The sequence below is a fragment of the Allobaculum sp. JKK-2023 genome (assembly GCF_034745455.1).
Lineage (GTDB): Bacteria > Bacillota_I > Bacilli_A > Erysipelotrichales > Erysipelotrichaceae > Allobaculum.
In genome coordinates, this window is record NZ_JAYERV010000003.1 from 461,373 (window position 1) to 576,715 (window position 115,343).

Below are 115,343 nucleotides of genomic sequence, written 5' to 3' on the forward strand. Positions count from 1 at the left end.
GCAAAGAAGCGAATGACAATGACCGCTGTGATGGCAAAAGCACATAAGTCAGCGGCAACAGCCGCATAGACAATACCATTGAGTCCGCCGATCTGCGCAAAGGCGATGGAAAAAAGAATCAGCAGGCCATCGCGAAGAATCGACAGAAAAGCCGCGGATCCAGCCTGGCCAACCGACTGCATGAAGATGGAGCAGACTTTCTGCAGGCAGGTCAATGTGATCAGGGACAGATAGATTCTGACCACCTGAATGGCAAAGCTCATATACAGGGCGTCCTGCGCACCAAAGATGCTGACCAGTTCGCGAGTAAATAAGAAGAAGCAGGCGGTTGCAGCCAGGCCAACGATGGTGGTGACAATCATCATCCGTTTAAAGAGGATGCGGATACGCTCTTGTTTTCCAGCCGCAAAATTAGTTCCCGCAATCGGCTGGCAGCCAGCTCCCATTCCAACAGCAATATTGACGACAACCTGGAAGAGTTTCATGAGCACAACGAAGGCTGCCAGAGGAATTTCCGAACCATATTGAGAAAGAGCTCCATAGTGAACAAGCAGCAGGTTGTTGACCACTGTGATGATGACAATGGAAAACTGTGAAAGAAAACTGGAGACGCCAAGGCGGATAATTTGCAGATCAATTCCCTGATGCATTTTAAAGCTCGAAGGATAAAGCATCATCTGTTTGGGACGCATGAAGTAGATCAACGATAAAACCAGAGACAGAACCTGTCCAAGAACAGTCGCCCAGGCTGCGCCCTGAATTCCAAACTTGAAAACAAAGACTGCAAGCCAGTCACCCATAATATTGAAGACAGCCCCATACACCATGCAAAACATCGCATATCCAGGTGCTCCATGGGCCCGGATGACTGGGCTTAATGCGTTTTGAAGCATCGCAAGCGGAAGAAACAGCACGATTATATTTCCATATTGTCTGGCCATGTCAGCTACGCCTTCGGAGGATCCAAGGATAGCCAGCACTTGCCTGGGAAAGAGGAAGTAGATCACGATGATGACCAGTCCAGTAAGGAAGGTCATCCAGATGGTCTGGCCGGTAAACAGACCAATCTGGGGGTTCTTGTCTGTTCCCTGCTTCAGGGAATAAGCAGCTGCAGCTCCATCTCCAAAAAGCAGAGCGAGACCTAGCCCTAAAACTGTAAGGGGGAAAATAATCCCGGTTGCCGCGTTTGCAACATAGCCAATCCCGTTGCCGACAAACATCTGATCTGCAATATTATACAGACAGGAGATCAGCAGTGAGGCGATACATGGAAGACTGAATTTCATCATCAGTTTTCCGACAGGTTGTTCGATCAGAAAGTCATTCATTGAAAGCAGCTCCTTTCGAACCAAAAAAAGAGCATGTCACGATCATCATTCAATCTGCAGCCAGACTTACGTGATGAACACAACATGCTCGAGGTTTTTCGGTTTTTATTTCTGTCTCTAGAAAATACCAGAATTTTTTGGGATTTTCAAAAGGATATCGGGCAAAATTTTGCTCTAAAGGCCATGCATAAAGCCGTTTTTTAAAGTTTCATTTTTATTTGAATGCGCTTTCTCATCCATCCATCCATCCATCCATCTATCTATCCATCTATCCATCAGTCAGCCCGACTGCATGGATTTTGAAGGGATGGCTTTCGATTCAATCTGACCTTTCAGGTGAAGATGAATCATTTTTGGCCTGGGATTTCATTCGCCTACCGCATAGGGGAGTCCCAATTCGAGCCGCTCACGGATTTCACTCAGCTTTGCGAGCATGTCACTGGTAAACGCAAATACTTCCAGTCCGATCGAGTCTGCGTTGTCCAGTTCAATCAATACCTGATCGGCTGCAACTTCATCGTCGGGTTTGACTTTGACTTTGGCTGCTAATGGCATCAGATTATTTTCAATCAGATACCCATTGCCTTCATCCATGAAGATCTCGATCTGGTTTGGACTGACATTTACTGTCTGAACAGTTCCAGGCTCAAGGGATTTGATGACGTTTTCACCGGTGCATTCCACACCGCGGATAAATCCTTCTTCCTGGATTTCCTTGAGGATCTCATTGGCTCTGGCTTTTTTTTCGAGATCTACGTTGAACTGATCAAGGAATTCACGAATCTGCTTCAGAAATGACATACTCTGACCTCCACTCTATGGGTGATGATGCTTTTATTTTTCGCTAAATCTGTCCTGGCTGCCCGTTTCCTTACCCTATTGAATTTCTGCGGCCTTTAATGGATATGGCGGATAAATCTGTTGATCTGTCTGGATGAACTCGTGATCGAATTTATCTGTATGGATCTGTTTGTCTGGGTTCTTCTGATGGATCCGTCAGATGAACCTTTCCCTATGAATCTTTCCTGACGGCCTGAATGGATTCAGAATCAGGTCTGGCTATTTGACCAGCTTAGCCATAGACGATTTATATCTTCTTTCTTTAAGAATAGCCGAACTTGGAGAGTTGCGAAAAGATGAAGATCAAAGAATTCAAAACTGGCAGACTGGTTCAGTTTTGAAAACGGGATTGGGGGTTTTGCTTTCCTGATTCTATTCCCTGAACGTTCTAAGATCTTCGATCGCCTGACTAGACAACCAAGTCAACTTTTTGCACGATGAGGTTTAAAGGAGGATTTTCTTTATGTTTTCTATGGATGCATTCAGACTGGACGGCAAAGTTGCTCTGGTTACCGGAGCATGCTATGGAATTGGATATGCGATCGCCAAAGCGTTAGCAAAAGCAGGAGCAACGATTGCATTCAATGCCCGCAATCCACAGGCGATTGAAAAGGCATTGGCTGAGTATAAAGCCAATGGAATCGAAGCCCATGGATATGTGTGATGTAACGGATGAAAAAGCTGTGGATGTTCTGGTCAAACAGATTGAAGAAGAGATTGGTACGATTGATATTCTGATCAACAATGCCGGAATTATTAAACGGATTCCAATGCTTGAGATGAGCGTCGAAGATTTTCGCAAAGTCGTGGACATTGATCTGACTGGACCATTTATTGTGGCCAAAGCTGTCTTGCCGGGCCTGATCAAGAAGGGGCATGGCAAGATTATTAACATCTGTTCGATGATGTCAAAACTGGGTCGTGAGACCGTATCGGCCTATGCGGCAGCAAAAGGCGGACTGAAGATGCTGACTAAAAACATCTGCAGCGAATATGGCGGCGCCAATATTCAGTGTAACGGTATTGGGCCAGGCTATATTGCGACACCTCAGACTGCCCCATTACGAGAAAGACTAGCAGATGGATCCAGACAGCCTTTTGATGAGTTCATCCTTTCCAAAACGCCGGCTGGCCGCTGGGGAACACCTGAAGATTTAATGGGGCCAGCCGTTTTTCTGGCCAGTGATGCCAGCAATTTTGTCAATGGCCATATTTTATATGTCGATGGCGGCATTCTGGCTTACATTGGCAAGCAGCCATCACAATCCAAAATGAAGTATCTGAAGGCCAAAAGAGCAGAAGAGCAGAATTTCTGCATTGGCTGAAAAAAATCGAAATCAAGCTTCAAAAGAGACTCATGAAAGATTGACGTTCGAAAACAGACCTTGCAAGATAAACACCTGACGAAGACAAAGATAAAAAGACAAGAAGTTGGGATCGGCTGTCACAATTCGATCCGACATGGAGATTTGAAACATGAAAATTGCTTTAATTAACGAAAACTCACAGGCATCCAAAAATGCCTTGATCTATTCCGTTCTCAAGGAAGAGGCCGAAAAAGCCGGTCATACCGTCATCAACTATGGCATGTATGGCGATGAGGATCCACATCGGCTGACATACGTGCAAAATGGTTTGTTGGCCTCCATCTTATTGACATCCAAAGCAGTGGACTTTGTCATCACTGGCTGCGGGACCGGTCAAGGGGCGATGATGGCCTGCAATGCCTTTCCCAATGTTCTTTGCGGCCGGGTTGCCAATCCATTGGATGCCTACCTGTTTGGACAGGTTAATGATGGCAACTGTGTGGCCATGCCATTTGCGCAGGACTTTGGCTGGGGTGCTGAAATCAATTTGCGCTATACATTTGAAAAACTGTTCTCACAGCCATTTGGCGGCGGCTATCCAAAAGAAAGAGCCGCAGCTGAGCAGGCCAACAAGAAAATCCTCGATGAAGTCAAAGCGATCACGAATCGTTCTTTGATCGAGATTCTGCATGATCTCGATCAGGACTTTCTGAAATCCACCATTGACTATCCGCAGTTTAAAGAGCAGTTCTTTTTGGCCTGCAAAGATCCAGAAATTGCCGACTATTTGAAATCTGTTCTTGCTTGATCAGAATGTCTGAATCCATTCCAGCATGCAACAAAGCCTGATGACAGCCAGAATCATTTTTTCTGGTTGTCATCAGGCTTTTTGTACAGGTGTATTTGATCTAATCGTCTGGCATGGATCTTGATTTCGTTCTACCCATAACTCTTGATTTCATTTGCTTTTGATCGAATCTGTCTGATTTGAATCCGCTTGTTTTTTTGAGCGTCTTCTATAAACGAAATTCTGTTTTCAAAAGAACAATACTGTTAAGATAATCTGCTTTATTCTTTTTTGAAACGACCTTGCAATTTTGGTTGGTTGTTTACCAAATCTCAATTCCGAATTCAAATCCTTAAGGGCATTTTAAGCCCATTCGTTATATACTTGTAGTCGGCTTATCGTACCACTTAAACATTAATATATTCATATTTGACTGTTTTAAAACTCACAATTTCTCTTCCGTATGGATCCATTATTTACATCTTTCTTCCTGATTTCTGGAACGATTGATTTAGAAAGGCGGTGATGGTTTGAATTCTCAGATTCCTTTAGATTCCCAATCCTCCCGATCACCAGTTGTTGCTGTTTACCTGACTTCAGATGCCGCGTGTAAAGAGGCAATCAGAGTGGCTGCCGAAACCGCCGAAGCCATGCAGGCCGAGCTTCTTGCTTTCTATATTGCCACGCCCGAAGCCAACATGATTCAAAAATCAGACCGGCGAAATGCGCTCAAGGCGGCTGCCACGTATGCGTCTTCTCTTGGAGCGCATCTGACGATTGTGAATGGATCTGATCCTGTTTATCTGGTTGGTGAGTTCTGCCGCAGCAACAATGTAACGATTCTGGTCCTCAATCGGCCTGCCTTGACGGGAATTCATCAGCTTTTTCCAACCTTTGCCCAGCGTGTTTCGGGTGTTTTAGCCGAAACCAGACTGTTGACTGTCCCTGGAGCCATGACTGTTCATACTTCACCAGTCCAGGCGGAAAAATCAGATATCAAAACCACTCTGACTTATCTGTTTATGACTGGAATCATCCTGCTTATAGCAACCATACTCTGTTCTGGTCTTTCACTGGCTGGTGTGAGTGATTTTGTTCTATGCGCCGTGTACGCGGTGGCGGGCGTGCTTTGCGCAGCAGTAACGGGCAGTTTTTTACTGTCGCTGCTTACCTCCGTTACAGGCACCATGTTGTTTCTTTCCCTGTTTGCCCAGATCGGTCCGGCTGATTCCTATACGCTCTGGGTGAATTTTATCGGAATCATTCTCATTTCGATGTTCGGGGCTGCCATCAGCATTCGCCTGAAACTGGAACTTCGTCAGACCAGGCGGAGCACCTGGAATTTAGAAATGCTTCTGGACAATATCCATAAACTCCAGCAGATTCAGAATCCGCAGGAAATCCTGTCACGAATCGGAAAGCGAATCTGTGATCTTTCTGATCGCGATGTTGTGTTCTATCCCTATACCAACGGTCTGTTCTTAGATCCGATCTTCTATGACGCCGACCCGGATGATCCAAAAGATCATGATCAGGCTCTTCTGGAACGGATGATTGCCCGCGAAGCCATGGTCCGTCATACCTATACCGGTTCACTCAGTGAGTATTATCCGGAAGCAGAATATCTCTATTTCCCATTGGAAACGTCCCAGACCTGCTATGGTGTCATTGGCATCCGGTATGATCAGGAAGCGCCGGATCCGTCTGAGCTGATGGTTTTAAAGGGAATCGTTGGGGAAAGCGTGCGGACCATCGAATCTTTGATTAAAGAAAATGAATTGCAGGAAGCAAAACGCCAGCAGGAGAATACGATTCTTCGCTCCAACCTGCTCAAAGCCATTGGCCATGATATCCGTACGCCCCTTACCTCGATCATGGGCAACATTGCCAACTACAAAATGACCCATACGGCCATGAGTCCCCAGGAAAAGGATGCGATGCTGACATCGATCCAGCAGGCAACGCTCAATCTGTATCACATGGTCGAAAACCTGCTGACGGCTGCCCGCATCGATTCAAGCGCGGCTTCCATCAAACTCCAGCCCGATCTGCTTGAAGATGTTGTCCGTTCTGGACTTGAATATCCAGACAAAATCAACCTGACCCATCCATTCACCTTTGATGCCTGTGAGGATCTGCTTCTGACGAATATGGATTCTTCCCTGATTTCGCAGGTTGTCTCCAACCTGGTCACCAATGCCATCCAGCATACGCCAGATGGCACGCCGATTACGGTTCGCCTGTTTGAAGAAAACGGTATGGGTGTCGTGGAAGTGATTGACGAAGGGCCGGGCATCAAAGATGAAGAGAAAGAACGAATCTTCGAGATGTTCTATACCACTGACTTGCCAGGCTTTGATTCAGATCATTATCTTGGTCTTGGCCTGTTCTTATGTAAAGCCATTCTGAATGCTCATCACGGCTCCATCGAAGTCAGCAACAACACCCCTCAGGGTTCGATCTTCTCTTTCCGGCTTCCTTTGCTTGAGATGTAATCTGTATAAACTGGTCTGCAGACTGTTTGTGCGGCGCAAGGAGTTGATCTGCAGGCCTTTGGTTTGCAGGCAGGCATTTTAGGCCAAGAATGCTGGTTGGCAGACTGTATGGTCTGTGTCTGTATATTGTCTGTTGGCAGCGATTTCCTGGTCTGTATATCGTCGGCAGCAATTCCCTGTCCTATCCTGTTCTATCATCGTTTTGTTTCGAATGCCTCGCCGCTGGGCGAGGCTTTTTTGCGCGCCAGGCAGGCCAATCACTCCCGAAACGAAAAAAAGCCCTGATCCAAAAGGATCAAGGCAATCTTTCGTTCAGGCAGATCAGGACTGATCAAAGAAGCGGCGCAGGACTTTGATGATCTCATCGAGATCAATTGGTTTGGCAATATGGGCGTTCATTCCCGAATCGAGAGAGCGCTGGATGTCTTCCGGGAAGGCGTCAGCACTCATGGCAACAATTGGAATGGACTTGGCTTTGGGATGGCTGCTGGCGCGGATGGCTTTGGCAGACTCATAGCCATTCATATTGGGCATGCGTAAATCCATCAGGATGGCATCATAGTAACCCGGTGCGGAGACAGTGAATTTTTCCAGGCAGATCTTTCCGTCTTCGGCCCATTCGACTTCAAAGCCTTCCTCGCCAAGCAGTTCACTGGCAACTTCCCAGTTCAGATCATTATCTTCCGCAAGCAGAATCCGGCGGCCCTGGAATGGTTTGACTTCTTCGACAACTTCTTCTTGCGGTTCGTCGCCGCCCATGTATTTTTGCAGGGTATGGAATAAAGTGGTCTTGAAAAGAGGTTTGCTGATGAAACCACTCACACCGGCCTCACGGGCTTCCTGTTCAAATTCACTCCAGTCATAGGCAGAGATCAACAGGATTGGGACTTCGTCGCCTAAATAGTGGCGCAGTTTACGAGCCACTTCAAGGCCATTCATCCCCGGCAGTTTCCAGTCGAGCAGAATGATCTGATAATCATCATGCTGCTTATGGCGCTGCAGGGCCATATTGATTCCCTGCTCACCACTCAATACCCACTCGGCATGAATGCCCATTTCTTTGAGGGTATCACTGGTCGATTTACATAAGAATTCGTCATCATCGACCACTAACATGTTCCAGGGTTTGAGAACCATGTTGTATTCCACTTCGGGAGCCACGATAAAGTCAAAGGTCAGGTCAAACTGGGTTCCCTTGTTGACTTCACTCTTCGCATCAATTGTTCCGCCCATCGCATCGACGATAAACTTGGTGATCGTCATGCCAAGGCCGGTGCCTTCAACTTTGCGGATGCGGTCGCTGTCGGCACGGGAGTAGGCATCGTAAATCTTGCTTAAGAATTCCGGCGTCATGCCAATGCCGTTATCCTTGACGGTAATCTTGATCCGAACGTAATCAGCGCCTTTTGGCGAGGGTTCTTCACGCACCAGCAGCTGGACTTCACCATATTCCGGTGTGTACTTGGTCGCATTCGACAGAAGATTTAACAGCACCTGATTGAGGCGCACCCCATCACACCAGACGTTTTCCGCATAGATATCACGGACATCAATATTGAAGTTCTGTTTCTTATTGGCCAGCTGGGGCTGCATGATGCTGACAATCCCCTCAATCAATTCTTTTAAGGACGTATCTTCCACCGCCAGCGACATCTTGCCGCTTTCAATGCGGGACATATCCAGAACATCATTGATCAGGCCGAGCAGCTGCTTACTGGACAGAGTAATTTTGCGCAGGCAGTTTTTCACCTGATCTTTGTTATCGATATGAGCGGTTGCAATCGCAGTCATGCCCACAATCGCATTCATTGGTGTGCGGATATCATGGCTCATATTGGCCAAAAATTCACTCTTGGCCCGATTGGCGGCCGCGGCAGCCTGACGGGATTTTTCGAGTTCTCGCATCTGTTCCTGGCTCAGGCGGTAGTAGCCAATATAAACAATGACCATGAAGGCCAGGACAACAGAACAGGAAATAACGGTGTAGGTCGTCCGCTCTTTATTCAAATCCTCCAGAATATCGTTGAGCTGGTTATAGGGCATCAGTGATACCAGATTCCATTCTGAATTGGATAAAGGGATGCTGTAGAGCTTCAGGTCGTTTCCGTCATAGGAAATGGTTGAAGAATAGGGCTGCTCACTGGCCAGGGCATCCTGAAATGCTTGCTGAGAATAGGGTGCTTCTTCTTCCCCGGCCGTTTCGATCAGCTGATCTGGAAAATTCTGACTGGGATCAACCAGGTCAATTTCCTTATTTTCGATGACTACACTTCCATCGTCCCGAATGATGGAGTAGTACATCATCTGGTCCGGCTCATTCAAAGATAAAAAGTCGGTAATATAGGACAGATCGACGGCGGCCACCAGGCCGGTACTCTCTTTTCCGTCTTCCATCGGATAATGGGCATCCACTCCAAACAGGACGAGTTCTTTGCCGGTCGAATCCTCTCCGACAGCTACTCGTTTCTCTCCCTGGATGAGTGCTTCCAAAAATGGACCTTTCCTCAGTGGATGGATTGAATTTCCCATCAGGGTCTGGAACTCCCCATCTTCAGAGCACAAAGCCAGGTAATTGAATCCCCTGACCTGGGTCCGATAGACAAGTTCATCATAAACATCATCAAGGTTGTCCGTCTGGGAAGACACGACAGAAGCCAGTCCCCCAACCTGGTCGAAGCGCAGGTTAATAACCGACTCAAAGTGTTTTGAAACCTGCTCGCTGGTCTGCGACATGAACAGGCTGCCGATCTGGTGAAAGGCCTGATGGCTGCGTGCGGTCATGTAAAATCCTAACCAGCTGAAGGACAGAATGCTGACGGCAACAATCCCGATAAAGCTTAAAATCAGGTAATGCTGGATCGAGTTTTTCAGATTTTGTTTCTTCTTCTTTGGCTTTCTTTTTTTCTTACTCATGCATATTCCTCTTCAATAGTTATTGGTTAGAAATGGATCTAGGGAACGTATCCACTGGCTGATTCTTCGTATCCGTTAACCACTTCTCAAATTTAAATCTTACATCGTGTTCTATAATTATATTTGTCTTACTTTTTTGCTTTCCAGCTGGTTGTGCTTGTTTTCTGCCTGTTTTTGATCCTATTTTCCATTTGCGGCTTTATACTCCAGGACCGCCTGAGTGGTCTGGTAATAGCAGTCTTCCAGTTCTCCACTCTTCTCTAAGGCAGCAGCTGGATCATCCGCTCTCAGGTCCGTCACAATGGCATCACTGATTTCATACAGCTGATTAAACGCCAGATTCGAGCAGACTCCTTTCAAAGAATGAATTGCTCTTAAGGCTTCCTCATACTCTTGTTCCTTCATTTTGTCCAGATAGGTCGCATAGCTTGGATCATCCAGAAACTTAAAACAGAATTTTTCGATCATCTTTTCGCGGCGAAATCGCTTCAGAATATTTTCGTAATCACCGCCAAGTCTTTGGTAGCATTCTTGTAAATCCATCCTGTTTTCGGCAGGGATACTTCCACTTTGTTCAGGTAAAGCGAAAAGAGGAACTGCCGATCGCTCCTTTCTTTTATGGTTTATCCTGTCTGCTTTGAAAGTTCAAAGATCTCTTCAAGATCCGTTGCAAATCCAGTATTTAGTAAAAGCAGACACTTCCCCATTTTTGACTTCTTCTTGATTTTTCTTTGGCTTTTTTTGATAAAAGGCATAAAAAATCCATTCGCTGCTCATCCAGAAACTAAATCAGGAACTTCTTTTCATTTTCCGGGCATAGGAATGGAATTATGTCATCTTTCAGTTTACCGCGTAACAACAAAGGATGGGGACAATTATTTGGGATAAAAGATTTTCTATGGAAATTCTCACCTGCTTTTGAGAAACGACAAAAAAAAACAGTCTGCAGGAAACTGAACTCAATCAGGATCCATTCAGACTGGTTTTTTAGGTGCAAATCCAGTTTTGGATGATCCTGGGATTTACACGATTGCGTGGTGACTGACGTTCTTCTCCTTTTCAACCCATCTTTATTAAAACTATGCTTCATTTTTGATTCATCTAGAATTTTTTTTGGCATTTGTTTCCAGTATTGTCCAGTTTTTGCATCTGCCATTCTTCGTGTTTCGAATCCTGCTCTCGTCATTTTTGGCTCTCATTGGGTCGATTTTTGTTTTTCATTCAGACAGCCGCAAGCTCGGTTGTCTTCAGGCCTGCTTGAGGGCACTGAGGGATCTGGTTGAGGTATACATCTTAGAAATGACATAAATACCAATGATCAGCTCTGTAATGGGCATCGCCAGCCAGATGGAATCTGGACCGGCAATGATCGGCAGGACGAGAATCAGTGCCCCACTGATCAGCATGCCGCGAAAGACTGAAACAATAAATGCTGTCTGTGGCTGCATGAGTGCCTGGAAGTAATAGGTCGAGAAAACGTTCAATGGCAGCAACAGGAACGACAAAGCATAAGTCCGGATAATAGCTGGCCCGATTTCAAGAATCTGTTCTGTTGGTTTCATGAAGACATAGAGATACAGATCCGGATCAATCAGGCTTAAGGCAGTCCAGAAAATCGCAAAGACTGCGGAAGTATAGAGCGCATATTTCAGGGTTTCGACAATTCGTTCTGGTTTGCCAGCACCATAATTCGTCGATAAAATCGGCTGTGCTGCCTGGCCCGTGGCATAAGCACAGCACTGAACCATCGTACTAATGTTGATAATCGGTCCATACACTGCAAGTGCATCGCTTCCCAGATACTTCATGATCTGCGTGTTGAATAACATCGTCAAAATGCCCATTGCTACATCGATAAAGAAGGTTGAAAAGCCAGTGACAGTAATTTTTCGCAGCATGGTCCAGAAGTGATAGACAGGAACCAGTCTGAGAGTATTGGTCTTTTTCACAAAATGGATAAGCATGACCCCAAAGGAAATCACGGCACCTATTGCAGTTGCAAGACCGGCCCCCACAATTCCCATGTTCAAGCCAAATACAAACCAGATATCACCAAACATATTGAATACGCCGCCACCGATAACAGCGGCCGTAGCCAGAGCAGGATCATTATCGTTTCTTAAAAAAGCGGCAAGCATCTGGTTAAGCAGAAATAATGGAAAGACGACTTTGATTGGAGCCAGATAGCATTTAGCCAGGGCAAGCAGCGTATCATCTGCCCCAAAAAGCTGTAATAAAGGCGTCTCCATTGTATAAATCATCACCCAGGCAACCGCAGCCAGAACCAGGGAGCCAATCACAGCGCTGGTAAAATAGGCATTTGCTGTTTTATCCCCTGCATTTTTCTTTCCTTTGGCCATACTGAGCAGGATTGACCCGCCAATGCCGGTCAATAACCCTAAAGAGTAGATGATATTCCAAAGCGGGGCGACAACCGCAAGAGCCGCGGTCCCATTGGGCCCAAGAGACTGACCGACTACAGCAGTATCCACCAGCCGCTACTAAATATCTACAACTATCTAATATTTCTGCTCGATAGTTACAGATATCTTCCCCCATCCAGCTTGAACCTGCTAAGGATCTGCATAAAAGTAACTCTCCCAATAAATCTAGCCTAAGTCAGATATATAGCGACTATATTCAAACCATAAAAATCAAACAACGATATAAATATAATTTGGTTATAGGTCAGCACGCTATTTCTGCAAAAACATAAAACAGGGATTTATGCAAATTCTTAAACAGGTCTGCTCTGGATGGATTCCTGCTTCTTCTCCTTTTGGAGTTTTTCCGCCCGCTGGCTTACACAGCGTTTGTATGGCAGTCCACAGGCATTCTCTTTCCCCCATAGCGAAGGGTACTTGCAGGATGTTCTTTTTGGTGAACCTTTATTCCTGCACCAGGTCATGCTGATTGATGTAGCAGTATGCCAGATTCATGCTGGCATTCAAGTCTCTGTCAATCACATGGCCGCAGACCGGACAGATATAAATCCGGTCCTTTAACTGAAGATCTTTCTTAACGTTTCCACAGTGCGAACAGGTTTTTGAGCTTGGAAAGAACGGATCGGCAAAGACAACTTCGATCCCTTTCATCTTCGCCTTATATTCAATCTGTCTTCGAAACTCTGACCACATCTGCTCACTGATTGCTTTGGCAAGCGTATGATTTTTCATCATATTCCGGACCTTCAAATCTTCCATCACAATTGCCTTAGGCAGAGTATTGACGATGTCCCTTGTTACCTGATGGACATAATTGGTTCTCAGGTCTTTGAGTTTCTTATGGACACCGGCCACCACTTTTCTCTGCTTCTGGTAGTTCCGGCATTCATGCAGCCCTCTTCTATAGACCGGTTTTCGATAAGTCTTTCCGTCTTTTCCAATAGCTTCCTCATAGTGGTCGATGTTGGCCCGTTCTTTTCTGGACAGGCGTCTTTGCTCTCTTAACAGTCTTCGCTCAAGCTTGCGCACTCGTCCGGTTTTGTTGATGTTTGGATACCAGGTTCCGTCTGAAAGATAAGCAAGCACTTTAATTCCCAGGTCAATGCCCAGGACTGTAGAAGTCAATTCTGCTTTTTCTTCGGGAACCTCGATGCCGACACTGATATACCAGTGTTTTCCATCATAGGAGACTCTTGGGTTGCTATAGTGAGCCTGTCCCTTTGGAAGGTCTGGAAGAGGTGAGGCTGTTCTGACAAAGCCGATCTTCTCACCGCGAAATCCGTTTTCTGTTTTAGTCAGGGACTCATAGTTGACATAAAATGACGGTTTTGTGCAGTTGCGGCTGTGAAACTTTGGAAGCCCGCCGGTACCTTCCAAAAAGCGGGTGAGTCCTTTTCCGGCATCTTTAACAGACTGCTTGACGACATTAGCCCCGACTTCCTTCAGCCATGAGTATTCCTTTGTCTTTTTGAGCTGCGTCAACTCCTTTCGGACATCTTCTTCCTTAATGGACCATAGGCCGGTCTCTTCGTGATGTTCCTTCATTCTTTGCACAAAGTAGTTGTGGGCAAAGCGGGCTGTTCCTGCCGATTTAAAGAACAGTTTTTCCTGCTCAGGTGTTGGCAGCAGGCGGATCTTTTTCGCCATAATCATCTGGATCAGCCTCCTTTTGGCTCACTTCAGCGATGAGCTTCTTTGTTTTCTTTGATTGTTTGCCATACAGGCGGTTTGCAAAGACGGTAATAGTCTGGATCAGGTCCTCTGTCAGTTCCTGTTCTTCCGTTCTTTCCGTATGGTCGATGATTTCGATTTCTACATCGTTCAGTTCACAGAAATAAGCGAACATGTCATACCCAAACCGCATCAGACGGTCCTTATACAGCACAACAACCTTATCAACCTCGTTACTGGAGATCATCTTCATCAGCTTCTGGAGGCCCTTCTTTTTGTAGTTGATTCCGGAACCGATATCGCTGATGACATCAAAACTGTAGCCTTTGGCAAGCATGTAGGTTTTGACATTCGAGATCTGAGTTTCCAGATCATTCTTCTGGCCGTTCGTACTGACCCGGCAGTAACCGACGACCATTCTGGTTGGACGATTTTGATGTTTGTATTGATAAAGCTGATCTTCCGAATAATAGCGGGTCCCTTTTGGAGAAGTGACAGCCGGCTTGAGAATTCCGTTCTTATCCAGAATCCTGAGCTGCTGTACAGACACGCCCAGTTCTTTGGCAAATTCACCGATTTTCATCAGGGCCATAAACATCATCTCCGCTATTATGATATCGCTTTCATAGCCGAATGTCTATATATTTTTATATTAAATGAAATAATTTATAATATTACTTATAACTGTTAAATGCCCATAAATGGAGGAAACCATGGCACTCCCAAAGGCTGCTCCAAAATATTTAAAATAGAGTTTTCGTACGTTGTCCTGTAATAAATTCATCTTCTTCCTCCTGATAAAAAAGGCCGGACAAGAGTCACGGATTCCTCCGATCCTCTTGTCCGGCAGTCTTATACGCAAGACATGCCTCCGAAAACCGGAAATCCGCTCTCTTGTCCGGCCCTGTACTTACGATTACAAGTCCTCCGAGAACATTTATCACTTTATATAAGGTATTTTAATAAGTCAAGCAGTTTTGTTCAATTCATTTCCAACTCAAGAACTGGCTACTGATCGCCAAAAGAGCGGCGGACATAACTTGCATAAATTCCGTTTTGGTCCAGCAGCTGCTGATGCGTACCTCGCTCGGCCACCTTACCATCATCAATGACCAGAATCTCATCCGAGTTTTCAATGGTCGAAAGACGATGGGCAATGGTCAGACAGGTCCGGCCTTTTGCCAGTTCATGCAGGGCTTTTTGAATGTAGTATTCACTTTCATTATCGAGAGCAGACGTCGCTTCATCGAGAATGAGGATATCTGGATCTTTCAAAAATAGTCGGGCAATCGCGATGCGCTGCTTCTGGCCGCCGGAAAGCCGGGTGCCCCGTTCGCCGACTTTAGTCTGCAGCCCTTCCGGCAGGGAATCGATCAGTTCTTTGAGATTGGCTTTTTCAATGGCTTCATTGATCTCTTCTTGACTGGCGTCCCATTTGCCATAGCGGACGTTTTCTTCAATTGTTCCATCAAAGAGATAAACATCCTGGCTGACCACGCCAATGGTCGATCGCAAAGAATCCAGAGTAAGATCCCGGACGTCCTGGCCATCGACTTTCACGCAGCCAGCCTGGGTATCATAAAAGCGTGGAATCAAAGAACAGATCGTCGATTTGCCAGATCCGCTTGGGCCGGCCAATGAATAGTTACCGCCTGCCGGGATTGTAAAGGAAACATCTTCGAGAACCGGCTGGTCGTCATCATAGGCAAAGGTCACATGCTCAAAACGAATTTCCCCGCCCTTATTTTCCAGCTTTCTGGCATCCGGTTTGTCTTTGATTTCCGGAACTTCGTTCATAATCTCTTCAAAACGTCGAAATCCGCTGAAGCCGCGCTGGAACATTTCGGTAAACTCAATCAATATTTCCAGCGGCGCCACAAAGACATTGACATAAAGGGCAAAAGTGGCCAGTTCATAGGCTTCCATCTGGCCATGAACAACCAAAAGCCCGCCAACACAAAGTACCGTTACATAAAGCAGTCCCTGGAAGAAATAGTTTCCGGCATAGTAACTGCCCATCACGCGATACGTTTCGGATTTGGAATGCAAAAAGCGCTTGTTGGACTGACCGAATTTCTTGCGTTCAATCTTTTCATTGCCAAATGCCTGGACAACCCGGATGCCCTCCAGCGAATCTGTTACGGTCGCATTGACCTGGGCAATGGTTTTCCGGTTATCCATAAAGGCGGCTTCCATTTTCTTGTTCTGGTTCCACGAAAAGATCAGCATGATCAGCGTGACCACAAACAGGCAAAGGCTGAGCTGCCAGCAAAGAGCAGCCATGATCCCAAAGGAACCAACGATTTTGATGATGGAAATAAACAGGTTCTCTGGGCCATGGTGGGCAAATTCAGAAATATCATTCAAATCCGAAATGATCCGGGTCGACATCGTACCGGTATTGTTGTGGTCATAATAGCCGTACGATAGCGTCGTCAGTTTATTGAATAAATCCTTGCGCATGTCCGCTTCCATCTCGGCACCCATGATATGTCCCTGGCAGACCACGTAATACCGACAGGCGGTTTTAAGAATGTACATAGCTAAAAGGCCAACGGTAATCCAGGGCAGCCAGTGCATCACCACTTCTGCGCTCTGAACCAGAAATTCACTGGTAAAAGTATTGAGAATCAAAGGAAACAGAATGTCCACCACCGAAATGACCGAGGCACACAGAAGATCAATGGTAAAGACTTTCATGTACGGTTTATAAAAAGACAAAAAATACTTGAGTGTTTTCAACAGGGCTCCTTTCCTGCGGATGATTGTCCGCAATTGATTGTTTGGGGGTGTATTTCTTATTGCTCAACATGGGTGTCTGCTTACTTGACCAGAACGATTTTATGAGGCTTTAGCGAGGTAAATTGAGAGGGATGCTTTACCCCATTAAGTCATCTGACTTCTTCAAAAAAACAGAACAAGCTCAAGGAACCAAGAGAAGACGATCGCAACTATTCCCTGTTTCTGATCAGAAGGTATAGACAGCCCCTGTTTTGCGTGCCCTGTCAATATAGCGCAATTTTCGGTTTTTTTCTTCTCTTATCGATCATTTGGATTTTCCTTTTTTGAAGCCATTGAATCCTGTCTCAAGTTATGCGGTTTCTTTCAAGGGTTACAATTCTATCTGATTAAGATTATTTCTTTGCAAAATAAAACCCTTTCCGAATTTGTCGTTCAGAAAGGGTTCATTTTCTATTTTTAAACAGAGACCAGACTCAATCTATTACTGTTTTACTGCTTCACTCTTTCCAGTAAGCGTAGAGAACCAGAAAGAAGAGTCCTGCCGCGCCTAAAGCACATCCGAGACCGGTATAGAAGACTGCTATAAATATGGTAGAAACCAGGCCAGAATTGCGCAGCCAGATGCCGCCTGTCATCATGATCGCCATGATGACATAAGATTTTAGATCGAAGAAATGCCAGATGGGACGGTAGATTTCCCGATATCCATGAATCCGTCGATGATGCTTAACGCTCATTTTGAAAAACATGAACCCAAACAAAGCAAACACAACAATCGATAGAAGAATGTCCAAGAAATTGATTGAGTAAAGCTGCCCATAGGCGATAATCCCAAGCCTTGCGACATTGACGCCGGCAATCAGCCAGACGATCCCTGCAATCAACAGCAGCGTCCGACGATGAACATGGAACGCAGGACGTTTGATTTGTGTCTTAACCACGATCAGCAGCCACCTTTTGAAGCATGAAAAGGAGAACTAACAGACCAACACCTAACAGAATATGGCCAATTCCCGCAAATCCCGAAATCATGCCATTAGCCATAGCCGAAAGAAATGTTCCCTGAACCTGGAAGACGCCACGGGCAACCATCATGATGGCAGTCAGAATCAGGCCGCAATTGTAGGTGATCATGAAAATCTTGAAGTTTTTCTCCTTTTCAAGATCAAACTTCGATGCAAACAAGGCAATAATCAAAAACATGAACATCCCAAGCATTAACAGATGCGTATGGACTTTTCCAAGAGAGCAGGTTCCTTCAAAACCGCTGAACTTTGTAAACTCGCGATAGAAGACGCCGCCGGCAAGACCTAACAAGGTATAGAGAATAGACAGGTTAATACATTTTTTCATTGAATTCCCTCCTGAACGATCGATCAGAACCAGCACTCAATCCGTCCTGATTCTTGTTGGAACATTAAAAATTGAATGCTCTTTATCCTTATAGTGTAATAAATCCAAACTAAAGTAATCTTATTTGATCAACAAATCCGACCTGTTGATCATATATGGGCTACCTTTCAATTATCTCCAAATCTATTATGAGGTTTGATTTTTAGTTGATTTTTAGTTGATTTGCAATTATGTATTCTTTACTCCGTTCAATGAGGATAGTCTTACTTTTCTTTATTCTATATAGATTTCCATCTCTTTGAGCGAGGATATTTCTTAGTATATGGATGTGAGAAGAATGTAAGAGACCGAATGGCCTCAACATTATTACCCTGCTTCAAAAGAAATATAATGAGAATAAATTCTTCAGAAATTTCTCACAACCTAAAATGAGGCCTTGATACCGCAAGCTATATTGAAAAGCCTGCAGATATCAAAACCTCGTGAAAATTAGAGTATCGAAAGCCTCTTCTGAACAGTAGTGTTCGAAGGGGCTTTAATTTTAAAAATAATTAGTCTTTATTAGCAGCCTGGGCAATAATGCGCTGGGCAATGTTGTCAGGAACCGGATCGTAGCGGTCCATGCTGATGGAATAAGTGCCTAAGCCCTGGGCCATGGAACGAAGGTCGATCGCATAGCGGGAGAGTTCCATCATTGGCACCTGGGCAGAGATGACTTGTTCGTCACCATCTGGATCCATGCCAAGGATTGCACCGCGGCGTTTATTCAGATCTCCGATAATGGTTCCGGTGTATTCATCGGGAACGCGGACAGTCAGGTTCATGATTGGCTCAAGGAGGATTGGACGGCATTTTGTCATCGCATCTTTGTAAGCCAGACGGGCTGCCAGTTTGAATGCCATTTCCGAAGAGTCTACATCATGGTATTTACCATCCAGAAGGGTTGTTTTCAGGTTCACCATCTTGTAGCCAGCTAATGGTCCCGTCAGTGCGTTTTCGCGAAGACCCGTTTCAACAGCTGGGAAGTACTGTTTGGGTACAGCGCCGCCGAATACTTTTTCTTCAAAGACGAGTTCATCTGCGTCTGGGTTTGGAGCGAATTCAACGAAGACATGACCGAACTGACCATGACCACCGGACTGTTTCTTATGACGGCCTTCGCCGACAGCAGTCTTGGTGATGGTTTCACGATACGTAACCTTCGGATCTTTCAGGTTTACATCCGCTTTGAATTTATTTTTCAGCTTATTGACCACAACATCCAGATGCTGGTCGCCAAGGCCATAGATCACGGTTTCTTTGGTTTCCGGGTTGTTTTCAACACGGAAAGTTGGGTCTTCTTCAACGATCCGATTCAGGCCTGTAGACAGACGGTCTTCATCGTTTTTCGTTTTTGGTTCAACAGACTGGCCGAAAAGTGGCTCGTCAAAAACAATTGGTTTGTTGACAAGACGAGTTCCCTTGGCACACAGGGTGTCGTTTGTTTTGGTGTTCTGCAGTTTGGAAATCGCACCGATATCACCAGTAAAGAGTTTACCGGCAGCCGTCTGATAACGGCCTTTGATCGTAAACAGAGCACCCAGTTTTTCCGGTTTGCCATTGTTTCCATTGACAACCTGGCTGTCAGAAGCAAGGGTTCCAGAGAGAACTTTAATATAAGAAATGCGGCCAACGAATGGGTCCATGATTGTTTTGAAAACCTGAGCGGTCATGACTTCTTCTTCGGACGTTAACAGTTCGACTGGTTCGCCTTCTGGCGTTTCGAGCGTAATCAGACCTTTTTCCGAATAGGATGGGAAGTAAGTCACGATCAGGTCCATCAGACGGCCAATACCGCGGGATTCGATCGCGGATCCGGAGAATACAGGAATGATTTCACCGGAACGAACACCGATTCGAACACCTTTTGTCAGTTCTGCATCTGTGAATTCTTCACCGGAGAAGAATTTTTCCATCAGTTCGTCGTCACCCATGGCAACGGCTTCCGCAATCTGATCTTTGTACATTGCGATTTCATCCGCCATGCTTTCTGGAACTGGCTGGGCAACAGAGTCAGACGCTTTGGGTCCGTGGTGGTACCAGGCTTTGTTTTTCAGAATGTTTACAGTGCCGACATATTTGCCATTTTCAATGATTGGCACTTCAAATGGAATAACGGATTTACCGAAAGTCTCATGGAGCTGTGCATAGGCATCATCGAAGGATGTATTTTCTTCGTCAAGGTGGTTGATGAAGAAAATCGTCGGTTTTTTGGAAGCAATGGCTTCTTTGAATGCAAGTTTAGTTCCTGGTTCGATTGGATCTTTGGCATTGACAACAATCAGAACGCTGTCACCAGCAGCCATACCGGCTTCTTTTTCACCTGCGAAATCGAGATATCCCGGTGTGTCGATGAAGTTGATCTTGCAGTCATCCCATTCAATGGGAACGATGGAGGTATAAACGGAGATGCCGCGTTTAATTTCTTCTGGGTCAAAGTCGATTAAAGATGAGCCTTCAGATGTTTTTCCAAAACGGTCAGTGGCGTCAGTGTAGTAAAGCATTGCTTCAAGAACTGATGTTTTGCCAGCACCAGAGTGCCCCACTACGCTGACATTGCGGACTTCGCTGCTCTTATAATCTCTCATAAATTCGTTATTCCTTCCTTACATTGAAAGCATTGGCTCTAACTGAGCTCTGCAGTATTCTCTTACATAGTTAAGTGCGGTATTTCCCTGTTTATCGGTCATATCTTTGTCTGCGCCATAGACAATCAGTTTTTCAACCAGGGATGGGTATCCACCATACGCAGCACGCATTAAAGCGGTGCAGCCGTTATTATCAAAAAGGTTTACGTCGGCATTGCGATCGAGAAGCATATTGATGGTGTCGCGTTTGAAGGCGATGCAGGCTTCCATCAGAGCGGAACGGCCTACTTCATCCTGCGCGTTAATGTCTGCACCAGCATCTAACAGAACCTGAATGCAGCGATCCTGTCCAAGCAAAGCCGCACGCATCAGAGCAGTTCTGCCATTATCGTCTTTGGCGTTGACATCCGCACCAGCTTCGATCAGAGCCTTGCAGATGGTGCGGTTGCCTTTTTTGGCAGCGCCCATCAGAGCGGTTTTTCCGTAGTTGTCTGCAGCATTGACATCTGCACCATTGTCGATCAGCAGCTGAACGATGTCTTTGCGGTCGCGTTTGGCAGCACGCATCAGAGCGGTTCTGCCATCACCATTCTGGTAATTCACATCAGCACCAGAACGGATCTGACCGACTGCCATTGCGAAATCGCCATTTGCACAGGCATCCCAGAAAACTTTGTTGAAATTCTCGTCCATATATTTTATCCTCCTTGAATTCAGCACGAAAAAAGCGGGTTTCTTTCATTGCGCGCTTGTTCTCTTCGCAGACCCATCTGTCATCTATGGCCTGCTCGCGCCCGATCCACCCGACTTTGCACGGAAAAGAGCTCCGGTTTTCTTTGGCATTTTTGTGTTTGTCTGATTGTAAGCAGCGACATTGCTTTTCATGAAAACCACTCCTTTCCTGAACATGTTCACATTGTAAGTGTTTACAAGACGCATTTCAAATCGATGCCGATCAGGACGGCAAAGTGACCAACCACAACCAGCTTTTGTTATTTTATAAATTTATCTCATCCGTTTTGGATGGCTTTTTCCCATTCGGATTTTCACAATAAATTTCGACTTATCTTGTTTGATGTTGATCTTACCTATTTCAATATACTTTTAATCTTTAATTTTTATATCCGTTTTTAGATAACTTCACGGCCTTTTAGCCAGACTCTGCCGAAGACCCATTCTCTTCCCTCTTTGACTGCCACTATTCCATCCAGTTTTTCATCCATACCAAGTCATACAAACTTCTGCTCATCCCCGCTCTTCTTTTTTCAATCTATCCTGTTTGCACAGAGGCAAGCCTCTTCGATCCTGGAAGACATGCCAAAAAGACCTCGGTCAGGAGGTCCTGTGTTAACGCTTGTTTTTCAAATCTGCCTCAGTAATTTCTGGCGTATCCAAAATTTCGCATCGAATGACTGCAAGGAAGCTAGGTCTGTGGATTTGAATCCCTTCTTCGAATCTTTTGCCTTTACAGACATTGAAAAGCCGCCTTTCAAAAGCCCTAAGAGCGACAGGCGGCTGTGTTTTCAGAGAAAAAATATACGATTCAAGAAAGAATCAGACGCAAAAAATACAATTCAAAAGATCAAAGACAAAGAGATGCGCATTCTCAGTCTGAGCTGACTTCGATTTCCAGATCATCAAACGCCTGCGGGGCACAATCAGTCCAGTCGGTATGTTCGCCAGCCCAGCTTTCCAGGTAGTTGAGATAGGATGCCAGCTTATACGTTGGAGCGATGGGCATCTGCAAGGCAAAGTATTCCAGGGCCTGCTGCCCGATGCCTTCCGCAAGATCAACCGGTCGGTTATGAAACAGATGACGGCTGATGGCTCTGCCTAAGTAGACTTTGATCGCGAAATGGTAGAGTTCGTTTTTACTTTCGGAAAAATCCATCGTGACCGAATTCAGTTTGAGACGTTCTTTGACGGTCATGACTACTTCATAAATCAGATACCAGCCCAGATCTTTGGCGACCAGGCTTGCGATCTGCTGGTAATCTTCAACCAGAATCGGAATCTCGACATTGGCCATACTCTGTTGAATGGCTTCCAGCGCATTCTGCTCTTGCTGGGCGAAAGAAAGCGGACGCAAAGAGGGATCGACGCTTTCAAAACCTTCCAGAGCTCTGACCCGATGGGCACGACCAAAAGAGCTGGCTAATCGAGAATTCGATAAAAGCTGGCGGGAATAGGTCCGGCTGCTATGGGCAGTCTTGCGAAAAGAGAGACTAGGCATGGTCCTCGTCTCCTTTTGGCAAAGCCGGAAGTTCATCCTGGGTGGATGGTGCCTGTTGGTCCTGCGGCTGGCCATCGCTCAAAGAGGGGTCGATGGGTTTGGCTGTTGTTTTCTGGTCCTGCAAATCGACATCCTGCAACTCCTCTTTTTGGGCGGCTTCGGTCATGGAACTTTCTGCATCCGGCATAGAAGCTGAATCTTCATCCAGACCAGGATCTGCAGTCCGATTCTCCGTGTCCGCCTGATGGTCAGGGGATTGGGATTGTTCGGCCAGGCGGGAGAGTTCTTTTAAAGAGGCCTGATAGGCATTGGCAGCCTGGACAATCGGGTCGTCTTCTTTTTCACTCTGGCCGAAATCAAGCGGAAGATCCTGTTCTTCAAGCGTTTCAAGCTGCTCATCGCTCAGATCCTCTAAAGCAGCCAGGCGATTGGCCTGGTTGATCATGACTTTTTCAAAGAAGTTGCGAACAGAACGGCCATTGGCAAAGTTATCGTCACGGTGTTCAAAGAGATCCGTAAAGATGTCTTTGGCTTTTCTGGCCGCGGCTTCGCTTAAACGGTACCCGCCTTTTTTGCACATGCCATCGAAAATATCGAACAGCTCCTCTGGAGTGTAGTCCGGAAAGAAAATAAACTTGTTAAAGCGGGATTTCAGACCGGGGTTGGAGTTGAGAAATTCCTTCATGGGTTCCGGATAGCCAGCAACAATAACCACCAGATCATCGCGATGGTTTTCCATTTCAACCAATAAAGTATCCACCGCTTCATAGCCAAAATCCTGTTTGTCTTTGCCTGCGGTCAGGCTGTACGCTTCATCGATAAACAATACCCCGCCCAACGCAGAGTTTGTGACTTCCTGGGTTTTAATGGCTGTCTGGCCAACATAGCCGCCGACCAGTTCCGAGCGGTCGACTTCGACAAGCTGGCCTTTGGATAAAGCGCCAAGGGAATGGTAGATCTTGGCCAGCAGACGGGCCACGGTTGTTTTTCCAGTTCCTGGGTTGCCGGTAAACACAAGATGCATGGAGACTGGAATATCTTTCATGTTGCGCTCTTTGCGGATTTTGCGGATTTTGAGCAGGTTGGTCAGTGAAGTTACATCATCTTTTACACTCTTCAGACCCGTCAGTTCATTGAGCTGGGCCATCAGCTCTTCCAGACTTTCCTTAGGTTCTTCCTGGCTCTTGGCTTCTGGCTCAGTCTTCGATGCGCTCATCAAATTCGCACTTGTACTGTCTGCACCCGTTAAAGAAGGAAACTCTGGATTCAATTCATCAAGACTTGGAAAAGAAAGATCAGGCATCGGGGGAACCGGTGCCGTATGGGAGGCAGCCCGGGATTTATCTTTTTGAGAACGGATCCAGGTCACTAACGCCATGTTGTAGATCTTTCGGTCAACTTCTTCGAGCACGTCGCCATTATTGGCGTAAGCGGCCGCAAAATCTCCCATTTTCTGGAAGACCGGTAAAATCACATCGATATGGCCATTGTAAGAAGGCGAAATGGCGCGATCAGCCCGATAGGCGCCTTTGACGATCACCGGAATCATATTCGCAAAGTGATTGTCATGCAGTTTCAGGCGCCCGATCAGTTCCTCAATGTCTTCAGGAGAATAATGATAGCCAAACACTTCATTCAGAAAGTGAATCCGATCTTTTGAGAAATCTTTACTGGTCTCAATCAGATACAGCATGTAGGAGAACAACTCCAGCCGGTACTGATCTTTCAAAGAACGACCCAAAGGCTTGGAAAAAGATGGATCTTCGCGATCAATCTGATCGGCAAGCTGTTCCCCAACCCGGTAAGCCTGTTTTGCCATTTCGATATAGTTATTCATAGTTTTTCTCCATTTGTGCCACACCCATTCAGTGTTCCAGCGCAGAACAGAAGTTTTATGTCGTTTATCTATTTTCTGTTTCACTCAGATCGATCACGGAATTCATGCCAGGTCTCCCCATAACCTGGAAACAGGTATCGGAATGCTCAGGGCAGGAGTCGGGGAAAAATAAGGCCGATGAGCATTCATGAATTCATCGATCAGCGTCAGATAGACATTTCCATTTTTAACCATTTGTTCATTGGATCAGCAAGGAAAGAATATCCCTGCAATCTTTCTGTTCTGAATATCAGGGAGGATCAAAGATCAAAGAATACTGGAAGAAGACTGAACCTGTGGAAAAAAGTTCAGAGAGCGTTTCATTCTGGCAAGTACTTGTTCAGATTTAAGTCCATTCCATCTGATTTTCAACAGAATGAAAGCTTTCGTCTGTTATTGTAGCAGACTAACCAAATACAATGTTTTGTCAATCTGAAAAAGTCATCACGACTTCCAATATCCGATCAAAAACCTTCACTTCGCCCACAAAACGCAAAAAAGCGGCAGATCCGAAGAGCTGCCGCTTTATTTCTGTGTAGAGCATGTGAGACGAATTTGTTTTGTTTACTGCATCCGGGTCTGGAAAGCCACGCCTTCATCGTCCCAGCCTGCTGCGATTAAAGAATCGCGTTCGTAGGAAGAAACAGTGTAATGGTGGTTGCCATCGTTCTGGTTATAGAGACGATAAACCTCTGGATCACTCTTATTGGGAGAAGTATACCAGGCAATGCCTTCATTGTTCCAGCCCAGCTTAACCAGCGCGTTGCGCTCACCTTCACTTAACGTGTAATGGTGCAGGCCGCTGTTGGGGTTGTACAGACGATACATTGGAATTCCCGTACTCTCCGTTTCGGTATACCAGGCAATGCCTTCATCATTCCAGCCCGCTTTGGTATCGGCGATCAGTTCTACATAGTTTGGTGTGTAGAAGTGTTCGCCAGAGTTCGGGTTGTACAGGCGGTACACCGCATTGTCTGTCTGCGGCGTACGAGTATACTCGCTTAAGAAGCTTTTGACCTTGTTATCAATGAGTACAGCCCCATTGAGGTCGTAGTTGTTATAGGCAATGGTATGAATGGCAGCAACTTCGTATTTCGAGTTGAAGATTGGCGAGCCGCTCTGACCTGGAGCCGAGTCAATATCATGCTGGAGCACATTGTCTGGCGTGTTCAGAGCATGAGCCAGACTGCCGGTGCCATATTTCTGAACCATTTCATTTTCGCTTGGATACCCCGAAGCCGTGGACTCATATGGATAGCCGCATAACGTGAAAGTTTCATTCTCACTCAGATTGGAAGTATCCGCAAAGGAGAAATACTTGGTTTTGCGTCCAACTGGAGAATCAAGCTGAATGAAGCCAAAGTCATCTTCCGAACGACCGGACTGCAGGTAATCCGGATTGACCACCAGCTGATCGGTGGTGACGGTGAAGGTTCCATACGGAGTCTGGCCTTTGTTTGCACCTGGAGTCACTTCAATGGAACGGGCAATCGTCTGAAGCTTACGGTTATACAGGCAATGACCAGCCGTCAGAACCTGGTTTTCAGAAATTAAGAAACCTGTTCCGACTTCCTTGTACCATAATCCGTTTTTCTCATAGGTAATTAAAAGCTTACAGATGGCGGAATACGGAAATTTTGTCGTATCTGTGACAACAGAACGTTCATCCTCCCCTAAGACTTTATAGGGAGCAATCAGAACATCATCCTCGTTCTCGTCCGTTTCTGTAAAAAGATCTGTGCCAGCGGGCTGAACAGGAATATCAGAGGGGGCAACCGCATGAACTGGCATTGTGGGTAACAGTAAACTTGCACTCATCAGGGAGCACAATACAGTCTGAATCCATTTTTTCATAAAGACACATACACAGGGTTTCTCTTCGCAAGGCGAAGCGGAATTCTTGCTCCTTTCCATGTTCCCTGTTTCAAATTCCATCGTGTTGCGTAATTTATTCTACTCTCATCCCATGCCGTTTTCATTCTTTACTTGAATTCTACAGCCGCAATAAGAGAAAACACGCCATTTTGGTCTTATTCTAAACGATCCTGTTTTATCTTGAACAGACAATTTTGTATCTGGATATTTCTATCGCTTACATTCTGTTCTATTGAACAAACAGTTCATTCAATTTTAGCTGTACGGTTTGATTTTGTCAATTTACGACCGTTTTTCACAAGAGATCCCATATCCCGGTCAGGATCTATACTGACAATTCTGGGGCGTCTCTAGCACAGATTGTAAACGTCTTCTGGATTTTCCTGTTTGTTGTTGACCTGCTTTTCAGGCAGTTTTTCGATCGAAAAGCAAGCACAATGCTTTCAGGATAAAAAAGCAGTCTGATTTTTCATCATCGAAAATCAGACTGCTTGGTCCTGCCAACAGGCATCTCTTGAAACATTATTTTAAAGCTCTGTTTGGGACAATCTGTCCGCCCTGAACTTCTCAGGCTTTTTCAGGCCCATTTTCAGGCAGAAGAGTCTCTTCTACAGCTGGCAGATCGTCTTCTTGGATGGCCGGGAGGTCTTCTGGTTTGACTGCGGGTAAATCTTCAGCTGCGACTTCAGGCAGATTTTCAGCAGCAACTTCTGGTAAGTCTTCTTCTGTTGTAGCTGGAAGATTTTCAGACTCTACAGCGGGAAGCTCTTCAGTCTCTACAGCGGGAAGCTCTTCAGTCTCTACAGCGGGTAAATCTTCAGGAATCACTTCTGGAAGATTGTTGTCAGTCTCAGCGACTTCAACAGGATTTCCTACCGTTTCACTGACAATTTCAGCCGTGATCGTTTCTGGTTCTTCCGTTTTGCCGGCTGTGCCTAAGTAGTCAAAGGTAATCTGGCGCTTTGGAATGTTGACATCCCTGACTTTGATATGAACCGGCATGCCCAAGGCAAAAATCTTACCCGTATTTTCTCCATGCAGACTCATCGTGTCCGCATCGTATTTATAGAAGTCATCTTCCATGTAGCGAAGCGGAATCAGGCCCTCAATGGTATTTGGCAGTTCGACAAAGAATCCGAAGCTGGCAACCCCGTTGATGGTGCCGTCAAATTCCTGGCCAACTTTGTTTTCCATATATTTAGCCGCTTCCAGATCGTCTACGGCACGTTCAATCGTTACGGCATCTTTTTCTTTTTCGGATAAGTGCAGCGCGGATTTTTCCATGCGTTTGGCATCTTTCATCAGCGTCTTCTCATCGTTTTTCTTTTCGATGACATGCTTATGGAGCATCCGATGGATCAGCAAGTCTGGATAACGACGGATTGGCGAAGTAAAATGGCAATACTCATCGAGAGCCAGACCATAGTGGCCAAGGTTCTTTTCACAATAGCGGGCTTTTTGCATCGAACGGACAGCGACAGCGGAAAGGATTTCCTTATTGCCCGGATCTTCAATGGAATCCAAAAAGCAGGCAATGTCTTTTGGTTCACATTCATAAGGGTCAATCTCGCATGGGACATGCAAGACTTTGGCCATTGTTGTCAGGGAAGACAGTTTTTCTGGATCTGGAATTTCATGGACCCGGAACATGCCTGGCAGCTGACGGGTATGAAGTTCATGAGCGACCGCTACGTTGGCCATGATCATGGCCTCTTCGATCATCTGTTCACTCCATCCACGATCCCGGCAGACAACATCGACTGGTGTTCCCTTTTCATCGAGGATGAAGTAAGGTTCACGGGTTTCAAAATCGATATGGCCGCGTTCAACCGTGCGTTCTTTCAGCTTTTTGCTTAAATCCGAGAAATTCTGAAGCATTTCACCGAACTTGGCATAGTCTGGACGGCTTTGCGGATTTTCAAGGTATTCGTTGACTTTGTTATAGGTCAGGCGGCCATCCGAATAGATGACACTGGCGTAAATATCGTAATCGACCATGACCCCTTCAGGATTGAATTCCATTTCGCAAGTCAAAGTTAAACGATCGACTTCAGGATTCAAAGAGCAGATGCCATTCGACAACTGGAAAGGCAGCATGGGCACTACGCGGTCGGCAACATAAATGGAAGTGCCGCGCTTGTAGGCTTCTTCATCAATTGCATCCCCTTCGCCAACATAGTAGCTGACATCGGCGATATGAACATATAACTTCCAGCCGCCGTTTTTCAGCTTTTCAACCGAGATGGCATCATCAAAGTCTTTTGTGGAATCCCCATCAATCGTTACCGTCAGAAGATCACGCAGATCTTTACGGTCCTTGAGTTCTTTTTTATGGACTTTTTCAGGAATGTCTTCAAGTTCCTTGCGGATTTTCTTGTTGAATTCCTGACGGACTTCATTTTCGGCCAGAATAGCGGAAACATCCACGCCTGGCTCATTTTCACGGCCAAGAACATCAATGATTTTCACTTTCAATGGGCTTGCGTACTCTACAACTTTGACGACCGCTTTGGTGCCCGGTTCAATGTTATAGGCTTTCTTATTGACCACATTAAAGGATGTATGTAAATCGACATCTGAACGGAATTTGAGACCGTTGCGAGTCATTACGAACGTTCCGGAAATGCAGGTAATGCCGCGATCATAAATGTGAACCACTTCATTGCCTTCAGGCGCAACCCGCACTAACACTTCGTCTTTATCCATCAACATCCGTGTATTGCGCTTGGACACATAGATTTTCTGATCCTTATTCAGGATTGCATATTCATTAGCGGATACGTCACGGGCTTTTCCGACAAACCAGTTTTCGCCATCGATCAGGTAATACTGTTCATGATCGTTGTAAATCTGACGTTCATCTTCAAGTTCGTTGAGTGTGACGCCAAGCTCTTTCATATCGTGGCTTGTTTTAATGCGTAAAGCTTTTGCGATTGCGCCTGGTGTCATTTGTTTATTGCGATTAAGGAGTTCCAGGATTTCTTCCTTCATAATTCGACTTCCCCCTGACAAAGAAAAAAAGGGCATATGGCCCTTTAAACTACCTGTAAAGCGATGACAAGTGCAAAGAAAATGATGCCGCACACAAGAGTCATATTGGAAATCAGCTTTTCCGGTCCTCTTTCTTTCTGTACAGCAAACAGGTTCAGATCCCCGCTTCCGGTAAATGCAGCGGATAAGCCATCCGACTTACCGCTTTGCAGCAGAACTAAAATAATAATCAGTCCTGCATCGACCATCAATAAAATATTTAATAAATTCTCCATACTTCACTCTTTCTCTATTCCCGCAGTCATTATAACAAACAAACTGCAATCAGCCCTCGCACAGACGCAGAAAGTCCACATCATCGAGGCTTTCAACGCACAAATCGGGGAAAATTTTCAACCGTTGGATGTCTTTTTCATGGTGTACACCACTCTGGACAAAGACGGTCTGAACCTTGTTATTATACCCAAGAGCAACGTCGGTTTCCAGATTGTCTCCAACTAAAACTGCGTCCTCCTTAGAAATGCCCGCTTTTTTCAAAGCGTAATCCAGAATTGGGCGGTCAGGTTTACCAATTCTTGGACTTGGGGTGGCGGTTGCGTATTCAAACAAAGCAACAACCGAACCATTGCCGACTTCAAACCCGCCTGGTTTGGCCAGAATGCGGTCATGATTGGTGCCAATCAATCTGGCCCCATTGAGCAAAAAGGCCAGCGCCTTGGAGTACTTGGCATAATCCGCTGTTTTATCCAGTCCGACAAAGACATAATCTGGCTGATCTTCGGTGATTTCAAAGCCTTCATTGAGCAAGGCTTCCTTCATTCCGTTCATGCCGATATACCACGCTTTGCGCTTGTTGGGATCCAGATTGGCGGCATAGCCGGCAGCCGCCATGGCTGAATTGACAAAGTGTTCGGGCTTCACGTGATGATAGCCCATATTCTCCATATGCTTTACATTTTCGTATGGGGTACGCATGGAATTATTGGTTAAAAACAGATACGGAATTCCGTGTTCAAAACAGAAATCCACTGCCCGGATCCCCGCTTCAATGGGCTGAGGACCGCGATACATCGTTCCGTCCAGATCAAATAAGACCGTTTTCATTTTCTTTGCTTCCATCTTTTTCTCTCCTGCTGTTTTTGACTGTTGTTCGCTTTTATCCCCTGAAAAGGAAACTCTGTTCTCTGATCCATCAACTAAATATTAACTGTTTAATATCATGAGAACTCCACATGAACGAGCTGGAAAGCATTTCCGATTCTGTCTTTCCTCTTTTCTGGAGATTCTTCGATTTAAACAATAACAGACCGCTTCATTCCTGACTACAAACTGGGTTTCAAACCATTTTTAAGGGCTTTGCAGGAAAAGAAAAAGCGCCCATTGCTGAGCACTGATTCTTTTGCAGCCTGTTTCCTTTGAAAGACTCACGAATATTCAGATTTTCCAGAGCAAACACGCTCTAGAAAATCTGGTAGCCACCGTAAGGACGAATCTGTAAGACGTGGCAGGCCCCATCGCCGAATGCACGATCCATTTCCGCGCAATACGCCGCAACCAGATCGTTTGGAACGAAGGCCTGGATGGTTCCCGCAAATCCACCGCCATGAACGCGGTGCGCACCCCGGCCATTTAAGACTTTTTCACTGAGGAATAAAGCTAAGGAGACCGCCTGGTTTTTGAAGTCGGCAGGACTGTAGATATTCTGCAGATATTTATAGGAAGAGTTTCCGGAAGCCAGAATCTGTTTTTCGAATTCTTCCAGATCTTTATTGCTCAAAGCAGCAACCGCTTTTTCGACGCGTTTATTTTCTTCGAAGACATGCATAGCCCGAAGCAGAGCCCGGTCATTGCCGATGGCTTCACGCAATTCTGGCAAGCGAGAGTAGAATTCGTTTTCATCAACTTCACGCAGAACGTCTTTACCGAAAAATTCATCGACTTCCTTGAGTTCAAATGGAATGTCGGCATAATCCTGGGTCAGGTCCGCATGGGAGGCATGAACGTCGGTGATGCAAAGCGAAGTATTGAAATCAGAGAAATCAACGTCAACGCGTTCAACAACTGGGTTTTCCTTGTCGGCAAAGTCGATATGGATCAGGCCGCCAACCGAGCATGCAGACTGGTCCATCAGACCACAGGGCTTGCCAAAGAATACGTTTTCGGCATACTGACCAATTTTGGCCAGTTCAACTGGATCGAGTTTTCCATCGTTATACAGATCTGAGAAGATGTTTCCGATCATGACTTCAAAGGCGGCAGAAGAAGAAAGTCCGCTTCCCTGTAATACATCGCTGGTCATGTAACCGTCAAAGCCGCCGGTCTGGCCGCCCAGTTCCTGAATGCGGGCTGCCACACCGCGAATCAGAGCCTGGCTGGTTTCTTTTTCGGCTTCATGGACACTCAGGTCTGCTAAATCAATCGCCGGAATGTCATAATCATCGGACAGAACTTTGACCACACCATCTTCTCTTGGTGCGACAATGGCGATGATATCGAGGTTGATACTGGTTGCCATGACTTCCCCGCGCTGGTGGTCTGTATGGTTGCCAATGACTTCACTTCTGCCAGGAACAGAAATGACTGCGACATCTTTATCTCCATACAATTCGATAAATTTATCGATTGCTTTTTCATATCTTGGTTTCTGAGCTTCGGCTAAATCACCGTAAAGCTTTGTAAGTGCTTCGTCTTGTTTACCTGCTGTAATTGCAGCTTTTAATTCACTCGCTAACATGTTGGAATCTCCTTCTTTTCAAAACGCTTTCACGTGTATATTGTATTTGATTTGTCTATAGAGTTCAATTGTTTTAGTAAATTTTTTCGGTTAAACAAATATTTTTACTAAAACTTATGAAGAAATTTTACTCCAACTCTTCCGCTTTGCAACCTTTAATGTAAAATTTAGACAGTAAAGGAATGAAATAATGGCTACTTTAAAAGACGTCGCAAACCTCGCCGGTGTTTCCAGTGCGAGTGTTTCGAGAATATTGAACAATGACCTGACTCTCAGCGTTCCTCAGTCCACCCGAGACAAAGTTCTGGAAGCTGCTGAAACATTAGGGTATGTAAAAAAGAAAAAGAAAACTTCCGTTTCGAGTATGCTCGTGGGCATCGTACAGTGGATGTCCGCCGAAGACGAAGCGAAAGATCCGTATTATCTCTCCATCCGTCAGGGTGTAGAAAATTATTGCTTCCACCACAAAATTTCAACCGTGCGCTGCTTTGCTTCTGAAATGGAACTGGCCCGCAAGCTGGAAAAAGTCGATGGGCTGGTGTGTATTGGCAAGTTCTCCGATGATGCCCGCGACAAAATGACGGAAATCTGCAAGAATATCATTTTTCTGGATATGAAACTCGATCCCATTTCGAATTGCTTCATCGTCCCAGATTTTCGCGGGGCCCTCAAGCTGGTCATTGATTACCTGGCAGCTGAAGGCCATAGTAAAGTCGGCTATCTTGGCGGGATCGAACGCGTGGATGACTCTGTTTATCCGGATGATCGTCTGAAATATTTCAAGCGATTCACAAACGAAAGCAATATTCAGAGTGAACCCTGGATCTTCCAGGAGCAGTTTACAAGAGAAGCTGGCTACTCCATGATGAAACAGATTCTGTCCATGCCAGATCGTCCAACCGCTGTCTTCGCGGCCAGTGACCCGATTGCGATTGGTGCCCTGCGTGCTTTGCATGAAGCCAACGTCAAGATCCCGGAAGAGATGTCTGTCATCGGCTTTGACAACATTGACGAAGCCAACTATACTTTCCCACCGCTGACGACCGTATTTGTGCCAACCTATGAAATTGGTTCCACCGGCATGCGGATGCTTCATGATGCCTGGAAACGAAATGAAAACCTGCAGCCGATGAAAATCGTTCTGCCCTGCTACATCATCAACCGTCAGACGACCCGCACCTTACCGGATGCGATTGAAATCTAGCAGGAGTTCCCTTCTCCAAAGCACAAAAAATCAAAAACACCCCGTATGAAACTCTTTATACAAATGGAAACACGGAGGGCGTAATCGATCGAATTTTCTTTTGATTTCCCCCTTCATAACGTTTTTGCTTCTGCATGACCGGTTGTGCAGAAGCTTTTTTTCGTCCTGACTGAACTCATCGACCGTTTTCCAGCAAAAAAACCAGCGGCCATCATGGCTAGGATGACTGCTGGTTTTAATTTTTATTCGACTTTATTTTTCGAATCAATCGTTATTCTTCGACTTTTTTCAGATCGGCAAAGTCAATTTCGGTTTCGTTTTCCTTACCGAGCATGTAAACAGGAACGGTTGCTTTCTTGTTTTCTTTATCGATGGCAAGAACAGGCAGAACGTTGCCTTTGAGAGTACCGCTGATGACTTCGACTTTGTCGCCTGGCTCAAAGTCGATATTAACAACTTCTGGGCCTTTGCCAAGGCGGGACAGAACGGCGTCGATTTCGTCTTGCGCAACTGGGAATGGTTTTGCGCCTTTACCACTGGATCCGATAAATCCAGTTACACCTGGTGTATTGCGGACAATGTACCAGGCTTCATCCGTCATGCGCATCTGAACAAGAATATAACCAGAGAAGAGATTATGGGTTTTCTTAATTTCTTTACCGTTCTTGAATTCTGTTTCAGTTTCTTCGGCAACAACAACCTGGAACAGGGAATCTTCCAGACCCATGGTCTTGATTCGTTTTTCAAGGTTTTCTTTTACACGGTTTTCCTGACCTGCATACGTGTTTACGACATACCAATTGATATTTTCGTCGTCTTTACTCATAGTGTGCATCTCCTTTAATTTCCATTACGAAGTGATTTTCACCTTACCCTGTTTTTATCCTTTATGCCGCTTATCGCTTCTTTTTCAGCATGGCCAGTCAGACCCATACCCAGAGTCCAAATGAGCGACAGAGCTGAACAGATGATCACATGGGCGCTAAAAGTTCAAAGGATGTCCTGGCGTGGGCCAGACAGATAAGGTTCCGTCTTCAAAAGCTTACATCATTTCAAAGGATATGGCATCCGGTTGGGCTTGAATAAATACTGAAGATCAACCAGGAAACACACCTGTGCCCACAGTCAGGCAAAGAAAAAGCATGGAATCCTCTGTTTATACAGAATTTGATTCCATGCGTTTCTTTCAGTCCCATTTTGGACCAGCCCAAAGGCGAGTCTTTGATTAAAGGGATACGATCCAGCTGACCAGTGCAGAGGCAGCGGCTTCGCAGACGAAGAAGTACAGGCCAAAAAGCAATGTAAATACAATGACAAGACCCGAACTCTGCATGAGTCCCTTAAAAGACGGCCAGCGAACTTTTTTCAGCTCTGCCCAGACGGCTTTTGGAGCATAAGTAGGCTCCTGGAGTAAGTTATCTTCCATTTTAAAGTCCTTTTCTACTACTTTGATTCTTTATGCAAAGTATGCTTATTGCATTTTGGGCAGTACTTTTTAATTTCAAGGCGTCCAGTCTGATTTTTCTTATTCTTCTCAGTCGTATAGTTACGGGAGAAGCATTCAGTGCAGACTAAAGTAATCTTATCAGCCATTTTCAGGCCCCCTTTGCAAGTACAAAATATAACATCCCCTACGCGCCCTGTCAAACTGCGCTCAGTTTACTCAGGCCTTTGGGATAGCCGGTATCTACGGCAAGATAGGGCTGCGGCGGGTTTTGCCTCTGTCTGCGGTTTTGCTCCACGTTTTTCCAGACTTTGGCTGCTTTATCAAAGGTTCTGGCCACTCTTGCCAATGGGATCTCCAGATGGTTTGCGATCTCGCGATACGTGTATCCTTCCAGGCAGAGGTGAAGAACGTCGTTTTCATAGGTTTCCAGATGCGGTTCCACCTGTTCGAGAACCTGCTGGCAGGTCATTTTCATCAGCATCTTTTCTTCAAGATGATGCTCCTCGATCGCATCTTCCTGCATTCGATATCCTCTGTAGGAGCGCACCAGAAGTTTGTCATAGGAAACTTTCAGCTCTCGTGGGACCTTGCGCTGATTGGTCTGCCGACGATAGATATCAATGATTTTGCGGCGCAGAATTGTCTGATAGTGCGTTTTAAAACAGGCTTCCATGCCTTCACGATAGTAGATTAATGCCTGCTGCAGGCATGAGTAGGCTTCACACTCAAATTCCTGATAGGTCATCATCTTCGTGCAGTACTGAAAATAAATATAATGAGTCGGCCCGCTGAGTTCTTTGAATAACAGCTCAAAGGCTTCCTCGTCCATGAGTCTGGTCAGATAGACCAGTTCATTGATGTTCACTTCTTCTGTCATGGTCTTGACTCCTTGAAAGTGACCGAGCATCGATGCACAGGAGCCCATTCTTTCTTTCAGATATCCGTTTATTCGTTTGATTCGTTTTATTCGTTCGATTCATTCAGATATTCTTCTGGAATGAGATCCTGTAGAAATTCAGATTGCTTCCATTCCTGATCTTCAGTCTTTATGGCTGGAAACGTCACTTGCACGCTGTCTGGCCGCCTGAGCTTCATACATCAGAATGCCGGCTGCAACAGAGGCATTCAAAGACTGAACTTCACCACGCATCGGAATGTGGACTTTGAAATCACAGGCATCCTTGACGCTCTTGGACATTCCTTTGCCTTCATTGCCAATGACCAGAACCAGTTTGCGATCATAAAGACCTTTACGATAGTCAACTGACGTTTCATCAAAGTCACTGCCCGCGACCCAATAGCCATGATCTTTCAGCTTGCGCAAGGCTCCAGCAAGGCTGGAAACCGATGCAACAGGAACTGAATAGGCTGCTCCGGCAGAGGTTTTGACTGCCGCTGGCGTCAGGCCGGCACCTTTGTGCCTGCAAAGAATGACCCCATCGGCACCTGAAGCATCGGCACTTCGTAAAATGGCTCCAACGTTGTGCGGATCCTGAATTTCATCGAGGGCAACAATCAGCGGCAGTCTTCCGGTTTTCTTTTCTTTGGCACTCACGGCTTCGATCAGTTCATCGAGACTGAGCATCGGCAAATCTTTGACTCTGGCCGCAATGCCCTGATGGACGCCCTGATCGGTCATTTTGTCCATTTCTTTTTTCGAGACCGTCTTAAGACGGACGTTTTTGGGCAGCGTGCTCAGAATCTTTTCAATCCGTTTGTCTCTGGCGCCATTTTGCACATAGAGATCGAGAATCTGATCCGGGCTGTCTTTCAGGGTTTCAAAAACATTTTTTCCGTAAACGATCATAGCTGCTCTCCAATCTCCATGCAGACCTTTAGAAGCTCTTCCATGCGCTCCTTGTGATCATACAGATACAGGTAGCCGAATAAAGCTTCCAGGGCGGTGGCTTTCAGGTATGTCTTCAAATCTGAATTTTTTGCGACGCTTTTGACATGCGCATTGCGCCCGCGGCGGACGATTTCCCGCTCATCTTCATTGAGCAGGTCTTTTTCCATCAGCTGGTCGAGCACAAAGGCCTGTCCGGCAGCGCTGCAAAGCCTGGCGTTCTGTTTCTGGAGCAGATCGGCTTTGCGCACTCCCCTGTCCAGAATATGCTTACGTGCTTTAACGGAATAAAGCGCGTCTCCCATCCACGCCAGCGTGACGGGATTTTCCATAACAATTTCCATTAAACAAGACCTAATTTCATCAAGCTGGCCCGGCATTCATCGGCTTTGGCAAAGTCTTTGCTGCGGACCGCATCTTTCCAATCGCGATACAGCTGTTTCTGCTCTTCGGTTGGAGGCGTAATGCCAAGGTCAATGCCCAGAACGGAAAGCATGCCGGTTACGGATGCATACAGTTCATTGAGCAGGGTGTAATCCAGATCCCGTTTGCGTAAAGACTGGTTGAGTTCCTTGACAGTTGCCTGAAGGGCACTGATCGCGTTTGGGGTATTTAAATCATCTTCCATTGCGTCCATAAATGTCTTCCAGGAAGCCTCATCTTTTTTCGAATCCGGTTTATACTGGTCAGCCAGGCATAACTGGAACAGAGCCTGACGGAGTGGTTTTTCAATTTTGCCAAGTTCTTTTACGGCATTCTCCATAACGGTCTGAGAAATGGTCAATGGTGCCCGATAATGCGTCGAAACCATCATCCAGCGGCAGGCAGGCCCGCCAAATTCATCGATCAGATCTTTGGCGAGAATGACGTTGCCAAGGGATTTTGACATTTTGACTTTGTCCTTGCCGACATTAATCATGCCGTTATGAACCCAGGTATTGGCCAGTTTTGTGCCATTGGCCATTTCGGACTGTGCGACTTCATTTTCATGGTGCGGAAACTTCAGATCCAGGCCGCCGCCATGAATATCGATCAATGGCTTTTTGAAGACATCCTGAATCATGACCACACATTCTGTATGCCAGCCTGGACGGCCTTTGCCCCAGGGCGAATCCCACTGAATGCCTTTGTCGGTCTTTTTCCAGAGCGTGAAATCGAGAGGATTTTCTTTTTTCTCGTTTTCATCAATCCGGGCGCCGACCAGCAGATCGTCAACTCTTTGATGAGAGAGTTCACCGTATTTTGGATCGGCACTGACACGGAAATAGACGTCGTTGTCTTTGACGTAAGCTGCTCCACTCTGAACCAGACCGTCAATGAAGTTGATAATCTTGTCCATGGTTTCGGTTACACGCGGGGTGTAATCCGGGTTTTTAGCGCCAAGAAGCCGGCGGACTTCTTTATAGGCATCGATATAACGGTCAGTAATTTCTTTTTCTGTTTTGTTTTCTTCGATTGCTTTGGCAATGATCTTGTCATCGACATCGGTGTAGTTGGAAGCATAGGTGACATCATAGCCTGCAGCTTCTAACGTACGATAAAGCGTATCGAAAACAATAATGGGCCGGGCATTTCCGATATGAGGATCGTTATAAACAGTTGGCCCGCACACGTACATCGAAACCTTATTGTCCGCTTCCATCGGTTTAAAGTCTTCGATTTCTTGTGTATAGCTGTTATAGAGCTTCATCATTCTAATTCTCCTAAGTGTAAAAAAAGGAAGCGTCAGCTTCCTTCGTTATTTTAGCAGAATTTTGGGTTTCCTTGGGCAAAGGCAGATTTATGCCTTGAGCAGCTCTACAATCTCACCTTCATATGGTGTGTTTTTCAAGTGTTCCAGGGCTGGCTCAAGCCATTTGCGGGTATTTTCTTTGTCTTTGAGATAGCTGTACTGCAAGCCGATCAGGTATTCAAACGTGCCGGCCTGATTGGATACGTTGGCTGGAATGCTGCCTTTATCATCTTTAAGTCTTGCATGGCGCTCCTGAAGTTCCTTGATGTATTTGGATTCTTTTTTGAGCAGAATCGAATACTGGATCTGCAGGTTTTTGGCCTGAATCTCACTGCCATACTGCTCAACCATTTCCATCATATGACGGGCTTTTTTGATTTTGCCAGATTCCAGATACACGTAGAATCCACGCTCACCCAGCTGTGCTTTCTGCTTCTTGCTTAAGCGCATGTTTTCCATGAACTGAACCTGTTCATCTGCTTTTTTCATTTCATTGCGCATTTCATACATGGAAAGCCGCATCGATTCCCGCTCAAAAGCCGAGAATGTGACTTTAGCCAAAAACGAATCCAGATGGCGGGTAAACAGGGTAAAATTATGAGCTTCAAGATCCTGCATCAGACGCTGGTAATAAAAGCGCTTGACCAGCGGCGGAACCAGCACAACCAGCAGGATAAAGACGACAACGTACAGGAGATACATCCAGCTGCTCATCGATTCTGTTTATCCTCTTTTAATAATTCTGCAAACTGTTTGAGTAAATCTTCGTCGATCCCCTGTTTTTTCATGCTTTCAATATAAGCTACATCCAGGTCATCAACATCTTTAGTCAGATCATCCCGTTCATCATTAACGAGTCTTTCGCGAATAGCCATAACTTCTCATATTCCTTTCATGCATATTCAATGTCCAGAAACCGATGGCTTTTAACCCTATTTCCAGAACCAATACTCAATGTACAAACTTTGAAGGACTTTGCCAACCACCACAGGCAATTTCCATCGAAAATCAAAAAGGAGTTCACAGTTGTTGCAATCGTTTTCTTTATTTCGGATTCAAGTGATTTTCTTGGAATCCAGACTCTTTCCTACGCTTCCAGTCTGAAATTCAGGCATTAAAAAAGAAGGCCCGAAGACCTTCTTTATTTAGTCATTGGAGGAAACTCTTATTTCTCTAAATCGTGTTCAGCGAAGTACTTAATTGTACGAACCATCTGAGAAGTGTAGGAGTTTTCGTTGTCGTACCAGGAAACAACCTGAACGAGAGTGTTGCCATCTCCAGTAGGAGTAGCCATTGTCTGAGTAGCATCAAACAGAGAACCGTAAGTCATACCGATAACGTCGGAAGATACGATTTCTTCAGTGTTGTAACCGAAGCTTTCGTTCTGAGCAGCAGCCATTGCAGCGTTAACCTGGTCAGTAGTAACTTCGCCTTCAACTTCAGCAACTAAGATCGTAGTGGAACCTGTAGGAACAGGAACACGCTGAGCGGAACCGATCAGTTTGCCGTTGAGTTCTGGGATAACCAGACCGATCGCTTTAGCAGCACCAGTGGAGTTAGGAACGATGTTCACTGCAGCAGCGCGGGAACGACGTTTGTCACCTTTTCTCTGTGGTCCATCCAGAGTCATCTGGTCGCCAGTGTAAGCATGAACTGTAGTCATGATACCGGATTTGATAGGAGCCAGTTCATTCAGAGCTTTAGCCATTGGAGCTAAGCAGTTTGTTGTGCAGGATGCAGCGGAGATGATGTTGTCACCAGGTTTTAAGATTTCCTGGTTAACGTTGTAAACGATTGTTGGCAGGTCGTTTCCAGCAGGAGCGGAGATAACGACTTTTTTAGCGCCAGCGTCAATGTGAGCCTGTGCTTTAGCTTTGGAAGTATAGAAGCCTGTGCATTCCAGAACTACGTCTACATCCAGATCTTTCCAAGGAAGCTTGGAAGCGTCTGCTTCTTTGTAGATTTTGATTTCTTTGCCGTCAACGATGATGGAATCTTCAGTAGATTCTACTTTGTCAGCAAGTTTGTAAGTTCCCTGAGTTGAGTCATACTTGAGCAGGTGAGCTAACATATCAGGTTTTGTCAGGTCATTGATCGCAACTACTTCGTAGTTAGGATCATCAAACATCTGACGGAATGCAAGACGGCCGATACGTCCGAAGCCGTTTAAAGCAACTTTTACTGTCATGGTCAGTAAATCCTCCTTTAATAACGGTTTAATTATAGATTCACCTCCAATCGCTGTCAACGATGATCAGACTGTATGATAAAAGTCGAACAAACTATGGTCATTTTTTCAGATTAATGTGATCGCTTTAACAATTTATCTTTATTTTATCGTCTTTTTTCCATTATTTCGTATATATAAGTGTCTTTACCGTACATTTTGGGAAACTCGCAAACTTTATTTGGGAAATGTTTTATAATGGGGCAATAGCACCTCAAGTAAAAGAAAGGAACATTATGAATTATCAGGAAATCCTTGAGCTTCTTGAAAAAGATGCTCGTCTTACCCCTCGTGATCTGTCGGAAATTCTGATGGAAGACGAAGCTGAAGTCCGAAAAGCCATCAGTGAAATGGAACAGGACAAAATTATCTGCGGTTATCACACTGTCATCAACTATAACAAAGCCCTTCGCAACGAAAAGATCATGGCGTTCATCGAGGTTGGTGTCCGCCCTATGAAAGATAAAGGGTATGACTATACCGCAAATCTGATTGCCGGCTATCCAGAAGTCAATTCTATGTATCTGATTACTGGTGATAATGACTTCATCTGCCTGGTAGAAGGAAAAACCATGTTCGAAGTCTGCCAGTTTGTTTCAGATAAAATTGCCTGCATTGAAGATGTTCACTCAACCAAAACCCTCTTTGTTCTGAAGCAATACAAACAGAGCGGTGTCTTAACAGGAGCAGGCAAGCGTGATCTTAAAGAGGACAGACTGGTGGTGAGCTACTGATGAAACCCATCAACCAGACTGTTGAACACTTAAAACCCAGCGGCATTCGGAAATACTTTGATCTGGCTTCCAGTATGGAAGGTGTCATCTCCTTAGGCGTCGGTGAGCCTGATTTCGATACTCCATGGCATATCTGTAATGCAGCCGTTGAATCCTTCCACGAAGGAAAAACACACTATACGGCGAACCGCGGTCTGCTCACTCTGCGCCAGGAAATCGCCCGGTACTCCAAAGAACGCTTTGGCCTGGATTACGATCCTGAAAAAGAAATTGTAGTTACTGTCGGCGGCTCTGAGGGCGTAGATCTGGCTTTCCGTACGCTGATCAACCCCGGCGATGAAGTTATCGTTCTCGACCCGAATTATGTTGCTTATGAGCCAGCCATTTTAATGGCCGGCGGCAAGCCCGTATACATCACTTTGAGCCAGGAAAACGATTTCAAGCTTTTGCCTGAAGATCTCGCCAGAGCCATCACCCCAAAAACAAAAGCTATCATGCTCAACTTCCCTTCCAACCCAACCGGTGGAACGATGAGTCGCGAAGACTATGCCAAACTGGTTCCGATCTTAAAAGAATCTGAAATCTATATTATTTCTGACGAAATCTATGCCGAACTCACCTTTGATGGTGAATTCGTTTCACCGGCTTCTTTTGACGAAATCAAAGACCAGGTCATCATTATTAATGGTTTCTCCAAAGCCTTTGCGATGACTGGCTGGCGCCTTGGGTATCTGCTTTCAAGCGCCCCTCTTTCTAAGATGATGACCAAAGTTCACCAGTTCATCATCATGTCTGCCCCTACAGCCGCTCAGATCGCTGCCATCGAGGCACTCGAAAACGGTATTCCCGATATTCTGACCATGCGTAAAGAATATGAACAGCGCCGCAATCTGATCTGTGCCCGTCTCAACCGGATGGGTCTGAAGACCAACGTTCCAAAAGGAACCTTCTATGTCTTTCCAAACATCACCTCGACTGGCCTGAGTTCAGATGAATTCTGCGTTCAGCTGCTTGAAAGCAAGAAAGTTGCTGTTGTCCCAGGAACTGCGTTTGGAGAGCATGGCGAAGGTCATGTCCGCATGTCTTATGCCACCAGCCTGGACAACATCAAAGAAGCCATGAACCGCCTGGAAGAGTTCCTTACTGAGCTCGAACTCAAACGACAGGCCGAACTCAACGCTTCGGTCGATGAAATTGCTAAAGAAGTTGTGATTTTAGCAGAAGAGATCTGATTTTCTCATTACCCGATCATCTCTACGCCATTTTCACCTATATGAGCAGGAATCAGTTGAAGCTTTCATTCTTCGCTGAATTCCTGCTTTTTTGCATATCTGCCCGCCAATGTCATTTAGCTAGAAAAATATGACCTCAAACTTTGTATAAAAATCAAAGACAAAGTGGATGATAGGAATAGAATTTGCTGCTGATTATATCCATATGCACCAACCAAGCACAAAATATACTGATTGATTTGGCTGTATTCATCAAAATAGGTGCACTAAAAACAACCCTTCGATAAGAGCCGTTTTTAAGAATTGTATGGGTGGTTTGTATCAATAAGATGCGCATATAATGCACTTATCGATAGGTGAACCATATCAAACGATTGGGATGGAGATTTCGCTTGAAGCTCCTTTCCGGCCGAACGGGCAGTTTTTCTCTTAGCAGCTCCTCGGTCAGAGCTTGAAACTCCGCTTTTGTAATTTGACAGATTGTTCGTTTTTTCGTCCATTTCGGAGTAAACGTGTTCCTGATAGCCCGTATCGCCTTAGTTGTATTGATTTGGTATTCATAAGTTGTCTGCTTCTCTTCTTTATTATCCGATTGAGATGATTCAAGAACACACTTTTTGATCTCGGAAACCAGATTGTAGAAGATAAGGGATGAATAAATCTCCTGAATGATGTATTCTGCTTTTATCGAGTGGATACGTTTCATTCCTATTCCATATTTAAGCCAGGAGAAACTCTGCTCGATTCGCCACCTTAGGTGGTAAATAAATCCAAGAGCCTCCGGAGGAAATTCTGCTTCATCCAGATTGGTAATCAGTCCTTCCCAGACGTTGTCGCCAATCTCGATAGCTACCACCCTGCAGTCAAAATCAATAAATTCAGATTCTTGATCAATCTGTCTCATTGATTTTTTGACCAGGTATTTCATCTGGGGGTTTTCTTTTTCCTCTTTTCTTTGGTGGTGGGTAAGAATGCGGCTGATCTGCTGGTCTTCTGTATGGTCAAGCTGTGTATAAGTCAGGCAGCTATACTCTCGTTCTTTCATACGTATGAGGTATTTGTGCCCTAAGGATTCAATAAGCTTACACAATGGATAAGAAAAATACCCTCTGTCCATGACAAAGAGAAATGTCTCGCCAGGATAAGCTTCGTGAATCTCCTTGACCATTTTCATAGCAGCGGCCCGTTCGTCTTTGGACCTCTGGTCTTGAGTGACGATGGCTAGATATTTGTCATTAAGTACGTCATAGGCAGCGTTAATGTGAATACCGGCCCGGATGATGGTTTCCTTGTTCTTGGCATAAATGATGTAGTCAGGTTCATCTTCATTTGGCGCAACAGGTTCATTGGTTCCATCAAAGGCTATTACCCTTAGCCCTTTATATTTTTTATCCATGTAACAAAGTGCCAATGTGGCTTTGTGCAGTGCTGAAAATACGCTGACTGGAGTCTTGGCTTTTGTCTGAACAAGTGCCGAAGCAGATGGTCTTACACTGCCCATGCCGAAATAGTTCATGGATAAATCGGAGAGTGTTGATCCATTCCCGATAATGGATGTATTCAGGAAATGGAACAAGTTTATTTTTGATGATCGATAATGACTTCGTGAGAAAGCTCCTGTTTGAGAAGCAAGAATCTTCTCCTGTTTGTGGGCAAATTCCTCAAGGAATTTCATGAATCTTTGATAAATCACGGACGGCGAAGTAACTTTAGTTGCCATATTTTCCTCCTTATAAAGTTATGTTTTCAACGTGATAAGGATTAAATTAGACAATTATAGAGTTGTTGTCAAAGCTAATTTTCGTTAAACCAGAAAATATAAAATCCACCATCTGTGCACGGATGGTGGACAATACTAACTATCAAAAACTAAGCTAAATGACATTGATCTGCCCGCTCTGTTTCTCTACGTCAGGTGCGCACAAATGAGCCGCACAAGTATCTGTTTGAGTGGATTTTCTGAAAATAAACTTCAAAACATCCCGTCGCATTGAGAGAAGCATGGTAGAATTTATACAAATCGGGAATGACGTTCCCGATTTGTATAAATTCTACCAGGAGGTCATTTATGTTTTATCCGCGTACCATTCATCATGGCCTTGAAGAGAATATTCGCCATTTCCCAGTTGTCGTTCTCACCGGTCCGCGCCAGACCGGAAAATCAACAGAAGTCTGGAAGTTAAAAGAAAAAGGATTTCAGTACGTCTCTCTTGACAACCTTGATGAACGTTCCCTCGCGCTGAATGATCCAAAGTTTTTTCTGACACTTCATCCCGCTCCGATAGTCATCGACGAAATCCAATACGCGCCTATCCTTATGGAAGCAATCGAAGAGCAGGTCAACCAACGACGCCTTGAACAAGGGGACGCAAATGGAATGTTTGTATTGACAGGTTCCCAGAGTTTTCAGTTGATGAAAGGAATCACCCAGTCTCTTGCGGGACGGGCATGCATTATGGAAATGACATGCCTGAGTGCCAGAGAACTTCAAATGGAATCCGATATTCCCTTTCTTCCCGGCGTCCATTGTTTCTCACGAAGTCAGGAGAAATCCGTCTCTGATCTATATCAGTCAATTGTCCGTGGCTTCTTCCCGGAGCTGCACAGAAATCCCCAATTGACGGCCACATCCTTTTATGATTCTTATATCCGCACTTATATTGAACGAGACGTTTCTGACCTGATTCAGCCTTCTAACAAACTCTTATTCAAGAATTTCATGGAATATCTTGCTTCGATCACATCTAGCCAGCTCAACTATGCTGTCATCAGCCGAGCAATTGGTATCGATCCCAAAACCGTTCAGGCCTGGATTTCCATTCTGGAAACAAGCGGGATCATCTATCTCCTGCAGCCCTACAGTGAAGAAAAACTGACGAAACGAATTGTCAAATCTCCAAAAATCTATTTCTGCGATACCGGTCTGGCTGCGCATCTGGCCAAAATTTATTCTCCAGACCATTTGGCAATCAGTTCACTTGCGGGAGCCTATATGGAAAATTACGTGATCAATGAGATTCGTAAGTCCTACCTGAACTGTTGCGAACCGTTATCCATGTACTATTATCGAGACAACAACCAAAACGAGATTGATCTGGTTCTAGTTTCAAATCGAACGCTTTATCGAATCGAAATCAAAAAAGGCGTATCCTTCAATCACAGACATGTTTCTGGTTTCCGACAGCTTGATCACTCAGAGCTGTCCCTCGGACCTGGCGCCATTCTTTGCAACACGCCAAAACCCTATGCTATCGAAAGAGATATTTTTGTTCTCCCCTATAGCTGTATCTAATTTTGCTAAACAAAAAAAAGCCTGAAGAATATCGGATTTCTCCTTTATTCTTCAGGGATTTGCTTTCGTCTGGCGACTTCCTATTTTTGCTTTTACACTATCGTCGGCGTTCAATGGCTTAACGGCCGTGTTCGAGATGGGAACGGGTGTGACCCATTGGCTATCGTCACCATACCGGTTTGTCTTGCGACTTAACCATTCTATCTCATGGATCTTTCAAAAACAAACACCAGCTTTGACATAACTTTGGTTACAGTTATGATCTGATCATTTCTGATCGTTTTTCTTCTTATTACCGCCTGTCTGTGATTTTGAATGGTTCTGGAATCATTGTCTTTAACTTGCGTCTTTGACTCTGTTTCCATCTTCTTCATTCTTCACCACTCCAACAGGCGCTCTCGTTATCTTAGATTAAGCTTTCGACCGATTAGTACTGGCCAACTTCATGGATCACTCCACTTCCATACCCAGCCTATTTCCTTGTAGTCTTCAAGGGGTCTTATCTACCGCAGATCTTATCTTGGGGCTGGCTTCGCACTTAGATGCTTTCAGCGCTTATCCATTCCCTGCTTGGCTGCCCGGCTGTGCCACTGGCGTGACAACCGATGCACCATTGGCAGGTCCATCCCGGTCCTCTCGTACTAAGGACAGCTCCCCTCAGATCTCCTGCGCCCACAACAGATAGGGACCGAACTGTCTCACGACGTTCTGAACCCAGCTCGCGTACCGCTTTAATGGGCGGACAGCCCAACCCTTGGAACCGAATCCAGCTCCAGGATGCGATGAGCCGACATCGAGGTGCCAAACCCCGCCGTCGATGTGAACTCTTGGGCGGGATCAGCCTGTTATCCCCAGGGTAGCTTTTATCCGTTGAGCGACGGCCCTTCCATTCGGCACCGCCGGATCACTAATCCCGACTTTCGTCCCTGCTCCACTTGTTGGTGTCGCAGTCAGGCGCGCTTTTGCATTTACACTCTCTGTCTGGTTTCCATCCAGACTGAACGCACCTTTGGGCGCCTCCGTTACTCTTTAGGAGGCGACCGCCCCAGTCAAACTGCCCGCCTGGCACTGTCTGTAAGATTCTCTCTTCACGTTAGGGCTTCAAATCATCAGGGGCGGTATCCCAACGGCGGCTCCAAAGAAACTGGCGTTCCTTCTTCATAGCCTCCCGCCTATCCTGTACATGATCATCCAAAACCCAATACCAGGCTGCAGTAAAGCTCCATGGGGTCTTTCCGTCTAGTTGCGGGTAACCTGCATTTTCACAGGTACTAAGATTTCACCGAGTCTGCTGCCGAGACAGCGCCCAAATCGTTTCACCTTTCGTGCGGGTCAGAACTTACCTGACAAGGAATTTCGCTACCTTAGGACCGTTATAGTTACGGCCGCCGTTCACTGGGGCTTCGGACCACTGCTTCTCCTTGCGGATAACAGATCCCCTTAACCTTCCAGCACCGGGCAGGTGTCACCCCATATACTTCGCCTTGCGGCTTTGCATAGAGCTGTGTTTTAGTTAAACAGTCGCTTGGGCCTTTTCACTGCGGCTCTCTCGAGCGCCCCTTCTTGCGAACGTACGGGGCAATTTTGCCGAGTTCCTTGGCAACAGTTCTCTCGCTCACCTTCGCTTGCTCAGCGCGCCCACCTGTGTCGGTTTTGGTACGGGCCGCAATAAAGTTTAAGCTAGAAGCTTTTCTTGAAAGCCGCTCCATGTGCTTGGCTACTTTCTTTCGATTTCGCTTACCCTTCACGCTCTGTACGTATTGATCCGGATTTGCCTGGATCCGTACTGCCGCGCTTGGCCCTCAATCCATTAAGAGGGTCACACTTCCCGTCTTTGTCACTCCATCGCCTTTATTGCGGGTGCAGGAATCTTCGCCTGCTTTCCATCTGCTTCGCCTGTCGGCTTATCATTAGGTCCCGACTGACCCAGGGCGGACGAACCTTCCCCTGGAATCCTTGGGCTTTCGGTGTGCAGGATTCTCACCTGCATCTCGCTACTCACACCGGCATTCTCACTTCCATGTCCTCCACAGACTCTCACGATTCTGCTTCCATGGACATGCAACGCTCCCCTACCATAAAAATCTTTCAATCCTTATCCGCGGCTTCGGCAGATGACTTAGCCCCGGTACATTTTCGGCGCAGGGCCACTCGACTAGTGAGCTGTTACGCACTCTTTAAAGGGTGGCTGCTTCTGAGCCAACCTCCTAGTTGTCCGTGCGTCCCCACATCCTTTTCCACTGAGTCATCATTTTGGGGCCTTAGCCGGCGGTCTGGGCTGTTTCCCTCTTGAGCATGGACCTTATCACCCACACTCTGACTGCCAACTTTTCTCCTTGCGGCATTCGAAGTTTGATTCCATTCAGTACCCCGGGATGGGGCCATCATGAATTCAGTGCTCTACCTCCGCTGGCTTGCGTTAACGCTAGCCCTAAAGCTATTTCGGGGAGAACCAGCTATCTCCGGGTTCGATTGGAATTTCTCCGCCAGCCACAGGTCATCCGCCAGCTTTTCAACGATGGTCGGTTCGGTCCTCCACAAAGTTTCACCTCTGCTTCAACCTGCCCATGGCTAGATCACCCGGTTTCGGGTCTGCTCCTGGCTACTTCATTCGCCCTGTTAAGACTCGCTTTCGCTTCGGCTTCGCATTTTCCTGCTTAACCTTGCATCCAAAAGCAGCTCGCCGGTTCATTCTACAAAAGGCACGCCATCACCCTTTGACGGGCTCTGACTTCTTGCAGGCATACGGTTTCAGGTTCTCTTTCACTCCGCTTGCGCGGTTCTTTTCACCTTTCCCTCACGGTACTTCTTCACTGTCGCTCACTCTTACTTATTCAGCCTTGGCGGATGGTCCCGCCTGCTTCCGACAGGATTTCACGTGTCCCGTCGTACTCAGGATCTCGCTGACTACTTCGCTTGCTTTCCAGTACAGGGATTTCACCTTCTGTGTCCGTGCTTTCCATCACGTTCCTGTTCACTCGCGTTTCGTCTGTTGCGCTCCTACAACCCCATATCGCTATGGTTTGGGCTAATTCCCTTTCGCTCGCCGCTACTCGGGAAATCACTGTTGTTTTCTTTTCCTCCGGCTACTTAGATGTTTCAGTTCACCGGGTTGCTCTCCATATCAAAGACATGGATGACTGGATATGACTCCAGCCGGGTTCCCCCATTCGGATACCTGCGGATCGTCGCTTTCCTGACAGCTCCCCGCAGCTTTTCGCAGTCTGATGCGTCCTTCATCATTCAAGAGTGGCAAGGCATCCTCCGTACGCCCTTCCTTGCTTGATCTAGTTTCAAATATGCTTGTTTTTAACTATGCTTTTTCGAGATTTTTCTAATAAGAACTGTTAACTGTTTTCTGACTTGGTAAATCTTGTGACTTCAAAGATCGAATTTCTTCTTCTCTTTTCAGTCGGTTACTTTCGTAACGTTGTTACTTACAACTTACGTCAGACCTTCTGTTATGTCTTATACTGATGTTCGTTTTTCAAAGATCCATGTTGTGACTGACTGGAACTGTTCTCCATTTCTGAAGACCAGTGCCGCTTTTGCAGCTAATCAGTCTGGAAGATCGCTCTTCCAAAACTCTGTTACAGACTCCAAACTTAGTTACTTAATGCTTCCTTGTACTTTCTCCTTAGAAAGGAGGTGATCCATCCCCACGTTCCCGTAGGGATACCTTGTTACGACTTAACCCCAGTCATCGGCCCCGCCTTCGACGACTCACTCCTTTTCAGGTTATGCCATCGGCTTCGGGCGTTGCCGGCTTCCATGGTTTGACGGGCGGTGTGTACAAGGCCCGGGAACGTATTCACCGCGGCATGCTGATCCGCGATTACTAGCGATTCCAACTTCATGAAGTCGGGTTGCAGACTTCAATCCGAACTGGGACGCCTTTTCTCGGGTTCGCTCCACTTCACAGCTTCGCTTCCGTCTGTAGGCGCCATTGTAGTACGTGTGTAGCCCAGGCCATAAGGGGCATGATGATTTGACGTCATCCCCGCCTTCCTCCGGTTTGTCACCGGCAGTCTGATCTGAGTCCTCATCTTACTGGTAGTAACAGATCACGAGGGTTGCGCTCGTTGCCAGACTTAACTGAACATCTCACGACACGAGCTGACGACAACCATGCACCACCTGTGTGGATGTTAACCTCCAACTTATCTCTAAGTCTTCGCATCCCATGTCAAGGCCTGGTAAGGTTCTTCGCGTTGCTTCGAATTAAACCACATACTCCACCGCTTGTGCGGGCCCCCGTCAATTCCTTTGAGTTTCACACTTGCGTGCATACTCCCCAGGCGGAGGAGTCATTGCGTTAGCTTCGGCACCGGGGCATTACCCCCGACACCTGCTCCTCATCGTTTAGGGCGTGGACTACTAGGGTATCTAATCCTATTTGCTCCCCACGCTTTCGTGCCTGAGCGTCAGTAACAGTCCAGGCGGCCGCCTTCGCCACTGGTGTTCTTCCATATATCTACGCATTTTACCGCTACACATGGAGTTCCACCGCCCTCTCCTGTCCTCGAGCGTGGCAGTTTCCAAAGCCTGTACAGGTTGAGCCCGTACCTTTCACTTCAGACTTGCCACGCCGCCTGCGCACCCTTTACGCCCAATCATTCCGGATAACGCTTGCCACCTACGTATTACCGCGGCTGCTGGCACGTAGTTAGCCGTGACTTTCTGGCAGGTTACTATCAAAAGAAAAGCATTTCCTCTTTCCTTCTTTTCTGACCTGCAACAGAGCTTTACGATCCGAAGACCTTCCTCACTCACGCGGCATTGCTCGTTCAGGCTTGCGCCCATTGACGAAAATTCCCTACTGCTGCCTCCCGCAGGAGTCTGGGCCGTGTCTCAGTCCCAGTGTGGCCGATCGCCCTCTCAGGCCGGCTATGCATCATCGTCTTGGTAGGCTTTTACCCTGCCAACTAACTAATGCACCGCAGATCCATTCATCTCCCAGGCTTTAAGGCCTGTTTCAAAAACAGAAGATGCCTTCTGTTTTCCTATGGGGTTTTAGACTTCGTTTCCAAAGCGTATCCCCCGGATATGGGCAGGTTATCTACGTGTTACTCACCCGTTCGCCACTGAACACAAAAGTGTTCCGTTCGACTTGCATGTATTAGGCATGCCGCCAGCGTTCATCCTGAGCCAGGATCAAACTCTCCATTTGATATTGACTCAACGCTATTGCGTTTATATTTCGTGAATTGATTATTGAAGTATTAAATGTTGTTTCAAGAATCGACGTGTTAATTTCGAATATTGAATTGTCTGTAATCAGAGTTTTCAAAGAGCCATCTATTTGTGAGTGAATCAACTTCCCTCACAAGGCTTGTTTATCTTATCATCTGTCGGATATGAAGTCAACATCTTTTGTGAAATATTTTTAAGAATTTCACAATCGATGATTTCTTCGATATCTAAAGGTGATTTGTCGCTTTCGAAACGTCTGTTCCGTTCGCGCTCATTTAATATACAATGTCCATGACAAAAACGCAAGCTCAATTCTTCCAAAACATTTACGCCACCTTTAAATTCAAAGGGAGTACGATAATTCAAGCATCTATATATAAAGCATTTTCCCGGTAGATATTAATCTCAAAAAAGCCGTAATTTTTTTGAAATTTTTCCATGCAGATTCCTGAATTTTTTCCAGATAAATCTGAATAAAAGCAGTTTTTCGCAATCAAAGACAGTGCAGTGCAAAAATTTTGCAAAACGTTAAACTGCATGGATGGATCCATTTCTCTTATCCCTGCAAAAAAAACGCAGAAGCGAGTCAGGCTTCTGCGTTCAAATTCACTTAGTCATCACTTGCCGGTACGTACCGGACTTTATTCCTTTTCTACGTTATATCAGACAGAATGAAGATCTCTTACCGGACAGTCAGCCTGAACCAGGTCACACGAAATTGTCAATAATGATAAAAAGAATTGACCTCTTGATTCACCGGCTTAGTCATCAGCGGATTTTAATCTGTTGTAAACCAAAAACTCCTGTAAAACAGGAGGCGCCAAGCAGTATCTTTTGAATCTAGATTCCCTTTATTTCCTAAAGCACTCTTCTTTTCTTCTCGTGTAATTGTCTGTCTGCGGACTCAGTCAATGACCGATGTACTTTTCGCCCTGTACAAACCTTAGACGACAATCAGTTGCAAGTCCGTTCAGATTCCATGTAATGATTGTGAAGATAACTTCATCAGAATCTGAGCTCACTTCGATAATCCCAATTTCTGCAAGATTCAAAATTCCTGTTGGATTACTTGTTAATGTTTTCTCACCATTCACAAGCTTTGTCAGTTTAACATCGCTTGAATTTGAAGTCAACACTTTATTAAGAATTATTTAATCTTTTCTTATCGATATATTGATTTTTAAAGACTGTTTTTCATCCCTGATCAGCATTCTCCTGATATCACTTTGACTTTGAATTTCCATAAACAAACAGACAGCAGCTTTTGAGGGCTGCTGTCTGCATTCTGTTTATACGTATAGATAAGAGTTAATAACTGGCCAAGCTTAAGCAGCTGTACCGGTAATTTCTGCCATTGCTTTCTGATATACAGCTGTTTTGTTTTTAGCATCTGCATGATCAGTACCTTTAACACAATAGTAGAATTTGCATTTTGGTTCTGTTCCGGATGGACGAACTGCAATCCAGCTTCCATCAGCAAGGAAGTATTTCAGAACATCGGATTTAGTGAATCCTTCGAGAGGTTTCGTTTCACCGTTTTCTTTGATAATAGCTTCATTGAAATCTTCGAAGCGGATAACTGGCTGGCCAGCAACTTCTTCCAGACCATCTTTACGCAGATCAGACAGGATCTGCTGGATCCGTTTTGCACCAGCTTCGCCTTCAAGTTCGATAGCAACCTGGCTTTCTTCGTAAGTGCCGTGTTTTGCATACAGTTCTTCAAGAACGTCAACCAGATCTTTTCCCTGCTGTTTGTAATAAGAAGCCGCTTCAGCAAGCATTAAACAAGCCTGAGGAGCATCTTTATCACGAACGAATGGTTTGATCAGAGAACCATAGGATTCTTCATAACCGAATACATAATTCTTTTCGTGAGTGACTTCATATTTAGCCACTTTTTCACCGATGAATTTGAATCCAGTCAGTGTCTTTTCAGTGGTAACACCATGGCTGTCAGCGACTTTTTCACCCAGGTCAGAAGTTACAACTGTGTTGAACATAACTGGGTTTTCTGGCATTTTGCCCTGTTTCTGGAGCTGATCAAGGATATACTCGAGCAATACAGCACCGGACTGGTTACCAGTCATAACTACATATTCACCGTTGTGTTTTACACCAACACCCATACGGTCAGCATCTGGGTCGCAGACAAGGATGATGTCAGCATCGTTGTCGTTCGCATATTTTAATGCGAGTTCGTAAGCACCAGGCTGCTCAGGGTTTGGAGTTTTTGTGTTGGAGAAATCTGGATCTGGAGTGCACTGTTCCACAACAGGGATGCAGTGATAGCCAGTTTCTTTGTAAATTTCCTGTACAGGAATGTTTGCGGTACCGTGTTCTGGGGAGAAGACGATCTTGATGTCTTTTTCTACTTCTGGGTTGAGCTGAATGCTTTCAACTGCATCGTAGTAAGGACGGTCAACATCAGCACCGATAACAGTAACGAGTTTTTCTTTGACGTCAGCAGGAACATCGGCTGTGATCGCGAGTTCGTCATCGATTGCATTGACACGGGCGATCACCTGGTCAGCCAGAGATGGGATCAGCTGGCAGCCTTTGTTGTCATACAGTTTGTAGCCATTGTATTCCCTTGGGTTATGGCTGGCAGTGATCATGATACCGCCGAAGCAGCCTAAGTGACGGACAGCGAAGCTCAGTTCTGGGGTTGGACGTAAGCTTTCGAATACATATGCCTTGATGCCGTTTTTAGCAAGAAGATCGGCACAGTCAAAGGCAAGTTCTTTGGACATGTGACGGTTGTCGTAACCAATTGCGATACCTTCTTCACAAGCCTTTTCGCCATTTGCTTTGATGTAATCCGCATAGCCCTGAGTCGCTTTGCGGATTGTGTGAATATTGATGCGATTGGTACCTGGGCCCAGCAAACCTCTCATACCAGCAGTTCCGAATTTGATTGTCGTGTAGAATGCATCATTCTTTTCTTCTGGAGTCATGTTCTCCAGTGTTTCTTTGTAACGTGCGTCAAGATTTGGGTGATTGACCCATTTTTCATAACGCTCTTCAACAATAGACATGAATATTAACCCTCCGTATTCAGGAAAAATTATATCATGTTTTAACTCAAGTCCTGATTCCCTTTTTAGGTATTCGGGCACTTTCCTGTAAGAATGTTATCTCTGTGGCTATGCTGAATGTTTATTTTAAAATTTCTTGATCTTTTCGTGTTTTATATTCATCCTTTTCGGATTGTTTTTATAATTGAACCGCTCTGTTTGACTTCAAAAGCGCCAATCTCTGGTCTGGATGCTCCTGTCGCAGATGCATCTGCTTGATCCTTTCCATTTGCGGCTGCCGCTTATTTCCGGGCGTTTTCTGGGAGTTTTCCAGATGATTTACTCCGTTAGAGCAGACAATTCCTGGGCTGGTTTGACAGGCTACAAGCCTTTGGAGAATAGCCTTTTAAGCAAAGATGGATTTGCCTGCTCTTTCCGGTCCGACTTCGATTTCTTTTCAAGAGATACAATTCAAACATTGTTCTGTCCTGCTCTTCCAGTCCAGTCAGACTGCCAATCTTCTGATCGCTTTGTAAAATCTTTCACATCTTGGAGGAGTTCAATCTGGAGAAACCAAGATTTGGATAGCTGCTCATTATTCCATTTCCTAACAATCTTTATTCCGCCTGCTCTCTTTTCTCTGCGTTCATCCAAGAGACTTTACAGCTGTTTCTGTTGTTTCTGTTCCATCCCTTACTGATTTTAAATGCGAGGATCCAGTGGCTGTATTCCCTGTTCTCCAAAGAATACAGACTGCTCTTCCGATTTCAAGGAGCATTTTTGCTCAGACAGCATCAGACAGAAATTCCTCTTTCTGAACCAATTGGCCGTCTCTGTCTGGGCTATGGTTCTTAAAAACAGTACAGTGGTTTGCACCAGCCAGGCAGGATGTGTTTGATAGTTTGGGATAGAACGATTTTCTGTAATGAATCTTTTCCGCTTTTGTGATCTGATTCATTAACTGAATCAGAAGTTCTGGCAAGATTCTGACTCAATTGCAAGATACCCGTCTGTCAATTTGCATTTCGAGTCATTGCGAATATTCAAGACAGTCTATTTTTGTTGAAACAGCGCCAAATAAAAAGGCTCCGTCGCAGGGAGCCTTTCGATTTTTTGAGTTTGTTTTTAGATCCGAATTATTATTCGATGACTTTCTGAGCTCTGAGAGCTTCTTCGATAGCCTGGATAGCCTGTTCTTCGTCTTCACCAGTAGCGGAGATAACGATTTCAGCCTGTGTTGGGATACCAAGGGACATAACACCCATAATGGATTTCATGTTTACTTCACGTCCTTTGAACGCAACGTTTACATCGGATTTGCATTTGTTAGCAGCGTTCACAGCAACTGTAGCAGGACGTGCGTGTAATCCAACTGGATCGATAACTTTAACTGTAGCTTGTTTCATGGTAATTTCCTCCTGAATCTTTACATGTTAATTTTAGAGCATTCTCGTTTTTTTACAACTACAAGCGATGCGGAAACTTGAAATAAGTAAGGTCTTACACACCATATTGGCCATGTCAATCTGAATGATCATCCCCAAAAGGTGAAAGCCCTTCTTCATTGAACAGATCCGAAGCTATGGTTGGAATCCCTTTTTCTTTGAGCAGGCGGGTAAACCAGCCATCTCCTTCAATCAGACGGCCGCTAAACGTGCCATCATAGATTTTTCCGCATCCGCAGCTTGGGGATCGCTGCATCAGTATGGCAGCATCACAACCTTCTTCCAGGACAAGATCCAGGGCTGACTGTGAGCCTTGATCAAAAGCGGCTGTGACATCTTCGTTCTTTTTATTGACTGCTCTGCCCTTTACGATTTCAATTGGCATTCGTGGTGTAGCAAGACCTCCCATGACTTCCGGACAGACCGGAACCAGGGTGCAGTCCCTGAGAAGCTCAAGAACCTTGGGACTGGTCATGCTTTTGCCATCGTAACGGCAGGGACAGCCAAGCAGACAGGCGCTGACTGCAACTTTTTTTCGACGTTTATTCATCAGGATAACTCCCTCGATTTAAATTCATCATGGTTTATTCTGCTTCATCTGGTCTTGAATCCATTTTGACAGCTCCCTGCTCTGGTCAGAGGCCTATCAAAACATCATGGCAGCAGTCACGCCTTGCCTGGTCTATGGAATGAAATAAGTCAGTTTTTCAAAAGAAAAAGCAAAACTTACATCAGAGTTTCGTACATCCGGTTGTAGATCTGAGCAGAGTTCTGCCAGGAAACATCCTTGTTCATGGCGTTCATCTGCAAGATCTTCCAGTCTTCTGGACGGTTGTAGTAAACGTTAATTGCCATATTGAGGGTATTCATCATTTCGTCAGAAGAATAGTTGGCAAATGAGAATCCATCACCGGATTTATCGAATTCGTTATATGGAGTTACGGTATCTTTCAGACCACCGGTTTCGCGAACGAGTGGCAAAGTTCCATAACGCAAAGAGCATAACTGAGACAGACCACATGGTTCGAACAGAGATGGCATTAAGAATAAGTCACTTCCGGCATAGATGCGGTGAGCGAGATCTTCGTTGTATCCCTGATAGAAACAGATCTTGCCTTTGTGCTGGTTTTCCATATCGCGGAATGCATTCTGGATCGCTGGTTCGCCAGTTCCCAGGATGGCAAGCTGGATTGGAGCATCACATAACTGCTGATACTTTTCGAGCATCAGGTAGAAGCCTTTCTGGTAAGTCAGACGGGAAACAACACCGACTAACATTACGTTTGGATTGACTTCCAGACCGAGTTCACGCTGTAAAGCAGCTTTGTCTTCTGCCTTGCCGCGGGACATTGTGATCTTGTTGTAGTGATGAGGTAAAGCTGGGTCAGTATTTGGGTTCCAGTTGTTAATATCGATACCGTTTACGATTCCCCACAGGTCATAGCGACGCATATTCAGAACACCTTCCATATGTTCGCCATACTGAGGTGTCAGGATTTCCTGAGAATAAGTTGGAGAAACAGCAGTAATCTTATCGGCATACAGGATACCGGACTTCATGAAGGAAACCCCGCCGTCGAAACGGATATTTCCATTGTCAAGCAGGTAGTAAGGCAGACCAAGGCAGGAGTCCGTCATTTCTGGACCGAAGTTGCCCTGGAACAGCAGGTTATGAATCGTGTAAACAAACTTGATGGACGTGTAACGGGAATCACTGTTGTGCGTTTCCTTCACCATGCAAGGAATCATACCTGTCTGCCAGTCATGGCAATGGATGATATTTGGCCAGTAATTGAGCTGGTTGAGCATCTCAATGACAGCCTTCTGGAAGTAAGCAAAGCGTTCGCCATCGTCCAGGTAGCCATACAGGGAATCTCTTTCGAAATACCCCTGATGCTGAACAAAGAAGTAGGCAACTTTGCCGATTGTCTGCGAATAAATCGTGACAGGAACTTCACGGTAGTTAATGTTTACAGTGTAGCTGGCACACCAAGTCAGATCATGGAAATTCTTTTGCGCAATCTTCTTATACATCGGCATGACAACTTTTACTTCGTGACCGATTTCAGCGAGTGCCTGAGGCAGAGAACCGATTACGTCAGCCAGACCACCAGTCTTAACGAATGGAAGACCTTCCGCTGCAGCCATCAGGATGGATGCCATTAGATAGTCTCCCTTCTGCCGATGTAGAGTGGATTGTCATCGTAGGAAGTGATTTCCTGTTTGTGAATGACTTTAGCGTCTTTGTCAACGATTACGTTGGTGAGCATAACGTTGTCGCCGATTTCTGCACCTGGCAGGATCAGGCAGTTCGAAACGATTGCGCCATTGCCGACTTTAACGCCACGGCCAAGGATCGATTCCGTAACTGTACCGCTATTTCGCATCCATTGGAGATCAGAGCGCATTCGGCAGTTCCGTTTCCAAGATAAATGGTTGGAGAAGAGTCATTGGTACGCGTGTAGATTGGCCAGTTTGGATCGTTGAAGAATGTCATGTTGCGTTCTTTCAACATTTCCATGTTGGAGTTGTAGTAGCTCTTCAGGTCCAGAATTGGGAAGACTGGGTGAGAGTACAGAATTTTGTTGACTTTGATTTTGTTTTCAGCAGCCAGCGTGTTCAGCATGTCAGTCATCCAGAACATTGGAGAATAGTCATGAGCAGCTTTAACGAGTTCAACAAATTTGTCTTTGGACATAATGTAGGTGTCTAAGGAAACATCCAGAGTCGCTGGTCCGCCGATATAGCGTTTAACGCCTTTGAATTCGCCTTTTTCACCGCTGACGATCAGAGTCGCATTGAGCAGGTTTGCTGGCTTGTTGGTTTCATCGTAATGCGAATAGAGCATCGAAACATCAGCTTTGGAGTCGATGTGAGCCTGAATCAGGTCAGTGAAGTTTGCTTTGTAAATCCAGTTCACTGGAGCGATCACGACATAGTCATGAACGTTGTCTTCGATTTCATCAATGTTTGTCCAGTACGCTTCCATATCAGAAATGAATTCAGAACTGAAGCCGTCCGCCATTACAGGGATAATGCCGATATGGCCGTGTTTGTTGTTGATGTTGTAGTGTCTTGCACTGCCGATATGATCAAAGAGGACTTTTGGGTTTCCGTTTGTGTAAACCTGGATGTTCTGAATTCCAGAGTTTGTCATATTGGAGATTGGGATATCGACTAAGCGATAACGTCCTACATAGGAGAATGCAGCAACAGGACGGTAGTTTGAAATTCCTTTAACGAAGATAGCTGGACTGGTAAAGGAAATAATTCCAAGTGCGTTTGTCATCTTACTCTTCTCCTTTCACGTCAGCGGCAACCAGTTCGATCTTAGTCGAATCTTTGTCACCTACAACAGCACCAGCGCCGATCACTACGTTTTCAGCGATGATGGCCCGATAAACTTTAGCGCCTTTTTCGATTACAGCACCTGGCATCAAAACAGAAGCCTGAACGTCAGCGCCTTCATCAACAGTTACACCGTTAAACAGAACGGAGTCTTTAACGTGGCCGCGGATCACTGCCCCCTGGTTGATGTAGCAGTGTTCAACTTTACCAGTTCTGGATACATACTGTGGAAGTACAGGAATATCAGCGGTGTAGATTTTCCATTCTTTGTCGCCCAGATCTAACTGATCATTGTGGAAAATCAGGTCCATGTTTGCTTCCCACAGGGAATCGATTGTTCCAACGTCTTTCCAGTAGCCGTTGAAGTTGTATGCGAATAAACGTTTCTTTTCGTTGAGCAGTGTCGGAATGATGTTTTTACCGAAGTCGTGTTCGGAATTTTCATCTTTCGCATCATCGATCAGACACTGTCTGAGCAGAGGCCAGTCGAAGATATAGATACCCATCGAAGCAAGGTTGGATTTTGGTTCTGCAGGTTTTTCCTGGAATTCGAGGATACGGTTGTTCATGTCCGTATTCATAATTCCAAAGCGGGGAGCTTCTTCCCATGGTACAGGGCGGACTGCAACTGTGAGGTCAGCATCGTTGTTGCGATGGTCAGCGAGCATTTTGTCGTAGTCCATCTTATAGATGTGGTCACCGGAAAGAATTAATACATAGTTAGGTTTGAACTCGTCGATGAAATCGATATTCTGGTAGATCGCATCAGCGGTTCCCTGATAGACACCAAATTTTGTGCCATCTTTTTCACTTGGTGGTAAGACATAGACACCGCTTCCGCGAGTGTCCAGACCCCAGCGCTGACCAGCTCCAGCGTACGCGTTCAGCTGAACTGGTTCATACTGTGTCAGAACACCAACAACGTTAATGTTGGAATTGGCACAGTTACTGAGAGGGAAGTCGATAATTCGATATTTACCACCGAAATAAACAGCAGGTTTGGCAGTTTTGTTTGTCAGGTCGTACAAACGTGTGCCACGCCCGCCAGCCAGAATCATGGCGAGCATATTGTTGTTTTCCATAGATTTCCTCCTGAAACTTAATTTCAGCATGATTATATCACTTCGGTTCTGTCTCTTTGTACTCTACTTAGTGATTTTGGAAATTTAGTCTCGAGCTGTCATTTCCAACGTTTGATTTTCGAAAACAAAGTATTAATCATTCTTGTTGGTTTTGTAAGCCCTTTGTGGATTTTCCTCGATCGTCTTTTTATCTTTTATGGGCTTTTTACTTTTCATCATCTCATCCCCGTGAATTTCCATCCGCCTTATCTGTCGGAACATCTCTGCTTCTTCTCTCTTCTTTCCCTTTAAAAATGCTGTCAACTGGAATTATCATTGTGATCTATTTCACGATCATTCACAAACCTTAACATCTGTCAGGAAGTGGATTTTCTACGTCAATTTCACTTTTTTCTTCCGCTTTCAGAAAATCAATTTGTTTCCAAAAACATCAATTTTTAAATTCCTGTCCTGATTTTGCCAGACAATTCTCGTTTTTAAATACCCTGAAGCTATCGTCCTGCATGAGTTTTTAAACTGACTGTCCAGAATTAAGTTTGGATATTCTCCACATTTTCTATCTATTTTAGATGAGTATATCAAGTGTTCCAGATTCGTTATAAAACAGTCCCGATTCACCGTTCAGATATGTTTATTAACATTCGCGTACGTTTTTAAACTTCATTTTATGTTTATCCTACTGCTGAATCTGATCAAAATGCACTCTGACAAGACTCTCTAGGCCGGCTCCAAATCCGTTTCTTTATATACGTAAATTTTAATTTCTAAATTCATTCGTCTTTTTTTGTTTTATCAGTCTGAAATCCATCTTCTGGTGATTATTCCTTCTTGTGCGCGAGGCCCAAAGTCCCTGCCGGCATGCAGACAATAAAAAAATGCCGGAGAGATTCTCCAGCAGATTTCTGTTCATTTATTGATTAAAATATCCTTTCACAATTGAATTGGAAAGACATCTGGATAAAATGACATCCGAATGAAGCGGCATCCGGAGGGATTCAAATTGAATCTGTCCAGACTCTCTAGACAAGGACAGCCCGGTCATCTGCGAATTCTTCACCGGCATTTTCTTTAAATTTGCGGTGGAGATCTTCAACAGTGAGTCTGGCTTTTTCTTCCCCGGAAACATCGAAGATGATCTGGCCGTTATTCATCATGATCAGGCGATTGCCAATACGGATAGCATCTTTCATGTTGTGGGTGATCATCAGCGTGGTCAGATTATCTTTAGAGACAATCTCTTCCGTCAGATCCAGAACTTTTTTGGCAGTTAACGGGTCAAGAGCAGCGGTATGCTCATCCAGCAGCAACAGTTGTGGTTTTTGCAAGGAAGCCATCAGCAAAGTCAGCGCCTGACGCTGACCACCGGAAAGCAGGCCGACTTTATTGGACATGCGCTCTTCCAGCCCCAGGCCTAACGTCGTCAGGCTGGCTTTGAACTGTTCCTGTTCCTCTTTGCCAATTCCCCATTTTAAAGTCCGGCGTCGGCCGCGTCTGGCTGCAAAGGCGAGATTTTCACCGATTTCCATATCGGCTGCTGTTCCCATTAATGGGTCCTGGAATACACGGCCAATATAAGCAGCGCGTTTGTGTTCCGGCAGCAGAGTGATATCTTTGCCATCCAGCAGGATTCTTCCGCCATCAGGCGGGAACACACCCGCGATGAGGTTGAGCATCGTAGACTTGCCTGCCCCATTGCCGCCAATCACAGTGATGAAATCACCATCGTTGATTTTGAGATTCAGATTGTTAATCGCCTTCTTTTCGGTAACCGTACCGGGGTTGAAGGTTTTGGAAATGTTCTTAATTTCAAGCATTAGAATTTATCCTCCACACTTTCAACCGCTTCGGTCAGCCGTTTGTAGTTGGCCTTCTGCGCACGGTTTTCCAGAACAACCGGAATACTCAGGGCAGCTGCTACAAGCAAAGCGGTGAATAGTTTCAGGTTGTTTGGATCAAGACCTAACTGTAAAACAATTGAAACAATAATCCGGTAAATAATCGATCCGACAACAATTGAGATCAGACGACGGGCAAATCCACCCTTGCGTCCAAAGATCGTTTCTCCAATAACAATAGAAGCGAGCGCCATAACGATGGCACCGATCCCCATTTTGACATCCGCATAGCCTTGCTGTTGGGCAACGAGGCCGCCCGAAAGAGCGATCAGGCCATTGGAAAGCATTAAGGCAGCAATGGTTGTCCAGTTGGTGGACACGCCATTGGCACGCACCATGTTCTGGTTATTGCCCGTTGCGCGGATGGCAGAACCAAGTTCAGTTCCAAAGAACCAGTACAGCAAGGCAATCGTTGCGATCACAAAGAGCATGCCAATGCCGATGACTGAAAGGTTCTGTGGAGTGATCCAGCCAAGAGCCGGGCTTTGCTCGGCAAGATCAGAGAACATGTTGGACATGTTTAACATTGGAATGTTGGACTGGCCCATAATCATCAGGTTGATGGAGTACAGTCCAATCTGGCTTAAGATCCCCGCCAGGATTGGAGGAATCTTGCAGACGGTGTTGAAAAAGCCGGTGACGGCCCCAGCCGCAAAGCCGGTCAGCATGGCTGCTAACACAGCCAGGTAAGGATTCACACCTGCCATGACCATGACAGCTGCAACAGCCCCACCAGTCGCAAACGATCCATCAACAGTCAGATCGGCGAAATCCAGCAGTCGGAAGGTAATGTAAACGCCAAGAGCCATGATTCCCCAAAGAATGCCCTGGCCAATGGCCCCTTCCAAAGAAAAGAGGATAGACATCAGTCTTCCTCTTCTACTTCAACTGCCCGATCCAGTACAGACTGCGGCAGTTCAATATTCAGTTTTTCAGCAGCTTTTTTATTAATGGTCAGAGTGCATTCGTCCGTTGCCAGATATTCAATAGCCATATCTTCTGGCTTGCTGTCGCCATTGAGAATCGAAACAGCCTGAGCACCGGCTAACTGGCCGAGTTTGTAGTAATCGATACCATAAGTGGCAAGACCACCGTTTTCAACCATTCCTTCTTCACCTACGATGCATGGAATGCCATACTGGCTGGCAGTCTGGGAAACAGTTGCCATGGATTCAGCCATCAGGTTGTCCGTTGGAACATAAATCGCGTCTACTTTTCCGTTCAGCGATTCAACAACCTGCTGAATCTGGTTGGAGTCAGTTACGCTGGATTCTACATATTCAAGGCCGCGTTTTTCGCACTCTTCTTTGGCCAGATTAATCTGGAAAACAGAGTTGCTTTCTGCGTTGCAGAATAACAGACCGACAGTCTTGGCATCCGGCAGGATTTCCTGGAGCAGATCAAACTGTGCTTCGATCGGGTTCAGGTCAGAAGAACCAGTGACGTTGACTTCTGGTTTTTCGTTGCTTTTAACCAGACCAGAATCAGCTGGATCCGTTACAGCAGACAGAACAATTGGAATCTCTTTGGTTTCGTTGGCAGCGGCCTGCGCAGCTGGAGTTGCCACCGCAAAGATCAGGTTCACTTTATCATTGACAAATTTCTGAGCAATAGAAGTACAGTTGGCCACTTCACCCTGAGCAGATTTGAAATCAATGGATGCATCCGCATAGCCATTGTCTTTGAGATAGTCTTCAAATCCTTTTGTCGCATTATCAAGAGCAGGATGTTCTACGTACTGAAGAATACCGATCTTTACATCGCTTTCGCTGCCGTTGGTTTCGCTGGCTGCCGCGCTTGACGCCGTGGCAGAAGCTGCACTGGAAGTTGTACTGCTGGATGTGGAAGCTGAACTTGAAGAACAGCCCGCAAAGAGCATCGCTGCACCCAGCAGAGCAGCGGACATCTTATAGCTTTTCATAATCAATCTCCTTTGAAATAATGCCCATATTCTACACAATTCCGACAGGGACTAAAAATTGAATCCTTCAATTTCAAGATTTTTCAAAGGAATTTACATAAACTTTCAGAATATCCGGTCATTTTAAAAAATCTGGCAAAATAAAAGGCCGCTGGGTTCAGCGGCTGTAAAATTGCTTTTAGTGCTTGCCAGTGATGGCCTGTTCGTTTTCTTTGAGCTTCGCCTCGTGATCAGCAGCGTCTTTTTCTTTGCGATCAATGACTTTTTCGTCATGTTTGATCTCTTCTTTACGAAGATCCTTCATCAGTTTGGATTTGTCTTCGCTTAATTCAAGTTCGTGTTCTTTCAGATCGCCGCGTTTACGATCAATTACATCTTCATCGTGACGGATTTCATCGCTCAGGATTTTGTCTTCAAATTTTTTGAAATCATCAGCCATAAGTAAGGCCTCCTCTTCGTACTCTTAATATAACAACGAGGCTTTGCCTTCCCTATTCGTATGCCTGATTTTTTTGCGGAACAAAAGAAGATGGATAAACCATTTCTTGATCATTTTTGTCAGATCCAGGATGGGTTCGTCCACTTTTTTGCCCTCATGGCCATCCTCTTCTCTTTTTTTCAGTTCAAAAAAGCCAGATTCACGCCCGCAAAAATCTGGAGAAACCTGGCTTGAACATCAAATTCTGACTGACTGTTTCCTTTGGCTGTCTGAATCCTGTCAATCAGCCGATCTTGATCAATGAATACGAAGAACAGTTATTTTTTTGCACTGCCTTCTAACAGATTATTGAGCAGATCTTCCGGCATGTAATCAAAACGGATCGGCGTTTTATTGATCAGATAATCCAGGCAGTCATCCGAATAGCCGGTTACACTGTAGGTTGCAGTTTTTCCTTCATCGTAATCCATGTGCACCTTGCCATCTTCGACCCGGAATTTTCCGCTGCGCTCTTCGACCAGTCGATTATCGCGGAAGTCATATTCCTTGAATTCATTATCATCCCAGAAGCACTGGCAGGTGAACATATCTTTTGTAAAGTAGTGAATCCAGTTGCCCAGCAGCGCCTGTCTTGGAAACTGAGCACGTACAGCCGGTTCTTTTTTTGTGCGGCGCAGTTTTTCAATGGTATCGGTGCTGGTTGTAGTTGTTTCTAATAAATTACGGGCATAGTCAACAAGCTGGCGGGAATTTTCCAGTCTTTCTTCAACGGATTTAATAAAGGAATCGCGCGTCTGCTCATCACTTGGCAGCGCAAACAGCTCGTCACTTTTCAGGCTGGCCAGAAGTTTTTCCAGATCTTCAGACTGGGCTTTGACCTTTTCATAGAGTTTCATGACTTCACGTTTATTGCGCTGTTCCTGCAAAGAGATTTCTTCTTTGATTTCTGTGATCACCACTTCATTGGCTTCACTGTTGCTTTTCAGTTCATTGAGAATGTCTTTCCAGACTTTGATATCAGAAGTATTGGGCATATGTATCCTTTCTGCCTGTCCAGGTTTCAGGTTCCAGCTGAAAATCTCTGTTCATCACCCCGACGATGAAATCAGAAATCGATCACAGCCGCCTTGATCAGAAGCGGGATTTGGTTCTGGCAGGTTCGATTGGCACCAGAAACGAAGAAATTGTTCGTTCTTGGTTTCTGTTTGATCAAACTCCATTATGCAAAGGGATCGAATTCAGGTCAAACACTCAAGACAAACTTGCCGTTTTTACTTCATTTCTTTTTTCAACCAGTACAATTTTCAGAGCGCATTCCTTTCAAACTCTCCTTGATTTTTCCTTCTCCAATTTTGAATAGTCGGTCTGTTTAGAGTTGGTTATCAAAGACTAGCTGTTTAATCTCATCGACAGACGGCACAGGAAAAGACAGACCGCAGCGGGCCTGCCTGATTTGGAATGGATTTTCCTGATCCATACTGTATGAACTATCACTGTATGAACTATCACTGTATGAACTATCTTCTGAAAATGCCTTTTAACAAAGCAATGGCGCCAATGATCATTAAAGCCATTTTGCCAGCTTCAATCAAAGCCTGCTTTGGATCCTGCTGCATTTCATCCGCAAAATCGTCAATGGTATTCATTGCCCCCTGACGGACCGCGTTGAAATGTTCTTCGGCTTTTCTGGAGAAATCTTCCGCTTTCTGATCAAACTGGGTGTTGAACTGATTCAGTCTGCCATCGAATTCCTTGGCTGCGTTTGCAAGCTGGGCGCCTTCTTTTTTCGAGTCGGATACAAAACGGCTTTCCATTTCGTCGTCAGCCTTTTTGATCTCTTCTCTAGCACCTGCTCTTAGCTGTTCCAGTTCCTTGTGAGCTTGTTCGAGTTCTGCTTTCTGATGAGCCAGTTCGTCTCTGGCCTGGGCTTCGGCCTTTTTCTGATCCTCCATCAGTTTTTCATGAAGAGCTTTCATTTTTGCTTCTGCTCTTTTTTCGACTTCGTCGACTTTATTTTCAACAGAAGCGTCAGCTTTGACTTCCGTGTCATTCTGTACAAGTTTAATTTCTTCCATATTCAGATACCTCTCTTTCAGTGGCACTATCTTTATTATGGTAAAAACTGAGGATTTTCGTCATTGACTTGCCTGTTAATCCTGTCTCTTACAGACTTGAAATCTTCCTGTTAAGAGAATTGGATAAAGAAAAACAGATGAAGATAAGGAGACACTCCTTTTTCGGTTAGCCGGGCATCATCTTCAAAAAACATGAACCCAGGCGTCATAGTTGAACTGTCCAGTTTTTTCCGTCTGTCTGGATCCAGCCCTTTAAGCTTTCTCTTCTTTTCCGATTTTGTTTCCATCCGTAAAAGATAGTTTTAAATCCATTCAGCCCGCTGCTCCGCCTGTTTTTCTTTATGCAGGCAAAACAAAGGGAACTGTAAAACAGACTGACTTGAAAAGGAATGAATAAAAATGCGTAATGATACTCTTGCTTCGCGTCTGCTTCACCTGGTCAAGCAGACTCCTGACGCGCCAGCTTTGATCTATCGAAATCAATCCATCAACCGAAAAGAGTTTGCCTCCCGGATCCAGAAAATCCAGAACATCTTGCCGAAGCATGCCCGGATCGGCGTAGTGCTTGATCATCAGCCCGAATTGATTGAATCGTTGTTTGCGATTTTGATGAATGGCTCTTGTTATGTCCCTGCAGAACCCAGCTTTCCAGTCGGACGGATTCATCGCATGATGAATGAAGCCGACTGTCCACTGATTGTGACTCAGAAAAAATATGCCGATCAGCTTGAAGTATTTCCGCTTCTTTTTATCGAAGATCTGATGGAACAAGAACAGGATTGTACTTCTGGCTTTGACCTGGCGAAATTCAAAGACTTTTCCATCCCTTCAAATCCGGCCTATATTCTTTATACCTCGGGGACAACCGGCCTGCCCAAAGGCATTGAAGTCACCAATGCCAATGTCTGCCACTATGTCGACGCTTTCCAGAATGAGTTCCATGTCACAGCAGAAGATCGTATGCTTCAGTATTCCGTCTGCTCATTCGATATTTTTACCGAAGAGGTTTTTGCTTCCCTGCTCAATGGCGCCACGCTGGTTTTACCGGAAGACAAAGATAAACAGAATGCGAAAAGCCTGCTTCAGTTTGTTGACCAGAACCGCGTCACCATGGTTTCCGGCTTTCCTTATCTTCTGGAAAAGTTCAACCAGGAAAAGAAACTGCCCGCAAGCCTGCGCTTATTGATCAGCGGCGGGGATGTTCTGCGTGAAAACTATGTCACCAATCTGATTGACCAGGCGGCTATCTATAACACGTATGGCCCAAGTGAAACCACGGTCTGTGCCTCCTACTTCCATTGTCTGCCAGGCACTGCCCTGGCAGATGGAACCTTCCCGATTGGCAAGCCGGTTCTGGATGTACAGATTGAACTGTATAACGACAAGCACGAACTCTGTAAGGCCGGTGAAGTCGGCGAACTGATCATCAGCGGCAAAGGTGTAAGCAACGGTTACATCAAAGATCACGATCACGAAAACGATGCATTTGAAACACTTCCGGATGGCACAAGACGGTATCGGTCTGGAGATTGCGGACTACTGCTGCCCGATGGCAACCTGGCTTTCTTAAACCGCAAGGATTCACAGGTCATGATTTATGGCCGGCGGGTGGAGATTCAGGAAGTCGAAAGTGCTCTCAATCAGTGCACTGGCATCAATCTGGCTGTGGTCGACCATTTTCTCGATGAAGAAGGACTGCCCTATCTTGTGGCGTATATCGTCACCAATCCCCGATTTGAAGGATTGCATGAACTCAAAAAGGAGCTGGCCCATCAGCTGCCATCGTTCATGATTCCGGAATTCTTTGTCCGGCTTGGTGATATTGTGCTGACTTCCAATGGCAAACCAGACCATAAAAAACTGCCACAGGTTCTCAAAAGCGGAGAAATCCCATGGAGTTAAAACTTCAGAAAGCCCATCTCGATCAATTAGATCTGATCATGAAATGGCGGATGATTGTGCTCAAAGAAGTCTTTGCCCCGCTTGATCCAGCCCTTGAGCCCGTATTGATTGAACAGAATCGCAAGTATTACCAGAAGCATCTGGCTGATGGAAGCCATCTTTGTTTCTTTCTGGTCGACATTGCGACCGATCCTTCAACGATTGTTGGCTGCGGGGGCATCTGTTTGTGGCAGGAAATGCCAAGTCCCGACAACCATACCGGCCAGTGTGCCTATCTGATGAATATTTATGTGAAGCCTTCCGTTCGCCATCACGATGCCGCCACCTATATGGTTGAACAGTTTCTGGCTTTGTGCAAAAAGCGGAACATTTCCAAAATTTATCTGGAAACATCACAGGCTGGGCGATCGCTGTATGAAAAATGCGGCTTTATCAAGCTGAAGGACTACATGATTTACCAGGAAACACAATCTGAATCCGAATAGAACCAGTATTCCTGCGGATGGTATTAAACAGCTAATATTTGATAGTTCCAAATGGACTGTGTTTTCGATCCATGAAGACTCGCACAGTTTTCCAGTCCAGTCAAATCCATCGAATAAAACGCGATCAATTAAAAACGGCAGAAAATCTGCCGTTTTATTTTGTCATTAAGTTGTAAGAAGAATTGAGGGTTTTTCTTCCAGACGAATTAGATATCGAATTCGTTTTTCCACAGACCGTGCAGGTTGCAGTATTCATAGACAGTGGCTTTGCCATGCTTGTCTTTCACATCAAAAACTGCGACTGGTTCATCACCAGGAACCAGAGTTGCTTTTTCAACTGTGCCGTCTGGGTATTCCATCCAGATGTTGGTGATCCAGTGTTTTTCGAGCATTGGATGTTTAACGGATCCAACCTGAACTTTCACTTTTCCATCTTCGACTTTGACATCAGGAACGTGTTTTTCAGTTGCACCATCGCTTGTCCCGGCAGCAAGTTTTTCAGCTGGAGCTCCATTGATTGTTAATGTGATTTCTTCTTCGCCTGCTGGCAGTAAAACTTCAACCACTTCGCCATTGGCGCCTTTATATAAATTCATTGAAGGTTTCCTCCTTTTTCATAGAGTGTAGCACAGGGGGAGTAAATTTCGTTTTGGATCGCACATGGTTTTTTAATTCACATATGCATATTCAAAGACCAGATTCCGGCTGAAAAACCGGCCTGAAAGCGCTGGATGCAAAGGCAGGTTTACAATCGGTGCTTTCAGACTTTTTGGCGTTAAAATGTCTTTAGATGAAAGGAATGGATCCAATGGCTATTTCAATACAACTCCTTTCGAATGGAAACCTGCAGGTCAAAACAGACCAGCCTGTCACTTTACAGGACGTGCTCAATGTCCTGAATGTTTCCAAGGAAAAGAAAAAACACATTCAGATTTTAAAAGGCGCTAATGCCATCACAAACCCCGAAGAAGAAATCAACCCTTCCGACAAAATCAGTGTTGTGGTCGATGATACGTATGACTTTAATGAGGAAACCCCTGTTTCCTATGTCGGTGGGGTGCCCATCGTCTATGAAGATGACTGGTGCCTGGTTGCCAACAAGAAACCCTTCATGCTCGTGCATGGCGATGGTCAGACAGATGACAACCTGACTGCCCGGATCAATGCATACTTACAGTCCAACAACGCCCGCTTCCCTGCCCAGCCCGTTAACCGCATCGACCAGGAAGCAAGTGGTCTGGTATTGTTCTCCAAGCATCCATTAGTCAAAGCGTTCCTGGACGAACAATTTGAAGATGGAACAGCCAAGAAAGAATACCTGGCTGTTGTTGATGGTCGTGTTGATCACCGAGAAATTGATATCAACAACCCGATTTCCCGCAATCGTCATGAAGCAGATAAGATGATGGTCTTCAAAAAAGGCAAACCTGCCCATACCCACATCAGTCGTCTGAAACTCTTTGATGATAAATCCCTGGTCAAAGCAGAGATCTCAACCGGACGAAAACATCAGATCCGTGTGCATCTGGCCAACATCGGCTATCCAATCATGAACGATCCGCTTTACGGGATCGTTCGCAACAACAAAGGCCTGATGCTGCAGGCCTATAAATTAAGCTTTCTGCAGCCCTTCACCCATGAAAGAGTCGGCATTGAACTCGATATGGATACCCGGTTTAAATGGTTTGACCCAGAACTGGCCAAAGAAGCCAGGTAAGCTGAAGTTTCCTGTATACCAATGATATTAAGCAGTTAATACTTGATTTATACCCATGATTCCAATCTGGTATTCTCCGATACTACGATGCGGCTGGCCGAATGAAAATTCGGCTTTTCTTTTTTCCAGATGAATCAGCCAATCAAATTTTATCCTTTAAAGACTGTTTGGAGTATAATCTGAATCAGGAGGTAAAACTTCAATATGTGTACAGGAATTCTTTATCGTAATGGTGCTTTCAGTTACTTTGGCCGAAATCTGGATCTTCAGTACCAGCTGGCCAACAATGTCACTGTCTGCCCCCGCAACTTTGTTCTCAACTATCACCATCTTCCGCCGATGAAAGAACACTCGGCAATCGTCGGTATGGCCATCACTGGATACGGCTATCCATTATTCTTTGATGGAGTCAATGAATATGGAGTCGCAGCCGCCAGCCTCAACTTCCCAGGTTATGGCCAATACAGTACAACGCTCGAAGAAGGAAAGAAAAACATTACATCCTTCGAAATCATTCCCTATCTGCTTTGCACATGCAAAAACCTCGACGAAGTCAAAGCGGAATTAAGCCAGATCAACCTGGTTGCTGACGATTTCAATGAGCAGATCAAGTCTGTTCCTTTACATTGGATCGTTGCAGATCATGATGGCAGCATTGTTTTTGAGCAGACGCCAACCGGATTGCATGTCTATGACAATCCTCTCAATACGCTCGCCAATGCACCGGACTTCCCCGCTCAGACGGTAAATTTTGCCAATTACATGAATCTCTCGGCGGAGTATCCGGTCAACCGGATTGCTCCAAAACTGAACGTTCCCGTTTACAGTTCAGGTATGGGTACGGATGGTCTGCCTGGGGGTCTGGATTCCATGTCTCGCTTTGTACGCGCAGCGTTCATGAACAACAACTCGCATGCTGAAGAAACCGATGAAGCCACCCTGACCCAGTTCTTCCACATTCTGCAGACAGTGCAGCAGATCGATGGTGCCAATAAAGAAAAAGATGGTTTTTATGAGATCACCAACTATACCTCTGGCTTCAACCTGGATACCATGGACTTCTACTGGACAACCTACAACAACCAGCAGATTCAAGCTCTCCACACCAAAGCGCTCGATCTTGACCAAAGCGATCTGATCGTCTTCCCATCCCAGGCCAGACAAGGAGTCAGCTGGATTCACTGAACGAAGCGTCAAAGCGGCCTTCAGCCATCTCTGGTCCCTTTCAAAACATTCTGAAACCTACGCGAAGATCATCCTGAATTCTGGATGTTTCCACAATCTGGAAAAATCTTCGCGTTTTTTGTTAAATATCATTTTGCTTTTTAATTACATTTTTGTAATTCACAGCAGCACTTCATAAACAAAGTTCATTTTCTTTTCTACTTGAGGTATATTGAATTCAGCAGTCTATACGTTCTGTCCCTGCAAAGCGGCTGGCCAAGGACTTAAAAGAAGTCTGTATTTTCCAGCATAGTTTCCTTTCCAGAGACAGGCAGAAAGGAAAAGAAAAATGAAAGTCAGACAATCAACTGCATTGCTTGCAGCACTCCTGTTTTTGAGTGCATGTTCCTCGAACAGCTCCAATGGTACTTCTTCCGCTTCATCTTCCACCAGTTCCAGGACTCCGGAAGAAATCCAGGAAAGCCTTGTAAAGCAACAGGAGAGCATTGAAGATTCCGCTGCTTTAAGCGCTCATGAGCAAGCCATGTCTTTGGACAAATCCCTGCAGTCAGCACAAGAAAGCAACTAAAAAAACGCGCGGTTATTGAAATGGCCGCGCATTTTCCGTTTCCTCTTATTTCTGTTTATTTATGCCTATTTCTGTTCCCTAAAAGCCAGTGCGTCCAGATGATCGATGCACATTCAATCCCGATTTATCCAACTGTTAAATCCCGTGTCCATCAGGCTTTGACTGATCGTTTGGATCCGCAAAAGAAGAATCTGGCCTCAGATCCTCTCTCTTGGCTTCTTCAAGAATACAAACCGCCCCAATCGGCGCTTCTTTGCCGGAATCTTCTTCAGGAAGCGAAGGCAGCGGCGATTCTGGTTTGACTGCGACTGGTATGGAATCCTGGTCCTTGCAAGTCATCAGGCAGCTTGAATCCAGCCTGGAATCCTCCACATAGGTCAGGTTATTGGGATCGACCTGATCCGCCTTTGCTGGCAGCTGACTCGCATTCTTTTCGACTGAAAGATCGGCTTCAGCCTCAGAAAGGGTCTGGGCAGGTGCATTTTCCTGGTCATTGGCTGCTTGAGGATTCAGGGCGTCCAGCAGCAGATCCAGGCAATAACGGATGACAGCCAGCGTATAGCTGGTTGGGAAGCGGTCTTTGAGTCCTTCGATCTTTTCCGGAAAATGGCCGTTATTGTTTTTGAGCAGCCGGTACATCTGGATCGGAACTTCTTCACGGGAAACATTGCTCAGAAGATTCACCAGCAAAAACTCTTCCGGATTTCGGTCCATAACACTCAAATGATCGAGCCGGTCTTTGATCTCTTCGAGAAACTGGCGATAGTCACGCAGCGCGATCGGATTGATCCTGGCCATCAGGGCGAGCGCTTCGACCATGCGGCCAAAGTAATAATGCTCCTGGTGGGAATTAGGCAGTTTTGGCGGAACGTACCCCAGTGCCTGACGATACAGATGATCGGTCAAATCTTTGATATCCGGCAGGACAACTTTCATCTGGGTGATCTGGCGGCCGATGTAGTCTTCCACGACATCAATCAAAGGCTGATCTTCCAGCGGGAAGGTATACAGACAGCCGGCATACTTGTCCAGATATTTTTTGGTTTCCAGATAGCCCTGGCTGTAGAGGGCTTCGGCATGCTCCGTTGAAAAGTCCAGTGGATTTCCCGGCTGAAGCAGAGGCTGAATATAAAACATTTCGCTGGTTAAAGCGGGTGGAACCATTTCACCCGGATCATGCAAGTCGATAACCACAATTCTGGAAGCATCCGGAGAAATGGTTTTGAGCAGTTCAATCGGGACGTTGTCCGCATACATGCCATCGACATATTCCTCGCCATCAATCATTACTTTTGGAAAAGCTGGATAGCAGGCAGCCGAAGCCATGACGATATCTTCGGCATTGTCGGCGGTAATTTCGCCTTTAAAGAAAGCCCGGGGTTCTTTTTTCGTATCGTTGAAACTCATACAGGCATACTTGATTGGTGAATCTTTAAAGGCATCATAATCAAACATCATCCGAAAATGCGTCCGCAGCGGCGTGATATCCATTTTGGAATCAAAGTAGCGGATGATGAAGTTCAGAATCGTTCTTGTCCCTTTGACTTTCTCTTTGAGGGTCATGGGCAGAATCGGCAAATCGGAGGCGATGTTGCCCGGCTGCATACTGAAGACAAAATCTGTCAACAGATCCAGCGAGCCGGTCGTATAGAAAATGCCGACTAAAGCACCAATCGATGTGCCGCTGATCGCTCCAAAGGCAATTTTTTCTTCACTCATGGCCTGCAAAGCCCCCACGTGATAGCAGCCCTTTGAACCACCGCCGCCTAAAACCAGACCATAACTGCCTTTTGTTTTGTCAGATTGAAGCGGTTTTTGTACTAAATCTCGTTCTTCCATATACTTTCTCCACAAAATACCAGGTCCACGCCAGTGCGATTTCTCCGGGGTAGAGTCCCGCAAAAGTTTGCAGATCATTTTTGGCTTTCGCAACTGGTGAGCGGGTCAGAATCCAGTGAAACAGGCAGACCGCACTCGTCTTGTCAATACGGTGTCTGACGGCGGTTTTTGCCAGAGCACTCATATTGCCAGTTTCCTGCTCCAGTTTGGCAAGTCTTGCGCAAAGCTCGCCTAAAAAAGTAACCAGATCCCAGATTTTATACGGATCCAGGCCGGCCAGATAGGCCAGACATTCAACGAGCAGCCCTTCCTCGCGTCCTGCAAAAACGGCTTTCGATAAATCGGAAGGACTGGTCTGGCAGACCCATTTTTCAATGCGGTCAATTTCTGACTGCGAGATCTGAATTCGATTGATCACGAACATGAATTGGATATAGCCATCCATGAAGGCCAGATCACTGGCATCCTCCATTTCAAAGGAATAAATAGCCCCGCACAGCGTTCCTAAAAGTTTGCGGGTTTCCACATAGCCCGCCTGCAGATTGTTCATGCAGGAGGTCGAGGTAAAATCCAGAAAGTTGCCTAACGGCAGAATGGGTTTGATGGTAAAGACATCCAGATTCGGATCCACCGGTAAAACCAAACCCGGTCCCTGCACATCCACAGCCAAGATCTTGTCAGCTCCCATGCGGGCAGCCAGGTCGATGGGGACATTGTCCCAGTACCCGCCATCGATATATTCCTGATCCTCCATCTTCATCACCGGAAAAGCTGGATAGCAGGAAGCCGACGCCAGAATGATGCTGGCGGCATTTTCGGCGTTCATCTGCGATTTGAAATAGGCTTCTGGTTCTTTTTTCGTAATATTGAAGGTCATGCAGGCATAGTCAATCGGCGAAGCGGCAAATTTTTCGTAGTCGAACATCTCATCCAGCGACTGCCTGAGCGGCGAGATATCCATCCCGCTGCGCGAAAAGATGTATTTGGATAAGAAGGTGCCAATCTCCTGACGGTTGGCCACCCATTGGCCAAGCGTATCCGGCAATGCAAACAGGTCTTCCGCAATTTTGGTTGGCTTGAGCGTTTCAACAAAATGAATCATCGGCGCCAGAGTCTGCTGCACATACATCGCGCCAACTAAAGCGCCAATCGAGGTACCCGACGTGCAGCCGAAACGAAGACCGGCTTCTTCCAGAGCTTTCCAGAGCCCAATCTCATAACATCCCCTGGCCCCGCCTCCCCCTAAGGCAAGACCAGTCTTTTTCTGGCTTAAACTTTCAAACCAGACATTCATACCTCTCTCCCCTTTCTATACGATGTTCCGAAAAGCAGGCAAGACGCATTTTCGGTTCTGTCTTGTCTATCTTTTCAGTCTTTTCTATTTGTCTTTTTCCAGTACTGAACACTCTTCAGCGCTAATTGATTTCCATTATAGGCAGCCGCCAGAAAGCGTTTTGTCTTTTGCCCTGATCTGTCCAGGGCAGCTCTGACTCTCTTTCTATGATGCATTGTGCGCTTCATTCTTTCTGGAGACTGTCCTTGCTTTCTGAAACATTTGAGCCACGTATCTAAAAAGAAGATCCATTTTTTGAAAGATCCAGATCCTTTTTTTACCGCTTCAAAGTCGGGCCAGCGAGTAGAAAATTTCAATCAGCGTATACCCTTTGAACATGGCCAGGATAAATCCATAGGCCAGAAAGCTTAAAAATGGAACCATGGATGTCTGGCTCGCCCAAGCATACCCCAGAGCACTCAGACAGGCAACCAACAAAGCCGCAAGCATCCGCTCAAAACCCAGGTACATTCCCATGGCAAGCAGTGCCAGCACATCTGCACTGCCCATCTTGCCAAGCCGCCAGCCCACAATCCCCGCCGCTCCAAAAGTCATTGCACCAAGTCTTGAGGCCAGAGACAGTGGCTGGAAAAAGCCGGCCACCATCACCAGGCCAAAGACAGACAGCCACCTGTAGCTGAAGTAGAAAGTCTTCAGATCCTGCATACAGACAAAGATGGCAAGACCAAACCAGAATAACGCCAGCAGAATCTGGCTGGAGGCAATCTGGGTTTCAATCAGCCAGCCGGCAGGAATCATCCAAAACGGCACAATCCAGCCTGGAGTCAATGAAAGTTCCCGGTCCGCGCCTGTTGAGAAATCCTGATGGAGGTCAGCGGCGTGGTTCATCAAAAATAAAATCCAGCCCATCAAAAAAAGGCATGTCATCAATCGAATCATGCCTTGATGGTGCCATTTCAATACAAATTTCCAAACCCTTCTTAACAAAAACTTTGGAAATCTTCACGGCTTATTTGGATTTGATTGGGCCACATCTGACACTCTGAAAAAGATCTGACGATCTCTTGGAAAGATTTTGTCCATCTGTTTTGGATGATCCGTTTCAGGTGATCTGTCCGAGTTGTCTGATGTTGAACATTTCCTCTGATTTCCGCTGACTACACGCCTAAAGTGACAGCTGACGCGATTTGGGCAATTCGATGATGCCCGCTTTGCTCAATCCGGCATTTTTCAGATCGATTTTATAAGCCTGCAATGCATAGCCCTGCTTTTGCGGGGTTCCTTTGTACTTCACATCCCCACAAAGCGGCGTACCCAGAAATGCCAAGCTGGCACGGATCTGATGGAAGCGGCCGGTCAGCAGTTCAATTTTGGAGAGATACCGGCCATCCTTGATTCCGATCGTTTTGACAATCATCCGCGCCGGATCATAACCTTCCATTGGTCTTGCGCTGACTAAAGCTCTTGTCCCCTCTTTTTTCAGATACAGATTAATGCGGCCCTGCTGCGGTTTCTTGTCGGTGATCGCCAGATAATATTTACCCACCTGTCCCTGAGCGATAGCCGAAGCCAGTTTACGGGCTGTCGGAGCATTTTTGGCCGCCAGAACCAGTCCAGAGGTATTGCGATCCAGCCGGTGAGCTATGGATGGCGTAAACGATTGTTCACTGGCCGGATCATAGCTGCCTGATGCAGCCAGGTAGGAAAGCAGCCGGTCATTGAGGGTATCCTGGTCTTTAGCCTGATCTTTCATGGCCAAAAGTCCCGCAGGTTTATTCATGACAAGCAGATCGTCATCTTCATAGACAACCTCAAGATCTTTGAGCGGCTGAAGTTTGCGAACTTCCTTTTCCAGCAGATCAGGCGGCAGAAAGAGCAGAATCTGATCCCCTTCGCTTAGCATCTGGTCAAACTGAGCCCGTTTGCGGTTTACTTTGATTTTCTTGTTGCGAATGGCTTTATACATCGCGGACTTTTTCAGATTTGGATAGGCTTTGCCTAAAAATTTATCCAGACGCTGATTGGCGTCATTGGATTGAATGATGACTTCCTGCATTGATACACTCCCATGCTTCCAGTAAGGAAGAAACAATTGCTGCATGATGCTTTTCTAAGATCTGACGGCTTTGGTGGCCGCCATCATAAAGGATACATCTGGCCCCGATTTTATTGGCGCATTCCAGATCATGCTCCGTATCCCCAACCATATAAATCTCATCCCAACAAAGGCAGGTGGAAAGAAATTCTCTGGCTGCCCCGGCTTTGGAGGAGGCAAAAATATCTCCGATGCCATAGACGCCGTCAATCAGGCCATTCAGTTCAGGAAAAGATTCGACCTGTGCCTTAAGCAGATCCAGTTTGGTTGCTGAAAGAACATAACAGCCCACATTCGCTTCTTTGGCCTGTCTTAAAACCGTCAGGGTCTGCGGATTGAGGCGGGTTTTGTTAAAGCCGTTGACATAGGCATCCATAAAGCGATGCCCGCATTCATCCCAGTCAATTTTTGAAAAATCAAAACCGGCTCGCTCATAGTAATCTTTGATCGGAAAGCCAAAGACGGATTTGTAGGCTTCAACATCCGCCAGGGGTTTGATGTTATAGGATTGCTGGACTTTGGTGACGGTCTGAAAGGTGTAGTCCAGATCGTCGAGCAGAGTTCCATTCCAGTCAAACAGGATTTTTTTCATTGGAGAGGGGTCTTCCTTTCTACAGTTTTTTCATATGATAGGCAAGGATACCCCACCCAAACTGCTATGCAGTTTGGGTGGGTCATTGACAACAATTCAACTTCTAAATTAATGTACAATCAATCTATTTTTGGTCCTTTTTCTTCTGTCGTTTTGGAAACCGTTTTTTATTGGTTCACATATTTAAAAATCACGATTGATTTTAAGCAGACAGGCTCCATTTCTGGTTTTCGAAGACAGCGGATCCATTTTGTCCTCTTTGTTGGCCATGGTGCAAAGCTGCACGATTTTCTTTTTCCATTATCCGGCGCCTGTTTCCCTTTATGGGGTGTAATGCTTTTCTCAGTCCATCCGCGCCATCGGCGTTGTCCTTTTCTTTTTCTGGCCAAAATATGGCTATCCTCTTTCGAACTTCTACCTTCACTTTCAAAAACCGGCTTTTGTCCATTGAAATGCTTTTAAAGTTCTAAATTGCTCTTTTCGAAGTGAAACCTCTTCCATTAGAATAAATACAAGCGAGTTCTAAGGTGATTTGTGAATCTTTTGACAATACGGGTGTTCAAATCCCCGGACTTATGTATACTGATACGGCCAGTATAGAAGAACTCTGATTTTGGAAGGATCAGAAAGAAAGGATCAAAAATATGAGAGGAGTCTACAACTCAGTAACGGATATCCGCCGCAAAGTCTTTGCAGCCATTGCAGATATGGCTTACAGCGACGATATCGACTATAAACAAAAAATGGAAGCAATTCCTTATGAAATTATCCAGGGAAAACAGGCGAAATATCGCGACTCCGTTTTCCTGGAACGTGCCATCGTTGGTGAACGTCTTCGTCTTGGAATGGGGCTGCCTGTTCGTGATTTCACTCAGGCGGGCGCTGTTTCCGATGGTGTAGAAGCCAGCATTATTGCGGAAAAATTCTACGATCAGCCCCTTGTTAACATCATTTCTTTTGCGTGCAACGCCTGCCCGGAAAAGAAAGTCATGGTCACCAATGCCTGCCAGGGATGCCTTTCCCACCAGTGCGTAGAAGTGTGCCCGAAAAAAGCCGTTTCCATCGTTGATGGTCATTCAGAAATCGACCAGGATCTGTGCATTAAATGTGGTAAATGCATGGAAGCCTGCCCTTATCATGCAATTGTTAAAATCGAACGCCCATGTGCTGCCTCCTGCGGCATGAACGCAATTGGAAGCGATGAAGAAGGGAAAGCTGTCATCAACTATGACAAATGCGTATCCTGCGGTCAGTGCCTTGTGAACTGCCCATTTGGTGCCATCGTTGACAAAGGTCAGATTTTCCAGACTATTCATGCTATGCGTTCCGGACATGATGTCATTGCGGCCGTTGCCCCAGCATTCATCGGTCAGTTTGGCAATGGTGTCACTCCAGAAAAAGTCATCGCTGCCTTAAAAGAACTCGGCTTTGCGGATGTAGTCGAAGTTGCGATCGGTGCTGACTTATGCACCATCGAAGAAGCAGAAGACTTCATGGACAAAGTGCCTGAAAAACAGCCATTCATGGCAACTTCCTGCTGCCCTGCCTGGTCTGTGATGGCGAAAAAAGAATTCCCGCAGTTCAAAGACTACATCTCCATGGCGTTAACACCAATGGTTCTGACTGCCCGCCTGATCAAGAAGAAAAATCCAGATGCAAAAGTCTGCTTCATTGGACCATGCGCAGCCAAGAAACTCGAAGCCAGCCGTCGTTCCATCCGTTCGGACGTTGACTTTGTCTTGACTTTCGAAGAAGTCATGGGCATGTTCCACGCAAAAAATATCGATCTGCCTCAGGTCGTTGCGGAAGAAACATTCCATACCGGAACAGCTGCCGGCAGGGAGTTTGCGGTTTCCGGTGGTGTTGCCAAGGCTGTGAAGACCCTGATCGAAAAGAACAATCCTGGCACAACCGTCAAGGTTCAGGCTGCTGAAGGTCTGAAAAACTGCCGCACCATGTTAATGATGGCCAAAGCAGGTCGTCTGAATGGTTACCTGCTTGAAGGTATGGCCTGCCCAGGCGGCTGCGTAGCCGGTGCCGGCACCCTTGCTCCAATTTCCAAGGCTGCTGCCCAGGTAAAAAAATACGCCAACGAAGATGAAATGAAACTTGCAGACGAGTCCAAATACTCCGACATGGTTCATGACATCAGCCATATGTACGATGCGCCAGCTGAAGACTAATCCAGCTCTTTAACTGACATGGAACAGAAACCTTATTGGCCTGTTCATCCAGTCGAATCCAAGCCTTCTTCGGAAGGCTTTTTTTGTGGCAAAGCAAATAGAGAAAGTATCGCAGACAAAGAAAGAATCAAAAACAATCAGAAGGACAGAAAGGCGAAAAGTCAGAAGAATGAAAAAAACTGGAATCCAATTTAAGCCATCCTGAACAAACCAAAGAAAATTTTTTGAAACCCATCAGGCAGACTGGCCCCTTCCTCTTTCCTTTTCATTTCTTTTCCGTTTTCCTGCCTGCCTGCCTCATTTTGGTTTTCCTTTGATCAGATCACATATTTGCCTCCATTTACAGGAGGAGAAAAGGCTTTTCATTTGTCCGTTTTTGTGCCACTTCAAACTGACCATTTCGCCTGTCGCCCCATATTTACTTTAGTTATGGTTTAATTTTGGCCAATTTGGATATTGCCTGTAATTTCGTTTATAATGTCTGATGACAGGTCAGGCCTGCAAAGCAAGACCTGTTTGTTTCAAACGAAGGAGGAATGAAATGCAAACCCTTCGCGAATTCTATGAATATCGCGAACTCTTGAAAACCAATGTCAAAAAGGACATCCGTGGGCGTTACAAAGGCTCGTTTTTAGGGATGTTATGGACATTCATCAACCCTCTGCTTCAAGTATTTGTTTACTATCTCGTCTTCCCGTATCTGATGCGCGGCGGCATGCCTAACTTTCTGGTGTATCTGATTACTGGTATGTTCCCGTGGAACTTTTTCATGGGAAGTGTGGTCGGAACGACTGGGTGCATCAAAGGAAATGCGGGCGTGGTCAAGAAAGTCTATTTTCCAAGAAAGATCCTTGTACTCTCACAAGTTCTTTCCGGGCTGGTCAACTTTTTTATTGCCCTGCCGATCATGTTAATTTTCTGCATCGTCTTTGGCATTCAGCTGACCTGGAACGTTTTATGGTTCCCGGTAATCGCTTTGATTGAAGCCATTCTGATTTATGGCATCGGTCTGATTCTGTCTGCCATCAATGTATATGTCCAGGACGTTGAAAACCTGGTTCAGTTCTTTTTGAACCTGCTTTTCTACGGAACCCCGATCGTTTATGCCCTCAGTATTTTCCCTTCCACCAGCATTCTCTATCAGCTGGTGCGCTACAATCCGATGACTATGCTTGTTTATGCGTATCGTGCAATCCTGATGGATGGCATGGCACCCGGCTGGAAATCGATGAGCGTAGTTCTGGTTTTAGGAATTGTACTGACCATGTTTGGTACCTGGGCATTCAACAAGCTTCAAAAAGGCTTTGCGGAAGAGCTTTAGTCTCAGAGCGTTGAAAACAAAAAACAAGAGTTGCAAATCACGACATTCCAATGCCTGTATGGGCATTGGAATTTCTATGCCTTTTTCAAGACAGCCGTTAGCGTCTGTCTTTCCATAATATATTAGGAGAATGCAATCCATGAGCAATGAAATTTACTCTTTTACAATTGAGAAGCTCGATGTGCTCAAACGCAAGGATGGCACCGATATCGTGGTCATCCGCGGTATTGCGGTTGATGGGGCGGACTATGACGGCAATGAGTTTGACCTGCTCATCAATGGCCAGCCTGTTGACTATCGAGTACGTCATCTCTCGTCCCCTCGAAATAGCGCATTAGCCAGACAGTACCCCAATCAAAAGTACACCGGCTTTATCTTAAGAACTGAACTTCCAGAAAGCAGCCTGGAAAGTCTCTCCCTGGCCTTCCACGGACGGACCCCGAAAACATTTTCCAAAGAAGACCTCGCTGCCCTGACCAACGACACTGGTCTGATCTGCCATATTGACTTCTATTATGATATCAACGACATCATTTCGATCGGCGGCTGGCTGATCGGATTTAATGATCGCGATCAGCTGAATGTTTCAATCGTCGACGGCAATGGAAAAGTCTTCCGTGTCAAAACGGACTACACTTCCCGTCTGGACGTTGTGCGCTCCTACTTCGCCTTGAAAGAACGCGTAGTGGGCTTTGCGATTTCCATCCGAGATTCTCATACAATCGTCAAACCACTTTCTTTGCGCATTACCAATGGCAAACAGGAGTGGACGATCCCGCTTAAAAAGACCAGTGCCCTTTCCCAGTCATTTGGCGGCCTGCTCGATGGCAAAATCAGCCGCGGCATGAACTATCTGCGCACCAATGGGGTCGGCCCTTTCCTTTCGAAAGTCGCTGCGCATACCGCCAATATGGCCAAATCCCCAAAACTTTCCCGGATGGTCTTCAAGCTGTCTGGTAAAAATGCGGACTTCAACGATCTGTACAACGAATACTTCCTCAAACACCGCACATCCAAAGAAGAGCTGGAAAGACAGCGGCACGTCCAGTTTGAAAAGAATCCAAAGATCTCGCTGATCGTTGCGGCCTACAACACTCCAATCGATCTGCTGGAAAAAATGATCGATTCCGTTCGCAATCAGACGTACACCAACTGGCAGCTTTGCATTGCCGATGGTTCTTCCAAAGACAACAATAAGGTCGAAGAGTGGCTCAAAGCCCATCCAGATCCAAAAATCTCCTGGTGCCGTCTGGACAAAAACCTCGGAATTTCCGGCAACATGAACGCCGCTGCCGATTTAGCAACGGGTGACATGATTGCCTTATATGACCACGATGACTTTCTTGAACCGGATTGCCTGTTTGAGGTTGTCAAAGCGGTCAATGAAAAAGATTATGACTTTGTCTACACGGACGAAGATAAATATGAAGACGAAAGCGGCCGTTATGTTGGGCCAAACTTCAAGCCTGACTTCTCCCCGGCCCTGCTTCGTTCAACCAACTACATCTGCCACTTCCTGGCCATCCGTAAAGATGTCTGGGATAAAGTCGGCGGCAGCCTGCAGTCCAAATATGATGGTGCCCAGGACTATGACCTGGTTTTGCGCCTGATGGATGTCTGCGACCCGGCCAACATCAAACACATTCCAAGAGTGCTTTACCACTGGCGTATGTGTGAAGGATCCACTGCCCTTGCTGCAGATTCCAAAAAATGGGCGTATACCGCTGGCGAGCGTGCTTTGCGTGCGTGGGCAAGACGCAATGGTCTGGATGTTGGTCTGATGAGAAACTCTACCCCCGGCCAGTACCACCTGCGCTATCCGACTCCGGGCAATCCACTGGTTTCGATCATCATTCCAAGCAAGGACCACATTGATGATCTGCGGATTGCGGTTGAGCCACTCATGGAACTGTCCAAATACCGCAACTTTGAAGTGATTGTTGTCGAAAATAACTCGACAGAAGCCAAGACCTTTGAAGGCTACAAAGACCTGCAGGCGAAGTATCCAAACCTGCGTGTCATCACCTGGCAGCATCCATTCAACTACTCGGCCATCAACAATTTCGGTGTCAAAGAAGCCAAGGGTGACTACCTGTTATTCTTAAACAACGATACCGAGATTGTCGATGAATACCTGCTCGATGAACTGCTTGGCCAGGCGATGCTTCCAAATGTTGGTGCTGTTGGGGCCAAGCTGTACTTCGAAGATGGCACGGTTCAGCATAATGGTGTAATCATCGGTCACTCCGGAGTTGCCGGTCATGGAATGATCGGCCAGCCAGAAGGCTGCGACAATTACCGCATGCGCACACTGTTCAATGTCAGCGCCGTTACGGCAGCCTGCATGATGGTGCCCCGTCATGTCTTTGACGAAGTCGGCGGCTTCAATGAAGACCTTGCCGTTGCCTACAACGATATCGACTTCTGCTTACGCATTCGCTCCCATGGCTATGAAATCGTTCAAAACCCATTTGCGCTGATGTACCACTACGAATCCAAAACGCGCGGCTATGAAGACAGTCCGGAAAAGAAAAAGCGTTTCGAAAATGAAGTGCGCCGCATGTATTCTTTATGGCCGGATGAATTACGCACCGAAGATCCGTATTACAATCCAAACTACGATCTGACCAGCATCACCTACCAGTTACGCAAGGATGATGAAGTCAATCCATATATCAACCCTGATTTCTTAGGGGAAGACTACTACACAGCCGGAACCGTTCGTCCAAACCGTCCGGAAAACAAATAGGCTTTCCAGAGAGTAGTCTTCTGGAATACAAACTTTAAGCGCCTGTTCAAGCAGGCGCTTTCTCTTTATCCACAAGATAAAATGCAAACCGATTCTCATCTCTGTGATTTAATTCCTGCAAGTCTGTGTTTGGATTCATGCATCGGATTGCTTACAATAAGAGAGCGGATTGATCAGGCTCAAAGAAAGCGCCATATTACAGGTTCTTTGACTGGTCTTTTGCATCGCCTGACTCAAAAGATAAATCGCTGGTTCCCTGATAAAAGTTTGGTTTGCCCACAGGAAACCTTCAAATAGAAATCAAATCGGAAAAGACTAAACTAGATATTCAATACAAGATCTAGATATTCAATACAAGATAAGGAAGGATGAGGTGGATCTATGATCGATCAAAACAATGCCATTGAAATCCGGAACATGACCAAAAAATTCCGGACCTATAAAGATAAACAGAAAACCCTCAAAGAAATGCTGACCCGCCGGCGCGGGGAGGTGATTGAAAACGTGGTCCTGGATGATATCTCCCTTGATATTAAAAAGGGAGAGACAGTTGCCCTGATTGGAACCAATGGTTCCGGTAAATCAACCCTGCTCAAAATCATGACCAAAATCCTCTACCCAAACTCTGGAACCGTGGAAACCAACGGCAAGCTGACCAGTCTTCTCGAACTGGGAGCCGGCTTCCATCCTGACTTTACCGGTCGTGAAAACATTTACTTCAACGCTGCGATTTTCGGTTTAAGCCACGATGAAATCGACAAACGAATTGATGACATCATCGCCTTCTCCGAGCTGGGAGCATTTATTGATGAACCCGTGCGCACCTACTCTTCGGGTATGTACATGCGTCTGGCTTTCTCCGTTGCGATCAACGTCGATGCGGAAATTCTGCTGATCGATGAAATTCTTGCGGTTGGTGACCAGCATTTCCAGAACAAGTGCTTCGACAAGCTGGAAGAACTGCGAGACTCTGATAAGACGATCGTCATCGTCAGTCACTCGCTGGGTGTTGTCAAAGTCCTCTGCTCCAGAGCGGTATGGATTTACAAAGGCAAGCTTCGACTGGATGGTGATCCAACCTATGTCATCTCCAAATACCTCGAACAGTCAGCCATCGATAACAAAGAAGAAGCCAAACAGGCAGCGGAAAGTTCTGAACACCTGCCCCGCGGGGCTGTCTTCATTGACTCTCCCGTGCCCTTCCAGTCCGTTGCGCTTAACCAGCCATTAACCATCAACGGCTGGTCCGTTTCCAACTCCCTGGATGGTCAGGTTGAAGTGCTCTTTGACGAAAAGCCAATCGAAAACGTTACCCGTGTGCCGCGTCCGGATGTATTCAAAGCTTACCAGGAAGACTACGCCGGCTTTATCGATGAAGCCACTACCGGTCTGACGACAACCGTTGATGCCTCCCTGTTAACAGAGGGTACCCACCGCATTGAAGTCATCCTGCGCGATGGCAAGACCAAACGCCAGATTGACCACAAGACCATCCGGATTAAAGCCGATGCCAATCCAGTCAATCCGGAACTTGATCAGGACTAAGTATGCCGACTCCATCTTTGAGCATTGTCCTGGCCTTATATAACGGCCAGACGTATCTGCTTGAACAGCTGGACTCTTTAGCTGCCCAGAGTCGCCCCTTTGATGAGCTCGTCCTGCGCGATGATGGATCGACCGATCACACGATTTCCATAGTTGACCAGTGGATCCAAAAACATCCCCATCTTCCTATCATCAGACTGACAAAACCAGCAGGCAATCTTGGCTTTACCGCCAATTTCCGCACTCTGCTTGAAAACGCCAAAGGCGACTACATTCTGCTCTGTGATCAGGATGACCGCTGGAATCCCGACAAGCTTCAGGTTCTCGCTGACGCCGCCGCAAAGTATCCGCAAGCCAGTGTCATTGTCTCGTCCTTTACGTTCATGGACCAGAACGGCAAGCCTTTTTCGATCGTTGCGCGCAAAGGATGGTCCAATCAGAATCTGATCGGCTTTCCCCTTGCCCACCCTGCCGGGATGAACCAGGTAAAACTTGAGGATATTCTGGATCATAACATCGGCCAGGGATGCACAATGCTGGTGCGCAAAGACATCATCCAAAAGTATCTCGAACTCGATCTACCGCTTCCCCATGACTGGGCACTGGCTCTTTTAGGGGCGATGGATGGCGGTCTGTATTATCTGGACCAGCCATTGATGGAATACCGGATTCACTCTGAAAATACAACCGGATTGCCGCAGGCCAAAGAAACTTCAAAACTGGCGATCCTGCAAGCCAAAATCAGCAAGGTTGTCCGTCCGCCTTACCGCACAGTCAGCGCGCCTTTCCAAGATAAACTTGATGCCCTAAAAGCCCTCAAACTGACTGGTTACAAAGGCTGGAGCCAGCAGGATGAAGTGAAGATTGCCTTCTTTGAAACTTACCTGCAGGTGATCAATGAGAAAAGCTGGAAGAAAGCCAGAAAACTTCGGGCCATGCATCTGCCTTCTTTGCTGACCTATAAAGAATGGATTTTGATGTACTCCTATCTGCTCTTTGGAAAGACAGATCACTCCTGATTTTCGAGTCTCTTTCGAAAGAACGATTGAAACACACTTGAAAGCATAACTTTCTTCAAAGCACCCCTTCGAAAAAATCCCGCAGCAGACCTTCACGTCCGACCCTTTGGCCGGGCGTTTTTTATGGTTTGCCACCTTCTGCTTACTAAAATCAGCCCCATTCACCACGACCTGTCAATCTCGGTTAGAATAAGAAGAGATCTGATCGCTGCTTTGCATGTTTTAAAGCAGCGACCTCCTTTTTTGAACATTGAAAGGAAAATCTATGAATCGCTATTCTTATTATGAAGTGTGCGCCATGACACCACCGGTACAGATCGCAAATCCAATGGCCAATGCCAGAGCCATTCTCGATCTTTGTCAAGAACTTCCCGAAACCACAAGACTGGTTGTCACCCCGGAACTTTCCCTGACGGGCTATACCTGCCAGGATCTGTTTTATGAGTCTTTACTGCAGCACCAGACTTTGCAGGCTCTGGAATATCTGACCCGCAATCTGCCAGATTGTCTGTCCGTTCTGGTCGGCCTGCCTTTACAGGTTGGCAACCATCTGTACAATACGGCTGCTTTTATTACTCACAATGAAGTCAAAGGTTTCTATGCCAAGACTTACCTTCCTAACTACAACGAATACTATGAACAGCGCTGGTTTGCTTCTTCTTTGTATCTGCCTGAACATTCTCAGGTGCATTTCATGAATAAAGCTGTTCCAGTTACCGACAAAATTCTGTTTGAAGACTACACCACTGGGGCCGTGATTGGTGCTGAAATCTGCGAAGATCTGTGGGTTTCGATCCCGGTCAGCTCCCACCATGCCTGTGCGGGCGCCAATGTGCTTTGTAACCTGTCCGCTTCCAATGAAGTCATTTCCAAAGATGAGTACCGTAAGAACATTGTTCGCGAACAGTCCGCCCGCAACTTCTGTGCCTACTTATATGCTTCCGCCGGGCCGGATGAAAGCTCGTCAGATCTGGTCTTTGGCGGTCAGGATATTATTGCAGAAAACGGCAAAGTTCTTGCCCAATCTTCCCTGCAAAATCCAAAACCTTACCTGCTTGCTCAAATCGATCTGGAAATTCTGCGCAATGATCGTCTCCATTACAAGACGACCTTTGAATCCCTGGAAGATGGCTACGTGCACATTCCCTTTGCTTCCAAACCGGTTGACTCCATTGAACTCTACCGTCCCATCGACCCGTATCCATTCGTTTTACAGGATGAAAAAAGCCGTATCGAACGCTGCCAGAACATTCTGGCCATACAGGCCAGAGGTCTGGCTACGCGTCTTTCCAAGATTCACGCGACAAAAGTAGTCATCGGCATTTCCGGCGGACTGGATTCCACGCTGGCTTTATTGGTCTGCGCCAAAGCGTTTGAACTTCTGCATCTGGATCCAAAAGGCATTATCGCCATCACCATGCCAGGTTTTGGAACGACCAGCCGGACGAAATCCAATGCTCAAAAACTGATGGAACTGCTGGGGGTTACCGCCAGAGAAATTCCGATCGGCGAGGCGGTTCTCCAGCATTTCAAAGATATCGGCCAGGATGAATCTGTTCATGACATCACTTATGAAAACTCGCAGGCGCGTGAACGCACCCAGATCCTGATGGACGTCGCCAACAAGGAAAATGCGTTAGTGATTGGGACAGGCGATTTGAGTGAACTGGCTTTAGGCTGGTGCACATACAACGGTGACCATATGTCGATGTATGGCGTCAATGTTTCCGTTCCAAAAACCCTTGTGCGTTATATCGTGGAAAGTGACGCCCTGAATGCCAAAGCCCAAGGCAACCTTGCTTTATATGACGTATTGATGGATATCTGTGCCACTCCAGTTTCGCCCGAACTGCTGCCGCCAGATCAAGAAGGCAAGATTGCCCAGAAAACCGAAGAGGTCCTGGGCAGTTATGATCTGCATGACTTTTTCCTCTATCACATGCTGCGTTTCCATGAAAGTCCGGCCAAAATCTATGACCTGGCCTGCCATGCCTTCAAGACTGTCGATCCAAAGACCCTTCTGAAAGCTTTACGCACGTTCTATACCCGCTTCTTCTCCCAGCAGTTCAAGCGCAACTGCATGCCAGATGGCGTCAAAGTCGGATCTGTCAACTTCTCCCCGCGCGGTGACTGGCGTATGCCAAGTGATGCCTCGCGAAATATGTGGTTAGCCGAAGTTGAAAAACTGGAAGGACGCTCTAAAGAACAATAAATTCCTATCCATATTTATTGCATTACTTAGTCAATGACCCCACCCAAACTGCCTTGCAATTTGGATGGGGCTTGAAATAAGAAGCTTTCATGCATCTGTTTCAAGCCTGATTGACTAGCCTGAGTCTTAACTGACTACGTTATTTGAGAATCGACCTTTCACAGGTCTAAACAGGCACTCCGGAACGTTCAGCCTAATTCCGGACTCTGCCAATCTGCATTAACCAGCGCTGAGGTCAGGCGCAGTGTGCTGGTCAACAAACCTCTTATAACATTGGCGAAGGCTGATGCTTTACACACTTCAAAGGATGCTTTTTGTCCCAAGAAGATTTATTACCCTGGAGGTAAAACTATGGTTTATGTATTAGATATCGACGGCAAACCCTTAATGCCAACCGAAAGGCATGGCAAGGTGCGCCGCCTTTTAAAAGAAAGAAAAGCAAAAGTGGTAAAGGAAACTCCCTTTACCATCCAGCTTTTATACAACTCAACAAGATATACCTCTTACTGTCACGCTTGGAGTGGATGCTGGTTCCAAACATATTGGTCTTAGTGCTTCAAGTGAGACAAAAGAACTTCTTGCCTGGGATGTCCAGTGCAGAACAGATATTCCTGAGCTGATCTCCACCAGAAGAGAAGCCCGACGGGCAAGAAGAAACCGCAAGACAAGATACCGAGCGCCCAGGTTTAAAAACCGAGACAAGTCTAAACAAAGTCAGGTTCAGACTGAGCAAAAAGATGCTCAGTCTAGGCAAAAAGATACTCAATCTAAGCAGAAAGATATTCAGTCTAAACAAAAAGGATGGCTCGCCCCGTCTGTTGAGCATAAAATCGATACGCATCTTAACCGGATTGCGGCAGTTCAGAAAATTCTGCCCGTAACAAAGATCGTGGTGGAAACAGCCTCCTTTGATACGCAGAAATTAAAGAATCCTGACATCAGCGGTATTGAATACCAGCAGGGGGAACAGGCAGGTTTCTGGAATGTTCGTGAATACGTCCTGTGTCGCGATAATCACGAATGCCAGCACTGTCATGGCCAGACAAAAGATCCAATCCTGAATGTTCATCACATTGAAAGCCGGAAGACTGGCGGAAACTCCCCTTCCAACCTGATTACGCTGTGTGAAACCTGTCATAAGGAATACCACGCCAAAATCAAGGCTGGAGAAATTAAAGGACCAAAGGATTTCAAGCTTCCTGAACGGGGTGAGTCTTATCGGGATGCCGCCTTCATGGGCATTATGCGCAACACGCTGTTAGAGCGGTTAAAAAAAGCCAATCTCAAGATCGAAGTGGTCAATACCTATGGCTATCTGACAAAGAACAAAAGGATCGAGCTTGGACTGACTAAAGAACACTACAACGATGCCTATTGCATCGCAGGCAATCTGAATGCCAGACCGTTAGACAAATGCCTGTATCTTAAAAAGATCCGGAGACATAACCGGCAGATTCATAAATTCAATTTCAGTAAAGGACATGTCCGTAAGAACAACCAGGCTCCACATCTGGTTGGCGGCTTCTGTCTTTTTGATCAAGTCCTGTACAAAGGACAGAAATGTTTTATTACCGGGCGCAGAGCGACTGGATATTTTGTTTTGAAAACCATTTTTGGAGAAACGATCCATAAATCTGCATCAATGAGGAAACTGACTCTTCTAGAAAGAGCAGATGGATACATCAAAGAAACGGAGGTACGGCAATTCCTCCCCACCCAAACTGCATAGCAATTTGGATGGGGTATCCTTGCCTATCATATGAATTTTTGCTTCATTCATTCCCACATGAAGATTCATACCCCAGGCCATGAGTAAACAGTAAACAAACCGCAGTGTCTGCTGCGAACCGTTAAATCCCGTTCCACGGCCTGAAATCGGACAGAAAGAATTCAAAAATAGAATCGGGTCATCTGACTTTTACGCGGATGGCCCGATTTCTGCTACTCTGCTTTCTAGAGAACTACCCGAAAACCCAATTCTCAGAAAATTGATATCTGAAACTGATACTGGAGGAAATTTTTATGAATGAAAAGGTTGCAAACTTGCTGATTGACCAGATCAACAAAGAACTGTATTCCGCTTATCTGTACCTTGACCTCGCAAACTTTTACAGTGACAAAGGTCTCGATGGCTTTGCGAACTGGTACGATGTTCAGGTCCAGGAAGAAATGGCCCATGCCGACCTGATGAAACAGTACCTGCGCAACAACAGCGTGCGCATTGAACTGAGCGCCATCGCCAAACCAGATCGTGAATTTACCACACTCACTGATCCTTTACAGATCGGGCTCGAACACGAGAAATACGTGACTTCCCTGATCCATGCCATCTATGCGGCGGCTTCTGACGACCATGACTTCAGAACCATGGAATTTTTGAACTGGTTTGTTAAAGAACAAGGTGAAGAAGAAAAAAATGCCCAGGATCTTCTCAATAAGATGACTCTGTTTGGCGATGACGCCAGAGCCCTGTATCTGTTAGACAACGAACTCAAAGCCCGCGTCTACACTGCTCCAAGCCTGACTCTGTAATCCAAACTGACTGTCTTTTCAGTCTCATCAGACAAAAGGACTGCCCCAGCAAACAAATCCAGAAAACCGCCCTTTTCTCTTTTCATGAGGGCGGTTTTTCTCTGCAAAGAAAAACCGGGATTCTCGACAGAGAACCCCGGAATGCGTTCAATCTTCAGATTTCAATGGGTGAACGAACGATCAGCGATTGATCGATCTGGCCATGCGGGTATAGGTGTGCCGCTTGCCTCGGATGGCGATACTGTAGGCCATCAGATTTTCTGGATCCATGCCCCCTACTCCGGCATCGCCGATATGATGCAGATCGGTTCCAGTCATTTTGCACATCAAGGCAATCTGTTCAATGGTTGCTGATGAAGCGCCTTCCTGCGAAGTGCCAATTGCGGTTAAAGACAGTTTTCCCTGTTCATGAATGAGATCGATCATCTCTTTGACAAAGTCAAAGGTTACACCTGGAACTGTGCCGGGTGCGGGCAGTAAAATAACATCTGCACCGGCATCCGCGAATGCTTTGATCTGCTCCTTGTTAATAATATGGTTTCCGGCTTCTTTTTTAGATCCGGCCGCATGCATTTTTCCGGCCATTAAGATCAGATCTTCTCCTACGGCTTCGTGCATTTCTTTTAAGGCGTCAATGATGGCCGCATTGTCCACCCCTGTTCCTGGATTTCCGGTCAGCAGGATAAAATCAAAGCCGAGTTCTTTTGCCTTCAGTGCATTTGCAACCATAGCCTTACGTCCTTCTGGCATTTCGAATTGTTCACTGATCATTTCAGACTGTCCAACCGGCTCCAGATTGACCCCCACCAGACGACCGGTGTAGTTTTTAAGGGTGCGAATCACTTCTTGAGGTTCAGCATCAATTCCAGCTACATGCGGATGTTCGCAGTCAAACGCGTTCAGCAAAAGCAAGTCAGCGCCAAACGCCGCCGCCATTTCGGCATCGCTCAGTGGAGCAAGCAGTTGGGAGTCATGGAACAGGGACAACTCCTGAACCAGTACTCTTCCCTCGCTGGCTTCCATCGCCATGAGTCTTTCCTGCTTGTTCATTTTCTTTAAGTCTGATGTGTCACAGTTCAATAATCTTTTCATTCTCTGTTTTCTCCTGATCAAATCTGTTCAAAATCAGTACAATTCCAGTTTTTCCAGCTCATTCACCCGACTTTTCTGGCCTTTAAATGGCTGCCAAAACTGGTTCTCTTACCTGTTTCAACATACTCTAAACCGTAGGGAATATTCGGGAAAGTTTGTTCACTTCTCGAGGAAATGCGCTGCAAGTGGCTTTTATGGATGTGGATCACCGGTTTCTGGCGATAGAAAAAAGCCTCCAATCGTTTGAACAGAGGCTGGTTTGTTGAGATCGTGATTGATATTCCTGTTGAGATTCGATCCGATTTTGGTCTTGATTAGAATCCAAATACAACGGCATCGTTTGCAGTGTATGGGAAGCTGGTGAAGTTATAAGCGTATCCAACTCCGCTTACAGGTTCGTAGTGAACCATGCGGTTTGTTGTATCGGTAATGCAAGTCTGGAATACGATTCCGTTATTGGCACGGGCTCTTGCGATTTCTTCGGTAGAAACGCTGTCATTGGCAACCCAGGTATCGGTCATCTGGTAAACCTGGCCATCGACTTCAACGTACTGTGGTAAGGAAGCAATTTTGTCGCCATTTGCCATACCGGAATGAGCGATGAACCATCCATCCGCCCAGATCCCGATCGATCCATCAGCTGGAGCAGATCCTGCACCCCATGCAGGAACATAGGTGATATGCCATACATTGTCCTGGGCAGCGGCTGGCTGAGAAACAGGAACTGCTGTCGGTGCTGGTGCATAGTCAGGTTCAACTTCGTCAAATGGTACAAATTCGGTCTGTGCAGCTTCAACTGGAGCCGGTGTTTCTACTGGTGCTTCTACAACTTCAACTGGAGCTGGCGTTTCAACTGGTGCTTCTACAGTTTCAACTGGAGCTGATGTTTCTTCCTGGCTGACTTCAGCTTCGATTGCAGCTTCAACTGGCTGTTCTGGTGTTTCGACTTCAGATTTTAAAACTTTTTTGTCAGAGGCAACGACTGCGACTTTATTTTCGCTGGTGTAAGCATGACCGGCAACTGTTGGTTCATTGGATTTCATTACAGCAATTCCGATGATGGCAGCTACGGAGCAGCTGGCAGCCAGAGCAGCAAGTCTGAATGCTTTAGTTCCTTTATTGGATTTTAATGTTGTGTTTTCTGTTGTGCGTTTCATAATCTATTCCCCTTGATGCCCGATCAGGCATCTGTATTCTCTTATCATTGATCCAGGAGAAATGAAGACTTTCTTAATATCTGAAGTTCTTTTCTTTATTTCTCCTTAATTCCGTCTTTATTCTATCCTTATGTTTTTGTTTTGTCCATGGTTTTTTCAGTATTTTTATACATTTTTTAAATGCTCAATTTTTAGCATTTATATCATCTGATCCAGTTTGATATATCATTCTTATATAAGAACATTTCCAGATTTTTCGCCAATATTCTATCTGTTTTGATCTGTTTCTAATTTTAAATCGATTGGATTTCAGTCTTATTTAAAGCGTTTATGCGGTTTGTGCAAGAAAAAGTGTAAAGATTTTGCGGATTTTCTTCATCCCAATATAAATTCAATATAAATTTTAAGAAGAATCTTTATCCTATTTCTTAATTCTGATTTTAATCTTTATCAGATCTCTAATTTCATCTTTCTGCGGATATTTTTATTATCTTATTTGTGGTGCGAGATATAAGATGCCTCTCTTTTCGCCTGAACATCTTGCTCTTTCTTTATAGTTCTTTATGGTCCCTATGAATCTTCATTCTTTATATCCTCTTTTGATCTTTATTGACTCTCATGGACCTTTATGGAGAGTAAGAAACGTTGATCTATTGTTCTGTTTTCCATTCGTTCCAAATGGAATGCCACACTGATTTACTGTTCTTTTCCCTCTTTGGTGCAATCCTGATTTCTGAAACAGAATTCCGGTTGATGGGTTCAAAACGCAAAAAGGCCAGCATGGCCTGTTCTTCGAAGAATCAGGCCATGCTGGCTGAAGAGTGATTGTTTTGAATTCTGACTTTGAATGTTTTTTGAGGCTGCTTTGGAGGGAACTTTTAGTAAGACTGGGTTTTGGTTTACTTTGAAAGTCGCACTTTGGGAGCGGATTCTGGCATGAAAAAAGGCGCCGGATCGTTGGATGATCTGACACCTTGAAACGCGAATATTGGATCTGAATTTGCTGAATTCAGATTGTTTAGAACCGATCCAGTCTGTTCTCAGTCCGCTTCTTTTCCTTCTGCTCCTTTGGCAGGTTCAGATCCAGGTCCACGTCCAGCAACTGAATCTGGTTTCGATCTTTCGGATTTGGCTTTTTCTTTGGCTTCATCCTGGCCAAGAACTTTCAGAATGGCTGTGCAGATTTCATCAAAGCCGGTCTTTTCAGTCGAAGAGATCGGATAGATAAACTTCAGTGGAATCTTCAGATCGCGAGAGATCGTTTTTAAGGCCGCCAGACGTTTGGTCTTTGGCACTTTATCGATCTTCGTGGCGCCGACAATCACCTGACGACCAGTCTGCTTGAAGTAGTCGATCATATCCAGGTCATCGGCACTTGGTGCATGGCGCGCATCCACCAGGGAAACGACGCACGCGATATTTTCGCGTTCACCGAAGTACTCGTCCATCATCTGGCCGAGTTTCTGAAGCTGACTTTTGGACAGTTTGGCATAGCCATAGCCTGGAACATCGACTAACACCCAGGTGTTATCGATCGAAAAGAAGTTCAGCAGCTGGGTTTTGCCCGGCGTGCTGCCGACGTAGGCAAGTTTTTTACGGTTGGTCAGCGCGTTGATAAATGAACTCTTACCGACGTTGGAACGACCGACGACAACAACTTCTGGCAAATCGGATTCAGGCCATGAGTCTTTTCCGCTCGAAGAGACGATAAAGGCGGCATCATGGTGAATCATGCGTCTGCCTCTTTAGACTTTTCTTTTGTTTCTGGCTCGTCTTTTTCTTCAATTGGAGTCAGCGGGCTGACTAGCGCATTGGCGAGAACTTCATCGACTTTGGAAACTGGAATGAAGTTGACTGCATCCTTGACTTCCTGAGGGATTTCATCAAGGTCTTTGACATTTCCCTTTGGAATGATGATCGTGGTAATCCCCGAACGGTAAGCCGCTAAGGATTTCTCCTTCAGGCCACCAATTGGCAGAACATTGCCGCGCAGGGTCACTTCACCGGTCATGGCAAGGTTGGCTTTCACAGGAATACCCGTTAACAGCGAAGTCAGGGCGGTTGTCATCGTAATACCAGCAGATGGACCATCTTTTGGAATCGCGCCTTCTGGTACATGCAGATGGATATCCGTTTTGCCAAAGACCTTCTTGGAGATACCATAGCGGTTGGCGTTGGCGTGGATGTAGTCCAGGGCAATCGTCGCCGATTCTTTCATGACATCCCCAAGCTGTCCGGTTAAAATCAGCACACCTTTGCCATCAAATTTATTGGCTTCAATCTGTAAGATATCGCCGCCAAAGGAAGTATAGGCCAGACCGGTAACGGTACCCACCTGGTCTTCCATTTCTTTTTTGCCGTAATCGACTTTTTCGTTGCCTAACCATTCTTTGATCAGGTCTTTATCGATGACGATCTTTTCTTTCTTGTCTTTCAAAATGGCAAGAATCGTCTTACGGGCCAGCGATGCGATCGTACGTTCGAGCTGGCGGACACCCGCTTCACGAGTGTAGTAGCGGATCAGATACAGAATCATGTCATCTGGAATGATGAGCTGTTCTGGAGTCAGACCGTTTTCTTTAAGCTGCTTTGGAATCAGGTGATCTTTGGCAATATGGATTTTTTCCACATCGGTATAGGACGAAAGCTCTATGATCTCCAGACGATCACGCAAAGCGGCTGGAATATTTTCCAGATAGTTTGCGGTCGCAATAAAGAGAACTTTGGACAGGTCATAAGGTTCTTCAATGTAGTGATCAGAGAAGAAGGCGTTCTGTTCCGGGTCAAGAACTTCGAGCATTGCAGCCGATGGGTCACCTTTGATATCCGAAGCCATCTTGTCGATTTCATCGATCAAAAAGACTGGGTTGATGACTTTGGCTTTCTTCATCCCCTGAATCAGACGGCCAGGCAGTGCGCCTAAGTAAGTTCTGCGATGGCCGCGGATTTCGGCTTCATCACGCACACCGCCAAGGGACATCTTGACAAAGTGACGATCAAGCGCACGGGCAATGGATTTAGCCAGTGAAGTTTTACCCACGCCAGGAGGGCCGGCAAGGCAGATAATCGGAGCTTTTAAAGAGTTGGTATTCTGTTTTACGGCAAGGTATTCCAGAATCCGTTCTTTGACTTTTTCCAGGCCAAAGTGGTCTTCTTCGAGAACTTCTTTCACCTTTTCAAGGTCTTCGTTGTCATCGGTATGCTGCCACCAGGGCAGATCCATCAGCCAGTCAATATACGTTTTAATGGTTCCCGTTTCGCCGCTGGCCATAGGCAGGTTTTCATAACGAGTCAGTTCTTCAAGAACTTTGGCTTTAATGGATTCCGGGTAAGGATTTTCGGCCAGCCGCTTGCGGATCTGGTCGCCTTCTTTTCCTGGCAGGGAACCATCGTTGAGCTGTTCCTGGAGGGCACTGATTTTTTCACGCAGATAGAAATCTTTCTGGTTCTGGTCAATGCGATCTTTAACCGTCTCATTGATTCGTTTTTCAACTTCCGTCAGCTGTTTTTCTTTTTCAATATCTTCAAGAAGCATCGTCAGACGATCGTTAATGCCGGTTGTTTCCAGATACTGCTGTTTACGCTCGATTGGCAGCGAGAACAGCTGGACGGCTTTATCGGTCAGAGCATCAGGCTGGATGCCTTTGGTCAGTTCCATCATCAGATCTTTGGACATGAATTTTTCGCCTGGGCGCATGTTTTCAAAGGCCTGAGCAACCATGCGCACCAGAACGGATTCTTCCATTTCATTCTGACGCTGACTTGGCATCATCGTAACCTGGCAGAGTTCAGACAGGTTTCCTTCTTCAAAGGAATCAAGTTTTACACGCTCAATTCCTCTGAATTTGATCCGCAGGAATTTTTCAAAGCGGCGGATGTGGCGGATTTCGCATAACACGCCCACTTTATAAATATCGTCTTCACCTGGATTGTCTGCATTCATGTTCGACTGAGTGAACATGCAAATCCGGTCGTTATAGTTATCCTGAGCATTTTCGATGGCTTTCAGACTGTTGGCCCGTCCGACATCAATAACAAGTTCCTGGCCCGGGAAAACAATGACCCCCCGGGTGCAGATAATGGGATACGTTTTCGAATTCATCTAAATCTCCCGTTCTAATTTCGAAAAAAGACGCTAGTATCAGCGTCTTTTTTTTGTCTTCTTATAGTGTATTCTGTTTTGCTAAAATCTGTTGCATTTTAGCCTTGACTTTAATGACTACTGAGCGTCAACCATTGCTTCAGTTGCTTTATCTAACAGAAGAGTGTGTTTCAATTTTTTCAGATCGACACGGCTCTTGAGGGTTTCAACTGGTACTTTGACTTGTTCTGCGTATTCAGCAATTTCTTTATCAAGTTCTTCATCGCTTACGCTCAGGCCTTCCTCTTTAGCAATGGCTTCAAGAATGAGGGTATTGAAGACGCGAGTTTCCGCTTCACCTTGCAGGATGTTACGCAGGTCTTCTGCAGTCTGGCCAGTATATTTCAGATACTGGTCAAGCGTCGCACCGCCCTGACGCAGCTGATCGGCCACGCTCTGTACCAGAGCCTCCGCTTCTTCATTGATCATAACTTCTGGAATGTCAACTTCTGCATTGCCACGGATCGCACCGAACAGAGCGTTCATGTATTCATCGTCAGCCTGAGCCTGTGCGTTGTTTGTCATGTTTGTTTTGATGGTTTCGCGCAGCTGATCCATGGATTCCATGCCAGGCAGATCTTTCTGAGCTTTAGCGAATTCATCATTGAGTTCTGGTAATACAACATGGTAGATATCATGAGCAGTGACATGGAAAACAGCTTTTTTGCCAGCCAGTTCAGCTGCCTGGTAATCTTCTGGGAAAGTCGCTTCGACATCTTTTTCTTCGCCGGATTTCATGCCCACTAAGCCTTCTTCAAAGCCAGGGATGAATTCGTGGCTGCCAATGGCTACGCTTACGTTATTCCCCGTTCCCCCAGCAAATGGTTCACCATCAATTGTGCCAACGAAGTCGACTTCAATGGAGTCGCCTTCTTTAGCTTCTTCGCCATCTTCAGCAGCGACCATTTCAGCATCTTTTTTAGCGATAGATTTTACTGCGTTTTCAACCTCTTCGTCAGTAATCTCTACAGTTTTCTTTTCGATGCCAAGGTTTTTCCACTGACCGAGTTTTGCTTCTGGAGCGACAGGGACGATAAAAGTCAATTCCAGGGTTCCGTCTTCGTTTTTCTTGAAATCGAGAGTAGGTCTGTCAAGTGGTTCAACATCGTATTCCTCAAGCAGGCTGTTGAGAGTTGCCTGAGCAAGTTCTTCAGCTGCCAAGGAGGTGATGCCTTCAGCACCGAAGTATTTTTTAACTACCTGTACAGGCACTTTCCCTTTACGGAAGCCTTTCAGGTTCATCTTAGCAGACGCTTTATTAATGGCCTTTTTTTCGGCTTTTACAGTAGCATCAGCGTCTACAACAGCTGTTAAAGTAACAGTATCGTTGTCATTTCTTGTGAATTGAGTACTCATGGTCATTCTCCTCGCTTTTCAATCTTTAATGGATAGAGCTGGATCTGTTCAAGATTGTGGTCTCTGGCAAATGTCTTCCAGCCAGCCTCGTCTTTCATGGATATATAGACCAGGCGGACAATCGAAGCTGCCAGTGATCTGGGATCAACTTCTTCAAAGCTTAATGGAAGTGTTTCAAGCACTTCCTGCTCAAGCAGCTGTCCGGCAAAGTCTTCGCTTAATACGAAGCTGCCGCCCAGCCAGTCTTCAAACAGCTTACGCACCTGAACTAAAGTTGGATCCTTATAGTCAGGGGTAATCAGCGACGGAACAAATTCAAAATCCAGTCCGTCTTTGGATATCGAAAACGGCTCTTCAATCCGCTGACGGATCAGTTCCCGGATTAATTCTCCTTTAAACTCATCGAGCAGCATTGGATCGTTAAGCAGCTTCTGGACCTGGTCGTGATAGTTGCGCAGATTCAGGGTCTGAAGGACAGCGACAGCTTTTTCTTTTGCTGCCGGAGATCCATTTATCAGGGAGTCCAGACGCATTGCGCTGTCTGGCACAGGCTGCGGCTGGTCAGATTCAATCTCTTTACGAAGCTCTTCCAGTCTTGCAGCAATTTCTTCAGGCACATACGGAATCGAAAGTTCCTGTTCAATCACTGCCAGAGCCAGAGGGGCTTTTCCAGCTCGCCTTAACGCTTGTATATTGTCAAAAACGCTTTGATAAAAGGAATTCATAAAATCCTCCAAGCTTTCGAAATTATACATAATCCGCCTGAAGTTGGCAACAGACGGACGGTTTTCAAACCTTATCTATTGTAACAGAGTCCGGGCGGTTCCGCCGTTTTTAGTTCCTCAGCAGCAAGTAGATTTCACTTTATCGAAAGCAAATTCTATTTATCGGCTGATTTTGGCCGTTTGTTGCAGCCATGGCCAGACCGCTTGCAGGCCTTATACCTTTTTATATTGACAGTGTGGATTTTTCACGGATTTGAAACATCGAAAACAGATGAATTTACATCCATAAAAGATACTGAGTTTCCAACTTTTATATTCACTGACTTTTCTGCGGCCCCTTCCGCTCAACAGACAGTCCCCGATCTGCTCGTTATTTGTTGATCTGCTCTTGATCTTTTCTCAACCTGTATACGATTTACTTTTCATTCGCTTTACACCTTTTCTTTCCTTCTGTTCTTGTTTTGGGAGCCTCCCTTTTTTCGCCCAAGGACAGTTTGTTCAGACATCTCTTTCGTTCCATAATCATCCCGATCAAACTGATCCTTACAGGAGCAATCGTCTCTTTTCAGTTTCAGACTGACAATGATCATTCCCGCCAGTTTTCCGAATCGATTTTTCATGAACAGTCAGTCATTTTCTCTGAACTGTCTCTCTTTTGCTCTTTGTTTCATTGTTTTCGAGTCAAATCCGACCTGAAAGACGTGCTTCAGCCCATAGGGAGTAAGGCGAATAGGATAAAATATACATGCAAAAGGAAGATGATAACCATGTACAATATTGAATTTCCTGAAAAAAACTTGGCGATTGTATCCTTTACGATCTCCAAGGACGAGTTTAACAATGACCTTGAGGCAGCTAAAAAAGCAATCGGTGATGACGATGTAAACAAAATCCGTGAATTTGCCATCTCTACCGAAGCGGGAAAAGTCCTTGCTCAGGCTGTAAAAGAACATAACCTGAAAATTGCGACTGAACCTTCGTTAGTCTCTGACGTCAATCCAGATGGCTCTGTTACCGTTACTCTGAACATCGTTCTCGTTCCAGAAGTCGAACTGCCTGCTTATACAGGACTGAACTTCGAACGTGAGCCAATCACGGTTACAGACGAAGAAATCATGCAGGAAGTCCTCCAGCGGATCTCCTCGACAAGACTCTGGAAAGAACTGCCAGCCGATGCGGATGCCAAAGAAGGCGACCAGGTCATTATTGACTTTGTCGGCGAAAAAGATGGCGTTCCATTTGATGGTGGTTCCGCTCAGAACTTCCCACTGGTTCTGGGAAGCGGTCAGTTTATTCCGGGATTTGAAGATCAGCTGCTTGGCGCTAAAGCCGGCGATGAAAGAACTGTCGAAGTCACTTTCCCTGAAAACTACTTCGAACCAAGCCTTGCCGGCGCCCCAGTAATCTTCAAAGTAAAAATCCATAAAGTTGAAGAACCTGTAAAACCAGAACTCTCTGACGAATTCATCGCCCAGATGAAGCTCGATGGCGTTAAGACTGTTGATGAACTCCAGGCTAAAGCAAAGAGCGATCTGTTCGACATGCGTACCCAGGAATTCGAAAACCGTCTGGCTTACGACATCCTCAACCGCATCACCCAAGGGGCCAAAATGGATATTCCTCAGGCCATGATTGACTCTCAGGTCGCCCAGCATATGGCGCAATATGAAAACCAGGTTGGCCAGTATGGCATGTCGCTTGCTGACTTCCTCAAAGCCAGCCACCAGACCATGGATGAATTTAAAGCAAAAGTTTATCCAGAAGCTGAACAGGAACTGCGTGCCGCTCTTGTTCTGGAAGCCATCGCAGCCAAAGAAGAAATCAAGGCTGACGACGAAGACCTGAAAAAGGAATATGAACTGCTCTCTGCCGTTTATAACTTCCCAGCTGAACAGCTCAAAATGATCCTGCCAGAACAGGCAGTTGCGGCCCAGATCAGCCAGCGAAAGACTCTGGATTTCTTAAAGGAAAACAACGTTAAAAAATAAGCATCAGGATTGAGCTTTTCAGAACTCAGTCTGCTTACAAAGCCAAACAAAGGACGATGCCTATCCTCATGCGAGGATAGATATCGTCCTTTTTAATTCACCAGAAAAACAAAGTATAGCTTTTGTAGGATTTATTTTGAAATAAGCGCCGGTTTGTGTTCAGCGACGGATGGATTGGAGACTTTGAAGGTTACAGATGGCCGCAAAGTCCATCTTGCTTTGAGGCGCCGGTTATTGATAGACCCCTTGCGGACCATCAAATGCTGGTTGCCGCGTTCATCAAACCAGCCTTCAAAATCAAACCCTTCTTTTTGAGCTTTTGGCAGCAAAAATGTCGGTGTAAGGCAGGTAAAGGTCTGAATCGGGTCCTCCACAAAACTTCCCTCGTCCAGATCGTAATGGACTTCAAAGGGGGTCAGGTGCCATTTGGCATACAGCGTACAGGAGTGTAAAAAGTCATGATCGGGCAGACAACGATGTTTGAGATTTTCATCCAGGTACCAGCCATCAAAGCTGTACCCGATGCGAAGCGGATTAGGCACCGTTTTCAGCCTGCCATCCAGACCGACATTCTGGTCTTTCATTCTCGCTCCGCCATTGGTATCAAAGTGAACAATGACCGGATCCTGAAATTTGCCGACCAGATGAATCGGCTGGCGGATGCCGTCGGGTAAGTAATCCACCCGCTTGCCATCCAGAAACCACCCGACAAACTGTCTGCCATTGGCTTTGGCTGGATAAAGTTTGACGATTCCGGATTCCGGACCGCCTTCATGCGGGTTATATTGAGAATTCACGCCTTCTTCGAGTTCATAATAAATCGGGAATTTCTGGGCAGTCCATTTTGGATACAGTTCAATATTTCCCGGAAGCCGGCCGCCCGGATTGAGTTTGCGTGTCAGATTTTCATCGACATACCAGCCTTCAAACTGATAGCCAGTTCGATCTTTTTCCATGTCATTCCCCTTTCTTTCACGATAAGTCACCAAGTCCAGTCTTGCCTTGGCAACATGGCTTTGTTCGTTTCATTTTACGGGTCCTATCCATAATTTAACAAGATGATCCATTATTTTTTCACAAACTCCACCTTGTTCAGATGAGATTTTCTTCATTACCCAAACAAAAAAATGGATAGAAACGTCATGGATCGAAAAAATCGACTTTTTATCCATCCCCATTCAGAATGCTGAATAATCAAACATATAAAAGTGAAAGGGGCTGTCCGAATTCGGACAGCCCCTTTCACTTTTTGGGCACATTAAAACAGTCGGATTATTTAACCTACCGATTGGATGGCGTTCAAAAAACGTTCGATTTCATTCATTCAGACGAAAGTCTCTTTTGACTTCAAGGAATTTTGTCTTGTGCAGTCAGAACGGTACGCACATTCTGGCTGCTGCTCTTTTCAAACGTACAGTATGCATTCCGCCTTTCTGGACAGAATTCTTTTCGCTCCGATACCATTTTTCTAGCGGGCAGTCAGTTTTCTGATTCTGTCTTCAATTTTGCGGATGACTTCGATAAAGCAAGCATCACTTTGGCCTGTTGGATCCTCCAATCCCCAGTCTTCATCAAATCCCCTTTTAATAAAAGGACATGAGACACCGCATCCCATCGAGATCGCGATATCCGGTTTTGGGATTTGGTCAATCGTTTTGCTGAACTGACTTTTTTCCATATCGATGCCGTAGATCTCTTTCATCAGTCTTACCGCATCCTGATTGATCTGTGTTTTTTTTTCTGTTCCCGCCGAATAGAAATCAAACTTATCCCCTGCCAGATATTTTCCTAAAGCCTCTGCCACCTGGCTGCGGCACGAGTTATGAATACAAATAAATGCAACTTTCTTTTTCTTTATTTCCATTTTTAGTCCTTCAACTTTCTCATTCTTGTTTTAATCGACTCATCTTCACTATTCCTTATTGAGAAAGCATATTTTTCAAGTCAGCTCGAGTTAAAACCCGGCCAGCAGACACCACATGGTCGTTGACTACCAATGCGGGCATGCTCATGACACCATATTTCATGACTTTCGCCATATCAGTGATGTACTCTGTTTTGACTGGTATGTTCATCTCTTTTACAACTGCCTGTACATTATCGTACAGTGCGTGACACGATTTGCATCCAGAACCCAGTACTTTAATCGAAGTAATTGAACTCTGGGCCTTCTTTGGCTGTGTCTTCTCAGCTTGAATGATCGTCATTGGTTCTGTACTGTACTGGCATGAACAAACCTCTGCCTTTTCTTCTTTTCGTTTTCTCAATCCAAAAATTGACATAAGTTTTCCTCCTAAAGTTAAACAATTAAAGGTTGAATGGCATTAAAGAAATAACCAACCAGAATAATGCCTGTTGTGCAGATCACCACAAAGAGTGTCAGCAGCTTTGGCTTGACTGCTTTTGCCAACATGATCAGCGAGGGCAGAGATAAGGTCGTGACTGCCATCATAAAGGACAGGACAACACCTAATAAAGCCCCTTTCGAAAGCAAGGCTTGCGCAATTGGAATCGTCCCAAATATGTCGGCATACATCGGGATTCCCGCCAGAGTGGCAAGGATGACTCCAAATGGATTGTCATTACCTAAGATTCGTACAATAAATTCTTCTGGAATCCAGTTGTGAATAATCGCACCGATCCCAACACCGATCAGAACATAAGAAGTCACTTTCTTGACAGTGGAAACGACCTGCTGCCAGGCAAATCGCATTCGGTCACTGGGGCGCAGTTGTTCTTGGGGCAGATCAAAGTTCTGTCCATGCCGCACATACTCTTCTACCTGGTCCTCCAGATGCATTTTATCAAGCATCGTTCCACCTAAAACCGCAATCACCAGTCCCAGCAGTACATAAAGCACGGCCACTTTCCAGCCGAAAATACTCATCAGCAGCAGCAAGCTGGCCAAATCCACCATGGGCGATGAAATAAGAAAAGAAAATGTGACTCCTATGGGCAAGCCTGCACTGGTAAATCCAATAAACAATGGAATGGATGAACAAGAGCAAAAGGGAGTAATCGTTCCAAACAAGGCTGCAATAATATTGGCCCAGATACCATGAAAACGTCCCAGAATTTTTCTTGTCCGTTCTGGTGGAAAATAGCTTTGAATATACGAGATGATAAAAATCAAAACACTCAAAAGAACCATGATCTTAATCGTATCGTAAAGAAAAAATTGAATGCTGGCGCCTATACGGCTGGTAAGATCTATCCCGCAGTTTTCTAATAAAGCGCCAATCAGCCGATTCAGCCAATGCATCCCCAAAATTTCATTTTGAAAAAAAATCCATCCTGTTTCGATCGTATCCATACAAACCTCCTTTTTAGATCCACACATTTAAATGTATCTATATATAATTGAATAAAAGATCCGTGTTCTCATCGGCAGCTGCATGTGTCCTGAGAACACGGCTGTTCTGAATCTTCATTTTCTGATGAAGCCAGCATTTGCAAATATCGGATAGCTTGAAGCATTCCCTCTTCTGATAAAGAATAATGGGTCCACTTCCCTTCTTTACGGCTTTTGACAATTTCAGCATCACACAAAATTTTCATGTGGTGAGATAACGTTGGCTGGGAAACTTGAATGTCCTCCAATAAATTACAACCGCACTTTTCACCAGTTTGTAAGAGCTGGATAATTCGAATTCGATTCTCGTCACAGAAAGCTTTAAAAATTTTAGCGGCCTTTTTAGCGTTCACTTTTTCTTTCCTCCTTAGCTGTCTGGATCAATTTGCGATTTTCATTCTACTTGTCATATAGATAATCGTCAATATGAACTCTTCATTGGTCAACTCCATTTCTGCTCTACGATCCATTTTTTCTCTTTTGTTATCGCCATCCTTCCGCCGCTCGGATCTCTATCGTCGTGAGTATTCACCGCTGAAACAGCCATATAGTTCATCACTGGCTCTTACGCAAAGTCTGTGGTTTTTCCGGAAAATTCTGATTATGTCCTCTTAAAATCTTTTAAATAAAGAAGGGCTGACCAGTAATTCTTAGCGGACGACACAGGTTGCGTAAGAACCCACCATTTCCAGTGCGTCCGCCTCATCTTCAGTTCCACACTGCCGTGACATCTTTAATTTGGGCTTGGCACTTTCACCCCATCTCTCGGCATGTTATTCGAAATTTCGGATAATATGCCGAGCCGCTTGCCATACAGGTTAAGCGAAAAAAGAAAACCTGTGATCATTTCCAGAGCGATCAGCGTCTTTCTGATTACGGCAATTGGCCAAGTGTTCTGCATACCGAGAAGATGCATGCCAGAAATCTATACACAAAGCCCAAGAAAGTCTTCAAGCGGGCGCTCCAGAAAAAACAAGCCGGAATCTGATCCCTCGAAAAACAGGATAGAATTCCTGGCTTTTCGTCGCACCCTGGTCTAGAGTGTAAACAGTAGCGAATAGACACAAAAGTTATGGCATCTTTCCAAGCTTAGACTTGTATCTTTTTCGATTCAGTGTTAATATTCTCTTGCTGTCCTGGTAGCTCAGTTGGATAGAGCATGCGCCTTCTAAGCGCACGGTCGGGTGTTCGAATCATCTCCAGGACGCCATTTTTTTGCACTTTTGCGGGCTTTCTTTGAAAGTCCGCTTTTTCTTTGTGTTTGGCACCACCATGTCGCAATAAAAAAGGCGAATGGATAGACGCTGTTTTTAGGAAAAAAGCAGTGCCCATCTTAAAAATTGGAGCACTGCTTTTTTCCTAAAAACAAAGTATCAATCATTGACTATCGGTAAATCCGGTGAAACGAACATGGAAAGTAATCTGAAAATGGCATTTCTCTGGTCTGGTGAAATTTTCAAATCTGTGAATCAGGCTCTAGCGAAACCAGAAGCCTTTCTTTTTCTTGACCGTATCAAACGGCCAGTCTTCAGAATGAAGAATTTTGGCACTGACTTTGCCATCTTCAATCGTCACGACCGCATAGGCTGGGGATTTTCCATCTCTTGGCCAGGTCATGCTTCCGGGGTTGATCAGCCAGACGCCTTTTTCTTCTTTGGCCATGGGCACATGCGTATGACCAAAGATTGCTACGCTGCAGCCGTTTTCTTTCGCTGCACGGATCAGCTGTTCTTCGCGGTTATGGTAACCAAAACGATGCGAATGGCACACATAAATGCGGACGCCCGCAATGTTTAAAATCCGCTGGGAAGGCATAGTGTAATCCCAGTCGTTATTGCCGCGCACAAAGACCCAGCGTCGATAATTGGTCGCATCCTCTTCAAGGTCTCCGCAATGGATAAAGACATCCGCTGTTGGATAGGCTTCTTCTAATTTTCTCAGGACATCATTGCGGCCATGTGTATCACTGGCCACGATTAATTGTGCTTTCATTTGCTTTACTCCCCTGCATCGTATTCTTCTAATGACTCATTGCGGCTGGCCATGGCCATTGCACTTTCCTTGGTGACATAACGGATCACGAAGGGCTGAAATGGAACGCCAGTCTGTTGTTCCTTGGCTTCCGGGTAGCGGAAAATCCAGCCATATTGCGCGGCATGGGTTTTCAGCCAGTCCCACGCCTGACGCTGCGAGTCGCTTAACGCCTGACTGGCAGCATTGAAATCCAGGCCGTTTCCTTTGGATAAAGTCTGGTTCCAGGGATCAAATCCGTCCAGATAGAGCGTCAGCCCCAGCTGCTCTTCTCTGCTTCCGTAGGGACCCATTGGATAACTGGAATAATCCGTCATCTTATTCTGGAGTTCATACGGGACAAATCCGGAGATGGCTTTCAGCTCCACCCCCTCAGCGGCCGCAGCGGCTTTCATCTGTTTCCAGCTGCTGGCAGCCTGCTGACGCAGGGAGATATTTTCTTCGGCCGCCGCTAAATCGGCTGGCCCCCATGTAAACAAAGTCGTTTCCGGATCAAGCACATAGGTAAAGGAGTTTGGATTGGAAGCCAGCGGCAGGGAAACGCCCGATTCCAAATAGGCAATCAGATTGGAATAAGGCATCCACGAAAGCACTTGGCGCAGCGCATCGAGCGTAAACTGATCACGATACGTATTGACAAACTGGACAATGAAGGCTGGATCCGCTTTCTGGGTTGAAGCTGCCACATCATAGTACAGTGAGTTATTCAGATTAAATCCCTCGACATCCAGGTAAGGCAGCACCTGTTCGGGCTTGAGCTGGTTGTTGATCATCGTGTTGATCTGCTCATTGTCGAGTCTTGCCGCCAGTTCTTCTCGCTGCAATGTTGTTCCATACGGATATCGGGAAAGCGGGTCGGACTCATTTTGCATATACAGAAACGTTCCAGCAATAAAGCAGACCATGCAGGCAAATACAACCAGCCTTGTCGCCAAAACCTTCCCTGGCAGTTTCTCTTTACTCATGGCACCCCTCCTTTCTGATGACGGCTTTAAAGCCGCCTGATTGTCTATTGTTATGGTTCATCTTTTCATTCTGGTCAAATTTCTATATTCAATGTTAAATCTATCTTTCTGGTTAAGAATTTTCAGAAAGGGATTCAGAGTCTGTCGTTTCCAGAACATCCACCGCCAGTTCATCTTCATCAACCCATTCATCCTGAAGGGCCTTCTCGTCGACCAGAGCATCTTCAAAGGCATCCTGTCCAACCAAGTCGTCCTCAACAAACGCCCTGCCCAAGAGATCCTGTACTTCTTCTTGGGCTTCCTGGACAATGGCTTCTGTTTGCAGGGCCAGATCTTCCCGCTGGTCTTCGTTTTCATGCAGACGGGTATAGAGCAGCGCTGCCACTTTTTCGGGCACGACTTGCGCCAGTTCCTCTTGGGTGGCGGCTTTCATTTTTTTCAGAGATGGAAAGCGGGCCTGAATCTGTTTTTTTCTTGCCGGACCAATTCCAGGAATATCATCAAGAATGGACTTGGTCATGCCTTTCGAACGCAGTTTTTTATGGTAGGTGATCGCAAAGCGGTGGACCTCATCCTGCATTCGGGTCAACAAGAAAAATAAGGGATCTGTCTTATCGAGTTCAATCTCGTTGAGGTTTTCATCAAGCAAAGCTCTGGTCGTATGTTTATCGTCTTTGACCAGGCCAGCAATCGTTAAATCCAGCCCCAGCTCATCGCGGATGTGCACAGCCGCATGAATCTGGCCCGCACCACCATCGACTAAAAGCAGATCTGGCATCGGTTTGTCTTCTCTGGCCAGTCTGGCATACCGGCGGCGGACAACTTCTTTCATGGAGTCAGTATCGGAAATGTACTCGCCTAACTGATACTTGCGATAGCTGGACTTATCCGGCTTTCCATCTTTAAAGACTACCAGACCGGAAACATTATAGGCACCAGAGATGTGCGAGTTATCGAACATTTCCACCGTATGAACCGGTTTCTTAAAGATCTGGGACAGATGGCGGGTGGCTCCTTCCAGTTCACGATCTTTGGCATAGATCAGCTGGAATTTCTGGTCATGTGCTTCTTTGGCATTGGCATGAACCAGATCAATCAGCTTCTTGCGGTCGCCGCGCTGCGGAATCGTAATTCGGGTCTGCAACGCTTCTTCCAGAATCCTGGTATTGGTGCCTGCCGGAACATAAACCTGCCTGGGCACGGTATTGGTCTGGTAGTATTGCAGGATATAAGCCAGAAAAGCGTCTTCACTTTCTTCATACACCGGCGAAATCGACATGTTCCGTTCGAGCAGTTTTCCCTGGCGCACGAAGAAGCCCTGAATGGACAGGTAGCCCTTGTCCTCATACCAGCCAAAGGCATCAAAGGAATCGCGCACAGAAAAGTCGATTGTCTGTTTTTCCTGGACGTAGTCAATGGAACGAATCTGCTCAAGCAGCTCCTGCGCGCGTTCAAACTGCAAATCCTGGGCGGCCGCCTGCATTTTTTCGGTCAGTTCCCCTTTGACTTCATCGGTATACCCCTTCAAAAATCGAATGACTTTTTCCCGGTTTTTCAAAGCTTCCTGTTCATCGATTTTCTGGAAACAGAATCCCATGCACTGATGCATGTGGTAATACAGACAGGCACTCTTGCCCATCGTTTTGCACTTACGGATCGGGAAAAGCTGGTTAATCAGCTTGACCATGTCATAGGCATACGTTGAAACGGGATACGGACCAAAGTAGTCATTTTTGCGGTTGACGACCTTACGGGTAATGCGCACAGTAAAGTCCGCTCCCTTGGTGACTTCGATATATGGATACATCTTGTCATCCATGAACATGATGTTAAAGGGCGGCCGGTGCCGTTTAATCAGGTTGATTTCCAGCAGCAGAGCTTCTTTTTCCGTACTGGTCTGAATGAATTCAAAATCCTGAATCCGGGCGACCAGTTTGGTCGTTTTGTTATTGTGGACACCATGGAAGTAGGAACGAACCCGATTTTTCAGAATCTTGGCTTTACCGACATAGAGGATGTCTCCGTTTTCATCTTTCATGATGTAACAGCCGGGCTTATCCGGTAAAAGCGCCAGTTTTTGGGCGATGTGGTCAGTTAGTGGCATCTTTGCTCATCCGGGGCTGATTCTTATTCTTCTTCCCCGTTCCTCCTTTCTGGTGGTTCCTTTTGCTGCATTTTCAGGGATTTCTTTCAATGGTTCAAGAAAACAAGCCGTTTACGAATGCGTATTCTTTGAAAATCACAGGCAGTCTCTATTTCAGCTCCACCAATGTCGCACCCAGCCCACCATCACTTGGACCACCGGCGCTGAGATTCTTGACATTTGGATGTTTGCGCAGATCTTCCCAGACAGCTTTACGCAAAGCACCCGTTCCCATTCCATGGATAATCCGGACGTTTTTGACGTTATGGTAAACCGCCTGATCAATATAATGATCCAGCGTGCGAATGCCTTCTTCCACCCGCATGCCGATCAGATTGAGTTCCATCGGGAAGGCTTTAAAGGAGCGTTCCGGGCGCGCTTTTGCGGCGGCTTTTTCAACTTTTGGCCGTTTCATCAAAACCAGCTGGTCAACCGAAACATTCACGCGCCGGCCATTGACCACGACAACCGCTTTCCCCTTGCGCACCGACTGGACTTCCCCATGGTTGTTGAGCGTTGTAATGCGAACATAATCGCCGGCTTTGAATTCATGCGGCTTTTCTTCCTGAGCAGCCGCATTGGAAGATCCTTTCGGGCCGGTATTCAGGCCATCGAGTTTTCCCATCTGTTCGATCTGTTCATGATTCATCGAGTGGGTCTGTTTTTTCAGATCGCGGATAATCTTGCGGGCTTCTTCTTTCTTTTCAAAAAGCATGTCATCGAGTTGGCGCTGGTAGTCATCATCCAGACGGGCTTTCATTTCCGCCCACTTCTGGCGATCATGATCCGCCTTGCGCTGCAGATCATGGGCATTGGCAACCAGGGCATCAAAACGGTCTTTCTGTTTCTGAAGCGCGGCTTGTTTCTGTTCGAGAATTTCCAGCTGGCGGTCACTTTCCGAAGCATTTTCTTCTTTGATCGCTTCAGCCCGGGCCAGAACGGTTTCGGGCAGGCCTAACTGCCTGGCAATCGGAAATGCACAACTTGAACCGCTGACTCCTTCCAGGTAGCGGTAAGTGGGTTTGAGCGTTTCAGGATCAAATTCCACACTGCCAACCTGAATTTTGCGGTTGGTGGTGCCAAAAGTCTTGACTTCCGAGTAGTGTGTTGAAGTCAGAATTGTACTGCCAGCCTGAATGAGCGTTTCCAGAACGGCCTGAGCAAGCGCCGCACCTTCCTGCGGGTCCGTGCCGCTGCCAATTTCATCGAGAAGCACAAACGTATCCGAATCGGCATTGCGAACAATTTCGCCTAGTTTTCTGGCATGACCAGAGAAGGTGGACAAGTTCTGCTCAATTGACTGACCATCGCCAATATCAAAGAAGAACTGGTTGTACACCGGAAGCATGGCTTCGTGAGCCGAGATGGGAAATCCGCTGTGGGCCAGAAGCAGAAACAGGCCGATGGTTTTTAACGTCACCGTTTTACCACCCATGTTCGAGCCGGTAATCATCAGGCAGGATTTGGCATCACTGAGGGTATAGCGGTTGGCCACGGCTGTTTTCTGATCCAGCAGCGGATGAATCGCATGTTCCAGGCGCAGACTGTGGCTGCCAGTATGAAGAAGAGGAATACAGCCATCATGGGCAAGCATCCAGCTGCCTTTGGCCAGTGCCAGATCGAGAATTTCCAGGGTTTCGTCATTGGCAAGCAAGGCCGTCGCTTCGCAGCGGATCTGGCCGGATAACTCCATGCAGATCTTCTTTTTCTCATTTTCAATTTCCATTTCCAGCTGCGCCGTTTCATTGTTTAGGGAAACCAGCGCATCTGGTTCGACATAGCAGGCAGCTCCGGACTGACTCAGTCCATGAACCATGCCGCCATATTTGTATTTATCCGCCGCTTTCATCAATACACACACACGGCCCCCGCTTGACACACTGACGGAATCCACCAGTGAATCGCCATGGCTTTTGATAAATCGTCTGGCCGCGGCACTTAAGTCTGCTTTGGCCGCCGTCAGCTTGCGATCAAGATTGCGCAGAGTCGGCGTGGCATCCATGCGCACCTGGCCGGAAAGATCGATGCAGTCATCAATCTTCTTGGCCAGACCTTTGAGCGGTGTTAAAGTCGAAGCCACTTCATGTAAAAGAGGATTGGTTTGGGGATCAAAGGCATTGACGGCTGCTGCACAGGCCCCCAAAAAAAAGGAGACTTCCAGCAATTCTGAAGGGAGCAGACTCATTCCTTTTTTGGCCGCCAAAACAAGCCTGGTAATATCGGTAAATCCGCCAAGGGACAGACCACCCCCGGCCTGCAGATACCGAGCCGCCTCATCCGCCCGATCCAGATCCAATCGGATCTGCATTAAATTGGTGGATGGGCGGGCGCTTCGGATTTTTTCTGCCGTTTTGGCACTGTACGCCCGCGAGGCAAACTGCTCAAGAACCGCCGCAAAATCCACGGCTTCAAATTGTTCAGATAACATCCTGAATCCCCCGCTTTCTATTGTTATGTTCTTTCTTGTCAAAGGTTCGGTTCTATTTTTATGCTTTCTAATTCAATTTTTATGCTTTTCCTGTCTGATCAAGTTGCCCACCTTTTTCATTTTGCGATGCAAAAGTCAATCAGGTTCTGCCCTGCGCTTTTCTGGATCGCTTTACAAATCGTTCAATCCGATCCGCAGACCGGCCTGGCATTGTTCCATAATAGAGCGCTTGGCCATCTTTTTATGATACCACTGACGTCAATGGTATAATCGACTTATGTCCACTGTTACCCGAAAGATGGAGCCGGCAGCGATTGAGGCTCTCTATAAACGATTAAAACCAATCGCTCTTTCAGAAAAACAACCCAATTATACCTATTGGCAGATTAAAACTCAGGAAATGACCGTTACCGCCTATACCTCAGGAAAAGTCGTCTATCAAGGGGCTGATCTGTCCTGGCTTGAAGACGACGAACCAGAATCTTCTGCTCGATCTTCCTCCTCCAGAACCTCTTCTTCAAAATCATTTAACACTTCCGACAAAAAGCCGTTAGGCCTGACCTTTCCGCAGGCTGGCAGTGATGAAGTCGGTACCGGCGATTATTTTGGCCCGATTGTCGTAGCGGCCACAATTGTCCCCGATGAAGAAACAGCACGCCAACTGGAAGCCATGCAGGTCACCGACTCGAAGAAAATGACGGATACCGTCATTCGCAAAGTTGCCCCAAAAATCCAGGAAATGATTCCCAATACGATTATGGTGCTCGATAATCCGCGTTACAATCAGATCTACCACAAAGATCGGATGAACATTAACCGCATCAAAGCCTGGATGCACAACCAGGCCTATATCAATCTGCGAAACAAAGGGTATACCCTGCCCGCACTGAAAGTAGTCGACCAGTTTGTCCAGCCAGCCGGCTATTATCGTCATCTGGCGGCGGTTTCGGAAGTCGTTTCCGATCTTCATTTTGAAACCAAAGCGGAATCCCACTATGTTTCCGTTGCGGCTGCCTCTGTTCTTGCACGCTTTGCCTTTTTAAAGTACATGGATAAGCTGGAAGCCAAGTATGGTATGCCCATTGCCAAAGGCGGCGGCGAGCAGGCAACCGAATGTGCCCGTAAGTTTAAGCAGCGCTTTGGCCAAGATGAACTTAAAAACGCAGTCAAACTGCACTTCACCAACACCACGAAGCTCTAAGCCATCTCCTAGTTTTTGTTTTATGGACTCTGTCTTTACAGAGTCCATATCCGCCCTGTTTTTCATTGAATCAAATAAAAACCTTCAGTTTCCAGACTGGGTCTTCATCCGAAGAACTTGATGGAAAGCTGAAGGCTTTTCAGTTTGATGGAAATCAGCAGCTGGACTCTGATGCCCTTTCTGTTTCGAAGACTGGCCAGGGATGTTCAGATCGATTGATGCAGTCTGGCTTTTAAAGGCGCAATGTCCTGACGATAAGAAATACATCCTTTATAGTCGAAACCATAAAGACTGGCAAACCGCTGAATGGTGTAAATGCCCGCTTCAAGCATCCATTTTTCAGGGGCAGCACCCTGATAAATCAGGTAGAGATCTTTTCCGGCAAGGCTGTCGCTGGCCACAGGTCCATAAAAGCGATCCAGCATTACGCGCAGACCGCCCGAAAGATTATGCCAGTACATGGGAGAACCCAGAACCAGAATATCGCATCCGCGAATCCTGGCGAGGATTTCATCAAACTGGTCTTCTGGCAGCGTTGAGCCATAGAAATTGATCCGGTAATCCGCCAACGTGATGGTTTCATAAGACAGACCTTCAAGCAGGTTTGCAGCATAGGTGGCGGTCATACCGGACTTTTCAGGAGAACTGTTGATAAAGAGAATTTTTTTCATATTGATCATGACCTTTCTGTATTTTTCCTTTTTCTGCGCATCGGCAGATTGAAAAGGAAGTCCAAAGAGAATGGATCTTTGATGATTCTCATTGTAAAAACCGATAGTAACAACCGGTCAACCCATAAACTCATCCAGGCAGCCCCTTTTTTGGAGGAAGCCATCTTTTTGCGTCCGTTTCTCTTTCCATCCCGATCTTCCCTTTCCATCCGCTCCTTCTCTTTCATCGGTGACAATTTCAAAGACGAAATTTGATCCCGGTTTGCGCTAGACAGGTGCTACTCCCGGTCAGATACAATGAATTCGAAAGAGAACGAAATCAATATGATTTATGCAATGAAAGATGTATCCCGGATCACGGGATTGAGTTACGATACGTTGAAGTTTTACTGCAACGAAGGACTGATTCCATCCGTCAAGCGGGACAGCCGCAATCACCGAATTTTTGATGACAAAGACCTGAACTGGATTGCGGGCATCCTTTGTCTGCGTCAATGTGAAATGCCGCTCAAA

88 protein-coding genes, 1 tRNA gene, 3 rRNA genes and 1 pseudogene (2 of these 93 cut by a window edge) are annotated in these 115,343 nt (G+C 45.9%); 25 read left to right on the forward strand and 68 right to left on the reverse strand.

Features of this window, described 5'->3' with window-relative positions; genetic code table 11:
- On the reverse strand, positions 1–1,328 hold the 5' portion of the coding sequence (locus U4956_RS01895; RefSeq protein ID WP_323088591.1) for an MATE family efflux transporter. Its footprint begins 52 nt before the window's first position; only the first 1,328 of its 1,380 coding nucleotides appear in the window; its start codon is at positions 1,326–1,328; its stop codon lies beyond the left edge, outside the window.
- A 366-nt stretch (positions 1,329–1,694) separates the two neighbouring features.
- Complete coding sequence (locus tag U4956_RS01900; RefSeq protein ID WP_323088593.1) at positions 1,695–2,129, reverse strand: hypothetical protein; 435 nt, start codon at positions 2,127–2,129, stop codon at positions 1,695–1,697.
- A 502-nt stretch (positions 2,130–2,631) separates the two neighbouring features.
- Between U4956_RS01900 and U4956_RS01905 the strand changes: the two are divergent.
- From U4956_RS01905 to U4956_RS01915, 3 genes and pseudogenes are all read left to right on the forward strand, one after another.
- Positions 2,632–3,427: pseudogene (locus tag U4956_RS01905) on the forward strand (gluconate 5-dehydrogenase); the annotation flags it as partial.
- A 217-nt stretch (positions 3,428–3,644) separates the two neighbouring features.
- The gene (locus tag U4956_RS01910; RefSeq protein WP_323088596.1) at positions 3,645–4,283 is read left to right on the forward strand and encodes an RpiB/LacA/LacB family sugar-phosphate isomerase; all 639 of its coding nucleotides are present in this window, start codon (positions 3,645–3,647) and stop codon (positions 4,281–4,283) included.
- A gap of 509 nt (positions 4,284–4,792) precedes the next feature.
- Positions 4,793–6,757, forward strand: a complete 1,965-nt coding sequence (locus tag U4956_RS01915; protein ID WP_323088598.1) for an ATP-binding protein — start codon at positions 4,793–4,795, stop codon at positions 6,755–6,757.
- 321 nt (positions 6,758–7,078) lie between these two features.
- On the opposite strand, the gene U4956_RS01920 is transcribed toward U4956_RS01915, so the two are convergent.
- From U4956_RS01920 to U4956_RS02005, 18 genes are all read right to left on the reverse strand, one after another.
- Positions 7,079–9,670 carry a response regulator gene (locus U4956_RS01920; RefSeq protein WP_323088601.1) on the reverse strand — a complete coding sequence of 864 codons (2,592 nt, stop codon included), beginning with the start codon at positions 9,668–9,670 and terminating at the stop codon, positions 7,079–7,081.
- Between the two features lie 180 nt (positions 9,671–9,850).
- On the reverse strand, positions 9,851–10,213 hold the full coding sequence (locus U4956_RS01925) for an Hpt domain-containing protein (protein WP_323088602.1): 363 nt from the start codon (positions 10,211–10,213) through the stop codon (positions 9,851–9,853).
- Positions 10,214–10,454: 241 nt separating this feature from the next.
- On the reverse strand, positions 10,455–10,826 hold the full coding sequence (locus U4956_RS01930; RefSeq protein WP_323088604.1) for a hypothetical protein: 372 nt from the start codon (positions 10,824–10,826) through the stop codon (positions 10,455–10,457).
- A gap of 91 nt (positions 10,827–10,917) precedes the next feature.
- Positions 10,918–12,162, reverse strand: coding sequence for an MATE family efflux transporter (locus U4956_RS01935; RefSeq protein ID WP_323088607.1), 1,245 nt, complete (start codon positions 12,160–12,162; stop codon positions 10,918–10,920).
- A 396-nt stretch (positions 12,163–12,558) separates the two neighbouring features.
- A complete protein-coding gene (locus U4956_RS01940; RefSeq protein WP_323088608.1) occupies positions 12,559–13,767 on the reverse strand; it encodes an RNA-guided endonuclease TnpB family protein in 1,209 nt (402 codons plus the stop codon).
- Positions 13,727–14,377 (reverse strand): IS607 family transposase, encoded by a 651-nt coding sequence (locus tag U4956_RS01945; protein ID WP_323088609.1) that lies wholly within the window; start codon positions 14,375–14,377, stop codon positions 13,727–13,729. The genes U4956_RS01940 and U4956_RS01945 overlap by 41 nt, the downstream gene beginning before the upstream one ends.
- Before the next feature lie 416 nt (positions 14,378–14,793).
- A complete protein-coding gene (locus U4956_RS01950; protein ID WP_323088612.1) occupies positions 14,794–16,527 on the reverse strand; it encodes an ABC transporter ATP-binding protein in 1,734 nt (577 codons plus the stop codon).
- A 497-nt stretch (positions 16,528–17,024) separates the two neighbouring features.
- Complete coding sequence (locus tag U4956_RS01955) at positions 17,025–17,468, reverse strand: hypothetical protein (protein WP_323088615.1); 444 nt, start codon at positions 17,466–17,468, stop codon at positions 17,025–17,027.
- Positions 17,461–17,880 carry a DUF2871 domain-containing protein gene (locus U4956_RS01960; protein WP_323088617.1) on the reverse strand — a complete coding sequence of 140 codons (420 nt, stop codon included), beginning with the start codon at positions 17,878–17,880 and terminating at the stop codon, positions 17,461–17,463. Before U4956_RS01960 ends, U4956_RS01955 begins: the two co-directional genes overlap by 8 nt.
- A 551-nt stretch (positions 17,881–18,431) precedes the next feature.
- Positions 18,432–20,507: an elongation factor G gene (gene fusA / locus U4956_RS01965; RefSeq protein WP_323088619.1), complete on the reverse strand. Its 2,076-nt coding sequence runs from the start codon at positions 20,505–20,507 to the stop codon at positions 18,432–18,434.
- An 18-nt stretch (positions 20,508–20,525) separates the two neighbouring features.
- Positions 20,526–21,200, reverse strand: a complete 675-nt coding sequence (locus U4956_RS01970) for an ankyrin repeat domain-containing protein (protein WP_323088622.1) — start codon at positions 21,198–21,200, stop codon at positions 20,526–20,528.
- Positions 21,201–22,113: 913 nt separating this feature from the next.
- Positions 22,114–22,740: a hypothetical protein gene (locus tag U4956_RS01975; RefSeq protein WP_323088625.1), complete on the reverse strand. Its 627-nt coding sequence runs from the start codon at positions 22,738–22,740 to the stop codon at positions 22,114–22,116.
- Positions 22,733–24,577, reverse strand: coding sequence for an AAA family ATPase (locus U4956_RS01980; protein WP_323088627.1), 1,845 nt, complete (start codon positions 24,575–24,577; stop codon positions 22,733–22,735). The genes U4956_RS01975 and U4956_RS01980 overlap by 8 nt, the downstream gene beginning before the upstream one ends.
- A 603-nt stretch (positions 24,578–25,180) precedes the next feature.
- Positions 25,181–26,470, reverse strand: coding sequence for a trypsin-like serine protease (locus U4956_RS01985; protein ID WP_323088630.1), 1,290 nt, complete (start codon positions 26,468–26,470; stop codon positions 25,181–25,183).
- 588 nt (positions 26,471–27,058) lie between these two features.
- Positions 27,059–29,482, reverse strand: coding sequence for a ribonuclease R (gene rnr, locus U4956_RS01990; protein WP_323088633.1), 2,424 nt, complete (start codon positions 29,480–29,482; stop codon positions 27,059–27,061).
- Positions 29,483–29,526: 44 nt separating this feature from the next.
- Positions 29,527–29,757, reverse strand: a complete 231-nt coding sequence (secG, locus tag U4956_RS01995) for a preprotein translocase subunit SecG (RefSeq protein WP_323088635.1) — start codon at positions 29,755–29,757, stop codon at positions 29,527–29,529.
- Positions 29,758–29,806: 49 nt separating this feature from the next.
- A complete protein-coding gene (locus tag U4956_RS02000) occupies positions 29,807–30,601 on the reverse strand; it encodes an HAD-IIA family hydrolase (protein ID WP_323088637.1) in 795 nt (264 codons plus the stop codon).
- Between the two features lie 340 nt (positions 30,602–30,941).
- Positions 30,942–32,216, reverse strand: coding sequence for a galactokinase (locus U4956_RS02005; RefSeq protein ID WP_323088640.1), 1,275 nt, complete (start codon positions 32,214–32,216; stop codon positions 30,942–30,944).
- A 190-nt stretch (positions 32,217–32,406) separates the two neighbouring features.
- Between U4956_RS02005 and U4956_RS02010 the strand changes: the two genes are divergently transcribed.
- The gene (locus U4956_RS02010) at positions 32,407–33,420 is read left to right on the forward strand and encodes a LacI family DNA-binding transcriptional regulator (RefSeq protein WP_323088643.1); all 1,014 of its coding nucleotides are present in this window, start codon (positions 32,407–32,409) and stop codon (positions 33,418–33,420) included.
- A gap of 271 nt (positions 33,421–33,691) precedes the next feature.
- Here the strand turns inward: U4956_RS02010 and nusG are convergent, their stop codons facing one another.
- The 10 genes from nusG to gap form a co-directional block, all read right to left on the reverse strand.
- Positions 33,692–34,246 (reverse strand): transcription termination/antitermination protein NusG, encoded by a 555-nt coding sequence (gene nusG, locus U4956_RS02015; RefSeq protein WP_323088646.1) that lies wholly within the window; start codon positions 34,244–34,246, stop codon positions 33,692–33,694.
- Between the two features lie 399 nt (positions 34,247–34,645).
- Positions 34,646–34,846, reverse strand: a complete 201-nt coding sequence (gene secE, locus U4956_RS02020; protein ID WP_323088648.1) for a preprotein translocase subunit SecE — start codon at positions 34,844–34,846, stop codon at positions 34,646–34,648.
- A gap of 17 nt (positions 34,847–34,863) precedes the next feature.
- The gene (gene rpmG, locus U4956_RS02025; protein ID WP_323088650.1) at positions 34,864–35,013 is read right to left on the reverse strand and encodes a 50S ribosomal protein L33; all 150 of its coding nucleotides are present in this window, start codon (positions 35,011–35,013) and stop codon (positions 34,864–34,866) included.
- 50 nt (positions 35,014–35,063) lie between these two features.
- The gene (locus tag U4956_RS02030; RefSeq protein WP_323088653.1) at positions 35,064–35,744 is read right to left on the reverse strand and encodes a hypothetical protein; all 681 of its coding nucleotides are present in this window, start codon (positions 35,742–35,744) and stop codon (positions 35,064–35,066) included.
- Positions 35,745–35,906: 162 nt separating this feature from the next.
- On the reverse strand, positions 35,907–36,674 hold the full coding sequence (gene rlmB / locus U4956_RS02035; protein WP_323088654.1) for a 23S rRNA (guanosine(2251)-2'-O)-methyltransferase RlmB: 768 nt from the start codon (positions 36,672–36,674) through the stop codon (positions 35,907–35,909).
- A complete protein-coding gene (locus tag U4956_RS02040; protein WP_323088656.1) occupies positions 36,671–37,045 on the reverse strand; it encodes a Mini-ribonuclease 3 in 375 nt (124 codons plus the stop codon). Before U4956_RS02040 ends, rlmB begins: the two co-directional genes overlap by 4 nt.
- Positions 37,046–37,056: 11 nt before the next feature.
- Positions 37,057–38,403, reverse strand: coding sequence for a cysteine--tRNA ligase (cysS, locus tag U4956_RS02045; protein ID WP_323091431.1), 1,347 nt, complete (start codon positions 38,401–38,403; stop codon positions 37,057–37,059).
- A gap of 90 nt (positions 38,404–38,493) precedes the next feature.
- Positions 38,494–39,159 carry a hypothetical protein gene (locus U4956_RS02050; RefSeq protein WP_323088658.1) on the reverse strand — a complete coding sequence of 222 codons (666 nt, stop codon included), beginning with the start codon at positions 39,157–39,159 and terminating at the stop codon, positions 38,494–38,496.
- A complete protein-coding gene (locus U4956_RS02055) occupies positions 39,156–39,320 on the reverse strand; it encodes a hypothetical protein (protein WP_323088659.1) in 165 nt (54 codons plus the stop codon). Before U4956_RS02055 ends, U4956_RS02050 begins: the two co-directional genes overlap by 4 nt.
- A 290-nt stretch (positions 39,321–39,610) precedes the next feature.
- Positions 39,611–40,633 (reverse strand): type I glyceraldehyde-3-phosphate dehydrogenase, encoded by a 1,023-nt coding sequence (gene gap / locus U4956_RS02060; RefSeq protein ID WP_323088662.1) that lies wholly within the window; start codon positions 40,631–40,633, stop codon positions 39,611–39,613.
- A 275-nt stretch (positions 40,634–40,908) separates the two neighbouring features.
- On the opposite strand from gap, the gene U4956_RS02065 reads away from it, so the two are divergent.
- Together U4956_RS02065 and U4956_RS02070 are read left to right on the forward strand one after the other, a co-directional pair.
- Positions 40,909–41,406: an Lrp/AsnC family transcriptional regulator gene (locus tag U4956_RS02065; RefSeq protein WP_323088664.1), complete on the forward strand. Its 498-nt coding sequence runs from the start codon at positions 40,909–40,911 to the stop codon at positions 41,404–41,406.
- Entirely contained in the window at positions 41,406–42,638 is a 1,233-nt protein-coding gene (locus U4956_RS02070; RefSeq protein WP_323088667.1) for a pyridoxal phosphate-dependent aminotransferase, read from the forward strand. The genes U4956_RS02065 and U4956_RS02070 overlap by 1 nt, the downstream gene beginning before the upstream one ends.
- A gap of 346 nt (positions 42,639–42,984) precedes the next feature.
- On the opposite strand, the gene U4956_RS02075 is transcribed toward U4956_RS02070, so the two are convergent.
- On the reverse strand, positions 42,985–44,358 hold the full coding sequence (locus tag U4956_RS02075) for an IS4 family transposase (protein WP_323088166.1): 1,374 nt from the start codon (positions 44,356–44,358) through the stop codon (positions 42,985–42,987).
- 348 nt (positions 44,359–44,706) lie between these two features.
- On the opposite strand from U4956_RS02075, the gene U4956_RS02080 reads away from it, so the two are divergent.
- The gene (locus U4956_RS02080) at positions 44,707–45,930 is read left to right on the forward strand and encodes an ATP-binding protein (RefSeq protein WP_323088669.1); all 1,224 of its coding nucleotides are present in this window, start codon (positions 44,707–44,709) and stop codon (positions 45,928–45,930) included.
- A 67-nt stretch (positions 45,931–45,997) separates the two neighbouring features.
- Here U4956_RS02080 and rrf read toward each other — a convergent pair.
- From rrf to U4956_RS02155, 15 genes are all read right to left on the reverse strand, one after another.
- Positions 45,998–46,104, reverse strand: a 5S ribosomal RNA gene (rrf, locus tag U4956_RS02085).
- A gap of 233 nt (positions 46,105–46,337) precedes the next feature.
- Positions 46,338–49,218: ribosomal RNA gene (locus tag U4956_RS02090) — 23S ribosomal RNA — on the reverse strand.
- Between the two features lie 353 nt (positions 49,219–49,571).
- Positions 49,572–51,100, reverse strand: a 16S ribosomal RNA gene (locus tag U4956_RS02095).
- Together the 16S, 23S and 5S rRNA genes form the textbook arrangement of a ribosomal RNA operon.
- A gap of 1,348 nt (positions 51,101–52,448) precedes the next feature.
- The gene (locus tag U4956_RS02100; protein WP_323088672.1) at positions 52,449–54,158 is read right to left on the reverse strand and encodes a phospho-sugar mutase; all 1,710 of its coding nucleotides are present in this window, start codon (positions 54,156–54,158) and stop codon (positions 52,449–52,451) included.
- A 1,118-nt stretch (positions 54,159–55,276) separates the two neighbouring features.
- Positions 55,277–55,543 carry a phosphocarrier protein HPr gene (locus U4956_RS02105; protein WP_323088675.1) on the reverse strand — a complete coding sequence of 89 codons (267 nt, stop codon included), beginning with the start codon at positions 55,541–55,543 and terminating at the stop codon, positions 55,277–55,279.
- A 115-nt stretch (positions 55,544–55,658) separates the two neighbouring features.
- A complete protein-coding gene (locus tag U4956_RS02110) occupies positions 55,659–56,132 on the reverse strand; it encodes a DUF523 domain-containing protein (RefSeq protein ID WP_323088677.1) in 474 nt (157 codons plus the stop codon).
- 176 nt (positions 56,133–56,308) lie between these two features.
- Positions 56,309–57,745 (reverse strand): glycogen synthase GlgA, encoded by a 1,437-nt coding sequence (gene glgA / locus U4956_RS02115; RefSeq protein WP_323088680.1) that lies wholly within the window; start codon positions 57,743–57,745, stop codon positions 56,309–56,311.
- A 139-nt stretch (positions 57,746–57,884) separates the two neighbouring features.
- Complete coding sequence (locus U4956_RS02120; RefSeq protein WP_323088682.1) at positions 57,885–58,871, reverse strand: sugar phosphate nucleotidyltransferase; 987 nt, start codon at positions 58,869–58,871, stop codon at positions 57,885–57,887.
- 1 nt (position 58,872) lies between these two features.
- The gene (locus tag U4956_RS02125; protein ID WP_323088685.1) at positions 58,873–60,012 is read right to left on the reverse strand and encodes a glucose-1-phosphate adenylyltransferase; all 1,140 of its coding nucleotides are present in this window, start codon (positions 60,010–60,012) and stop codon (positions 58,873–58,875) included.
- Positions 60,013–61,031: 1,019 nt separating this feature from the next.
- Positions 61,032–61,826: an ABC transporter ATP-binding protein gene (locus tag U4956_RS02130; RefSeq protein WP_323088688.1), complete on the reverse strand. Its 795-nt coding sequence runs from the start codon at positions 61,824–61,826 to the stop codon at positions 61,032–61,034.
- Positions 61,826–62,773 (reverse strand): ABC transporter permease, encoded by a 948-nt coding sequence (locus U4956_RS02135; RefSeq protein WP_323088691.1) that lies wholly within the window; start codon positions 62,771–62,773, stop codon positions 61,826–61,828. The genes U4956_RS02130 and U4956_RS02135 overlap by 1 nt, the downstream gene beginning before the upstream one ends.
- Positions 62,773–63,828 carry an ABC transporter substrate-binding protein gene (locus tag U4956_RS02140; RefSeq protein WP_323088695.1) on the reverse strand — a complete coding sequence of 352 codons (1,056 nt, stop codon included), beginning with the start codon at positions 63,826–63,828 and terminating at the stop codon, positions 62,773–62,775. Before U4956_RS02140 ends, U4956_RS02135 begins: the two co-directional genes overlap by 1 nt.
- 178 nt (positions 63,829–64,006) lie before the next feature.
- Positions 64,007–64,267 carry a hypothetical protein gene (locus U4956_RS02145; RefSeq protein WP_323088698.1) on the reverse strand — a complete coding sequence of 87 codons (261 nt, stop codon included), beginning with the start codon at positions 64,265–64,267 and terminating at the stop codon, positions 64,007–64,009.
- 317 nt (positions 64,268–64,584) lie between these two features.
- Entirely contained in the window at positions 64,585–65,301 is a 717-nt protein-coding gene (locus tag U4956_RS02150; protein WP_323088700.1) for a hypothetical protein, read from the reverse strand.
- A 483-nt stretch (positions 65,302–65,784) separates the two neighbouring features.
- The gene (locus U4956_RS02155) at positions 65,785–66,342 is read right to left on the reverse strand and encodes a hypothetical protein (RefSeq protein WP_323088702.1); all 558 of its coding nucleotides are present in this window, start codon (positions 66,340–66,342) and stop codon (positions 65,785–65,787) included.
- Positions 66,343–66,741: 399 nt separating this feature from the next.
- On the opposite strand from U4956_RS02155, the gene U4956_RS02160 reads away from it, so the two are divergent.
- Positions 66,742–68,244 carry an amino acid adenylation domain-containing protein gene (locus U4956_RS02160; RefSeq protein ID WP_323088703.1) on the forward strand — a complete coding sequence of 501 codons (1,503 nt, stop codon included), beginning with the start codon at positions 66,742–66,744 and terminating at the stop codon, positions 68,242–68,244.
- Positions 68,235–68,729, forward strand: a complete 495-nt coding sequence (locus U4956_RS02165) for a GNAT family N-acetyltransferase (RefSeq protein ID WP_323088705.1) — start codon at positions 68,235–68,237, stop codon at positions 68,727–68,729. The genes U4956_RS02160 and U4956_RS02165 overlap by 10 nt, the downstream gene beginning before the upstream one ends.
- Before the next feature lie 206 nt (positions 68,730–68,935).
- Here U4956_RS02165 and U4956_RS02170 read toward each other — a convergent pair whose 3' ends face one another.
- Positions 68,936–69,325 carry a desulfoferrodoxin family protein gene (locus U4956_RS02170; protein WP_323088707.1) on the reverse strand — a complete coding sequence of 130 codons (390 nt, stop codon included), beginning with the start codon at positions 69,323–69,325 and terminating at the stop codon, positions 68,936–68,938.
- Between the two features lie 212 nt (positions 69,326–69,537).
- On the opposite strand from U4956_RS02170, the gene U4956_RS02175 reads away from it, so the two are divergent.
- From U4956_RS02175 to U4956_RS02185, 3 genes are all read left to right on the forward strand, one after another.
- The gene (locus U4956_RS02175) at positions 69,538–70,446 is read left to right on the forward strand and encodes an RluA family pseudouridine synthase (RefSeq protein ID WP_323088709.1); all 909 of its coding nucleotides are present in this window, start codon (positions 69,538–69,540) and stop codon (positions 70,444–70,446) included.
- Between the two features lie 204 nt (positions 70,447–70,650).
- Positions 70,651–71,631: a choloylglycine hydrolase gene (gene bsh, locus U4956_RS02180; RefSeq protein WP_323088712.1), complete on the forward strand. Its 981-nt coding sequence runs from the start codon at positions 70,651–70,653 to the stop codon at positions 71,629–71,631.
- Between the two features lie 328 nt (positions 71,632–71,959).
- The gene (locus tag U4956_RS02185; protein WP_323088713.1) at positions 71,960–72,199 is read left to right on the forward strand and encodes a hypothetical protein; all 240 of its coding nucleotides are present in this window, start codon (positions 71,960–71,962) and stop codon (positions 72,197–72,199) included.
- Between the two features lie 135 nt (positions 72,200–72,334).
- Here U4956_RS02185 and U4956_RS02190 read toward each other — a convergent pair whose 3' ends face one another.
- The 5 genes from U4956_RS02190 to U4956_RS02210 all read right to left on the reverse strand — a co-directional run bounded on the left by U4956_RS02190 (position 72,335) and on the right by U4956_RS02210 (position 78,019).
- Entirely contained in the window at positions 72,335–74,038 is a 1,704-nt protein-coding gene (locus U4956_RS02190) for a patatin-like phospholipase family protein (RefSeq protein ID WP_323088715.1), read from the reverse strand.
- Entirely contained in the window at positions 73,998–75,332 is a 1,335-nt protein-coding gene (locus U4956_RS02195; protein ID WP_323088719.1) for a patatin-like phospholipase family protein, read from the reverse strand. Before U4956_RS02195 ends, U4956_RS02190 begins: the two co-directional genes overlap by 41 nt.
- 324 nt (positions 75,333–75,656) lie before the next feature.
- The gene (locus U4956_RS02200; RefSeq protein WP_323088722.1) at positions 75,657–76,220 is read right to left on the reverse strand and encodes a hypothetical protein; all 564 of its coding nucleotides are present in this window, start codon (positions 76,218–76,220) and stop codon (positions 75,657–75,659) included.
- A 277-nt stretch (positions 76,221–76,497) separates the two neighbouring features.
- The gene (locus tag U4956_RS02205) at positions 76,498–77,388 is read right to left on the reverse strand and encodes an RluA family pseudouridine synthase (RefSeq protein WP_323088727.1); all 891 of its coding nucleotides are present in this window, start codon (positions 77,386–77,388) and stop codon (positions 76,498–76,500) included.
- Positions 77,360–78,019, reverse strand: coding sequence for an HAD family hydrolase (locus U4956_RS02210; protein WP_323088730.1), 660 nt, complete (start codon positions 78,017–78,019; stop codon positions 77,360–77,362). Before U4956_RS02210 ends, U4956_RS02205 begins: the two co-directional genes overlap by 29 nt.
- A 644-nt stretch (positions 78,020–78,663) precedes the next feature.
- Between U4956_RS02210 and U4956_RS02215 the strand changes: the two genes are divergently transcribed.
- From U4956_RS02215 to U4956_RS02250, 9 genes are all read left to right on the forward strand, one after another.
- Entirely contained in the window at positions 78,664–80,202 is a 1,539-nt protein-coding gene (locus tag U4956_RS02215; protein WP_323088732.1) for a 4Fe-4S dicluster domain-containing protein, read from the forward strand.
- Positions 80,203–80,743: 541 nt separating this feature from the next.
- Entirely contained in the window at positions 80,744–81,523 is a 780-nt protein-coding gene (locus U4956_RS02220) for an ABC transporter permease (protein WP_323088734.1), read from the forward strand.
- A gap of 139 nt (positions 81,524–81,662) precedes the next feature.
- On the forward strand, positions 81,663–84,272 hold the full coding sequence (locus tag U4956_RS02225) for a glycosyltransferase family 2 protein (protein WP_323088736.1): 2,610 nt from the start codon (positions 81,663–81,665) through the stop codon (positions 84,270–84,272).
- 381 nt (positions 84,273–84,653) lie between these two features.
- Positions 84,654–85,817 (forward strand): ABC transporter ATP-binding protein, encoded by a 1,164-nt coding sequence (locus U4956_RS02230; RefSeq protein ID WP_323088737.1) that lies wholly within the window; start codon positions 84,654–84,656, stop codon positions 85,815–85,817.
- Between the two features lie 2 nt (positions 85,818–85,819).
- The gene (locus tag U4956_RS02235) at positions 85,820–86,836 is read left to right on the forward strand and encodes a glycosyltransferase family 2 protein (protein WP_323088740.1); all 1,017 of its coding nucleotides are present in this window, start codon (positions 85,820–85,822) and stop codon (positions 86,834–86,836) included.
- A gap of 265 nt (positions 86,837–87,101) precedes the next feature.
- Positions 87,102–89,048 (forward strand): NAD(+) synthase, encoded by a 1,947-nt coding sequence (locus tag U4956_RS02240; RefSeq protein WP_323088742.1) that lies wholly within the window; start codon positions 87,102–87,104, stop codon positions 89,046–89,048.
- Positions 89,049–89,399: 351 nt separating this feature from the next.
- On the forward strand, positions 89,400–89,600 hold the full coding sequence (locus U4956_RS14380; RefSeq protein ID WP_416347405.1) for an RRXRR domain-containing protein: 201 nt from the start codon (positions 89,400–89,402) through the stop codon (positions 89,598–89,600).
- The gene (gene iscB, locus U4956_RS02245; RefSeq protein ID WP_323091434.1) at positions 89,545–90,777 is read left to right on the forward strand and encodes an RNA-guided endonuclease IscB; all 1,233 of its coding nucleotides are present in this window, start codon (positions 89,545–89,547) and stop codon (positions 90,775–90,777) included. The genes U4956_RS14380 and iscB overlap by 56 nt, the downstream gene beginning before the upstream one ends.
- Before the next feature lie 293 nt (positions 90,778–91,070).
- Positions 91,071–91,580: a ferritin gene (locus U4956_RS02250; RefSeq protein ID WP_323088745.1), complete on the forward strand. Its 510-nt coding sequence runs from the start codon at positions 91,071–91,073 to the stop codon at positions 91,578–91,580.
- Positions 91,581–91,760: 180 nt separating this feature from the next.
- Here the strand turns inward: U4956_RS02250 and U4956_RS02255 are convergent, their stop codons facing one another.
- From U4956_RS02255 to U4956_RS02280, 6 genes are all read right to left on the reverse strand, one after another.
- Positions 91,761–92,672 carry a haloacid dehalogenase-like hydrolase gene (locus U4956_RS02255; RefSeq protein ID WP_323088748.1) on the reverse strand — a complete coding sequence of 304 codons (912 nt, stop codon included), beginning with the start codon at positions 92,670–92,672 and terminating at the stop codon, positions 91,761–91,763.
- Positions 92,673–92,986: 314 nt separating this feature from the next.
- Positions 92,987–93,829 carry a hypothetical protein gene (locus U4956_RS02260; RefSeq protein WP_323088750.1) on the reverse strand — a complete coding sequence of 281 codons (843 nt, stop codon included), beginning with the start codon at positions 93,827–93,829 and terminating at the stop codon, positions 92,987–92,989.
- A gap of 1,040 nt (positions 93,830–94,869) precedes the next feature.
- Positions 94,870–95,562 carry a ribosome biogenesis GTP-binding protein YihA/YsxC gene (gene yihA / locus U4956_RS02265; protein WP_323088752.1) on the reverse strand — a complete coding sequence of 231 codons (693 nt, stop codon included), beginning with the start codon at positions 95,560–95,562 and terminating at the stop codon, positions 94,870–94,872.
- Positions 95,559–97,931 (reverse strand): endopeptidase La, encoded by a 2,373-nt coding sequence (gene lon / locus U4956_RS02270; protein WP_323088754.1) that lies wholly within the window; start codon positions 97,929–97,931, stop codon positions 95,559–95,561. The genes yihA and lon overlap by 4 nt, the downstream gene beginning before the upstream one ends.
- A 117-nt stretch (positions 97,932–98,048) precedes the next feature.
- Positions 98,049–99,326 carry a trigger factor gene (gene tig / locus U4956_RS02275; protein ID WP_323088756.1) on the reverse strand — a complete coding sequence of 426 codons (1,278 nt, stop codon included), beginning with the start codon at positions 99,324–99,326 and terminating at the stop codon, positions 98,049–98,051.
- 2 nt (positions 99,327–99,328) lie between these two features.
- Positions 99,329–100,051 carry a hypothetical protein gene (locus tag U4956_RS02280; RefSeq protein WP_323088757.1) on the reverse strand — a complete coding sequence of 241 codons (723 nt, stop codon included), beginning with the start codon at positions 100,049–100,051 and terminating at the stop codon, positions 99,329–99,331.
- Between the two features lie 767 nt (positions 100,052–100,818).
- On the opposite strand from U4956_RS02280, the gene tig (U4956_RS02285) reads away from it, so the two are divergent.
- Entirely contained in the window at positions 100,819–102,039 is a 1,221-nt protein-coding gene (gene tig, locus U4956_RS02285) for a trigger factor (RefSeq protein WP_323088758.1), read from the forward strand.
- A 131-nt stretch (positions 102,040–102,170) separates the two neighbouring features.
- Here tig (U4956_RS02285) and U4956_RS02290 read toward each other — a convergent pair whose 3' ends face one another.
- The 5 genes from U4956_RS02290 to U4956_RS02310 form a co-directional block, all read right to left on the reverse strand.
- The gene (locus tag U4956_RS02290) at positions 102,171–102,995 is read right to left on the reverse strand and encodes an InlB B-repeat-containing protein (protein ID WP_416347406.1); all 825 of its coding nucleotides are present in this window, start codon (positions 102,993–102,995) and stop codon (positions 102,171–102,173) included.
- Positions 102,996–103,507: 512 nt separating this feature from the next.
- A complete protein-coding gene (locus U4956_RS02295) occupies positions 103,508–103,897 on the reverse strand; it encodes an arsenate reductase ArsC (RefSeq protein WP_323091437.1) in 390 nt (129 codons plus the stop codon).
- Positions 103,898–103,958: 61 nt separating this feature from the next.
- A complete protein-coding gene (locus tag U4956_RS02300; protein WP_323088759.1) occupies positions 103,959–104,321 on the reverse strand; it encodes a thioredoxin family protein in 363 nt (120 codons plus the stop codon).
- A 17-nt stretch (positions 104,322–104,338) separates the two neighbouring features.
- Positions 104,339–105,352 (reverse strand): permease, encoded by a 1,014-nt coding sequence (locus tag U4956_RS02305; protein WP_323088761.1) that lies wholly within the window; start codon positions 105,350–105,352, stop codon positions 104,339–104,341.
- 68 nt (positions 105,353–105,420) lie between these two features.
- Positions 105,421–105,744 carry a metalloregulator ArsR/SmtB family transcription factor gene (locus U4956_RS02310; protein ID WP_323088762.1) on the reverse strand — a complete coding sequence of 108 codons (324 nt, stop codon included), beginning with the start codon at positions 105,742–105,744 and terminating at the stop codon, positions 105,421–105,423.
- A 780-nt stretch (positions 105,745–106,524) separates the two neighbouring features.
- Here U4956_RS02310 and U4956_RS02315 point away from each other — a divergent pair.
- Positions 106,525–106,601, forward strand: a tRNA-Arg gene (locus tag U4956_RS02315).
- Positions 106,602–106,867: 266 nt separating this feature from the next.
- Here the strand turns inward: U4956_RS02315 and U4956_RS02320 are convergent.
- From U4956_RS02320 to U4956_RS02335, 4 genes are all read right to left on the reverse strand, one after another.
- A complete protein-coding gene (locus U4956_RS02320; protein WP_323088763.1) occupies positions 106,868–107,383 on the reverse strand; it encodes a metallophosphoesterase family protein in 516 nt (171 codons plus the stop codon).
- 5 nt (positions 107,384–107,388) lie between these two features.
- Positions 107,389–108,387: a M15 family metallopeptidase gene (locus U4956_RS02325; protein WP_323088764.1), complete on the reverse strand. Its 999-nt coding sequence runs from the start codon at positions 108,385–108,387 to the stop codon at positions 107,389–107,391.
- 112 nt (positions 108,388–108,499) lie between these two features.
- Positions 108,500–110,491, reverse strand: coding sequence for an excinuclease ABC subunit UvrC (gene uvrC / locus U4956_RS02330; RefSeq protein WP_323088765.1), 1,992 nt, complete (start codon positions 110,489–110,491; stop codon positions 108,500–108,502).
- A 148-nt stretch (positions 110,492–110,639) separates the two neighbouring features.
- Positions 110,640–112,958 carry an endonuclease MutS2 gene (locus tag U4956_RS02335; RefSeq protein WP_323088767.1) on the reverse strand — a complete coding sequence of 773 codons (2,319 nt, stop codon included), beginning with the start codon at positions 112,956–112,958 and terminating at the stop codon, positions 110,640–110,642.
- Positions 112,959–113,235: 277 nt separating this feature from the next.
- Between U4956_RS02335 and rnhC the strand changes: the two genes are divergently transcribed.
- The gene (gene rnhC, locus U4956_RS02340) at positions 113,236–114,159 is read left to right on the forward strand and encodes a ribonuclease HIII (RefSeq protein WP_323088768.1); all 924 of its coding nucleotides are present in this window, start codon (positions 113,236–113,238) and stop codon (positions 114,157–114,159) included.
- 206 nt (positions 114,160–114,365) lie between these two features.
- Here rnhC and U4956_RS02345 read toward each other — a convergent pair whose 3' ends face one another.
- Positions 114,366–114,830 (reverse strand): flavodoxin family protein, encoded by a 465-nt coding sequence (locus tag U4956_RS02345; RefSeq protein WP_323088769.1) that lies wholly within the window; start codon positions 114,828–114,830, stop codon positions 114,366–114,368.
- Between the two features lie 324 nt (positions 114,831–115,154).
- On the opposite strand from U4956_RS02345, the gene U4956_RS02350 reads away from it, so the two are divergent.
- Positions 115,155–115,343 carry the beginning of a MerR family transcriptional regulator gene (locus U4956_RS02350; protein ID WP_323088770.1) on the forward strand. It continues 285 nt past the right edge of the window, so only the first 189 of its 474 coding nucleotides appear in the window; the start codon lies at positions 115,155–115,157; its stop codon lies off the right edge, out of view.

What these genes read in the sequence shown, in the direction of transcription:
- U4956_RS01900 (WP_323088593.1), bottom strand. Translation starts at nt 2,129, where the DNA reads ATGTCATTTCTGAAGCAGATTCGTGAATTCCTTGATCAGTTCAACGTA.
- U4956_RS01910 (WP_323088596.1), top strand. Translation starts at nt 3,645, where the DNA reads ATGAAAATTGCTTTAATTAACGAAAACTCACAGGCATCCAAAAATGCC.
- U4956_RS01920 (WP_323088601.1), bottom strand. Translation starts at nt 9,670, where the DNA reads ATGAGTAAGAAAAAAAGAAAGCCAAAGAAGAAGAAACAAAATCTGAAA.
- U4956_RS01925 (WP_323088602.1), bottom strand. Translation starts at nt 10,213, where the DNA reads ATGGATTTACAAGAATGCTACCAAAGACTTGGCGGTGATTACGAAAAT.
- U4956_RS01930 (WP_323088604.1), bottom strand. Translation starts at nt 10,826, where the DNA reads ATGGCAGATGCAAAAACTGGACAATACTGGAAACAAATGCCAAAAAAA.
- U4956_RS01940 (WP_323088608.1), bottom strand. Translation starts at nt 13,767, where the DNA reads ATGATTATGGCGAAAAAGATCCGCCTGCTGCCAACACCTGAGCAGGAA.
- U4956_RS01945 (WP_323088609.1), bottom strand. Translation starts at nt 14,377, where the DNA reads ATGGCCCTGATGAAAATCGGTGAATTTGCCAAAGAACTGGGCGTGTCT.
- U4956_RS01960 (WP_323088617.1), bottom strand. Translation starts at nt 17,880, where the DNA reads ATGAAAAAATGTATTAACCTGTCTATTCTCTATACCTTGTTAGGTCTT.
- fusA (WP_323088619.1), bottom strand. Translation starts at nt 20,507, where the DNA reads ATGAGAGATTATAAGAGCAGCGAAGTCCGCAATGTCAGCGTAGTGGGG.
- U4956_RS01970 (WP_323088622.1), bottom strand. Translation starts at nt 21,200, where the DNA reads ATGGACGAGAATTTCAACAAAGTTTTCTGGGATGCCTGTGCAAATGGC.
- U4956_RS01975 (WP_323088625.1), bottom strand. Translation starts at nt 22,740, where the DNA reads ATGCCTAGTCTCTCTTTTCGCAAGACTGCCCATAGCAGCCGGACCTAT.
- U4956_RS01980 (WP_323088627.1), bottom strand. Translation starts at nt 24,577, where the DNA reads ATGAATAACTATATCGAAATGGCAAAACAGGCTTACCGGGTTGGGGAA.
- U4956_RS01985 (WP_323088630.1), bottom strand. Translation starts at nt 26,470, where the DNA reads ATGAAAAAATGGATTCAGACTGTATTGTGCTCCCTGATGAGTGCAAGT.
- rnr (WP_323088633.1), bottom strand. Translation starts at nt 29,482, where the DNA reads ATGAAGGAAGAAATCCTGGAACTCCTTAATCGCAATAAACAAATGACA.
- secG (WP_323088635.1), bottom strand. Translation starts at nt 29,757, where the DNA reads ATGGAGAATTTATTAAATATTTTATTGATGGTCGATGCAGGACTGATT.
- U4956_RS02000 (WP_323088637.1), bottom strand. Translation starts at nt 30,601, where the DNA reads ATGGAAGCAAAGAAAATGAAAACGGTCTTATTTGATCTGGACGGAACG.
- U4956_RS02005 (WP_323088640.1), bottom strand. Translation starts at nt 32,216, where the DNA reads ATGTTAGCGAGTGAATTAAAAGCTGCAATTACAGCAGGTAAACAAGAC.
- U4956_RS02010 (WP_323088643.1), top strand. Translation starts at nt 32,407, where the DNA reads ATGGCTACTTTAAAAGACGTCGCAAACCTCGCCGGTGTTTCCAGTGCG.
- nusG (WP_323088646.1), bottom strand. Translation starts at nt 34,246, where the DNA reads ATGAGTAAAGACGACGAAAATATCAATTGGTATGTCGTAAACACGTAT.
- secE (WP_323088648.1), bottom strand. Translation starts at nt 34,846, where the DNA reads ATGGAAGATAACTTACTCCAGGAGCCTACTTATGCTCCAAAAGCCGTC.
- rpmG (WP_323088650.1), bottom strand. Translation starts at nt 35,013, where the DNA reads ATGGCTGATAAGATTACTTTAGTCTGCACTGAATGCTTCTCCCGTAAC.
- U4956_RS02030 (WP_323088653.1), bottom strand. Translation starts at nt 35,744, where the DNA reads ATGACAGAAGAAGTGAACATCAATGAACTGGTCTATCTGACCAGACTC.
- rlmB (WP_323088654.1), bottom strand. Translation starts at nt 36,674, where the DNA reads ATGATCGTTTACGGAAAAAATGTTTTTGAAACCCTGAAAGACAGCCCG.
- U4956_RS02040 (WP_323088656.1), bottom strand. Translation starts at nt 37,045, where the DNA reads ATGGAAAATCCCGTCACGCTGGCGTGGATGGGAGACGCGCTTTATTCC.
- cysS (WP_323091431.1), bottom strand. Translation starts at nt 38,403, where the DNA reads ATGAAGCTCTATAACAGCTATACACAAGAAATCGAAGACTTTAAACCG.
- U4956_RS02050 (WP_323088658.1), bottom strand. Translation starts at nt 39,159, where the DNA reads ATGAGCAGCTGGATGTATCTCCTGTACGTTGTCGTCTTTATCCTGCTG.
- U4956_RS02055 (WP_323088659.1), bottom strand. Translation starts at nt 39,320, where the DNA reads ATGGCTATTCGCGAAAGACTCGTTAATGATGAACGGGATGATCTGACT.
- gap (WP_323088662.1), bottom strand. Translation starts at nt 40,633, where the DNA reads ATGACAGTAAAAGTTGCTTTAAACGGCTTCGGACGTATCGGCCGTCTT.
- U4956_RS02065 (WP_323088664.1), top strand. Translation starts at nt 40,909, where the DNA reads ATGAATTATCAGGAAATCCTTGAGCTTCTTGAAAAAGATGCTCGTCTT.
- U4956_RS02070 (WP_323088667.1), top strand. Translation starts at nt 41,406, where the DNA reads ATGAAACCCATCAACCAGACTGTTGAACACTTAAAACCCAGCGGCATT.
- U4956_RS02075 (WP_323088166.1), bottom strand. Translation starts at nt 44,358, where the DNA reads ATGGCAACTAAAGTTACTTCGCCGTCCGTGATTTATCAAAGATTCATG.
- U4956_RS02080 (WP_323088669.1), top strand. Translation starts at nt 44,707, where the DNA reads ATGTTTTATCCGCGTACCATTCATCATGGCCTTGAAGAGAATATTCGC.
- U4956_RS02100 (WP_323088672.1), bottom strand. Translation starts at nt 54,158, where the DNA reads ATGTCTATTGTTGAAGAGCGTTATGAAAAATGGGTCAATCACCCAAAT.
- U4956_RS02105 (WP_323088675.1), bottom strand. Translation starts at nt 55,543, where the DNA reads ATGAAACAAGCTACAGTTAAAGTTATCGATCCAGTTGGATTACACGCA.
- U4956_RS02110 (WP_323088677.1), bottom strand. Translation starts at nt 56,132, where the DNA reads ATGAATAAACGTCGAAAAAAAGTTGCAGTCAGCGCCTGTCTGCTTGGC.
- glgA (WP_323088680.1), bottom strand. Translation starts at nt 57,745, where the DNA reads ATGGCATCCATCCTGATGGCTGCAGCGGAAGGTCTTCCATTCGTTAAG.
- U4956_RS02120 (WP_323088682.1), bottom strand. Translation starts at nt 58,871, where the DNA reads ATGACAAACGCACTTGGAATTATTTCCTTTACCAGTCCAGCTATCTTC.
- U4956_RS02125 (WP_323088685.1), bottom strand. Translation starts at nt 60,012, where the DNA reads ATGGAAAACAACAATATGCTCGCCATGATTCTGGCTGGCGGGCGTGGC.
- U4956_RS02130 (WP_323088688.1), bottom strand. Translation starts at nt 61,826, where the DNA reads ATGCTTGAAATTAAGAACATTTCCAAAACCTTCAACCCCGGTACGGTT.
- U4956_RS02135 (WP_323088691.1), bottom strand. Translation starts at nt 62,773, where the DNA reads ATGTCTATCCTCTTTTCTTTGGAAGGGGCCATTGGCCAGGGCATTCTT.
- U4956_RS02140 (WP_323088695.1), bottom strand. Translation starts at nt 63,828, where the DNA reads ATGAAAAGCTATAAGATGTCCGCTGCTCTGCTGGGTGCAGCGATGCTC.
- U4956_RS02145 (WP_323088698.1), bottom strand. Translation starts at nt 64,267, where the DNA reads ATGGCTGATGATTTCAAAAAATTTGAAGACAAAATCCTGAGCGATGAA.
- U4956_RS02150 (WP_323088700.1), bottom strand. Translation starts at nt 65,301, where the DNA reads ATGCCCAATACTTCTGATATCAAAGTCTGGAAAGACATTCTCAATGAA.
- U4956_RS02155 (WP_323088702.1), bottom strand. Translation starts at nt 66,342, where the DNA reads ATGGAAGAAATTAAACTTGTACAGAATGACACGGAAGTCAAAGCTGAC.
- U4956_RS02160 (WP_323088703.1), top strand. Translation starts at nt 66,742, where the DNA reads ATGCGTAATGATACTCTTGCTTCGCGTCTGCTTCACCTGGTCAAGCAG.
- U4956_RS02165 (WP_323088705.1), top strand. Translation starts at nt 68,235, where the DNA reads ATGGAGTTAAAACTTCAGAAAGCCCATCTCGATCAATTAGATCTGATC.
- U4956_RS02170 (WP_323088707.1), bottom strand. Translation starts at nt 69,325, where the DNA reads ATGAATTTATATAAAGGCGCCAATGGCGAAGTGGTTGAAGTTTTACTG.
- U4956_RS02175 (WP_323088709.1), top strand. Translation starts at nt 69,538, where the DNA reads ATGGCTATTTCAATACAACTCCTTTCGAATGGAAACCTGCAGGTCAAA.
- bsh (WP_323088712.1), top strand. Translation starts at nt 70,651, where the DNA reads ATGTGTACAGGAATTCTTTATCGTAATGGTGCTTTCAGTTACTTTGGC.
- U4956_RS02185 (WP_323088713.1), top strand. Translation starts at nt 71,960, where the DNA reads ATGAAAGTCAGACAATCAACTGCATTGCTTGCAGCACTCCTGTTTTTG.
- U4956_RS02190 (WP_323088715.1), bottom strand. Translation starts at nt 74,038, where the DNA reads ATGGAAGAACGAGATTTAGTACAAAAACCGCTTCAATCTGACAAAACA.
- U4956_RS02195 (WP_323088719.1), bottom strand. Translation starts at nt 75,332, where the DNA reads ATGAATGTCTGGTTTGAAAGTTTAAGCCAGAAAAAGACTGGTCTTGCC.
- U4956_RS02200 (WP_323088722.1), bottom strand. Translation starts at nt 76,220, where the DNA reads ATGAACCACGCCGCTGACCTCCATCAGGATTTCTCAACAGGCGCGGAC.
- U4956_RS02205 (WP_323088727.1), bottom strand. Translation starts at nt 77,388, where the DNA reads ATGCAGGAAGTCATCATTCAATCCAATGACGCCAATCAGCGTCTGGAT.
- U4956_RS02210 (WP_323088730.1), bottom strand. Translation starts at nt 78,019, where the DNA reads ATGAAAAAAATCCTGTTTGACTGGAATGGAACTCTGCTCGACGATCTG.
- U4956_RS02215 (WP_323088732.1), top strand. Translation starts at nt 78,664, where the DNA reads ATGAGAGGAGTCTACAACTCAGTAACGGATATCCGCCGCAAAGTCTTT.
- U4956_RS02220 (WP_323088734.1), top strand. Translation starts at nt 80,744, where the DNA reads ATGCAAACCCTTCGCGAATTCTATGAATATCGCGAACTCTTGAAAACC.
- U4956_RS02225 (WP_323088736.1), top strand. Translation starts at nt 81,663, where the DNA reads ATGAGCAATGAAATTTACTCTTTTACAATTGAGAAGCTCGATGTGCTC.
- U4956_RS02230 (WP_323088737.1), top strand. Translation starts at nt 84,654, where the DNA reads ATGATCGATCAAAACAATGCCATTGAAATCCGGAACATGACCAAAAAA.
- U4956_RS02235 (WP_323088740.1), top strand. Translation starts at nt 85,820, where the DNA reads ATGCCGACTCCATCTTTGAGCATTGTCCTGGCCTTATATAACGGCCAG.
- U4956_RS02240 (WP_323088742.1), top strand. Translation starts at nt 87,102, where the DNA reads ATGAATCGCTATTCTTATTATGAAGTGTGCGCCATGACACCACCGGTA.
- U4956_RS14380 (WP_416347405.1), top strand. Translation starts at nt 89,400, where the DNA reads ATGGTTTATGTATTAGATATCGACGGCAAACCCTTAATGCCAACCGAA.
- U4956_RS02250 (WP_323088745.1), top strand. Translation starts at nt 91,071, where the DNA reads ATGAATGAAAAGGTTGCAAACTTGCTGATTGACCAGATCAACAAAGAA.
- U4956_RS02255 (WP_323088748.1), bottom strand. Translation starts at nt 92,672, where the DNA reads ATGAAAAGATTATTGAACTGTGACACATCAGACTTAAAGAAAATGAAC.
- U4956_RS02260 (WP_323088750.1), bottom strand. Translation starts at nt 93,829, where the DNA reads ATGAAACGCACAACAGAAAACACAACATTAAAATCCAATAAAGGAACT.
- yihA (WP_323088752.1), bottom strand. Translation starts at nt 95,562, where the DNA reads ATGATTCACCATGATGCCGCCTTTATCGTCTCTTCGAGCGGAAAAGAC.
- lon (WP_323088754.1), bottom strand. Translation starts at nt 97,931, where the DNA reads ATGAATTCGAAAACGTATCCCATTATCTGCACCCGGGGGGTCATTGTT.
- tig (WP_323088756.1), bottom strand. Translation starts at nt 99,326, where the DNA reads ATGAGTACTCAATTCACAAGAAATGACAACGATACTGTTACTTTAACA.
- U4956_RS02280 (WP_323088757.1), bottom strand. Translation starts at nt 100,051, where the DNA reads ATGAATTCCTTTTATCAAAGCGTTTTTGACAATATACAAGCGTTAAGG.
- tig (WP_323088758.1), top strand. Translation starts at nt 100,819, where the DNA reads ATGTACAATATTGAATTTCCTGAAAAAAACTTGGCGATTGTATCCTTT.
- U4956_RS02290 (WP_416347406.1), bottom strand. Translation starts at nt 102,995, where the DNA reads ATGGAAAAAGATCGAACTGGCTATCAGTTTGAAGGCTGGTATGTCGAT.
- U4956_RS02300 (WP_323088759.1), bottom strand. Translation starts at nt 104,321, where the DNA reads ATGTCAATTTTTGGATTGAGAAAACGAAAAGAAGAAAAGGCAGAGGTT.
- U4956_RS02305 (WP_323088761.1), bottom strand. Translation starts at nt 105,352, where the DNA reads ATGGATACGATCGAAACAGGATGGATTTTTTTTCAAAATGAAATTTTG.
- U4956_RS02320 (WP_323088763.1), bottom strand. Translation starts at nt 107,383, where the DNA reads ATGAAAGCACAATTAATCGTGGCCAGTGATACACATGGCCGCAATGAT.
- U4956_RS02325 (WP_323088764.1), bottom strand. Translation starts at nt 108,387, where the DNA reads ATGAGTAAAGAGAAACTGCCAGGGAAGGTTTTGGCGACAAGGCTGGTT.
- uvrC (WP_323088765.1), bottom strand. Translation starts at nt 110,491, where the DNA reads ATGCCACTAACTGACCACATCGCCCAAAAACTGGCGCTTTTACCGGAT.
- U4956_RS02335 (WP_323088767.1), bottom strand. Translation starts at nt 112,958, where the DNA reads ATGTTATCTGAACAATTTGAAGCCGTGGATTTTGCGGCGGTTCTTGAG.
- rnhC (WP_323088768.1), top strand. Translation starts at nt 113,236, where the DNA reads ATGTCCACTGTTACCCGAAAGATGGAGCCGGCAGCGATTGAGGCTCTC.
- U4956_RS02345 (WP_323088769.1), bottom strand. Translation starts at nt 114,830, where the DNA reads ATGAAAAAAATTCTCTTTATCAACAGTTCTCCTGAAAAGTCCGGTATG.